This window comes from Micromonospora sp. NPDC048040 (assembly GCF_055587185.1).
This window is the reverse complement of record NZ_JBVJGT010000001.1, coordinates 191,837-306,658: the sequence shown is the minus strand read 5'-3', so window position 1 is coordinate 306,658 and position 114,822 is coordinate 191,837. Positions and strand designations below refer to the sequence as shown.

Here is a 114,822-nt window from a genome sequence, read left to right as displayed (position 1 = left end):
AAGCGTGCAGCGGGACCGGTCCCCCGGCAAGACGCAAGACTCAGAATCGCCGCATTCCCCGAATTGGGACGCCCGCGGACCCGGCGGTGCGGACGGCGCACGTCAGCGGTCGGCGAGCTCGTCGGCGTCGAGGAGGTCGGGGTCCACCCGGCCGGTGCGGTAGGCGGCCCGGCCGATCATCTGCGCGGCCACCGGAGCGGTCGCCAGTTGGAAGATCCCGACCAGGGCCAACATGCCCAGGTCGGCCGGGGCGCGCAGCCGCAGGGCCACGCCGAGCAGCAGGAGCAGCACCCCGAGCACCTGTGGCTTGGTGGCCGCGTGCATCCGGTCCAGCGTGGCCGGGAAGCGCAGCACCCCGATGCCGGCGGCGAGACTCAGCAGCGCGCCGGCCACCAGGCAGCCGGCGCCGAGCCAGTCGGCGACGGTGCCGACCATCACCCCTCCTCCTTCTCGCGGGCGGCGAAGCGGACCAGCGACACCGAGCCGACGAAGCCGAGCAGGGAGAGCACCACCAGCACCGGCAGGGTGGTGGCATGGCGGTTCACCGCCGCCTCGGCGCCGACGGCGCCGACCATGGTGGCGAGCAGCATGTCGGCGGCGACCACGCGGTCGATCAGGGACGGCCCCCGGTAGAGCCGGGCCAGCGCGAGCAGCGCGGTCACCGAGAACAGGACGGTGAGGACGACGACGAGGAACGCGGTCACGGTTCGGGACCCCTCTCGACGGGATCGGTGGCCACCTGGCGCAGCTCCGCGGCGGAGCCGGCCGCCCGGACGATCCGCCGCTCGACGGCGAGGATCCGCTCCCGGCTGTCGGTCAGGTCCTGCGGGCCGTGGACGTCGAGCACGTGCACGTAGAGGACCCCGGCGTCCCGGTCCACCTCGATAATCAGGGTGCCCGGCACCAACGAGACCGCCTCGGCGGTGAGCGCCAGATTCAGGTCGGTACGCACGCGCAGCCGGACCGCGATGATCGCGCCCCGCGGCCGGTAGCCCGGCTGCACCGCGATCCGGGCGACGTGCAGGCTGGCGCTGACCAGCTCGCCGACGAAACGCACCAGGAAGACCAGCAGCGGCCCGGGACGCAGCCGCCCGCCGAAGGTGACCGGCGGCAGCGGGAAGAACAGCAGCACCGCCCCGGCCACCAGCACCCCGCCGACCAGGTTGCCCCAGGAGAACTCGCCCCAGAGCAGGCTCCAGACCAGCACCAGCCAGCCGAGGGCGATCAACTGGTCCCGCCACCGCGCCGCGCGCTCCCGCGGCGGCGGGCCGGACTCCGGGTTCACGGGGCGCCGCCGGGCAGCACGGAACTGATGTAAGGGGTGCGCTGGCGCAGGTCGACGGCCGCGTCGGCGGTGACGTCGAAGAGCGGCCCGGCGACGACGGTCAGCACCAGCCCCAGCGCGACCAGTGCGACCGTCGCGCCGACCATCAGCCGGGGCAGCCGGACCGCCGGCTCGGCGGTGGCCAGCCGGGGGGCGCGCCAGAAGGCGATGTTCCACACCCGCGAGGCCACGTAGAGGGTGAGCAGGCTGGTCACGGCCCCGGCCGCGACCAGCGCGCCGGGCAGCGGCCCGCCGGCCGCCACCCCGGCCTGGAGCAGGCCGAGCTTGCCGAGGAACCCGGAGAACGGCGGCACGCCGGCGAGGTTCATGGCCGGCACGAAGAAGAGCATCCCGAGCAGCGGCGCCACCCGGGCCAGCCCGCCGAGGCGGCGCAGGTCGGTGCTGCCCGCCCGCTCCTCGACCAGGCCGGCGACCAGGAACAGCGTGGTCTGGATGGTGATGTGGTGCACCACGTAGAAGATCGCGCCGGACAGCCCGGCCACGGTGCTCAGCGCCACCCCGAAGATCATGTAGCCGATGTGGCTGACCAGGGTGAACGAGAAGAGCCGCTTCATGTCGGACTGGGCCACCGCGCCGAGGATGCCGACCACCATGGTCAGCCCGGCCACCACCATCAGCAGCCCGGCCACCTGGCCGTCGGGGAAGAGCAGCGTCTCGGTCCGGATGATCGCGTAGACGCCGACCTTGGTGAGCAGGCCGGCGAAGACCGCCGTGACCGGGGCCGGCGCGGTCGGGTAGCTGTCCGGCAGCCAGGCCGAGAGCGGGAAGACCGCCGCCTTGATCCCGAAGGCGAGCAGCAGCATCAGCTGCAGACTGAGCCGTACGCCGTCCGGCAGGGCGTCCAGCCGGTGGGCGAGCTGGGCCATGTTCAGCGTGCCGGTGGCCGCGTACACGAGGCCCACCGCGGTGAGGAACAGCATCGAGGAGAGGATGCTGACCACCACGTACGTCGAGCCGGTGCGGATCCGCGTCTCGGTGCCGCCGAGGGTGATCAGCACGAAGCTCGCGGCCAGCAGGATCTCGAACCCGACGAAGAGGTTGAACAGGTCGCCCGCGAGGAACGCGTTCGTCACACCGGCGGTCAGCACCAGGTAGGTGGGGTGGTAGATGGTCACGGGAACGGTCTCGCCGAAGTCCCCCTGGCCCTGCCCGACGGAGTAGAGCAGCACGCACAGCGTCACCGCCGACGAGACCACCAGCATCAGCGCGGCCAACTGGTCGGCGACCAGCACGATGCCCACCGGCGCCGGCCACCCGCCGACCTGCACCACCACCGGCCCGTGCCGGTACGCCTGCACCAGCAGCAGCGCCGCCACCACCAGCGTGCCGGCGAGGCAGGCCACGCTGACCACCCGTTGCAGCCCCGGCCACCGGGCCAGCAGCAGGGTCAGCGCCGCGCCCAGCAGCGGCACCACCACCGGCAGCGGCACGAGGGCGCTCACGGGGCGGCCCGTTCCGCGTACCCGGTCATCCGGGACCGTCCCCGGGCCGGAGCCGGCGCGGCAGCTCGGGGTCGACCTGCTCGGGGTCGGCGTCCGGGCCCTCGCCGCCGAGGTCGGCGGTGGCCACCTCGTTGCGCTCCGCCGCCCGCCTGATCTGCCGGTCCTCGATGTCGTCGGGGACCTCGTCGTCGCCGGTCAGGTACCAGCTGCGGTAGCTCACGGCCAGCAGGAACGCGGTCAGCCCGAAGGTGATCACGATCGCGGTGAGGATCATGGCCTGCGGCAGCGCGTCGCTCAGCCGGCCGGCGGGCGCGGCGCCGACCACCGGGGCCGCGCCGGCCCGCCCACCCATCAGGATGAGCGCGTTGACCCCGTTGCTGAGCAGGATGACGCCGAGCAGGATCCGGGTCAGACTGCGCTCCAGCAGCAGGGTGACCCCGCAACCGACCAGCACGCCGACGGCGACGACCAGCACCAGGGTCGGCCCCTCCACCCCCGGCCTCACGTCCGCTCCCCGCCCCGGTCGACGCGCAGCCCGCCGCCGGAACCGCTGGCCGCCTCGATGTGCCGGTCCACCTCGGCGCCGAGACTGCGCAGGATGTCCAGCACCAGCCCGACCACGACGAGGTAGACCCCGACATCGAAGAAGAGGGACGTGACCAGGTAGAAGTCGCCGATCAGCGGCAGCCACAGGTCGATCCGGGCGCTCTCGAGCACCGATCCGCCCCCGAGCAGCGCGATCACCCCGGTGCCGATCGAGACGAGGAGGCCGGCGCCGAGCACCGTGCCGGCGCCGACCGGCGCGGCCTCGGCCAGCTCGTCGCGGCCGCCGGCCAGGTAGCGCACGGCCAGCGCCAGGCTCGCCACCAGGCCGCCGGCGAACCCGCCGCCCGGGGCGTTGTGGCCGGAGAAGAGCAGGAACAGGGAGAAGACCACCACGGTGTGGAAGATCAGCCGGGTGACCACCTCCAACACGATGGAACGCTGCCGCTCCTGCAGGGTCGCGCCGCCGCGCAGCCAGACCGGGCGGCCCGGCCGGCACGCCGGCCCGGACGGCTCGGGGCGGCGGGGACGCGGCCCCGTCCGGGACCGCTGGAAGATCAGGCTGGCCACGCCGGTCGCGGCCACCACCAGCACCGCCAGCTCCCCCATCGTGTCCCAGGCCCGGATGTCGACGAGGGTCACGTTGACCACGTTGCGGCCGTACCCCTGGCTGACGGCGAGGTCGGGAAAGGCGTCGGAGATGGTGGGCGCGTTCCGGGCCGCCGCGGCGGTCAGGGCCAGCCCGGCCGCCACCACGCCGGCCGCCAGCCCGATCGTCCGGCGCACCCAGCGGCGCCGGCGCGGGCGGGCCGAGAACCGCTCGGGCAGCCGGCGCAGCACCAGCACGAACACCGCGATGGTCGCCGTCTCGACGAGGAACTGCGTCAGCGCCAGGTCCGGCGCGCCGTAGAGCACGAAGAGCATCGCGCTGCCGTAGCCCGTCATCCCCACCAGCAGCATCGCCGTCAGCCGCCGCCGGGCGCCCACCCCGAGCACCGCCGCCACGGTCACCACGGCCACCACCACGACCTGCAACGGGCTGTCCCAGAGGTCGATCCGGTCCCGCCACGGCCGGGTGGCCAGCATCGCCCCACCGGGCAGCACCGTGAGGGCGAGCAGGATGATCCCGAGGTACTGCGGCAGCGAACCCCGCTGGGTGACGCTGGTGACCTCGATGGCCAGCCGGTCGAACCGGCCGATGACCCACTCGTACCCCTGGTTGCCGCTGACCGGGACGTGCAGCCGGGCCAGCGCCGGGGCGAGGGGGCCGCGCAGCGCGTGCAGTGCCGCGCCGCCGGCCACGGCGAGGGCGGAGAAGCCGAGCGCGGGGCTGAGGCCGTGCCACAGCGCCAGGTGCCCGCCGACCGTGCCGAAGAGTTCGGCGTACGGGGCGAGCAGGCCGTCGAGGATCCCGGCGGCCGGGCCGGCGACCAGCCCGAGGACGGCCAGCAGGGCCGGCGGGGCGAGCATCGGCACGGCGATCCGCCCCGGGTCGGAGGGCTCCACGCCGGGCCGGGTGGCGAACGCGCCCCAGACGAACCGGGCGCTGTAGGCGACGGTGAGCGCGGTCCCGGCCACCAGCACGGCGAGCACCACCGGCCGGTCGGTGAAGGCGGCCAGCACGGCCTCCTTCGCGACGAAGCCGACCAGCGGCGGCAGGCCGGCCATCGACGCGGCGGCGAGCACCGCGACGGTGGCCAGCAGCGGTGCCCGCCGGCCCAGCCCGGACAGTTCCCGCAGGTCGCGGGTGCCGGCGCCGTGGTCGACGATCCCGACGACGAGGAACAGCGCCGCCTTGAACAGGGCGTGGGCCAGCAGCATGGCCACGCCGGCCAGCGCGGCGTCCGGCGTGCCCGCCCCGACGACCACGGCGAGCAGGCCGAGCTGGCTGACCGTGCCGTACGCCAGCAGCAGCTTCAGGTCGGTCTGCCGCAGCGCCGCCCAGCCGCCCGCCAGCATGGTCGCCAGGCCGGCGACCACCACGACCGGCCGCCACGGGCCGACGTCCGCCAGCACCGGGGCGAGCAGCCCGATCAGGTAGACGCCGGCCTTCACCATCGCGGCGGCGTGCAGGTACGCGCTGACCGGCGTGGGGGCCGCCATCGCCACCGGCAGCCAGGAGCTGAACGGCAGCACCGCCGACTTCGACAGCGCCCCGGCCAGGATCAGCAGCACCGCCGTGACCAGGTACGCCCCGCCGGGCAGCGGACCGGCAGCGATCTCGGACCACCGGTAGCCGCCGGCGTGGTGACCGAGCATGATGAACCCGACCAGCATGGCCAGCCCGCCGAGGGTGGTCACGGTCAGCGCCTGGGCGGCCGCCCAGCGGCTGGCGCGCCGCTCCGTGCTGTGCCCGATCAGCAGGTACGAGAAGATCGTGGTCAGCTCCCAGCAGACGTAGAGCAGCAGCAGGTCGTCGGCGAGGACGAGCCCGAGCATCGCCCCGGCGAAGGCCACCAGCACGGCCGCGAACCGGGCCATCCCGACCGCCCCGGGGCCGAAGTAGCGGGCGCTGTAGACGAGGACCAGCGCGCCGACGCCGCCGACGAGCAGGGTCATCAGCCAGGACAGGGTGGTCAGCCGCAGCGCCAGGTCGAGCCCGAGCTGCCGGATCCACGGGTACGTCTCCACCACCGCCCCGCCGTCGCGGACGGCCGGCGTGCGGGCCAGCGCCCAGCCGAAGGCGGCGGCCGGTGCCAGCGCCAGCGCGTAGCAGGCACGCGGACCCCACCGCCTGACCAGCAGCGGCGCCAGGAGGGCCGCCACGAGGTGGAGGATCAGCAGTACGAGCACCCGCACTCCCGGTCGAGGTGGCAGCGGCGCGCGCCGGAGGTGGGCCGGCACCTAGGTGCGATCAGACGCCAGATGACCGCCCGCCGGGCCGTTTTGCGGGAATTCGTCCCTTCGCCGGCCTCGCCGTTCTCCTGTGGACCGCCCGGTGCAGGGCCCGAAGGGCGTGGTGCGGCGCGGTCAGCCGACGGTGATGTCGGCGGCGGGGACGGCGGGCTCCCGGGCGGGGCGCTCCCGACGGGTCTCCACCAGCAGGTCGGGGCGGTCGAGCTGGAGCACCACCTTGTTGACCACCCGCTGGGCGGCGGCGAGCGACCGCACCGGCAGCAGCCGACCCCGGCTCTCCCGGCGCAGCACGAAGTAGTGCACCGCGGCGCGCACCTGGCCCCGGTCGGCGGCGCTGGCCTGGGCGGTGGAGACGACCAGCTCCCGCAGCGCCGCGGCCAGCCGCTCGGCCAACTCCAGCTCCGGGCCGTCAAGACCGGCGCGGACGGCGGCGAGGTGACTGTCGACCTTACGGATGAGCACGTCGGTGCCGGGCTCGAAGCTCCGCTGCTCGACGGTCATCCGATCCCCTCCACCCCGGCCGGCTCCGAGTGAAGTTACTTTATGTTGCGCGCCGCAAGCAAGCAGTTAAGTAAGACTTAACGCATTCAACGGCACAACCATCGCGTATGAGCCGGACCAGGACACAACCAGCGCCCGCCCCGGGACCGGATGTCAGACGACCGGGGCAGGATGGATGGCGTGACGGATGCGATGGCGGGTTTCGGCGCGGCCACCCGGGAATGGTTCACCGCCGCCTTCGCCGCGCCCACCGCCGCCCAGGCCGGCGCCTGGAGTTCCGTCGCCGCCGGCCGCAACGCGCTGGTGGTGGCGCCCACCGGCTCCGGCAAGACGCTCGCCGCGTTCCTCTGGTCGCTCGACCGGCTGGCCCGCGAGCCGGCCCCGGCCGACCGCCGACACCGGTGCCGGGTGCTCTACGTCAGCCCGCTCAAGGCGCTCGCGGTCGACGTCGAACGCAACCTGCGCACGCCGCTGGCCGGGATCCGACAGGCCGCCACCCGGCTGGGCGTCGCCCCGCCGGAGATCACCGTGGGGATGCGCACCGGCGACACCCCGGCCGACGAGCGGCGCGCGTTCGCCCGTACCCCGCCGGACATCCTCATCACCACGCCGGAGTCGCTGTTCCTGCTGCTGACCTCCGCCGCCCGCGACTCCCTGCGCGGCGTCGAGACGGTCATCGTCGACGAGGTGCACGCGGTGGCCGGCACCAAGCGCGGGGCGCACCTCGCGCTCTCCCTGGAGCGCCTCGACGAATTGCTGCCCGCGCCGGCACAGCGGATCGGCCTGTCCGCCACGGTCCGGCCGGTCGACGCGTGCGCCCGCTTCCTCGGCGGCGCCCGGCCCGTCGACGTGGTCGCCCCGCCCACCGCCAAGACGATCGAGGTCAGCGTCCAGGTCCCGGTGGAGGACATGACCCGCCTCGACGAGCAGGAGCCGCCGGAGGACGACCTCGGCGGGCCCGGGCCGCGCCGCGCGTCGATCTGGCCGGCGGTCGAGGAGCGCGTCTTCTCCCTGATCCGGGCACACCGCTCGACCATCGTCTTCACCAACTCGCGGCGCTCCGCCGAGCGCCTCTGCGCGCGGCTCAACGAGCTGGCCGCCGACGAGTCGGTCGGCCCGCCCGCCGGGCCCGATGGGCGGGCCGACCGGGCCGTGCGGGCCCGCGAGGCCGACGCGTGGGACGACCCGACCGACGCGGACCGGGGCACCGACGCGTGGGAAGGCCCCGCCGATCCGGACCGGGGCACCGGCACGTGGGACGGCCCGACCGGCACGGGCGCACGGGGCGGGTCCGCCGGCGCGGACCGGGGCACCGGCGCGCGGGGCGGCCCCATCGGCCCGGTTCGCCGCACTCCGGCCGAGATGATGGCCCAGGCCGGTGGGGCGGCCGGCGCGCCGACCGTGATCGCCCGCGCCCACCACGGCAGCGTCTCCCGGGAGGAGCGCAAACACATCGAGGAGGCGCTCAAGTCCGGCCAACTGCCCGCCGTGGTGGCCACCTCCAGCCTGGAGCTGGGCATCGACATGGGCGCGGTCGACCTGGTGGTGCAGATCGAGGCGCCGCCCAGCGTGGCCGCCGGCCTGCAGCGGGTGGGTCGGGCCGGGCACCAGGTCGGCGCGGTCTCCCGGGGCGTGGTCTTCCCCAAGCACCGGGGCGACCTGCTGTCCTGCACCGTGGTGGCCGAGCGGATGGGCGGTGGCGCCATCGAGGAGCTGCACTACCCGCGCAACCCCCTCGACGTGCTCGCCCAGCAGATCGTCGCCATGGTCGCGCTGGAGCCGTGGCACGTCGGTGACCTGGCGGCCCTGGTCCGCCGGGCGGCGCCCTTCGCCGAGCTGCCCGACTCGGCCCTGCACGCCGTGCTCGACATGCTCTCCGGCCGCTACCCGTCCACCGCGTTCGCCGAGTTGCGGCCCCGGCTGGTCTGGGACCGCGCCACCGACACGCTCACCGGCCGGCCCGGCGCGCAGCGGCTCGCGGTGACCAGCGGCGGCACCATCCCCGACCGGGGGCTCTTCGGCGTCTTCCTGGCCGGCGCCGAACGGGCCGCCCGGGTCGGCGAGCTGGACGAGGAGATGGTCTACGAGTCGCGGGTCGGCGACGTGTTCCTGCTCGGCTCCTCGTCCTGGCGGATCGAGGAGATCACGCCCGACCGGGTGCTGGTCTCCCCAGCCCCCGGGCAGGCGGCGAAGATGCCCTTCTGGAAGGGCGACCAGCTCGGCCGGCCCGTCGAGCTGGGCCGGGCCATCGGTGCCCGGGTGCGCGCCCTGCTACGGCAGGACGACAGGACCGCCGTCGCCGCGCTGCGGGCCGGCGGGCTCGACGACTGGGCCGCCGGCAACCTGATGGCCTACCTGCGCGAGCAGAAGGAGGCCACCCGGTCCCTGCCCGACGACCGCACGGTGGTGGTCGAGCGGTTCCGCGACGAGCTGGGCGACTGGCGGTTGGCCGTCCACAGCGTGCTCGGCGCCCGGGTCAACGGGCCGTGGGCGCTGGCGATCGGCCGCCGGCTCACCGAGCGCTACGGGGTGGACGCCCAGGTGATGCCGTCCGACGACGGCATCGTCGTCCGCCTGCCGGACACGGCCGACGAGCCGCCGGGCGCGGACGTGGTGGTCTTCGAGCCGGAGGAGATCGCCCAGCTCGTCGAGGAGTCCGTCGGCACCTCCGCGCTCTTCGCGTCCCGGTTCCGGGAGTGCGCCGCCCGGTCGCTGCTGCTGCCCCGCCGCGACCCGCGCCGCCGCCAGCCGCTGTGGCAGCAGCGTCAGCGCGCCGCCCAACTGCTCGACGTCGCCCGCGAGTACGCCGACTTCCCCGTCACCCTCGAAGCCGCCCGGGAGTGCCTCCAGGACGTCTTCGACCAGCCCGCGCTGGCGGAGCTGATGCGCGACCTGGCCGCCCGCAAGGTGCGCCTGGTCGAGGTGGAGACCGCCCAGCCGTCGCCGTTCGCCCGGTCGCTGCTGTTCGGCTACGTCGGGGCCTTCCTCTACGAGGGCGACGCCCCCCTCGCGGAACGCCGGGCCGCCGCGCTGGCGCTCGACTCGGCCCTGCTCGGCGAACTGCTCGGCCGCGTCGACCTGCGGGAGCTGCTCGACCCGGCGGTGCTGGCCGAGACCGAACGGCAGCTGCGCTGGCTGACCGAGCAGCGCCGCCCGCGCGACGCGGAGGACGTGGTCGAGCTGCTCCGGGTGGTCGGCGACCTGTCCGAGGCCGAGCTGGCCGAGCGGGGCGCGCCCGTGGAATGGCTGACCGGGCTGGCGGCCGCCCGTCGGGTGCTGCGGGTGCGCATCGCCGGCGAGGAGCGCTGGGTGGGCGTCGAGGACGCGGCCCGGCTGCGCGACGCCCTCGGCGTGGCCCTGCCGGTCGGGGTCGCCGAGGCGTACCTCGCCCCGGTGGCCGACCCGCTCGGCGACCTGGTCGCCCGCTACGCGCGTACGCACGGCCCGTTCGCGGCTGCCACCTGCGCCGCCCGGTTCGGGCTCGGGGTGGCCGTGGTGGAGCAGGCGCTGCGTCGGCTCGCCGCCACGGGGCGGGTCGTCTCCGGCGAGTTCACCCCGGACACGGCCGGCGCCCAGTGGTGCGACGCGGAGGTGCTGCGCCTGCTGCGCCGCCGGTCCCTCGCCGCGCTGCGCCGGGAGATCGAGCCGGTGCCGCCCCGCGCGCTGGCCGCGTTCCTGCCCAGGTGGCAGCAGGTCGGCTCGTCGGCGCGGGGCGTGGAGGCGCTGGCCGCGGCGGTCGAGCAGCTCCAGGGGGCGGCGGTGCCGGCGTCGGCCCTGGAACGCCTGGTGCTGCCCGGCCGGGTCGCCGATTACTCCCCCGCCCAGCTCGACGAGCTGTGCGCCAGCGGCGAGGTGCTCTGGGCCGGCTCGGGGGCGATCTCCGGCGGGGACGGCTGGATCACCCTCGCGTACGCGGACGCCGCCCCGCTGCTGCTGCCCCCGCCCGACGAGGCGCTCACCCGCACCCCGCTGCACGACGCGGTGCTGGAGGCGCTCGGCGACGGGCAGGCGTTGTTCTTCCGGTCGCTGTCCGACCGGGTGGGCTCGACGGACGACGCCGCGTTGACCGCGGTCGTCTGGGATCTGGTCTGGGCCGGTCAGCTCACCAACGACACCCTGGCCCCGCTGCGGGCGGTGCTCGGCGGCGGCGGGGCGCACCGGTCCCGCCCGACCGCGCCGCGCACCCGCTACCGCCGCCCCGGGCGGATGGCCCTGCCGACCCGAGGCGGCCCGCCGACCGTCGCCGGGCGCTGGTCGCGCCTGCCGGAGCGCGACACCGACCCCACCCGCCGCGCCGCCGCCCTGGCCGACGTGCTGCTCGAACGGCACGGCGTGGTGACCCGGGGCGCGGTCATGGCCGAGCAGGTGGCCGGCGGGTTCGCCGCGGTCTATCCGGTGCTCTCCGCCTTGGAGGAGCGCGGCGCGGCCCGGCGGGGCTACTTCGTCGAGGGGCTGGGGGCGGCGCAGTTCGCGGTGCCGGGCGCGGTGGACCGGATCCGGGCGCTGGCGGAGCCGGCCGACGGCGGGCGGGGGCGCGGCGGGCCCACCCTGGTGCTCGCCGCGACGGACCCGGCCAACCCGTACGGTGCGGCGCTGCCCTGGCCGGAACGGGTGGTCGACTCGGGCGACGGAGCCGCCCCGGCGACCGGGCACCGGGCGGGACGCAAGGCCGGTGCCCTGGTGGTGCTGGTCGCCGGCGACCTGGTGCTGTACGTCGAGCGCGGCGGGCGGACCATCCTCTCCTTCAGCGACGACGCCGAGACGCTGGCGGCGGCCGGCAAGGCGCTCGCCGACGCGGTCCACTCCGGCGCGCTGGGGGCGATGTCGGTCGAGCGGGCCGACGGCGAGGCGGTGCGCTCCTCGCCGCTGCGCGACGCGCTCACCGCCGCCGGCTTCCGGGCCACCCCACGCGGCCTGCGCCTGCGCGGCTGACGCTCGCGGCGCTGGCTTCGCCGACCTGCTCCTGCGGCGTCCGCCCCGCCCCGCCCGGCGCGTCAGCGGAGGCCGGTGAGGACCTTCTCGTACCTGGCTCGGTCGGCCGCGGGCGTCCTCGCCTCCAGGTAGTTGAGCACCACCGTGCCGCGCCGGAAGGACTGACGGCCCCAGGTCTCGGCGATGTCGCTGGCGCTCGACTCGTCCGGGAAGACGTAGACGGTGACGGCGTCGGTGGCGATCAGCTCGGAGCAGCCCAGGCCGAGGCCGTCCGGCCCGCAGTCGACCGAGCGGTCCCGCGGGTTCGGCACCTTCAGCCCGGCCGCCTTGAACGCGTCGACGACCTGCCGCGCGCCGGGCGTCCCGGTCGGCCGGACGGGCAACTCCACCGGCGGCGGGCTGGCGGGGCGGCGTTCGGTGGTGCCGGCGCTCGGCCCGGCTGGACCCGCGCCGGTGGACGGTGCGGCGGGCGTGGTGGCCGTCGTGGCCGTCCCCGGCACGGCCGTGGGGCCCGACGGCACGTCGGCGGCCGGCGTCGACGCCGAGGCGGCCGGGGGCGCGGCGCGCGGGGGTTCCTCCGCGTCGTCTCCGCAGGCGGCGGTCAGGGCGGCGGCGATCACGAGCACCGCGACGGCGGGCAGGCTGCGGTTGGTCACCCCTGGCAGTCTGCCCAACCCGGTCCCGTCCCGGCAGTGGCCGGTCGGCCATCCGGCTGTCCCATATCCGCCAGCGCCCGGTCGGCCCCGAATCCCGGGTGCCCGCCCCGACCGGCGACGGTAGGCTCCCGAGCCGGTCGACGAGGGGAGCCGACGATGACCGGGGTGACCGTCCGACCGGCCCGGGCCGGGGACCGCGCGGCCGTCGACGCGCTGCACGAACGCGAGTGGGGCGGCCCGTACGTCGTCGTCCACGACACCCGCTACGACCTGCGTACGCTGCCCACGCTGGTGGCGGTCGACGGCGCCGGCGCGGTCGTCGGGGCGCTCGCCCACCACGGCGACGGCGACGGGCTGGAGGTCGTCAGCATGGCCGCGGCGACGCCGGGCGGGGGCGTCGGCACGGCGCTGCTGGCCGCCGCCGCGGACGTGGCCCGGGCGGCGGGCCGGGCCCGGCTCTGGCTCGTCACGACGAACGACAACCTGCGGGCGCTGCGGTTCTACCAGCGGCGCGGGCTGCGGCTGGTGCGCGTCGACCGGGGCGCGGTGGACCGGGCCCGCCGGCTCAAGCCGGGCATCCCGGTCGTCGGCGAGGACGGCATCCCGCTGCACGACGAGCTGATCCTGGAACTGCGGCTCACTGCCGGCGACTAACCTGCCCGGCATGGACCGCACGCCCTGGATCTCGCTGACCACCGACTACGGTCTCGCCGACGGCTTCGTGGCCGCCTGCCACGGGGTCATCGCCCGGCTCGCGCCGGCCGTCCGGGTGATCGACGTGACCCACCTGGTGCCACCGGCCGACGTGCGCCGGGGCGCGGCGGTGCTGGCGCAGACCGTGCCCCACCTGCCCGAGGGCGTGCACGTGGCGGTCGTCGACCCCGGCGTCGGCACCGCCCGCCGGGGCGTCGCCCTGGCCGCGCCGCGCGGGCTGCTGGTGGGGCCGGACAACGGCCTGCTCGTCGACGCCGCCGACGCGCTGGGCGGGGTCACGGCGGCCGTCGAGCTGACCGCGCCGGACTGGCTCGCGCCCGAGGTGTCCCGCACGTTCCACGGCCGGGACGTCTTCGCGCCCGTGGCCGCGCGGCTGGCGCTCGGCGCCCCGCTGTCCGGGGCCGGCCCGGCCGTCGACCCGGCGACCCTGGTCCGGCTGCCGGCTCCGGTCGTCCGGCCGGAGCCGGGGGGCTTCACCGCCGAGGTGCTGACCGTGGACCACTTCGGCAACGTGCAACTGGCCGCGCCGGCCGACCTGCTGGCGCCGCTGCCGGCCCGGGTGCGGGTGCGGCCGGACTTCGAGTTCGGAGCAGGGCGCGAGGCCGTGCACGGTCGCACCTTCGGGGACGCCCCGGCGGGCGGGCTGGTGGTGCACGCCGACTCGGCCGGCCTGGTCGCCGTGGCGGTCAACGGCGGCCGGGCGGTCGACCTGCTCACGGTGACGCCGGGCGACCTGCTGCGCGTCGCGGCCGGGTGACCTGCTGCGGGTGGCCGAAGGCCACCTGCCGCGTCGCGGCCCGGTGACCGCCGCGCCGGGTCCCGGGCGGCGAGGGAGAATGGACGGGTGCCCGAAGGCGACACCGTCTGGAACACCGCCCGCGTCCTGCACCGCGCGCTGGCGGGCGCCCGCCTGACCGGCAGCGACTTCCGGGTGCCCCAGCTCGCCGCGACCGACCTCACCGGCTGGACGGTGCGGGAGTCCGCCAGCCGGGGCAAACACCTGCTGCTCCGCCTCGCCGCCCCGGCGGGAAACGCACCGCCGGGAGACGCACCGCCTGGAGGCGCCACCGCGGATGGCGGCGGGGCGTGCTGGACCCTGCACTCCCACCTGCGGATGGAGGGCGCCTGGCGGGCGTACGCGCCGGGGGAACGGTGGACCGCCCGGCCCGCGCACCTGATCCGGGTGGTGCTGCGCGCCCCGCAGGCGGTCGCCGTCGGCTACCACCTGCACGAGCTGGCGCTGGTGCCGACGGCCGAGGAGGACTCGCTGGTCGGCCACCTCGGCCCCGACCTGCTCGGCGCGGACTGGGACCCGGCCGAGGCGGTACGCCGGCTGGCCGCCCACCCGGACGTCACCATCGGCGAGGCCCTGCTGGACCAGCGCAACCTGGCCGGCGTCGGCAACCTCTACAAGTGCGAGATCCTGTTCCTGCGCGGCGTGTCGCCGTGGACGCCGGTACGCGCCGTGCCGGATCTCGCCGGCACCGTGGCCCTGGCGCAGAAGCTGCTCGCCGCCAACCGGGGCCGCTGGACGCAGAGCACCACCGGGTCGCTGCACCGGGGGCAGACCAGCTACGTCTACGGGCGGCGTGCCCAGCCCTGCCGCCGGTGCGGCACCGCGATCCGCAAGGAGGAGCTGGGCGAGCGGGTCACCTACTGGTGCCCCGTCTGCCAGCCCGAACGCCCGGCCGGCTGACGACCCCGGGGGCCGCGTCGGCCGCCCTCCGTCACCGGTCGACCGACGTGGGGTCGGCGTGTCGGGCGGGACACTCCGCCGGTGCGGCGGGAAAGTCGCGTCCCCGCCACAGATACGGACGATTGGGTACTTCCTAACTCCCGCCGTCGCGTCGCATGCTGCGGTTGACTCCTCACGCATCGTCAGCGACGCGCGACCGGGCCGCCACGCCGCCGTGGCGGGCCGCGCGCCCGGACACCGGGGAGAGCCATGGACCTGTTCCGCAAACTCCGGATCCCGTGGGAGCGGGCGATGCCCCGCCCCGGGAACGGCGCCACCGCCGGGTCCCGGCCGGCGGGGCCGGTCCCGGCGGCCCGGCGTGTGGAGGAGCCGGTCGTGGTGCCGGCCAGCCTCGACCCGGCGGCCGTGCCGCGCTGCTTCGGCCCGGTGCCGAACTACGCCCGCAGCCCGCTGCCGGTCGTCGGGTCCGACGGCCGGGTGGTGCCCGGCACCGGCATCCGCAAGTTCGTCGACGCGCTGCCCGGCCTCGGCACACGCGGCCGCACCCAGCTGGGCGGCCACCTCCCCGTGGCGGTGCCCGACACCATCAGCTACCCGGGCTGCGACTACTACGAGATCGTCCTGGAGCAGTACGCGCAGCGGCTGCACCGGGACCTGCCGGCGACCCGGCTGCGCGGCTACCGCCAGCTCAACCTCGGCACGGACGCCAACGGGCACAACACGGTCGTGCCGGCGGGGCGCCCCTGGCACCTCGGCCCGGTCATCCTGGCCCGCCGGGGCCGCCCGGTCCGGGTCAAGTTCATCAACCACCTCCCCACCGGCCGGGCCGGGGAGCTCTTCCTGCCGGTCGACGCGACGGTGGCGGGCGCGGGGACGGGCCCGCTCGACGGTCCCGCGCCCTACCCGCAGAACCGGGCGGTGCTGCGCCTCGCGGGCGCGCACACCGGGTGGATCAGCGCCGGCAACCCCTGGCAGTGGGTGACCCCGGCGGGCGAGATCACCCCGTACCCGAACGGGATCGGCCTGACCCACGTTCCCGACATGCCGCCGCCCGGCGCGGGCGCCACCACGCTCTACTACCCGAACGAGCAGAGCGGGCGGCTGTGCTGGTTCCACGACAACACCGTCGGCCTGGCCCGGCTGACCGTCTACTCCGGGCAGCTCGCGCTCTACCTGCTCACCGACCCGGCCGAGGAGGAACTCGTCGCCGACGGCGTGCTGCCCGCCGACCAGCTCCCGCTGGTGATCGAGGACAAGACGTTCGTGCCGGACGACACCCAGCTCGCCGGGGAGGACCCGACCTGGGACCGGGACCGCTGGGGCTCCCGGGGCAGCCTCTGGCACCCGCACGTCTACCAGCCCCGGCAGAACCCGCACCGGGCCGACGGGACGAACCCGACCGGCCGGTGGGACTACGGCCCGTGGTCGCGTACGGCCGACGAGCCCGGGCCACGGGAGCACCCCGGGACGCCCGACGCCGGCCCGGTGCCGAACCCGCACCACGACCCGGTCACGGACCCGGAGGAGCCGCCGCTGACGCCCGGCGTCCCGCACCCGTCGGCGGTGCCGGACGCGTTCGGCGACACCATGCTGGTCAACGGGATCGCGTACCCGTACCTGGAGGTCACGCCGCGGACGTACCGCTTCCGGATCCTCAACGCCTGCCTGGACCGCGGCCTGAACCTCCAGCTCTACCGGGCCTGCTCCGACGGCCCGATGTGGGACCCGGAGGGCGACCTGGCCGACGCGGACGCCGGCGAGGTGCCGATGGTGGAGGCGGTCCGCGCGCCGGACCGTCCGGCGGGTTGGCCGACGGACGGGCGCGAGGGCGGGGTCCCGGACCCGCGCGCCGCCGGCCCGGAGCTGGTCCAGATCGGCAACGAGGGCGGCCTGCTCCCCGCGCCGGTGGTCGTGCCCAACCAGCCGATCGGCTACCGGTACGACCGCCGGGACCCGACGGTGCTCAACGTCGACTCGCACGCGCTGCTGCTCGCCCCGGGCGAGGTGGCCGACGTGCTGGTCGACTTCTCGACCGTGCCGCCGGGCGGCACGGTGATCCTCTACAACGACTGCCCCGCCCCGCTGCCCGGCTTCGACCCGCGCGCCGACCACCACACGGGCGCCCCGGACCGCACCGCCGAGGGCGGCCCGCCGCCGACCCGCCCCGGGTACGGCCCGAACACCCGCACGCTGCTCCAGTTCCGGGTCGCCGGCACCCCGGCGCCGCCGTACGACCTGGCCCGGCTGCGGGACCGCCTGCCCCGCGCGTACGCGGCCAGCCAGCGCCCGCCGATCGTGCCGCAGGCGGCGTACGACGCGGCGTTCGGCACCCGCACCGGCCGGGGAACGGTCGTCCCGGTGCACGCCACCACGGTCAGCTTCGTGCCGACCGCCGGTGCCGCCCCGGTGCTCCTCCCGTTGCAGGTGAAGGCGGTGCAGCAGGTCTTCGAACCGGAGCACGGCCGGCTCGTCGGCCGGCTGGGCGTCGGGCACCCGCACGCCGGGCCGCTCGCCCCTGCCACCCTGCCGCTCGGCCCGACCGATCCGGCCACCGAGGTGCTGCACGTCAGCGATCCGGCCGTCACAGTGGGCGCGCCCGCCGACGGCACCCAGCTCTGGCGCATCCGCGGCAACAGCCGGCAGACCCAGCCGGTGCGGTTCGCCGGCTGCGACGTCCAACTGGTCAACCGGGTCGGCTGGGACGGCGCCGCCCGCCCGCCGCACCCCGCCGAGCGGGGCTGGAAGCAGGTGGTCCGGGTCGACCCACGTGAGGACGTGATCGTCGCCCTGCGGCCCGTCGCGCCGCCCCTGCCGTTCAAGATCGGCGACAGCGTACGGCTGCTCGACCCGGCCCGGCCGGCCGGCGCCCGGACCGGCTCGACCCCGGTCAGCCCGGTCGACGGCCGGCCGTCGCTGGTGGTGAACCAGCTCGTCAACCTGGGCTGGGAGTACCACTGGCACAGCCAGCTCGCCGGGCACCGCGACCAGGGCATGACCCGGCCCCTGGTGCTGCGGGTCTCGCCCAGGGCGCCGACCGGGCTGACCGCGACGCCGGCCCCGGGCTCGGCGACCGCGCTGCCGGCGATCGCGCTGGCCTGGACGGGCAACGGCAGCCGCCCGGCGGCCACCAGCCACCTGCTCCAACGGGCCACCGACGCGACCTTCACGCAGGGGCTGACCGCGATCACCGTGGCGGCCACGGCGAGCCGCTACACCGACGCCACCGTCACCCCCGGGGTGACCTACCACTACCGGATCCGGGCGGAGAACGCGGTGAGCTGCTCCACCTGGTCCAACAGCGTGCCGGCGTCGGTGCAGCTCGTCGCGCCGGCGGGGCTGACCGCGGCGATCCCGCCGGCCGCTCCGCTGCGGATCGCGCTGCGCTGGACCAACCGTTCCTTCGCCACCGGCATCGACGTGCAGCGGGCCACCAACCCGACCTTCACCAGCGGGCCGGGCACCACCGCGATCGGGGTCGGCGACAACCACCTCGACGCGGCGGTCGCCCCGGACACCACGTACTACTACCGGGTGCGGACCACCTATCTCGGGGCCGCGTCACCCTGGTCGACGGTGGCCCGGGCGACCACGCCGCCGGCCCCGGGCCTGCCCACGGGCGTGACCGCCACCGCCACGGCGCCCGGGCCCGACACGGCGACGGTGATCCTCGACTGGTCGTCGAGCACCCCCGCCGGGCCGGGGGCCGGGTTCATCGTGCAGCGGGCGCTGGACCCGGCGTTCAGCCGGGAGGTGTCGACCTTCACCGTCACCGGCCGCGGCTTCACCAACACCGGCCTGGCGCGGGGCGTCACCTACCACTACCGCATCCGGTCGTTCAACGTCGTCGGCAGCTCCCCGTTCACCGGCCCGGTGCCGGTCACGACGCCGCCCTGATCAGGGAGTGCGCAGCGGCGCGCCGGCACCGCGCAGCTCGGCCAGCGCCGAGGCGACCCCGTGCAGCAGGTCGGTCGCCTCGGTCAGGCGGGAGGCGGCCGGGTGGTCGCCGTCGGGACGCGCGTCCTCGGCGACGTAGCCGGCGGCGGCCACGACCAGCCGCTCGTACGCCGCGACGCCCTGCTCCAGTTGGCCGGCCAACGCCCGGTGCGCCTCGGCCAGCGGCGGTCGGGCGTCAGCGGGGGCGAGCCGCAGCGCGCGTTCGACACTGGCCACCCGACCGGCGAGGCCCCGCAGCGAGCGGTCGGCGTCGGCCGCCTCCGACACGGCGGGCCCGGCCAGCCCGGTCAGCCGGCCGGCCATCCCGGCGAGGGTGAGGGCGGCCCGGTCCAGCCGGGCCCACGGCTCGGCGGCGCTGGTGCCGCGCAGCGCCACCCGGGAGCGCACCCGGCGCACCTCGGCCAGCACGCCGGGGCCGGCGGGGAGCCGCTCCACGGCGGCGACAAGGCGGGCGCGTGACCGGGCGGCGGCCTCGGCCGGGTCGAGCGCGGGCGGCGCCGGCTGGGCGGCCAGCGCGCGCAGGTCGACCCAGCGCCAGGCGGCGAGCACCAGCGCCCCGCCCGCTCCGGCCGCCCAGGCCGCGTCGGGCAGCCCGAGCCCGGCGTACGGGGTCAGCACGGCGGCCGCGCCGCCGAGGCCCCCTGCCGTGACGCTCCACCGGCGGGCGGACCGCCGCAACCGACTCAGGCGCCGGAAGTACCGCGTGCGCTCGTCTGCCACCTCTGCTGCCTCCTCGACCTGACCGGCCTCAGCCGGCGGCGGTGGTGTCCCCGGTGCCGCGTTCCCGGCCCATGCTGGCCCGGATCTCGTCCAGCCGGGCGGCGGCGGCCGGGTCGGCGGCCGGCGCGGCGGGCTCCGTACGCGCGACGGGCGGTCGTTCCTGCCTGCCGCCGAGCTGCTCACCGGCCATGCTCGACCGGATCTGCTCCAACCGGGCGGAGCCGGCCGAGTCGAGGGTCGCCTTCTGGATCTCCAGCATCCGGCCCTCGACGGAGTTGCCGGCCAGCTCGGCGCGGCCCATCGCGGTGGCGTACCGCTGCTCGATCCGGTCGCGCACCTCGTCGAGCGAGGGGGTGCTGGCGGGCGCGGTCAGCGCCGACATCGACTCCAGCGAGCGGGCCACGCTCTCCTGCATCTTGGCCTGCTCCAGCTGGCTGAGCAGCTTGGTGCGCTCGGCGAGCTTCTGCTGGAGGATCATCGAGTTGTTCTCGACCGCCCGGCGGGCCTGGGCGGCGGCGCCCAGCGCCTGGTCGTGCAGGGTCTTCAGGTCCTCGGTGGCCTGCTCGGCGGAGACCAGTTGGGTGGCCAGGGTCTGCGCGGAGTGCTCGTAGCGGTTGGCCTCGGCCTCGTCGCCCTTGGCGCGGGCCTGGTCGGCGAGGACGAGGGCCTGGCGCGCGTTGGCCTGGAGCCGCTCGACCTCCGACATCTGGCGGGACAGCTTCATCTCCAGCTGCCGCTGGTTGCCGATCACCGCGGCGGCCTGCTGGACGAGCGCCTGGTGCTGGCGCTGGGCCTCCTCGATGGCCTGCTGGATCTGCACCTTGGGATCGGCGTGCTCGTCGATCCTGGCGCCGAACAGCGCCATCAGGTACTTCCAACCCTTGACGAACGGGTTAGCCATCTCCGCGGTATCCCCTCACTAGCGTCGCTCCGCCTCGACCGGGCCGGGCGGGCCCGGCCGGTTGCGGCGCGGCAGTGGCTCCATCGTCCCAGCCGGACGCCACCCGGGCATCCGTACCGGCCAGCGAAGCGAGCGCCGACGCCGTCCGCGATCAACCCTACGCGGCGGTCGCCACCGCGACCATGGGACGCGGACGGGGGTGAGGGTGGGGTGGGTCAGGCGGCGCAGACCACGTCGCGGTCGCCCCCGCGGACGCGGGAGGTGCGCAGCGTGGCCTTCAGCGGCGAATCCTGGCGGACCTGGACGGCGACCTTGCCGTCGGAGCTGACCTGGTGCACGCCCCGGCCGGTGGCCTTGCGCACCGTGGTCACCCCGGTGGTGTCAACGGTCTCGTCCTGCACGGGCACGAGCACGCCCGGCATCTGCTCGGCGAGCGCGACCGTGTCGCTGACCTCGCGCAGCAGCTCGGACAGGCGCGCGCCCAGCGCGTCGCAGATCGCCGCCAGCAGCTCGCTGGACGGCTCCTTCTGGCCGCGCTCGATCTCGGAGAGATAGCCCAGGCTGACGTTGGCGGCGGAGGAGACCTCGCGCAGGGTGCGATGCTGCCCCTGCCGGCGCGCCCGTAGTGCGTCACCGATAACCCGGCGTAGCAGGACCATTCGCACCTCCCCTGAGGGACACCACTGTTTCGCGCGGCCGTCCGGCACGTCGTGCCGGCTCCGACCGTCGGAGCCTTTCCGCAACGGTACCCGTTGCCGGCCCCGCCGACATCCCGCCCCGCCTCTCGGATTGCGGAGTCTGCTCAGCCTGTGGGATCGGCTCGTCGTGGGACGGGGCCCCGTCGCGGGGGGGTCGGCCCGGCTTGCGGGGCCCGGCCCGGCCCGGCTCGGCCCGGCTTGCGGGGCCCGGCCCGGCCCGGCTCGGCCCGCGGGTCGGCTCAGCGCCGCCCGGCGGCGGCGGTGTCGGTCCGCCCGGCTTCGGCCTCGCCCGCGTCGGCGCGGTGGATCCGCTCGACGAGCAGCCGCAGCGCCTCGACGACCGCCGCGGAGCGGATGTGGTCGCGGCCACCGTCCAGGTCGAGCTGCCGGACGTCGGCCCCGGCGGGCCCGGCCACCGCCACGTAGACCAGCCCGACCGGCTTGCCGTCCTGCGGCTCCGGGCCGGCCACCCCGGTCGTGGCCAGGCCCCAGTCGGCTCCGCAGCGCCGCCGCCCGCCCTCCGCGAGGGCCACCGCCACATCCGGGTCGACGGGCCCGCGGTCGGCCAGCAGATCCTCCGCTACGCCGGCGAGCTGCGACTTCAGCTCGGTGGCGTAGACCACCAGCCCGCCCCGGAAGATGCCGCTCACCCCGGCGATCTCCACGATCGAGGCGGCCAGCAGCCCCCCGGTCAGCGACTCCACCGTGGCCAGGGTCTCGTGGCGCTCCGCCAGACTGTGCACCACGCCCGCCGCCGGGCTGCCCACCGGCCGCGCGCCGGCCGCGTCACTCTCCATGTCCCAGATCCTTCCCCCGCCCCGCCCGGCCTACTCATCCTCCCCGAGCCGACAGGATCACAGGGAGGGCGGCATGGATCCCCGGCCCGCCGCCCGGCCGGGAGCCCGGGTCAGGAGGCGGGCCGGCGCAGGCGCAGGGCCTGGGCGACGTAGTCGAAACCGGTGACCACCGTGACCCCGACCGCCGCGGCCATGATCCACGGCCCGACGGCGGCGAGGGCGGCCGGCATCGGCCACAGGTACCAGGTGATCGCGAGGATCTGGAGCGCGGTCTTGATCTTGCCGCCCCGGCTGGCCGCGATCACCCCGTGCCGGATCACCCAGAAGCGCAGCGCGGTGATGCCCAGCTCGCGGGCGAGGATCACCGTGGTCACCCACCAGGGCAGCCGGTCGTACCAGGAGAGCAACAGCAGCGCGGCGCCGGTGAGCGCCTTGTCGGCGATCGGGTCGGCGACCTTGCCGACCGAGGTGACCAGGGCGAAGCGGCGGGCGATCCAGCCGTCGACCAGGTCGGTCACCGAGGCGACGGCGAAGATCAGGCAGGCGGCCATCTGCCAGCCGGCGTGGGTCATCCCCGAGACGACCAGGGATGCGCCGAAGATCGGTACCAGGACCAGCCGCAGCGCGGTGAGCGCGTTCGCCGCGTTCAGCACGGGCACCCGGGCCACCACCGGCGCCGGCGTGGAATCCGTCGCCCCGGTCACCGCCGCCACCCGCTCCGGCCGCCGTGGCGCACCTGGCACCCCACCACGTGGCTCCCCCGCTCTGTCCGGGCCCGCCGTCACCGTGCCGCGCCGGGCGCAGCCGAGATCATCTCATCCGGGACCGCGACGAGGTCCACCCCTTCGGTGCCCGTCACCGTCGCCCGCACCAGGTCGCCCGGGCGCAGCGCGGCGAGGTCCACCCCGCCGCCGGACGGCGCGACGAGGGTGGTCGAGCCGTCGACCTCGGGGGCCTGGTGGGCCGCCCGCCCCTCGACCACGCCGTCGGCGACCGAGTCGACCAGCACCTCGACGGTGGAGCCGAGCCGCTCCTCGGCCCGCTGCGAGCAGAGCTCGTCGGCGAGCGCGGCGAGCCGGTCGTACCGGCGCTTGACGGTGGCGGCGGAGACCTTGCCGGGCAGCCCGGCGGCCTCGGTGCCGTCCTCGTCGCTGTAGTCGAACACGCCGATCGCGTCGAGCCGCGCCTCGGTCAGGAAGCGGACCAGCTCCTGGTAGTCGGCGCGGGTCTCGCCGGGGAAGCCGACGATGAAGTTGCTCCGCGCGCCCGCCTCCGGGGCCAGGGCGCGGGCGCTCGCCAGCAGCTCCAGGAACCGGTCGGTGGAGCCGAAGCGGCGCATCCGGCGCAGCACCGGCTCGCTGGAGTGCTGGAACGACAGGTCGAAGTACGGGGCCACGCCGGGCGTGGTGGCGATCGCCTCGACCAGGCCGGGCCGGGTCTCGGCCGGCTGGAGGTAGCTCGCCCGCACCCGGACGATGCCGTCGATCGCGGCGAGCTGCGGCAGCAGCTTCTCCAGGGCCCGGGGATCGCCCAGGTCCTTGCCGTAGGAGGTCGAGTTCTCGCTGACCAGCACCAGCTCGCGGACGCCGGTCTTGGCCAGCCACTCCGCCTCGGCGAGCAGCTCGTCCGGCGTACGCGAGACGAAGGCGCCGCGGAAGGCGGGGATGGCGCAGAACGCGCAGCGCCGGTCGCAGCCGCTGGCGAGCTTCAGCGAGGCGACCGGACCGGTGTCGAGCCGGCGGCGCAGCACCTGGCGCAGGTGCGCCGGGGTGTGCTCGTCGGTCTCGGTGACGCCCCGGGCGGGGGTGCCGTGGCCGGGCAGCGACACCGCGCTGTCCCGGCGGGAGACCGGGGTCAGCGGGAGCAGCTCGCGGCGGTCGCGCGGGGTGTGCGCGTGGATCGCCTCGCCGGCGACCACGGCGTCCAGCCGGGCGGCGATGTCCGGGTAGTCGTCGAAGCTGAGCACGGCCTGCGCCTCGGGGAGGCTGTCGGCCAGCTCACGGCCGTACCGCTCGGCCATGCAGCCGGCCGCGACCACCTTCGCGCCGGTGTCGGCGGCGGCCAGCAGGGTCTGGATGGAGTCCTGCTTCGCCTTCTCCACGAAGCCGCAGGTGTTCACGACCACCACGTCGGCGCCCTCGCCGTCGGTGGTGACCTGCCAGCCCTCGGCGTGCAGCCGGGCGGCCAACTCCTCCGAGTCGACCTCGTTGCGGGCGCAGCCCAGCGTCAGCAGGGCGACGCGGCGGCCGTCGGAGTTGTCGGAAGGGGAGGTGGCAGACACCATCCGAGGGTACCGGGCCGTCCGCGATCCCCCACGCACGCCCGCCCTGCGAGGAGGGCACCCGTTGACGCGCCCGGTGGGGCAAGGGCCCCTCCTGACCCTCCAGGCGGGGCGGGGGTAACGGACGCCACGCCGGTCAGACGGTCGCCGCGCCGACCCGGACCAGGCGGTCGAGCAGGAACACCTCGGTGCCGGCCAGGCCGGTCGAGCAGAAGACCGAGACCTGGTCCGCGTCGGTCCGGCCCGGCACCGCGCCGGCCAGCACCCCGCCCAGGTCGCGCAGCCGCCCGGCGTACGCCGGCAGCGCCGCGAGCATCGGCGGGTCGTACGCGGCGGCCTGCGCCGGCGAGTCGGTGACCAGCAGATCGGCGGCGTCCAGCAGGTCGGGGCCGAACTCGTGCCGGTCGACCTGCTTGAAGCCGACCGTGTTGACGTGGGTGCCGGGAGCGAGGTCGGCGGCGTCGAGCACCGGGGTGACGCTGGTGGTGGCGAGCACCACGACGTCACGGTCGGCCACGGCGGCCCGCGCCGACTCCACGGCGCGCGCCGGCACGCCCAGCTCGGCGCGCACCCGGGCGGCGAACGCCTCTCGCCGGACGGCGGAGCGGCTGTGCACCGTGACCTCGCGCAGCGGGCGGACCGCGGCCGCCGCCCAGACCTGCGTCCACGCCTGCCGGCCCGAGCCGACCACGCCCAGGGTGGCGGCGTCCGGGCGGGCCAGGGCGTCCACGGCGGCCCCGCCGAGCCCGCCGGTGCGGCGGGAGCCCAGCTCCTCCCCGACCGCCACCGCCCGGACCGCCCCCGTACGCCCGTCGTGCAGCACCACCACCTGCTCGCTCTCCGGGTGCCCGAACGTGTCGTACGAGCGGAAGCCGTACCACTCGCCGGTGAGGTGCCCGGCGGTGAGCACCATCCGCCCCCCACCCAGCGGCGCGGCGGCCCGGGGCGGGGCCACCAGGCGGCCGGCGTACGCGGCGAGCAGGGCGTCCCGCATGGCCGCCACCGTGGTGGGGGCGTCCAGCGCGGCGGTGACCTCGGCGTCGGAGAAGAGCAGCGGCATGCGCCCATATTGCAAGTTGAAGTCAAGTTAAGGTCAACGAGGGGTGGCGGGGCTCACCACCCTTCTCCGGCACGTCCCGGTCGGTGCTAGCGTCGGTCCTGACGGCCACGGCCGTCCCGGACGAGTGGTGGGCGTACCCGGTCAGGCCAAGACGCCCGCGTGACGTGCAGACCCGACTCGTCCCGGTCCCGGAGGTCCGGGCGCAACCGCAGAGGTGATCTTCAATGGCCTGGATCGTGCTGGTGATCTCTGGACTCCTCGAGACGGCGTGGGCGATCGCCCTCGACCGCAGCGCCGGCTTCAGCCGTCCCGTCCCGTCGGCGGTCTTCGTGGTGACGCTGGTGCTCAGCATGGCCGGGCTGGGGTACGCGCTGCGCGAGATCCCCGTCGGCACCGGCTACGCCGTCTGGGTCGGCATCGGGACGGTCGGCACCGCCCTGGTCGGGATGCTCGCGCTGAACGAGCCGGCCAACCTGCCCCGGATCGCCTGCCTCCTGCTGGTGATCGCCGGCATCGTGGGCCTGAAGATCTTCCACTGAGGACCGCACGGGCGCGGCCCGCGAACCGGGCGGCGCGGCCCGCCAGAGGGCGACCCGGTCCGCTGGAGGGCGACCCGGTCCGCTGGAGGGCGACCCGGTCCGCACCGGGGGGCGGCGGGCGGGTCCGAGGCGTGACGAACGGCCACAGTGGGTAGAGGTCGGCCTGGCAACGCAGGCTCTCACCCACCGGAGGCAGACATGGCCGACATGCACACCACCGCCCGCCCGCGCAGCGGCGCCGCCCGCATCTGCACCATCCTGGGCTTCGTCTTCGCGGTCATCGCGATCCTGTTCCTGCCGCCGCTGTTCGGCCTCGTCGGCCTGATCCTCGGGATCGTCGGCGCCGTGCTCGGCGACAAGCCGCTCGGCTGGTACGCCGCCGTCGCCAGCGTGGCCGGCGCGATCATCGGCATGGTCATCGGCGCCGCCCTCTACAACTCCTGACCGCCGTTCCCCCACGGACGGGTCCGCCGGCTTCCGGCGGGCCCGTCCGCGTCCGGCCCGGCCGGCCGGGGCGAGACGCGGGAGCAGGCAACGTGTCGGCGCCCGGTCGGCGTCACTCCTCGCCGCCGCGCAGGCCGACCAGGACCTCCTCCAGCTCGTCGGGCTTGACCAGCACGTCGCGGGCCTTGGAACCCTCCGACGGCCCGACCACGCCCCGGGTCTCCATCAGGTCCATCAGCCGGCCCGCCTTGGCGAAGCCGACCCGCAGCTTGCGCTGCAGCATGGAGGTCGAGCCGAACTGCGAGGTGACCACCAGCTCGACGGCCTGCACCAGCAGGTCGAGGTCGTCGCCGATGTCCTCGTCGATCTTCTTCTTGCCGCTGTCCGGCGCGGCGAGCACGTCGGGGCGGAACTCCGGCTCGCGCTGGTCCTTGCAGAACTTCACCACGTCGGCGATCTCGCGCTCGGTCACCCAGGCGCCCTGGATCCGGATGGGCTTCGAGGCGCCCATCGGCAGGAAGAGACCGTCACCGCGGCCGAGCAGCTTCTCCGCGCCCGGCTGGTCGAGGATGACCCGCGAGTCGGCCAGGGAGGAGGTGGCGAACGCCAGCCGGGACGGCACGTTCGCCTTGATCAGGCCGGTGACCACGTCGACCGAGGGGCGCTGGGTGGCCAGCACCAGGTGGATGCCGGCGGCCCGGGCGAGCTGGGTGATCCGGACGACCGAGTCCTCCACGTCGCGCGGGGCGACCATCATCAGGTCGGCCAGCTCGTCCACGATCACCAGCAGGTACGGGTACGGGCGCATCTCCCGCTCGCTGCCCGGCGGGGCCTTGATTTCGCCGTTGCGCACCTTGCGGTTGAAGTCGTCGATGTGCCGGACCCCGTTGGCGGCGAGGTCGTCGTAGCGCATGTCCATCTCGCGGACGACCCACTCCAGCGAGTCGGCCGCCTTCTTGGCGTTGGTCACGATCGGCGTGACCAGGTGCGGGATGCCCTCGTAACCGGTCATCTCGACCCGCTTCGGGTCGATCAGCAGCAGCCGCACCTCGTCCGGCGTGGCCCGGGTGAGAATGGACACCAGCAGCGAGTTCAGGCAGGACGACTTGCCCGCGCCGGTCGCGCCGGCGATCAGGATGTGCGGCATCTTGGCGAGGTTGGCCACCACGTAGCCGCCCTCGATGTCCTTGCCGAGCGCCACCACCATCGGGTGGTGGTCGCCGGTGGCGGCCCGCGAGCGCAGCACGTCGCCGAGCGCCACGTTCTCCGGGTCGGTGTTCGGGATCTCCACGCCGACCGCGCTCTTGCCCGGGATCGGGCTGAGGATCCGCACGTCGGGCGACTTCACCGCGTACGCGATGTTGCGGGAGAGCTGGGTGATCCGCTCGACCTTGACGCCCGGGCCCAGCTCCACCTCGTAGCGGGTGACGGTCGGCCCGCGGGTGAAGCCGGTGACGGCGGCGTCCACGTCGAACTGCTCGAAGACGCCGGTGAGCGCGGCGATCACCTCGTCGTTGGCCCTGCTCCGGCTCTTCGGGGCCGCGCCGCTGCTGAGCATGTTCGCCGGCGGCAGGGTGTAGTCGCCGGCCAGCCCGGTCAGCGCGAGCTGCTCGGCCCGGGTCGGTGCGGGCGAGTGCTCCGGCGGCTCGACCGGCTTGCGGCTGGCCGGAACCTTGCCGGGACGCTTGCGGGGCAGCACGAGGGTTTCCTGGAGGTCCGCCCCGTCGAGTTCGTCGTCGAACTCCGCCGGGTCGACCGGCGGCGGCGCCGCCCGCTTCGTCGCGCGCTTGCGGGCGGGCTTCGCGGGCGCCTCGTCCGTCTCCTCCTCGGCCGACGGGGCGACCAGGGTGCCGGCGAGCAGGCCGAGCCGCTCCGGGATCTTGTTGATCGGCGTCGCGGTGACCACCAGCAGGCCGAAGACCAACAGCAGGATCAACAGCGGCACGGCGACCCAGGCGGTGACGGCCCGCTCCAGCAGGCTGCCCACGCCCGCGCCGACCAGGCCGCCGGCGAAGTCGCGCTGGACCGCGTCGACCGGGTTCTGCCCGATGTGCAGCATCGCGGCGGTGGCGACCAGCATCGAGCCCCAGCCGACCAGCCCCCGGCCGCGGTGCTCCGGGTCGCCGGGCTCGCGCATGAGGCGCCAGGCCCCGATCATCAGCAGCACCGGCACCACGATGGCGATCGCGCCGAGGAAGAGCCGGACGGTGTCGGCCAGCTGCTCGCCGACCGGGCCGGCGCCGGAGAACCAGATGGCCACCGCGCTGAGCAGGGCGAGACCGAAGACCAGCAGCCCCGCGCCGTCGCGGCGGTGCTCCGGGTCGAGCCCGCGGGCCGAGGCGGCCTGCCGGCCGGCGGCACGGAACGCCCAGCCGACGCCGTGCGCCAGCCCCATCCACAGTGCGCCGACCGCACGTCCGACGAGGAGCCCCGGGCTCGGCCGCGCCGCGGGCCGCCGCCGGGGGGCCGCCCGGGCGGTCTTCTTCGCCGGCTGGCGGGCACGGCTGTTCGTGGTGCCACGCGGCGACGCGCCGCGCCGCCGACTCGCCTGAGAGGTACGGCCCGCCATAGCATCAACTTAACGGCGTGACCCGGCAGATCGCCGCTTTTCCGGGTCGTGTCCGCGCGTCGCAGCGCGAACCGCGCCGCTTCACGTGATATCTGCCTCAGAAGGGATGCCCGATGGCGTCGCCGGGAATCGAGGACGGTCCGGACGGCCCCCTGGCCGGACACCCGGCGGCGCTGCGACCGCTGACCGGTGAGCTGATCGCCGCCGTGCTGCGCAGCCGGGGATACGTGGTCCAGGCCGACGCGGACGGCGACCTGGTCGGCCGCTGGGCCGACAGCCTGATCTGGTTCCTGCGGCCGGGCGCCGCCGGTGAGCTGCTCCAGGTCCGCACCCTGGCCGCGCCGACGTTCCCGATCGAGTACGTGCCGGCGCTGCACGCCTTCTGCAACGCGTGGAACCACGACCGGCTCTGGCCGAAGGCGTTCGTGCACGTCGAGGACGACGGGCGGGCCCGGGTCTGCGGCGAGGTCATCACCGACCTCGAGCGCGGGGTCACCCCGCACCAGCTCGACCAGTTGCTCGACTGCGGCATCGCCACCGGCTGCCAGCTCGCCACCGAGGTCGCCCGGCTGCCCGGCGGGGTCGTGGCGTGACGGGCCGGGGCGGGGAGCCGGCCCCTCGCGGGCTGGACCTCTTCGGGCCGACCAGCCGGTGGGGCGGGCGGCGGCGCGGGGGCGGGCACCGGGACCCGGCGCTGGCCGAGGCCCTCGCCGACGCCCGCGACGCGCCCGACGGCGAGGCCCGCAGCGCGGAGCTGGAACGGATCGCCGCGCACGCCGACGCCACCGGCGACGACCGGTCCGCGGTGGAGGCCCGGTTCGCGCTGATCGAGGGCTGTCTGCTGCACGGGGAGCGGTGGCGGCTGGTCGAGCCGGTGCGCCGCTGCCTCGCCGCCGTCGACCGTCGCCCCGACCTGCTGCCCGGCCCGGACGCCGCGCTGCTGCTGCGCTACCAGCGGTACGCCGTGGAGGCCCTGCTCGGCAGCCCCCGGGTCGGGCTGGACCAGGCCCGGGCCATGCTGGACGATCTCGCCGCCCGGGCCGCCGCCCGCTCCCCCGTCCCGCCGGACGTCGGCGACGCAGCCGATCCGGCGGGCGGGACAGGCTCCGGCGGCGCCGCCCCGGTGGGCGCCACGGGCCACGCTGCCGCCCCGGCGGACGCCACGGGCCACGGCGGCGCCCCGGCGGACGCCACGGGCGACAGTCGCGCCGGCGGGTCGGGCGGGGACGCGGCGGTGGTCGCCGAGCTGCGCTGCCGGATCGCCGACCACCTCGGCGACGAGCCGGCCGCCCGGCGGTGGTTCGACCGCTGGTCGGCGGCCGGGGCAGGGCCGGCCGGCGGCTGCCCCGGCTGCGCGCCGGCCCGGCGGGCGGAACTGCTCGCCGGATGGGGCGACCACCGGGCCGCGCTGGACGCGCTGGCGGAGGCGCCGGCCGACACGGGCGGCTGCACCGAGCAACCCGAGCGGGCGCTTGCCGCCGGGCTGCTGCCCTGGCTGCGCGCCGGGGAGCCGGAGCGGGCGGCCGAGGCACACGTGCGGGCGTACCGGCGGCACCGGCGGGAGCAGGCCGCCTTCCCGTACCTCGCCGCGCACCTGCGGTGGTGCGCGCTGGGCGGGCACCCCGCCCGGGGGCTGGACGTCCTGGCCGAGCAGCTGCCCCGGCTGGACCGGCCGCACGACGACCTGTCCGCGATGGAGTTCGCCGCCGCCGGGGCGCTGGTCTGCGCGCTCGCCGTCGAGGCAGGGCTGGGGGCTCGGACGGTGCACCGACCCGGGTACGGCGACCGGCCGGCCGCCGACCTCGACGTGGCCACGCTCGGCACCACCCTGCTCGGGTTGGCCACCGCGCTGGCCGGCAGCTTCGACGCCCGCAACGGCACCGGCCACCAGTCCGGCCGGATCGCGTCCTGGCTGGCCGAGCGGCCGCTCGCCGCACCCGTGCCGCTGCCGCCCGACGACGCGCCCGACGACGACCCGGGCGACCCGGCCGACGACGGCCCGCCGGCCGACGGGGAGCCACGTCCGCTGAGCGTGGAGATGATCACGGCCGCCCTGGACCGGCGCGGGGACCACTACGCCGTGGACGCCGACGGCACCGTGGTCGGCCGGTGGGGCGAGGCGCTCATCCAGTTCCGCCGGGCCGGTGAGCGGGGCGAGATCCTCCGGGCGCGCGCGGTGGCGAGCCGCCGGCTGCCGGCCGACCGGCTCGCCGAGGCGTACGCGTTCTGCAACGCGTGGAACCACGACCGGCTGCTGCCGAAGGCGTACGTGCACGAACTCGGGGGCGAGCTGGTGCTGGCCGGCGACGTCAGCACCGACCTGGCGCACGGGGTGGCCCCGGCCCAGCTCACGGTCCTGCTCGACGCGGCCGTCGACACCGGCGTCGCGTACGCCGATGCCGTGGCCGAGCTGCCCTGACCGGCCGGGCGGGGCTCACGGGTGAGGTCCGAACCCGCCGGACGGCGGGCGCGGGACGGCATCTTCGTGCCGGGCGTGGTCGACGCGGAGACCATCGGGGCGCTGGTCGTCGGGATCGACGGGCCGGTCAACGTGCTCGAGCTGAACGCGCTGCTGGCCTGAGCCGACGGGCCCACGACGACGCCCGCCGGCACACGGGGTGCGGGCGGGCGTCGGTGGAGCGGGGATCAGACCTCGACGACGGTGGGCACGATCATGGGCCGGCGCCGGTACGCGTCGTTCACCCACCGCCCCACGGTGCGCCGGACGATCTGCTGGAGCTGGTGCGGGTCGGTGATGCCGTCGGAGGCCGCCCGGTTCAGCGCCTCGGTGACCAGCGGGACCACCGGGTTGAACGCCTCCGGGTCCTCCGAGAAGCCCTTGGCGGAGACGGTGGGACCGCCGACCACCTTGCCGGTCACGGAGTCGACGACCACGGTGGCGGCGATGAACCCGCCGTCGCCGAGGATCCGCCGCTCGGTGAGCAGCGACTCGCTGACGTCGCCGACGGCGAGGCCGTCGACGTAGACGTAGCGGCTCTTCACGTGCCCGACGAGGCTGGCCCGGCCCTCGACGAGGTCGACGACGTCGCCGTCCTCGCAGAGCACCACGCGGTCGGGGGCGACACCGGACTCGATGCCGAGCCGGGCGTGCGCGCGCAGGTGCCGCCACTCACCGTGCACCGGCATCAGGTTGCTGGGGCGTACCACGTTCAGCAGGTAGAGCAGCTCGCCGGCGGGGGCGTGGCCGGAGACGTGCACCTTGGCCACGTCCTTGTGCACCACCACCGCGCCGGCCCGGGCCAGCCGGTTGATGACCCGGTAGACGGACGTCTCGTTGCCGGGCACCAGCGACGAGGCGAGCACCACCGTGTCGCCGGGGGCGATGGTGATGTGCCGGTGGTCGCCGCTGGCCATCCGGCCCAGGGCGCTCATCGGCTCGCCCTGCGAGCCGGTGGACATCAGCACGATCTGCTCGGGCGGCATGGTGGTCGCCTCTTCCAGCCCGACGACCAGTCCGGCCGGGATGTTGAGCAGCCCGAGGTCGCGGGCGATGCCCATGTTGCGGACCATGGAGCGGCCGATCAGGGCGACCTTGCGGCCGTGCTCGGCGGCGGAGTCGAAGACCTGCTGCACCCGGTGCACGTGTGAGGCGAACGAGGCGACGATGATCCGGCCGCGCGCCTTCGCGAAGATCGAGTCGAGCACCGGCCCGATCTCGCGTTCGGGGGTGACGAAGCCGGGGATCTCCGCGTTGGTGGAGTCCGACAGCAGCAGGTCCACGCCCTCGGCACCGAGCCGGGCGAACCCGGCCAGGTCGGTGATCCGGCCGTCCAGCGGGAGCTGGTCCATCTTGAAGTCGCCGGTGTGCAGCACCAGGCCGGCCGGGGTGCGGATGGCCACCGCGAGCGCGTCCGGGATCGAGTGGTTGACCGCGAAGAACTCGCACTCGAACGGGCCGAGCCGCTCCCGGCCGCCCTCCCGCACGGTCAGCGTGTAGGGCTGGATCCGCCGCTCGGCGAGCTTCGCCTCGACCAGGGCCAGCGTGAACTGCGAACCGACCAGCGGGATGTCGGGCTTGTGCGCGAGCAGGTAGGGCACCGCGCCGATGTGGTCCTCGTGGCCGTGGGTGAGCACGATCGCCTGGACGTCGTCGAGCCGGTCGAGGATCGGGCCGAAGTCCGGCAGGATCAGGTCGACGCCGGGCTGCTCCACGTCCGGGAAGAGCACCCCGCAGTCGACGACGAGCAGCTTGCCGTCGTACTCGAAGACGGTCATGTTGCGACCGATGGCGCCGAGCCCGCCGAGCGGGATGATCCGCAGCCCACCCTCCGGCAGCGGCGGGGGCAGTTCCGCCTCGATGTGCGCCTCGGTCACGCGTCCACCTCATTCTGCGGCGCCGTCACCCGGCGCCCGTCGTGTCGTTCGGTCATTCGGGCAGTTCCAGGCCCGCCGCCGCGCAGTCCGCGCGGAGCTGGGCGATCTCGTCGTCGGTCGCGTCGACCAGCGGCGGACGCACCGGACCGGCGGGCATCCCGGCGGCGGCCAGGCCGGCCTTCACCAGGATCACGCCCTGGGTGCGGAAGATGCCGGTGTACAGCGGCAGCAGCCGCCGGTGCAGGTCCAGCGCGCCGGTGTTGTCCCCCGCGTCGTACGCCTCGATCATCCGCTTGGTGAGCGCGCCGGTGAAGTGGGTCGAGGTGCCGACCACGCCGACGGCGCCCACGGCCAGCGCGGGCAGGGTCAGCGAGTCCTCGCCGCTGTAGAAGGCGAGGTTGGTGCGGGCGGTGACCCAGCCGGTCGCGGTCAGGTCGCCCTTGGCGTCCTTCACCGCGACGATCCGGCCGTGCTCGGCCAGCCGCACCATCGTCTCGGTGGCGATCGGCACGCCGGAGCGGTGCGGGATGTCGTAGAGCATCACCGGCAGCCCGGTGGCGTCCGCGACGGCGGTGAAGTGACGCAGCAGGCCGGCCTGCGGCGGCTTGTTGTAGTACGGGGTGACCACGAGCAGGCCGTGCGCGCCGGCCTTCTCCGCGCCGGCGGCCAGCTCGATGGTGTGCCGGGTGTCGTTGGTGCCGACCCCCGCCACGACCTTGGCGCGGTCGCCGACGGCCTCCACCACGGCCCGGATCAGGTGTTCCTTCTCCGCGTCGGTGGTGGTCGGCGACTCGCCGGTGGTGCCGTTGACCACCAGCGCGTCGTTGCCCTGCTCGTCCACCAGGTAGCTGGCGAGGCGCGCCGCGCCGTCGAGGTCGAGTGAGCCGTCGGCGGTGAACGGGGTCACCATGGCCGTGAGCACTCGCCCGAAGGGGCGGGACACCGCCCGGGCGGGGGTGTCAGGGTGGTCGTGCGTCATGCCACCAACCTAGCGGACGACCACCGGCACCCCGCCGGGGAAGGGCTCAGGACAACTCGGCGTGCGGGCTGGCGGCCACCTCGGTGCCGTCGGGCAGGGCCGAGATGACGAAGTCGGCGAAGACGTTCGGGGCGACCCGCTGGAGTTGCCGCAGGCACTCCACCGCCAGCTCGCGGATCTCGACGTCGGCGTGCTCGGTGGCGCGCATGGCGATGAAGTGCCGCCAGGCCCGGTAGTTGCCGGTGACCACGATCCGCGTCTCGGTGGCGTTGGGCAGGACGGCACGGGCCGCCTGGCGGGCCTGCTTGCGCCGCAGCGTGGCGTTCTCCACGTCCGCGAAGCGCCGCTCCAGCCCCTCCAGCAGCTCGTTGTACGCGCGCACGCTCGCCTCGGCGGCCTCCACGAACTTCTTGTGCAGCTCCGGGTCCTCGGCGATCACCGAGGGCTCGACCATGGCGGCGTCCCGTTCCGGCACGTACCGCTGGGAGAGCTGGGAGTAGGAGAAGTGGCGGTGCCGGATCAGCTCGTGGGTGAACGAGCGGGACACGCCGCTGAAGTAGAAGCTGACCGAGCCGTGCTCCAGCACCGAGAGGTGCCCGACCTCCAGGATGTGTGCGAGGTAGCCGGCGTTGGTGGCCGTGGCCGGGTTGGGCTTCTTCCAGCTCTGGTAGCAGGCCCGGCCGGCGAACTCGGCGAGCGCCTGGCCGCCCTCGGCGTCGGTCGACCACGGCACGTCGTCCGGGGCCTCGAAGTGGGTCCACGCGATGAGCTTGACCTGGGGCTGCACCATGTCCGGCATTCCTGGCACTGTAGTGGCCCGGCGGTCGCGGGGGAAAGTTGGGCTCACGGGCCGAGCGGGTCGTTGAGCTGCGAATGGTCGGACAGGTGCCGGTCCGCCTGACCGGCACGTGGCCAAGATCTCGGCGCGCTCGGGCTGCCGCTGGGTGCGCGGCGACGCTGTCGAGCTGCCCTCACGGATGGGGCAGCCGCCCGAACAGTCGGGACGCCGCCAACCACCACCGGTCGGCGGCGCGGACGACAGCGGCCACGACCGGGTCGGCGAGCGGAAGCGCCACCACCGGGTCGGGCGGCACGGAAGCGCCACCACCGCGTCGGGGGCGCGGGCGGCGGCCGCGAGCCCGGCGCGCAAGGAGGGTGCGCACCGACCCGCCGGTGGAACGCCAGCGGTGTCACGAGCCCTGCGTGACACCCCTGGCGTTCCATCCTGCGAGGTCAACGCCCGGCGGGCGGCCGGGCGAGGCGAGCAGATCCCACCACCCGTGGTGGTCCTACAGACAGGGCAGCTCGACAGGGTCGCAGCAGGGCACCGTGGGCTGCCGGAAGTCGATGGTGCGACGGGCCGGCGACCGCCGCGCCCGACCCACCCGACCCCGCCCGGGAAATCGGGAGGCGTGGGCCGCCTCGGGAGGCATGGATCGCGCCGGGCGGGTCAGACGTAGAGCGAGGTGAACGGCGCCCAGGGGAGGTTGCGTACGACCGAGAAGGCCAGCCAGGCGGCGAGGAAGCCGCCGATCACCTTCGAGCTGAGGTGCAGCTCGGGCAGGCGCCAGCCGAACGCCTGCTTCCCCGCCCAGGCGACGAAGAGGTAGGCCAGGAAGGGCAGCGCGAAGACGAAGAGGAAGTGGTGCCGGGCGGCGGCCGGCAGATCGCCGTGCAGCACGTACCAGAGCGCGCGGGTGCCGCCGCAGCCCGGGCAGTCCAGCCCCGTGGTCAGCTTGAGCAGGCAGGTCGGCGCGGCGTCCGGCGCGGCGTGGGTCGGGTTGCTGAGCAGCGTGTAGCCGATGCCGGCGGCGACGCAGCCGAGCGCGGCCAGCGGCACGGCCCAGCGCGGCGAGCGGTCGTAGAGGCGGACGACGAAGCGGGTCAGCCGGTCCGGCTCGGCCACCGGGTAGGGCGGCGCCTGGCCCGCGGGCCACGCACCCGGCTCACCGGCGGGCCAGGCACCCGGCTCGCCAGCCGGCCACGCACCCGGCTCGCCCGCCGGCACAGGGTCGGGCTGCCCCGCCTGAGACGCCTGGGGCGGGGCGTCGACCCCGCCGCTCCGCGGATGCGGCTGGGGGGCCGGCCCGTCAACGCTCGTCACGTGGCTCACCGTACACCGGCCACGCCCAGCAGCGCGGCGGCCAGCGGGGCGGCCAGGTCGCCGGCGGCGGGCGGCGCCACCGCGTCCAGGCCGAGCCAGCCGGCGAGGCGGTGCAGCTCGGCGGCGAGTGCCAGCGCGGTCTCGCCCGGATCGGCGCCCGGCTCGACCCAGGCGGCCGGCACCAGCAGCACCCCGGCCTTGCGATCGGCCTTCAGGTCGACCCGGGCGGTGAACCGCTCCCCCTGCAGGAAGGGCAGCACGTAGTAGCCGTGGACCCGCTGCGGCGCCGGGACGTAGATCTCGATCCGGTAGCTGAAGTCGAAGAGCCGCTCGGCGCGGGCCCGCTCCCAGACCAGCGGGTCGAACGGGCTGACCAGGGTGTTGCCGCGCACCCAGCGGGGCAGCCGCGCCCCGGCGTGCAGCCAGGCGGGCTGCCGCCAGCCCTGCACGGCGACCGGCAGCAGCTCGCCCGCCTCGACCAGCTCCGCGATGGCCTGCCGGGCGCCGGCGAGGGGCAGCCGGAAGTAGTCGCGCAGCTCCGGCTCCGCGGCCACCCCGAGCGACCGCGCGGCGATGGCCACCAGCGTGCGGTACGCCTCGGCGTCGGTCGGCGTGGGCGCGTCCAGCACGGTGGCCGGCAGCACCCGCTCCGGCAGGTCGTAGCGGCGGGCGAACGAGGTGGTGCGGTCGGCGGCGGTCACCTCGCCGGCCCAGAAGAGAAACTCCAGCGCCCGCTTCACCGCCGACCAGTTCCACCCCCAGTTGCCGGTCTCCCGGGGCGCGTCGTGCTCGATCTCGGCGGCGGTGAGCGGCCCCCGGGCGGCCACCTCGTCGCGGACCCAGGCGACCAGGCCGGGCTGCTCCTCGGCGATCCGGCGCATCCCGCCCCACGCCTCCGCGCGGGCCCGGGCCATCCGCCAGCGCAACGCCGGGTGCAACCCGACGGGGACCAGCGACGCCTCGTGGCCCCAGTATTCGAACAGCTCCCGGGGGCGTCGGTAGGCGGCGGTGTCGAGCAGCGACGTCGGGTAGGGCCCGAGCCGGCTGTAGAGCGGCAGGTAGTGCGCGCGTTGCAGGACGTTGACCGAATCCATCTGGATCAGCCCGACCCGGTCGAGCACCCGGCGCAGGTGCCGGCGGGTGGGCACGCCGGTGGGCGCGGGATCGGCGAGGCCCTGGGCGGCGAGCGCCACCCGGCGCGCCTGGGCGAGCGAGAGTGATTCCGGTGCGGCCATCGTCGGGCACCCTAATCCACGCGTACGACACCGGAGCGGACGCTGGACCGATCGCCCGCCGGGGCATAGAACGGACGCATGCTCACGATCCGGCGCGAGGAGCCCGAGGACGCCGAGGCGGTCGCCCGGGTGCACATCCACGGGTGGCAGGCCGGCTACGCGGGGATCATGCCCGAGGAGGTGCTGCGGCGACTCAACGTCGCGGCGTGGGCGCAGCGCCGCCGGGACCTCGGCACCGCCGATCCGGAGCACCCGTTCACCACCCTGCTCGCCGAGGCCGACGGGACGCTGGCCGGGTTCACCACGTTCGGCCCGTACCGGATCAACCAGGACCGGGGCGACCTCGACCTCGCGCACGGGGAGGTGGTGGCGATGTACGTCGAGCCGGCGCACTGGGGCGACGGCACGGCGGGGGCGCTGCTGGCCTCGGCCCGCGCCGGGCTGGCCGGGCGGGGCTGGTCCGACTACCGGCTCTGGGTGCTGGCCGACAACCACCGGGCCCGCCGGTTCTACGAGCGGGCGGGGCTGTCACCGGACGGTGAGCGGTCGACCTACCCGGTGCCGTTGGCCGGCGGGCGCCCGCCGGTCGGGCTCGTCGAGCTGCGGTACGCCGGACGCCTCGACGGCTGACCCGGCCGGCGTCGCCCAGCGGCGGCTGATCCGGCCTGCGCCGCCCACGCGACGGACCGGCAGGAACGCCAGCAGCGCCAGGCTGATCCAGACGTAGGTGTTGCTGCCGAGGAAGCCGTCGAGCCCGGTGAAGTCCTTCTCCCAGGCCCAGACGATCCGGCTGATCAGGAAGCCGTACCCGACGATCGCGGCGCCCAGCAGGACGCGGCGCCGGCGGCCGCCGGCCGGTGCGGCCATGCCGTTGTCCACCAGCAGGATCAGCGCGGGCAGCAACCAGACCAGGTGGTGCACCCAGGTGACCGGGCTGACCAGGCACATCACCGCGCCGGTCAGCGCCAGGCCGGTCGCCTCGTCGCCGGCGGCCACGGCGGCCCGGGAGCGCCACGCCCACAGCACCAGCGTGGCGAGCACCAGCGCCAGCCAGGCCAGGGTGCTCGGGTGTTCCGGGTTCAGCCGGGCGACCACCCCGCGCAGCGACTGGTTGGAGACGAACGCCAACTCCCCCACCCGGCCGGTGTTCCACAGCGCCTCGGTCCAGAACTCCCGCGACGCGTCGGGGAAGAGCGCGGCGGCGAACAGGGTCGCGCCGGCCGCGGCGGCCATCGAGGTGACCGCGGCCCGCCAGCGCCGGGTGACCAACAGGTAGACGATGAAGATGCCCGGGGTCAGCTTGATCGCCGTGGCCAGGCCGATGCCCACCCCGGCCCAGCGGTTGCCGGCCGGCAGCAGCCGGAGCAGGTCGACCGCGACCAGGAAGAGCAGCAGCATGTTGACCTGACCGAAGTTGACCGTCTCGCGCATCGGCTCGTACGCGGCGGCCAGGCAGAGCGCCACGGCGAGGGCGAACCAGCGGGTCCAGCCGGCCCGGCGGGAGATCGGGTCGACCAGCCACCAGAACAGCACGGCGGTGACCACCACGCTGGCGGCCACGCTCACCACGATCGCCGCCGACCACGGCAGGTACGCCATCGGCAGCATGACCAGGGCGGCGAAGGGCGGATAGGTGAAGCCGTACTGCGTGCCGGGCTTGAGGAAGTCGTAGATCTCCCCGCCGTCGTGCACCCACCACGTCAGCGCGCCGTAGTAGACCTTCAGGTCGAAGAAGCCGTGCCGGACGGCCGCCACGGACAGGAAGGCGGCCACCGCGACGGCGAGCCCCACCACGCTCACGACCTGCCGGACCGTCTGTCGGGGACCCTGCGCCACCGTCGCCTCCCTCGCCCTGCGTAGGCTTCCGTCCCATGGCTCTCGGGTACGTCCGCCCGGCGCGTCCGGAAGACGCCGGCGAGATCGCACGCATCCAGCTCGCGACCTGGCGGGTCGCCTATCGCCGGATCCTGCCCCGGCACGTGCTCGACAACCTGGACGAGGCGTGGCTCGCCCGGCGGTGGAGCGCGGCGGTGCAGGAGCCGCCCTCCGGCACGCATCGGGTGCTCGTCGCCGTCGAACAGGCCGAGCAATCGTATCTGGTGGGGTTCGCCGCCTCCGGTCCGGCCGATGCCGAGGCACTCGCCCCGGGCGAGCCGGCCGAGGCGCTCGGGCCGGGCGTGGCGGCGGTGACCGACCTTCTGGTGGAGCCGCGCTGGGGGCGGCGCGGGCACGGCAGCCGGCTGCTCGCCGCGACCGTCGACCTGTGGCGCGCCGACGGGTTCGCCCGGGCGGTGGCCTGGGCGTTCGACGGCGACGAGGCGACCCGGAAGTTCCTGACCAGCACCGGCTGGGAGCCCGACGGCGCGGCGCGCGCCCTGGACGTGGAGGACATGCTCGTCCCGCAGCTGCGCCTGCATGTGGCGGTGCCGACGGAGGCGGACCCCGCGGACGCGACGCCGACGGAGGCGACGCTGCCGGACGCCCCGCCGGCCGGGTCGGTGCCGTCGCCGGCGCCCCCCGTGGACTGACGACACGCCTCCGCGCGGGCCCGGATCGGCGGACACTGTCGGGGGCGTCGCCTACCGTGACCCCATGACCGCAGCGACGGCGACCAGCGGAGCGGGCGTGACCCACGGCGGCCCGACCGGTCGCGACCCCGACGGTGCCGCCGGGCCGACGTCGGGCCCGGCCGACGCGGCGTTCGAGGCGCACCGCGTCGGGCTGACCGGTTACTGCTACCGGATGCTCGGTTCGATCTTCGACGCCGAGGACGCGGTGCAGGAGACGCTGCTGCGCGCCTGGCGCGGGCACGACGGCTTCCAGGCCCGGTCCTCCACCCGGACATGGCTCTACCGGATCGCCACCAACGTCTGCCTGGACCAGTTGCGGGGGCGGGCCCGGCGGGCCCTGCCGATGGAGTTCGGCGGGCCGGACGAGCCGGTCCTCGCCGCGCTGGGCGCGCCGGCGTCCGAGCGCTGGGTGGGCCCCGCGCCGGACGCGGCCGTGCTGCCGGCCGGTGACCCGGCGGCGGTGGCCGAGGCCCGCGAGTCGGTCCGGCTGGCGTTCGTCGCCGCTCTGCAACACCTGCCGCCCCGGCAGCGGGCCGTGCTGATCCTGCGCGACGTGCTGCGCTGGCGGGCCGACGAGACCGCCGAGCTGGCCGGCGCCTCGGTCGCGGCGGTGAACAGCGCGCTCCAGCGGGCCCGTGCCACCCTGGCCGCCCGCGACGGGCTGCCGGGCGCCCCGCTCGACGGGCGGCAGCGCGACCTGCTCGACCGCTACGTCGCCAGCTTCGAGCGCTACGACATCGACTCGCTCGTCGCGCTGCTGCGGGAGGACGCGGTGCAGAGCATGCCGCCGTTCGCGCTGTGGCTGCGCGGCCCGGGGGACATCCGGCGGTGGATGCTCGGCCCGGGTGCCGAGTGCCGCGGCTCACGGCTGGTGCCGGTGTCCGCCAACGGTGGCGCCGCCTTCGCTCACTACCGCCCCGACCCGGCAGGCGGGCACCGGCCGTTCAGCGTCCACGTGCTCGAGTTCTCGGCGGGGCGGATCAGCCGGCTCACCCACTTCCTCACGCCGGAGTTGTTCGCGCGGTTCGGGCTGCCGCCCCGCCTCGATCCCTGAGCCGGGCCGCCGCGCCCGCCCCGACCCGCCGGGCGATGAGTTCCGCAGGCCCGGGCCGTCCACCCCTCGTACGCCACGACAAGGAGGAGCGACATGTTCACGGACACGAAGGCGATGAGCAGTTTCGCGGTCGACGATGTCGACCGGGCGCAGCGGTTCTACGCCGACACGCTCGGCCTGCGGGTGTCGCGGGACGACGCCATGGGCGGCCTGCTGACGCTGCACGTCGCCGGCGACCGGGACATCCTGGTCTACCCGAAGGATGACCACACCCCGGCGACCTACACGGTGCTCAACTTCCCGGTCGACGACATCGACCGGGCCGTCGACGAGCTGACCGGGCGCGGCGTCCGGTTCGAGCGCTACCCCGGCATGCCGCAGGACGACAAGGGCGTCATGCGCGGCCAGGGGCCGTCGATCGCCTGGTTCACCGACCCGGCCGGCAACATCCTCTCGGTGCTCCAGGAGGGCTGACGCGGTGACCCGCGCGTCGACCGCGCCCCGCCCGTGAACCGGCGGGCGGTCAGGCGGAGGCAGCGGGGCGCAACTCGGCGACCAGTTCGTCGTCCTCCATGGCGCCGGTGGGCGTGAAGCCCAGGCTCGTGTAGAGCCGGGCGGCCGAGGCGTTGTCGGGGTGGTAGGAGAGCCGGACGGGGTGCCCGCCGTCCTGGGCGGCGAGCCACGCGGCGAGGGTGCGCACGGCCGCCCGGCCGACGCCCCGGTCCTGCTCGGCCGCGTCGACGACCATGCCGCCGATCCAGCGCGAGCCGTCGTCGTCCACGCCCCACATGACGTGCCCGGCCACCGTCTCGTCCGCGTACACGGCGAGCGAGTTCCAGACGTCGGAACGCATGGTCAGCAGCAGGTAGCGGGCGGCCAGGGCTGCCACCCAGGCGCGCTGGTCGTCGCGGGGGGCGACGTCGGCCACCGCCCGCCAGTTGTCGTCGTCCACGGGGCGCAGGGTGACCCGGCGGCCCGCCCGGTCGAGGATGCCAGAATCGATCACCCGGGCAGCCTAGGAGCCGCCCGGCAGCCACGCGACGGGATTCCCCCGGTGGTGAGCTGCATCTCGCCCATCAGGTGGCTGGGGACGAAGACGGCCCGACCCTCGGCGTCAGTCGAGCAGGGCGTCCAGGCCGACGGTCAGCCCCGGCCGGTTGCGGACCGCGCGGACGGCCAGCAGCACGCCGGGCATGAACGACGCCCGGTCGTACGAGTCGTGCCGGATGGTCAGCGTCTCGCCGGTGGTGCCGAAGAGCACCTCCTGGTGGGCGACGAGGCCGGTGGCGCGCACGGCGTGCACGCGTACCCCCTCGATGTCGGCGCCCCGGGCGCCCGCCACCTCGTCCTTGGTCGCGTCGGGCACCGGGCCCAGCCCGGCCTCGGCGCGGGCCGCGGCGATCAGCCGCGCGGTGTGCGTGGCGGTGCCGCTGGGCGCGTCCAGCTTGCGGGGGTGGTGCTGCTCGACGATCTCGACCGACTCGAAGTGCCGGGCCGCGCGGGCGGCGAACTGCATCATCAGCACCGCGCCGATGCCGAAGTTGGGGGCGATCACCACGCCCACGCCGGGCTTGCGGGCCAGCCAGCCCCGCACCCGCTCCAGCCGCTGCTCGGTGAAGCCGGTGGTGCCGACGACCGCGTTGATGCCCTGGTCGATGCACCAGTGCAGGTTGTCCATGACGACGTCAGGAGTGGTGAAGTCGACGACCACCTCGGCCCCGGCGTCGGAGGCGTTGAACAGCCAGTCGCCCTGGTCGACCATGGCCACCAGCTCCATGTCGCCGGCGGCGTCGACGGCCTTGCACACCTCGACGCCCATCCGGCCCCGGGCGCCCAGCACGCCGACCCGGATCGGCTCGTCCGCGCTCTTCTCCTGCTCGTCAGTCACGGGGCACAACCTATCCCAATCGGGACGTCCACATCCCGCCGGACCCGAGGCAGGGCCCGTCCACGGGCGCGGACGGGTGGCGCGGCCGGTCAGCGGGCGGAGAAGTCGCCCTCGCCGAACGGGCCGACCACGGCCAGCGACATCGGCCGGCTCAGCAGCTCGGCGGCGAGGGTGTTCACGTCGGCCACGGTGACCGCGTCGACCCGGCGGAGCAGCTCGTCGACCGGCATCAGGTCACCGTAGAGCAGCTCGCCCTTGGCCAGCCGGCTCATCCGCGAGCCCGTGTCCTCCAGGCCCAGCACGAACGAGCCCTTGCTCATCCCCTTGCCGCGAGCCACCTCGGCCTCGGTCAGGCCGTCGGCGGCCACCCGGGCGAGTTCGGCCCGGGTCAGCTCCAGCACCTCGTCCACCTTGCCGGGCGCGCAGCCGGCATAGACGGCGAAGAGGCCGCTGTCGGCGTACTGGCTGGCGTAGGAGTAGACCGAGTAGGCCAGGCCGCGCTGCTCGCGGATCTCCTGGAACAGCCGGCTCGACATGCCGCCGCCGAGGACGTTGTTGAGCACGCCGAGGGCGAAGCGGCGCTCGTCCAGCCGGTCGATGCCGGGGCAACCGAGGATGACGTGCGCCTGCTCGGTCTCCTTCGATTCCACCAGCGTGGCGGCGGGCCTGGTGCGTACCGCCGGGGTGGCCGACCGGTGCGGCGCCGGCACCGCCGGGTCGGTGTCCAGCGGGGTGCCGCGCAGCGCCTGGCGGACGAGCTTCACCACCGCGGTGTGGTCCAGGTTGCCGGCGGCGGCGATGACGATCTGCGGGGCGGTGTAGCGGCGGCGGTAGAAGCCCTGGATCTGCCGCCGGGTCATCGGGGTGACCGTCTCCTCGGTGCCGGAGATCAGCCGGCCCAGCGGGTGGTCGCCGTAGACCGCCCGGGCGAAGAGGTCGTGCACCTCGTCGCCGGGCTCGTCGTCGTGCATGGCGATCTCTTCGAGGATCACGCCCCGCTCGGTCTCCACGTCGGCCGGTTTCAGCACCGAATCGGCGACCAGGTCGCACATGACGTCGATGGCCAGCGGCAGGTCCTCGTCGAGCACCCGGGCGTAGTAGCAGGTGTATTCCTTCGTGGTGAAGGCGTTGGTCTCGCCGCCCACCGCCTCGATCTCGGAGGAGATGTCCAGGGCGCTGCGCTTGTTGGTGCCCTTGAACAGCAGGTGCTCCAGGAAGTGCGCCGCGCCGGCCTGCGGGCCGGTCTCGTCGCGGGAGCCGACCGCGACCCAGATGCCGAACGACACGCTGCGCATCGCCGGGATCGCCTCGGTGAGCACGCGCAGCCCGCTGGGCAGCACGGTACGGCGTACCGTGCCGCCCAGCGGGTCGTCACTGATCGTGCGGGTCACCGCCCGGGAGGCGCCGCCGGAGCGGGCCCCCCCGGTGCTGCGGAACGCGGCGTCCGAGGGGCCCGGGAACGACGCCACCCCCCGTCGATCCGGCGGAAACGGCGCACGAACGGCCCGACTCACGTGTTGTTGCTCCCAGATCGACGAGGGGTGGGTGGTGCGGTGTGCTGGTGCGTCAGCTGTGCCGGGTCCGGCGGCGCGGACGCTCGCCGCCCTCGCCACCCTCGCCGCCGCCCTGGCCGCGCTCGCCGCCGCCCGGGCCACGACCGCCCCGGTCGCCGCCGCGCTCGCGGTCGCCGCGGTCGCGCGGACCCCGGTCACCCCGGTCCCGGCCGGCCGGACGCTCGCCACCGGCGGCCTCGCCGGCGGCCGGCGCCTCGGCGCCCTCCGGGCGGACCTTGTCCAGGTAGATCTTGCCGCGCTGGTCGATGTCGGCGATCTCGACCTCGACCTTGTCGCCGACGTTGAGGAAGTCCTCGACCTTCTCGACCCGCTTGCCGTCGCCCACCTTGGAGATGTGCAGCAGGCCGTCGCGGCCCGGCAGCAGCGAGACGAACGCGCCGAACGCGGCCGTCTTCACCACGGTGCCGAGGAACTTGTCGCCGACCTTCGGCAGCGTCGGGTTGGCGATCGCGTTGATCCGCTCGACCGCGGCCTGGGCCGACGGGCCGTTGGTCGCGCCGACGTAGATCGTGCCGTCGTCCTCGATGGAGATCTCGGCGCCGGTCTCGTCCTGGATGGCGTTGATGGTCTGACCCTTCGGGCCGATCACCATGCCGATCTTGTCCACCGGGATCTTGACGGTGGTGACCCGCGGGGCGTAGTCCGACATCTCGGCCGGGGCCTCGATGGCCCGCTGCATCACGTCGAGGATGGTCTGCCGGGCCTCGTGCGCCTGCTGGAGCGCGGCGGCCAGCACGTCCGACGGGATGCCGTCGAGCTTGGTGTCGAGCTGGAGCGCGGTGACGAAGTCCCGGGTGCCGGCGACCTTGAAGTCCATGTCGCCGAACGCGTCCTCGGCGCCGAGGATGTCGGTCAGCGTCACGTACTGGGTCTTGCCGTCGACCTCGTCGGAGATGAGGCCCATGGCGATGCCGGCGACCGGCGCCTTCAGCGGCACACCGGCGGACAGCAGGCCCAGCGTCGAGGCGCAGACCGAGCCCATCGAGGTGGAGCCGTTGGAGCCGAGCGCCTCGGAGACCTGCCGGATGGCGTACGGGAACTCCTCGCGCGACGGCAGCACCGGGATCAGCGCCCGCTCGGCGAGCGCGCCGTGGCCGATCTCGCGCCGCTTCGGCGAGCCGACCCGGCCGGTCTCACCGGTCGAGTACGGCGGGAAGTTGTAGTTGTGCATGTAGCGCTTGGACTTCTCCGGGGAGAGGGTGTCCAGCGACTGCTCCATGCGCAGCATGTTCAGCGTGGTGACGCCCAGGATCTGCGTCTCGCCGCGCTCGAACAGCGCCGAGCCGTGCACCCGCGGCAGCACGCCGACCTCGGCGGTCAGCGGGCGGATGTCGCGCGGGCTGCGGCCGTCGATGCGGACCTGCTCGCGCAGCACCCGGTTGCGGACCTCGGACTTGGTCAGCGACCGGAGGGCGGCGCTGAGCTCCTTCTCCCGGCCCTCGAAGCGCGGACCGAGCTCGGCCAGCACGCGGGCCTTGATCGCGTCCAGGGCCTCCTCACGGACCGCCTTGCCGGCGATCTGCAGGGCCTCGGCGACGTCGGCGCGGGCCACGTCGGCCACCGCGTCGTACGCGTCGTCCTGGTAGTCCAGGAAGACCGGGAACTCGGCGACCGGCTTGGCGGCCACGTCGGCCAGCTCGCTCTGCGCCCGGCACAGCTCGCGGATGGCCGGCTTGGCGGCCTCCAGGCCGCTCGCCACGACCTCCTCGGTCGGGGCGGGGGCGCCGCCGGCGACCAGCGCCACGGTGTGCTCGGTGGCCTCGGCCTCGACCATCATGATCGCGACGTCGCCGTCGGCCAGGGCGCGGCCGGCCACCACCATGTCGAAGGTGGCCCGGGCCAGCTCCTCGTGGGTCGGGAAGGCGACCCACTGGCCGTCGACGTGCGCCATCCGGGTCGCCCCGATCGGGCCGGAGAACGGCAGGCCGGAGAGCTTGGTCGACATCGACGCGGCGTTGATCGCCACGACGTCGTAGGGGTGCTGCGGGTCGAGCGCGAGGACGGTCTCGACGACCTGGACCTCGTTGCGCAGGCCCTTGACGAACGACGGGCGCAGCGGCCGGTCGATCAGCCGGCAGGTGAGGATCGCGTCCTCGCTGGGGCGGCCCTCACGGCGGAAGAACGAGCCGGGGATGCGGCCCGCGGCGTACATCCGCTCCTCGACGTCGACGGTCAGCGGGAAGAAGTCGAACTGCTCCTTCGGCTGCTTGCCGGCGGTGGTGGCGGAGAGGACGACCGTCTCGCCGAGCTGGGCGATGACGGAGCCGGCGGCCTGGCGGGCCAGCCGGCCGGTGGAGAAGGTGATCTCACGGGTGCCGAAGGACCCGTTGTCGATCACGGCGGTGCGGGATTCGGTGCCGAGGTTGGTCTCGGTCATGGTGCTGTCGTGCTCCTTCGCATCGGGGGCCCACGACGCGGGAGCTGCTCAGACGGCCGGTCTTCGATCGAAGCGCCCGGGTGGCCGGCGAGATGCCGGGGTGCCCGGGGGCCACTACCGGAGACCGGTACGCTGACCCGCTCCCTTTCTCGGGTGGTCGCGCGGCCCTGATTTTCGTGTGGTACCGGAGCGGGGGAGTGGCCCGAGTCAGGCCACTCCCCCGTCACGTCACCGGCGCAGACCGAGCCGCTCGATGAGCGACCGGTAGCGGTTGATGTCCTTCTTCTGGACGTAGTTGAGCAGCCGACGGCGACGGCCGACCAGCAGCAGCAGCCCGCGGCGGCTGTGGTGGTCGTGCTTGTGCACCTTCAGGTGCTCGGTGAGCTCGGCGATCCGCTTGGTGAGGACCGCGACCTGCACCTCCGGCGAACCGGTGTCGCCCTCGGCGGTCGCGTACTCCGCGCGGATCTTGGCCTTGGCTTCCTGGTCGAGCGCCATGTTCTCCCTGTTTCGTGGGTTGTTCGATGATGTCCGTCGGATCGGTCGGTGGACCGGAAACGGACCGGTACCTCGCACCCGCGGCGTCGTGCAGGCACGCGAGGCCCCACGTCGGTCAGCCGACGTCCCCGCCAGACTACCAGTACGGCCGGGCGCCGGCCGGTCAAGGGCCGCGAGGCGGTCAGTCGAGGGCCTGGCGGGTGCGCTCGACGTCCTGCCCCATCTGGGCGATCAACGGCTCGATCGCGTCGTATCGGATCTGCCCGCGCAGGTGTGCCACGAAGTCCAGCGCCAGCCGCTCGCCGTAGAGGTCGCCGTCGAAGTCCAGCACGTACGCCTCCACCCGCCGCTCCCGCCCCGAGAAGGTCGGATTGGTGCCGACCGACACCGCCGCCCCCAGCGGTTCGGCGTGGCCCCGGCGCACCAGCCGGGCGGCGTAGACGCCGTCGGCGGGCACCGCCGCGTGCCGGTGACAGAGCAGGTTGGCGGTGGGGAAGCCCAGCTCGCGGCCGCGCTGGTCGCCGCGGACCACCACGCCCTCCAGCCGGTGCGGGCGGCCGAGCGCGGCGGCGGCGGCCCCCACGTCCCCCGCGTCGACGCAGGAGCGGATGTACGTGGACGAGAAGACGGTGCCCGCCTCGGCGACCAGCGGGGCCCCCTCGACGCCGAAGCCGAAGGTGCGGCCGAGCCGCTCCAGCAGCGCCACGTCGCCGGCGGCGCGGTGCCCGAAGCGGAAGTTCTCCCCCACCACCACCAGGGCGGCGTGCAGGTGCTCGACCAGGATGTCGTGCACGAACGCCTCGGCGGGCAGCCGGGAGAACTCCGGAGTGAACGGCACCACGCACAGCACGTCCACGCCGAGCGCCTCGATCAGCTCGGCCTTGCGGGCGGGCTCGGTGAGCACCGCCGGGTGCGAGCCGGGGCGGACCACCTCGGCCGGGTGCGGGTCGAAGGTGACCACCACCGACTGCACGCCCAGCTCGCGGGCCCGTGCCACGGCGTGCCCGATGGTCGCCTGGTGCCCCTTGTGCACGCCGTCGAAGACGCCGATGGTGACGACCGACCGCCCCCAGCCACCGGGCGCCGCGTCGTACCCCCGCCACCGCTGCATTGCGCTCCTCCCCCTGCCTCTACGACGGCCCGTACCGGCCGCCGGTCCCGTCCCCGTCAGGCGGGGGCGAGCACGATCTCCGCGCGGGCCCGGCCGTCCCGCTCGCTGACGATAGCGATCAGCCCGCCGTCGGGACCGAAGACCGCGTAGGGGCCGGGAATGCCGGCCGGGTCGAGCGGCCCGCCGTGGGAGAGCACCTTCGCCTCGTCGGCGCCGGCGTCGCGCCGCGGGAAGAACCGGTCGGCCGCCGCGGCCAGCGGCAGGTGGACCACCTCGGGCGCGCGCCGCTCCAGCTCGTCGAGGGTGGCGGCCTCCGCGAGGGTGAAGCCGCCGACGGCGGTACGTCGCAGCGCGGTCAGGTGCCCGCCCACCCCGAGCGCCAGGCCCGCGTCCCGGGCGATGGCCCGGATGTACGTCCCGGAGGAGCAGGTCACGTCGATGTCGACGTCCACCACGTCGGGCGTGTCCCGGCGTACGGCCAGCAGGTCCAGCCGGGAGACGGTGACCCGGCGGGCGGGCAGCTCGACGCTCTCCCCCTCGCGTACCCGCTTGTACGCCCGCTGCCCGTCGACCTTGATCGCGCTGACCGCGCTCGGCACCTGGTCGATCTCGCCGGTCAGCGCGGCGAGGGTGGCCCGGATCGCCTCGTCGGTGACCTGCCCGGCCGGGGTGGTGGCGATCACGTCGCCCTCGGCGTCGTCGGTGACGGTGGCCTGGCCGAGCCGGACGGTGGCCGTGTAGCTCTTGTGCGCGCCGATCACGTACGTGAGCAGGCGGGTGGCCCGGCCGACCCCGATCACCAGCACGCCGGTGGCCATCGGGTCGAGGGTGCCGCCGTGCCCCACCCGACGGGTCCGCGCCAACCGGCGGATCCGCGCCACCACGTCGTGCGACGTCATGCCGCCGGGCTTGTCCACCACGATCAGACCGTCTGCGCTCACGACACCCAAGCCTGCCAGACCGGCTCGGACGCCCCGTCGCCGCCGTACGCGGGTCGGGCGGACGGCCGGCGCGGCGTCCGCCGGTCGGACAGCACTGCCCGACGGCGACCGAACGGGACCACGGCGGCGCGCGGCGGGTGCGAAGATCATGCGCCCCCTCCACCCACCCCACCTGGACAGCCGAATGAGCACCGACCAGCGGCCGAGCGAGCCGACCGCGCCTTTCGACCCGTACGCCGACCAGCCCGCGGAGCCGGTCCGCGTCCCGACCTGGATGCGCGAGCCGGAGACGGAGCACACGCTGACCCGCCCGGAGCGGTTGCGGCTGGGCTGGGCGAGGCACAGCGGGAAGCTGCTGGGCGGCGTCGCCGCCCTGGTGACGCTTTCGTTCCTCGCGGTCGTGGGCACCATCGGACTCGGCGTCTACGAGCGGGTCCGCGACAACGAGCCCATCCTGCCCGACCGCCGGGCCGTGCCCGGCCAGGTCCGTCCCACCGACGCCGACGGCAACTCGGTGAGCCCGTGGGCGGCCACCCCGGCGGAGTCGTTCGCCGCCGGGAAGGACGCCATCGTCCTGCCGCCGGCGAAGGCGGCCGCGCCGTTCACCGCGAAGCAGGTCGCCGACGGCCTGGCGAAGGTCCGGCAGGCGCTCGTCGAGGGCCGCGTCGACAGGTCGATGCTCGTGGTCAACGACCCGGAGCCCTTCCTCGGGCTGATCGCGCCGGACAACCGGGACGAGGTCCGGCGCGACCTGGCCGACGGCGCGGCGCTGAACTACGTGACCCGGGTTGACGACGAGGCCGACCCGCGGCTGGACAACACCGACACGGTCCGCGCGCGGGGCACCGTCACCTACCGGGCAACCACCGACCCCGACGGCATCCGGGTGCTGGAGATCACCACCAGCTTCATCTGGGTCTACCACTTCGACCTCTGGCGGGCGCAGGAGTACCCGCCGGGAGCCGAACTGGTCACCGTGCGCGACGAGGTGGTCTGGCACGTCCCGCACCCCGACGGCGTCCGGTCCTCGTCCCGTGGGCTGTGGGTACACGAGGCGGCGAGCACCCTCTACAACGCCGACTGCGCCGGGATCAAGCGGGGGTTCCTGGCCCTCGCCCCCGAGGAGCCGCTGCGCAGCCGGCCCTCGGCACGGCCGACCGGCAACGTCTACGACCCGGGCTGGCGGCCCGGCGACGGCGAAAGCTGCTGACCCGCGGGAGCGCCGGGACGGGTGTGGTCAGCGCACCGCGCCGACCACGGCCCAGCCGCCCGAGCGCAGCCGCAGCAGCAGGGCGACCAGCCGGATCACCACGAACAGCGTGAGCCCGGCCCAGATGCCGCCGAGCCCGAGGTCGAGCCCGTACGCCAGCCAGATGGCGGGCAGGAAGCCGCCGAGGGCGGCCACGATGGTCAGGTTGCGCAGGTAGCGGACGTCCCCGGCGCCGATCAGCACGCCGTCGAGGGCGAACACGACGCCGGCCAGCGGCTGCATCGCCACGAACCACGGCCAGGCCAGCATCGCCTGGTCGCGTACCTGCGGATCGGAGCTGAACCAGCCGGGGACGACGCCGGCGCCGGCGGCGATGACCACCGCGAACGCCACGCCGCAGGCGCCGCCGAGCAGCCCGATCCGGCGGGCGAGGGCCCGGGCCCCGGCGTCGTCGCCGCCGCCGAGCGCGGCGCCGACCAGCGACTGGGCGGCGATGGCGAGCGCGTCGAGCACCAGCGCGGTGAAGAACCAGAGTTGCAGGGCGATCTGGTGGGCGCCCACGGCGGCGGCCCCGAAGCGGGCGGCCACGGCGGTGGCGGAGAGGAAGCTCGCCTGGAACGCGGCACCCCGGATCAGCAGGTCCCGGCTGAGCACCAGTTGCTGCCCGATCAGCCGCGGCCGGGGCCGCAGCGGGACCCGCTCGGCGACCAGCGCCCCGGCGAAGAGCGCCCCGCCGATGGTCTGGGCGACCACGTTGGCCACCGCGGAGCCGACCAGGCCGAGGCCGAGCGGGTAGACCAGCAGGGGGCAGAGCACGGCGGAGAGCAGGTTCGGCCCGAGCACGAACGCCAGCGGCCGGCGGGTGTCCTGCACGCCGCGCAGCCAGCCGTTGCCGGCGGCGGCGAGCAGCAGGCCCGGGGCGCCGAGCGCCGCGACCCGCAGCCACTGCGCGGCGGCGTCGGCCACCTCGCCCGGGCCTCCGGCGAGCGTACGCGCCAACGCCCCGCCGCCGACCTGCATGCCGACCGCGACCAGCACGCCCACCCCGAGCGCCAGCCAGGAGGACTGCACGCCCTCGGCGACGGCGGCGGCCCGGTCGCCGGCCCCGAAGCGCCGGGCCGACCGCCCGGTGGTGCCGTACGCGACCACGGTGCCGAGCCACGCGATGAGGGTCAGCACCGTGCCGCCGATGGCGAGCGCGGCGAGCGGCACCCGGCCGAGGTGCCCCACCACCGCCGTGTCCACGAGCACGTAGAGCGGTTCGGCGGCCAGCACCACCAGCGCCGGCAGGGCGAGGGCGGCGATCCGGCGGGGTGACGCGGCGGGGGCGGCGGCGACGGCTGGCTGACTCATCGCCGCCGATCCTGGCACGGGCACGGTAAGGATCGCAAGCAATCAGATCACTTACCGGGTAACAGGTGGACGACGGTCACGGCACCGAGCAGGAGCACTCCCCCGACGGCCACCGCCACGGGCAGCGTCCCGCCGACGAGCCACCGGGCGAGCAGCATTGCCGACGGCGGCAGGCCCGGCCGCGGGGCCGCAACGGCTGCCGGTCGTTCTCTCGTTCGGTGAGGCGGTCGAAGAAGAAGACCACCTCCACGTGGGAGAAGGCGGCGAGTCCGGTGAGGCAGCGGTCACCGAACCGTGGCTCGACCAGGATGGTGCCCCGCCACGTCGCCCCAGTGGTCCGAGTTCCCCGGACCCGCCCGCCCGTTATGGACCGTTCCGATCGGGATCACGGTGACGGCCGCCCCGATCGCGCGGCGCTCGTCGGTTCCGCGAAGAGCTGGACGGGGTACGACTGATCTTCAGCAGCACCCGCCGGCCGAACGCCAGACAGGCGGCAAGGGTGCCTGGCCGGGCGGGTGGACGTCACCATCGTCGGCGACGACGAGCCGGTCCCCACGTTGCAGCGGGCCTGGTTCCTCGACGCCGTCGCGGCCGAGACCGCCGAGGCGCAGTTGCGGGCGCACGTACGAGGCACCTGCGGCGTGCTCCAGCGAGTCGCGCCGATCATGGCCGTCCTGCGCGCCGCCGGAGCGCAGGATCCGAGCCTGGCCGACATGTGGCAGCAGGACAGCGACCCGCGCCTCGACGTCCAGACCGCCGCGGCTCGCAGCCTGCTGACCAAGCCCGGCGCCCGGGCGGACCTGTCCGTCGAGCACGCCGCCGACGTGCTCTTCGGCCTGCTGAGCCCCGAGCCGTATCTCCTCTTCGTCCGCGACCGCGCATGGACGCCGGAACGCTGGCAGCAGTGGGCCTACGACACGCCGCGCGCACAACTCTGCGACTGACTCCCGCACCGGGCGCGCGTGGTCGGCGCCCGACACCGCTGGAGGCCGCCGCCCACCTTCCCGGCCGCCCGGCGCCGACACGACGGGGAGACCGGGCACGGAACTCGTCGCGACGGGCATCCGGTGGACGGCAGGGCGGGCTCAGGCCGTGGGCAGCTCGGCGAGCCAGCGGCGCACCTCGGCGCGGCTGCGCAGCCGGAGCACCGGCAGCGCCGGCGCGTGCGTGGCGACCGCGGCGAGCAGCCGGGGCCGGGACCGGCGCGGGTAGCGCCACACGTACCGGAGGAACTCGGCGTCGATCGTCTCCGGACAGCCGGGCGGGAGGTCGGGGCGGGCGGTGGCGCGGTACGCCCACCGGCGGCGCAGCACCCGGCCGAGGCAGAGCAGCCGACCCGGGTCGCAGAGGACCAGCAGGTCGGCGCGGGGCAGGCGGAGGTCGAGGGTGCCGCCGTAGTTGCCGTCCATCACCCAGGACGGCCGGGCGGCGAGTTCGGCGACCGCGGCACGCCAGCGGGCGTCGTCGGGAGCCACCCAGCCGGGCTGCCAGAAGTGCTGGTCGAGGTGGATGAGCGGCAGGTCGAGCCGGCGCGCGACCTCGCGGGAGAGGGTGCTCTTACCGGCGCCCGAGCTGCCGACGACGAGGATCCGGCGCATGCGGGGACCGTACCGACGCACCAGCACGGCGGCCGCCAGGGCTCCCGGCTCCGGGCCGGCCGCCGGCAGCGCCACGGCCCGCGGTGGGCGGGGCGGTGCCCGGCTCGCCCGGAGCGTCGGCCTTCCGACGTCCGGGTCGGCCACCCGCCCAGCGGCAGCCGGCGGGTCGGGCGTCGGCCGTGGAAAGCGGCGGACGCCCGCGGCCGGCGGTCGACGCCGGCTGGGCGGTGACGCTGCCGGCGGCGGACGCCGGCAGCGTCACCGCCGGTCGGCCTGGGTCACTGACGGGTGTCCATCGAGGTCTGCAGTGCGCGGCGCATCTGCTCGCGGGCCTCGTCGGTGGTCTCGGGCTTGGGCTTGCTCGGCATGGTGGTGGTCCCCTTCCAGGGTGCGGGCAGCCGCCGACGCGACGGCGGCCCTCACGGGCGGCGTGCTGAACGCCCGGCAGCGGTCCGGGGTCGCCGGAGCGGCTGGTGGGCAGCGTGTGAGCCCGGGTCGGTCCGACCCTGGAGGGAGGCGTTGCCGGGTGTGGCCCCACCGCCCACGACCGGCACCGCCACACGGCGCCGGCCGATTCCCAAGTTATCGTTCAGGTCCACATGCTGCCCACGGTTCCCGCGATCTGGACTCACATTGCTCCGCCGGGCCGTCCCGGTTCCCGGACCGGCGGAGGGAGGCCGGCGGAGGGAGGCCGGCGGAGGGAGGCCGGGAGGGAGGCCGGCGGGTCAGCGGGCCAGGAAGTGCCAGCCGAGCCACCACCAGAAGCCGAAGAGCCCGATCCGGCCGACGGGCACCGCCCCCACCTCGTAGCGCATCACGTACGCGCAGACCTCGCCGAGCGTCGGGATCCGGGAGCCCTCGCGCCGGGCCGCCCACTCGACGGCGGCGAAGAGCACCAGCGCCGCCAGGAAGCCGCCGATCGCCAACGCCCGCATCATCGCCGCACCAACCCCCAGAACGCGGACAGCCAGGCCAGCCAGGCGGCCGACCGGACCAGCCGGTCCTCCAGCATCGGATCCGCCAGCCGGGAGAAGGTGGGGAAGTCGTCCCCGACCGCCAGCACGAACGTGGCCCCCTCGAAGACGCCGAAGACCACCACCGGAAGGGCCCACCAGGCCGCCGGGGCGCCGAGCCGGCGCGGGGCGGGCCGCCGGGGCACCCGGTTGCTCAGACCCAGCCAGATCAACACGCCGCCGGTGCCGAGGGTCCAGAGGTTGGCCTCCGTCGAGAACGACGGGAACCGGCCGCCGACCAGCGAGAGGCAGACGAGCACCGGCACGGTGACGGCGGGACGGTCCCAGGCGCGGGGCGCCTCGACGGTGAGGTCGTGGGGCTGCTCCATCCCGCGATTCTCCCCGGACTCGCCGAGCCCGGGAAGACGGACACTCCCCGGAGCTGACCCTGATCTTCCCGTGCGGGCCCGCCGGGTCAGCGCCGGTCGGGCCCGGTCAGCGCGCCGTCGAGCTCCGCGCGGATCCGGTCGACGACCTCGTCGACCGTCCCCCGCCCGGTAAACCCGGCGGCGAAACGGTGCCCGCCGCCGCCCAGCGCGACCGCCACCCGGCTGACGTCCACCGCGCCCTTGCTGCGCATCGACACGGCCCAGTCGCCGGTCGCGGTCTGCTTGACCACACAGCTCACGTCGGCCTCGGCGGTGCACCGGACCGAGTCGATCAGCGCCTCCAGCACGTACGCCGGCTGGTCGTGCCGGGCCAGGTCGTCCTGCGTGGCGTACGTCCAGACCAGGCCGTGCCCGACGGCCGCGGCCGGCTCCAGGCGCGCCCGGCCGAGCACCTCGCCGAAGAGGCGGACGGCACCGAACGGCCGGGTGTCGAAGATCCGGCGGGAGATGTCACCGGGGCGGATGCCGGTGGCGATCAGGCGGGCCGCGAGCTGGTGCACCGCCGGCGTGGTCGCCTCGAACCGGAACGAGCCGGTGTCGGTGCTCAGGGCGACGTAGAGACACTCCGCGATCTCCGCGTCCAGCGCGACGCCGAGCCGGGAGAGCAGTTCCTCGGCGACCACCGAGGTGGCCGCCGCGTGCGGGTCCACCAGGTTGACCCGGCCGAAGCGGGTGTTCGACGCGTGGTGGTCGAGCACCAGCGCGCCGCCGGCCACGCCCAGCCGGTCGACCAGCTCGCCGAGCCGGGACTCGCTGGCCGCGTCGAAGCAGACGACCAGATCCGGGTCCGGGTACGCCCCGGTCGCCGGCACGAGCAGGTCGAGCCCGGGCAGGCCGCGGAACGGCTCGGGCACCTCCGGCGGGCCGGGAAAGGTCGCCTGCATCCGTCGTACGCCCAGCCGGCGCAGCCCGAGCCCGAAGCCGAGCATGCTGCCCAGCGCGTCGCCGTCCGGGTTGACGTGGCAGATCAGCAGCACCCGCCCGTCCGGCGGCAGCCCCCGCACCGCCGCGACGGCCGCCGCCCAGTCCGCCTCGGCGGGGCCGGAGTCGGCCGGTGGCGTCGCCTCGGCGAGGGCGCCACCGGCCGGACCGCCGGACGGTTCGGTCACCGCTGGTCCCCGCCCCGGGGCGGAGTCTCGTCCTCGTCCTCGTCGTGGGACTCGTCGTCGGAGTCCAGCCGGTACGGCTGGGCCTCGCCCGCGTACTCGGCCCTGGCGGCGAGCCGCTGCACCTCGGCGTCGGCGGTACGAGCCTGGGCGAGCAGGTCGTCGATGTGCTTGACCTGGTCCTGCACGTCGTCGAGGACGAAGGTCAGGGTCGGCGAGTGCCGCAGGCCGAGCGCCTTGCCGACGGTGCTGCGCAGCATGCCCTTGGCGCTCTCCAGCGCCGCGGCGGTGCCCGACTGGGCCGCCGCGTCGCCGAGCACCGTGTAGAAGACGGTCGCGTCGCGCAGGTCGGCGGTGATCCGGGCGTCGGTAATGGTGATCATGCCGAGCCGGGGGTCCTTGATCTGGCTGCGCACCACCGACGCGACCAGTTCACGCACCCGCTCCGCGTGCCGGCGTACCTTGGCCGGATCCGACATTTCGCCACCTCCACGGCGTCCCGTTCCCGGCCGTCACCGGCGACGCGGAGCGCCCCGGAGCCGACCGGCCAACATCTCGAACACTACCCGCGCGGCGACCGCCGCCGCGCGTCGCCGGCGGTGCGCCGGCCCGGCACGACGCCCGGCACACCCGCACCGCCGGGGTCGTCACCGCCCGCCGCGGGCACCCGCGCCGGCGGGCGTCGTCACCGCCCGCCGGACGCGCGCACCCGCGCCGGCGTCAGTCCTCCTCGCCGTAGAGCCGCCGGCGCACCGAGAGCAACTCGGCCTCCGGTCGGCCGGCCACCAGGCGCTCGCAGGAGTCCAGCACCTCGCGGACGTGCGACGCCTCGGCGGCCACCACGGCCACGGCTATCTCGGCCCGACCGTGCAGGTCGAGCGCCCCGACCTCGGCGGCCGAGACCTCGAAGCGGCGCAGGGCCGCCACGATCGGGCGTACGTATGATCTCTTGGCCTTGAGCGACCGGGAGTCGCCCGGCAGCAGCAGGTCGAAGACCGCGGTTCCGGTGAACATCGCCCCGGACGATACCCGGACGTACCCCCACATGATCAAGGGGTTTACGCCTTTCGGCGTAAACCCCTCGATCAGTGGTTCACCGGATCAGGCGCGAGCCTTCTCCCGCATCTCGAAGGTCTCGATGACGTCGCCGACCTGGACGTTGTTGTAACCACCCAGGGTCAGACCACACTCGAAGCCCTCGCGCACCTCCGTGGCGTCGTCCTTGAACCGCTTGAGCGAGCTGATGGTGAGGTTGTCCGCCACCACCGAGCCGTCGCGCAGCAGGCGCGCCTTGGCGTTGCGCCGGATGATGCCCGACCGGACGATGCAACCGGAGATGTTGCCGACCTTGGACGAGCGGAAGACGTCGCGGATCTCCGCGGTGCCCAGCTCGACCTCCTCGTACTCCGGCTTGAGCAGCCCCTTGAGGGCGGCGTCGATCTCCTCGATGGCCTGGTAGATGACGGTGTAGTACCGGATCTCCACGCCCTCGCGGTCGGCCATCTCGCGGACCTTGTTGGAGGCCCGCACGTTGAAGCCGATGATCGTGACCGCCTCGGACGAGGCGCTCGCGAGCATGACGTCGCTCTCGGTGATCGCACCCACGCCCCGGTGGATGATCCTGAGCTGGACCTCCTCCGGGATGTCGAGGTTGAACAGCGCGTCCTCGAGGGCCTCCACGGAACCGGAGACGTCGCCCTTGAGCACCAGGTTGAGCGAGGTCTTCTCGCCCTCCTTGAGCTGCTCCATGAGCGTCTCGAGGGTGGCCCGGCCACGGGAGTTGGCGAACGCCGCCGCCCGCCGCCGCGCCTGCCGCTGCTCGGCGATCTGGCGCACCGTGCGGTCGTCCTCGGCCGCCAGGAAGGTGTCACCCGCACCCGGCACCGCGGTCAGACCGAGCACCAGGACCGGACGGGCCGGACCCGCCTCGGCGACCTGGTTGCCGTTCTCGTCGAGCATCGCCCGGACCCGGCCGTGCGCCCCACCGGCGACGATCGAGTCGCCCGCCCGCAGGGTGCCCTTCTGCACCAGCACCGTCGCCACCGCACCGCGGCCCTTGTCCAGGTGCGCCTCGATGGCCACACCCTGCGCCGGCCCGTCGATCGGAGCGGTCAGCTCCAGCGACGCGTCGGCGGTCAGCAGGACCGCCTCGAGGAGGTCGTCGATGCCGATGCCCGGCTTCGCCGCCACGTTGACGAACATCGTGTCGCCGCCGTACTCCTCGGCGACCAGCCCGTACTCGGTCAGCTGCTGGCGGACCTTGTCCGGGTTGGCCTCCGGCTTGTCGACCTTGTTGACCGCCACCACGATCGGCACGTCGGCCGCCTTGGCGTGGTTCAACGCCTCGATCGTCTGCGGCATCACGCCGTCGTCGGCCGCCACGACCAGCACCACGATGTCGGTCACCTGGGCACCACGGGCACGCATGGCGGTGAACGCCTCGTGACCCGGGGTGTCGATGAAGGTCACCGCCCGGTCCTCGCCCTCGTGCGGGACGTGGACCTGGTACGCGCCGATGTGCTGGGTGATGCCACCCGCCTCGCCGGCCACGACGTTCGCCTTGCGGATCGCGTCGAGCAGCTTGGTCTTACCGTGGTCGACGTGACCCATGACGGTCACGACCGGCGCACGGCTGACCAGGCGGTCCTCCGCGACCTCGGCGTCGAGGTCGATGTTGAACTGCGCGAGCAGCTCGCGGTCCTCGTCCTCCGGGCTGACGATCTGCACGTTGAAGCCGAGGTGCTCGCCCAGCAACTGCAGGGTGTCGTCGGAGCACGACTGGGTCGCGGTGACCATCTCGCCCAGGTTGAACATCTCCTGGACCAGCGAACCCGGGTTGGCGTTGATCTTGTCGGCGAAGTCCGACAGCGAGGCGCCACGGGAGAGCCTGATGACCTGACCCTGACCCCGGGGGGCACCCGAGCTCATGGTCGGGGCCGACAGGTTGTCGAACTCCTGTCTGCGCTGCTTCTTGGACTTGCGACCACGGGTCGGCCGGCCACCCGGACGCCCGAAGGCACCCGCGGCGCCACCGCCACGGCCACGACCGCCGCCACCGGGACGACCACCGCCACCGGCCGGGGCACCCGGACGGAAACCGCCGCCGGGAGCACCGCCGCCGCCACCACCGGGGCCACCACGGTAGCCACCGCCACCGCCGCCACCACCGGGACCGCCGCGGAAACCACCGCCACCGCCGCCGCCACCGGGGCGGAAGCCACCGCCACCGGGACGACCCGCGCCGCCGCCGGGGCCGCCACGCCCGCCACCGGGACCGGGGCGACCCGTGGTGGGCCGCTGGCTCGGCATGGAAGCCGGGCTGGGCCGGGGCGGCATGGAAGCCGGGCTCGGCCGCGGCGGCATGCCCGCCGGGCTGGGCCGGGGACCGCCGGCACCGGCGGCCGGCGGCCGCTGCTGCTGCTGGCCGCCCTGGATGCCGAACGGGTTGTTGCCGGCGCCGCGCGCCGGCGGCCGACCGCCCGGCCGGGCACCCGGGCCCGGCTGCGGGGCGCCGGGACGACCCGCGGCCGGGGAACCCGGACGGGGCGGCACGGCGTTCGGGCCGGGACGCGGACCCGGACGGGGACCGCCCTCGGTCGGGGGCTCCCGTCGGACGGTCTCCCGCTGCTGCTGGCGGGCGGCCTGCGCGGCCTTGACCGCGGCCTCCTGCTCAGCCTTCAGCGCGGCGGCGCGCGCCTCGGCGGCCGCCACCTCGATGTCGTGCGCGCTCGCCGGCTTGGCGACCGGGGTCGCCGGCTGCGGCGGGCCGGGGACCGGGCCCTTGGGCTTCGGTCCAGGGGTCGGCGCGGCCGGCCGCCGCGGCGGCATCGGCTTGGCCGAGACCCGGGGGGCACCCGGGGTCGGGGACGGCGTCGGGGTCGGTGCCGGGCTCGGGGCTGCCGCCGGAGGGGCGGTCGGCGCCGAGGACCCGCCGGCGGACGCGACGAATGCGCCACGCAGACGCCGGGCGACGGGCGCCTCGACGGTGCTGGACGCGGACTTCACGAACTCGCCCATCTCCTTGAGCTTGGCGAGAACGGTCTTGCTTTCGACCCCGAGCTCTTTTGCAAGCTCGTGTACGCGGGCCTTACCTGCCACTGCACTCCTCACTCCGAGGTCGTGCGGGCAGCACCCGCAGCGACCTCACTCGTGCACTTGAAGCCTGGTCATTTCAGGGACTTCATCGTGTGCTCATGTCGGTCGTCCTACCTTGCTAGCGACCCTCGCCCGGTCGGGCTGACCGGACGTAGTGGTTGGCGCATCGACGTGCTCCGCGAGCTCACCGTGGTCGAGGACCCCGGTGACGCGCAGCGCCCGCCCGAAGGCGCGCCGCCGCACAGCTTGCGCGAAGCAGGCCGGATCCGGGTGCATGTTCGCTCCCCGACCCGGCAGCCTGCGGGCCGGATCGGGCCGGAGGCTGTGACCAGCCTCGTCGCCGACCGCGACGATCCGCAGCAATTCGCTGGCCGGCGCACGTCGCCGGCAACCCACACAGGTGCGCTCCGGCAGCGCGCGTCGTACCACTGGAGAAAGTCTACCCCTAGGCGCCCGAGATCGCGCTGCCCGGCTCCGGGACGTGATCAGCCCCGCTCCGGCCGCTCGCCCCGGCCTGCTCCGCGTCGGACCGGATGTCGATCCGCCAACCGGTCAGCCGGGCAGCAAGCCGGGCATTCTGCCCCTCCCTGCCGATGGCGAGGGAGAGCTGGAAGTCCGGCACCGTCACCCGGGCCGTCCGGGTGGCCAGGTCGACCACCTCGACCCGCAGCGCCTTGGCCGGCGACAACGCGTTGCCGACGAAGGTCGCCGGGTCGTCCGACCAGTCGATGATGTCGATCTTCTCGCCGTGCAGCTCGCTCATCACCGCGCGGACCCGCTGGCCCATCGGGCCGATGCAGGCCCCCTTGGCGTTCACGCCCTGGGTGGTGGAGCGGACCGCGATCTTCGTACGGTGACCCGCCTCACGTGCGATCGCGCCGATCTCGACCGTGCCGTCGGCGATCTCCGGCACCTCGAGCGCGAAGAGCTTCTTGACCAGCGCCGGGTGCGAACGCGACAACGTGATCTGCGGGCCGCGCATTCCCTTGGCCACGTGCACCACCACGCAGCGGATCCGCTCGCCGTGGACGTACCGCTCGCCGGGCACCTGCTCCGACTGCGGCAGGACACCCTCCAGCTTGCCCAGGTCGACGGTGACGATGCCCTTCTCCGCCCGCGCCTCGTGCGCCTGCACCACGCCGGTGACCAGGTCGCCGTCGCGGCCGACGTACTCGCCGAAGTGCACCTCGTCGGTGGCCTCCCGCAGCCGCTGGAGGATCACCTGCTTGGCGGTCATGGCGGCGATCCGGCCGAAGTCGTGCGGGGTGTCGTCCCACTCCCGCACCACCGTGCCGTCGTCGTCCAGCTCCTGCGCGTAGACCAGGGCCGCGCCGGACTTACGGTCGATCTCCACCCGGGCGTGCGCTTCCGCCCCCTCGGTGTGCCGGTAGGCCGTCAGCAGCGCGGTCTCGATCGCCGCGAGGATCGTGTCGAACGGGATCTCCCGCTCGCGCTCGAGTGCGCGCAGCGCCGCGAGGTCGATGTTCACCTCTCCTCGTCCTCCACATCATCTTCGTCGTCGAAGTCGTCGGTGTCGTCCATGTCGTCGGGTTCGTCCGCATCCTCGAACTCGTCGAGGCGGTTGAACTCGACCTGCACCCGGCCGGGGCCGAGCTCGGCGTAGGTCCACGCGGCGCGGCCGGTGTCGGTCTCCAGCACCACGCGTTCGTCGTCGGCCTCGACCACCCGGCCGGTGACCTGCCGGTCGCCGGCGGGCTGCCCGGCGCGCTGCCCGGGCGGGGCGCCCGTGCCGCGGGCGGTCACCTTGACCAGCCGCCCGACGTTACGCCGCCAGTGCCGGGGCAGGGTCAGCGGCCGGTCCACGCCCGGGGAGCTGACCTCCAGCTGGTATTCCCCGGCGACGATGTCGCCCCCGGACTCCTCGGCCGCGTCGAGGGCCGCGGAGACGGCCCGGGAGACCTCGGCGACGGCGTCCAGGTTGATCCCGCCGTCGGCGTCCACGATCACCCGCACCACGTGCCGGCGGCCGGCCCGGGAGACGGTGAGCTCCTCCAGGTCGTAGCCGGCGCCGGCGACCACCGGCTCGATGACCTCACGCAGCCGGGCCCGCCGGGCGGCGAGGTCGCCGCGCGGGCCGCCGGCGCGTTCCCCGCCCCGGGGGGCGTCGGCGCGCCGGGGTCTGCCCGCCGGACCCGTCGACCTCGTGGCACGGCCACGCTGCGTCATCTCCGCACCCTTCTCCTGATCGACGGCGCCCCGATCGGTCGCCATGCCGGCACGCCACCGGAGCTGACGCGCCGGTGGCTGCGCAGAGCGTAACGCGCCTGCCGGGCACCGGACCGGGCGGCGCACCGACGCCGGTGGCCCACGTACGGCCGGTGATGGTGTTGACTTGTCCGGTGGCGACGGACAGACCGACACAACGCGGCGGAGCAACCGGGCATTCCCGGCGAACGGTGCTGCGCGCCGGGGCCCTCCTGGCGCTCGGCGGCGCGACGGCGCCGCTGACCGGCTGTGATCTTCTCGACCGCGACGACGATCCCAGTCCCGGGCCCGACCCGCTCACGCCGCTGCTCGACGAGGCGCTCCGGCTCGCCGCCGGGCACCGCGACGCCGCCGCGGCGCACCCCGCGCTGGCCGGCCTGCTCACCCCGATCGCCGAGGCGCACGGCGCGCACGCGGCCGAGCTGGCCCGGGTGATCGGCGTGCCGCTGCCCTCGGCGCCCGCCGCGACCACCTCCGCCCCGGCGGCCGACCCGGCCGCCGCCCGGGCCGCGCTGCGCGAGCGCGAGCGCACCGGGCGGGAGACGGCGACCAGTGCCTGCGCGGCGGCGCCGGCGGAACGGGCCGCGCTGCTCGCCTCGATCGCCGCCGCCCGGGCCACACACGTGGAGGCACTGAAGTGACCGCACCGACACCGACACCGACCGGGCCGGCCGGGGCGCTGGGCGCGGCGCTCACCGCCGAGTACGCGGCGATCTGGGCCTACGGCCCCATCGGGGTGCGCCTCACCGGCGCGGCCCGGACCGCCGCCCGCGAGGCGGAGGCCGCGCACCGGCGCCGCCGTGACGACCTGGTGATGCAGCTGAGCGCGGGCGGCGGCGCCGTCCCGCCCGACCGGGCGGGCTACGCCCTGCCGTTCCCGGTGACCGACCGGGCGAGCGCGCTGCGGCTGGCCGTCGAGGTGGAGGAGCGCACCGCGGCGTTCTGGCGGGCGGCGGTGCCCGCCACCACCGGCGCCGACCGCGACCGGGCGCTGGCCGCCCTGGTCGAGTACGCCCTGCGGGCGACCCGCTGGCGCCGGACGGCCGGAATCACCCCGCTGACCGTGCCGTTCCCCGGCCGTCCCGCCTGACCGCCGCTGCCGGCGGTGACGCTCCGGTTGCGGGTCGCATACCAGGTATGCATACTCCGGAGCCATGTCCATCCGTCACGGGCTGCTCGCCCTGCTCGAACGCGGCCAGATGTACGGCTACCAGCTCCGCGCCGCGTTCGAGGAGTCGACCGGCTCGACCTGGCCGCTGAACATCGGGCAGGTCTACACCACCCTGTCCCGCCTGGAGCGGGACGGGCTGGTCCGCTCGCTCCCCGAGAGCGAGGCCGGGCAGCGCCCGTACGAGATCACCGACGCCGGGCGGACGGACCTGGCGCTGTGGTTCGCCACCCCGATCAGCCGCACCGACCGGCCCCGCGACGAGTTGGCGATCAAGCTGGCCCTCGCGCTGACCACGCCCGGCGTCGACGTGCGGTCGGTGGTGCAGACCCAGCGCAGCGCGACCATGCGGACGTTGCAGGAGTTGACCCGGTTGAAGTACGCCAGCGACCGCCCGGAGGACCTGCCGTGGCGGCTGGTGCTCGACGCCATGGTCTTCCAGGCCGAGGCCGAGGTGCGCTGGCTGGACCACTGCGAGACGAGCCTGGTGCGCTACCGTCCGACGGGGCCCGGCCGCGCGCCGACGACGCCCGCCGAGGCGGTGGACCGGGCGGACGAGGAGGCGCGACGGTGAGCGTGGGCAGTGGGCCGGCGGGCGGCAGCCCGGCCCCGGCCGTGCTCGACGTGCGCGACGTGCACCGCACTCACGGCACCGGGCCGGCGGCGGTGCACGCGCTGCGCGGCGTGAGCCTCGCCGTCCACCCGGGCGAGCTCGTCGCGGTGATGGGGCCCTCCGGCTCCGGGAAGTCCACCCTGCTGGCTCTCGCCGGCGGGCTGGACGGCCCGACCGCCGGCGAGGTGCTCGTCGAGGGCGAGCACCTCGGCGCCCTGGACCGGCGCCGCCTCGCCCAGGTGCGTCGCCGCCGGATCGGCTACATCTTCCAGGACCTGAACCTGCTCGGCAGCCTCACCGCCGTGGAGAACGTCGCGCTCCCCCTGGAACTCGACGGGACCGGCGTCCGGCGGGCGCGCCGGCTGGCGCTGGACGCGCTGGCCGAGGTGGGCCTGCCGGAACTGGGCGACCGGTTCCCCGACCAGCTCTCCGGCGGCCAGCAGCAGCGGGTGGCGATCGCCCGCGCGCTGGTCGGCGAGCGCCGGCTGGTGCTCGCCGACGAGCCCACCGGGGCGCTGGACTCGCAGACCGGCGAGGCGGTGCTGCACCTGCTGCGCCGACGGGTCGACGCCGGGGCCGCCGCGGTCCTGGTCACCCACGAGGCGCGGCACGCCGCCTGGGCCGACCGGGTGGTCTTCCTCCGCGACGGGGTGCTGGTCGACTCGACGGCCCCGCTGGGCAGCGTGGAGCAACTGCTGACCGGCAGCGGTCGGTGACGGCGGGCCGGGGCGGCCGGCTCGCGGGCGCCGTCGGCTCCTGGTGGGTGGCGCTGCGGATCGCCCGCCGGGAGGCCCGGCGGGCGCGGGGGCGTACGGCGCTGGTGCTCGCGATGATCACGCTGCCGGTGCTGGTGCTGACCTTCACCGCGGTGAGCTGGGACATGTCCGAGCTGACCCGGGCCGAGCGGACCGAGCGGCAGCTCGGTGTCGCCGACGCGGAACTGCTCTGGGTGGCGCGCGGGCCGGTCACCCAGGACTCATGGGGCGATGGCTGGGCGTCCGACCACGACGCGACGCCACCGGCCGGGCGGGTCACCGCCGAACAGGTCACCGCCCTGCTGCCGGCCGGGAGCCGGGTCGTCCCGCTGCGCCGCTGGGTGAGCTTCGACGCCCGGGTCGGCGACCGGGTCGAGCGGGACGTCACCGGCCGCGCCGTGAACCTCGCGGACCCGCTCGGCCGGGGGCTGGCCCGGTTCCGTTCCGGCCGGGCGCCGGCCGGGCCGGACGAGATCGCGGTGAGCCCCGCCGCACTGCGCCGACTCGACGTCCGTCCCGGTGGCACCGTCACGTCCGGGGACGGCTCCCGCTCGTGGCGGGTGGTCGGGGTGGTCGAGTACCCGGACGACCTGGGACCGATCGTCACGCTGCACCCGGCGACCGCCGGCCCGGCGGACGCCGAGCCGGACATGACCTGGCTGGTGGACCTGCCCGGGACGGTGGACGAGGCACTGTTCCGCCGGCTCAACGACCACGGCGTCGTGGTCCACGCCCGCACCCCCGCCCCGCCCTCGGGGGTGGACGTCGTCGGGCCCGAACCGTTCTCCTCGGTCGACGTCGAGGGGATGAGCGTCTCGGTACTCGTCGGCGGGCTGGGGCTGCTGGAGGTGGTGCTGCTCGTCGGCCCGGCCTTCGCGGTCGGCGTACGGCGGCGGCGCCGGGACCTCGCGTTGGTCGCGGTGGCGGGCGGCGACGACGCCCACCTGCGCCGGATCGTGCTGGCCGACGGCGTGGTGCTGGGCGCCCTCGGGGCGGCCACCGGGCTCACGCTCGGCGTCGCCGCCGCGTTCGCCGCCCGGCCGCTGGTCGAGCAGCACCTCTACGGCGCGCGCTTCGGCGGGTACCGCTGCTGGCCGGAGGCCCTGGTGGCGGTCGCGGCCGTCGCGGTGCTGTCCGGCGTGCTGGCCGCGCTGGCCCCGGCCTGGGCGGCGGCTCGGCAGGACGTGGTGGCCGGGCTGGCCGGCCGCCGCACCCCGCCCGCGCACCGGCGGCGCTGGCTCATGGCCGGCGTGTGCATGGCGGCCGGCGGGGCGGCGTTGGCCGCGTTCGGGGCCGCCCGGACGTCGCCGCCGGTGATCCTCGCCGGTCTGGTCCTCGGCGAGTTGGGGCTGGTCTTCGCCACCCCGACGCTGGTCGGCCTGCTCGCCCGGCTCGGGCGGTCGCTCCCGCTGGCGCCCCGGATCGCGCTGCGCGACGCCAGCCGCAACCGTTCCTCGGCCGCCCCGGCGATCTCGGCGGTGATGGCGGCGGTCGCCGGCAGCGTCGCGGTCGGGGTGTACCTGGCCAGCGACCACGCGCGGAGTATGGCGACGTACGAGCCGAGCCTGCCCGTCGGCACCGTGCTGGTGCACCGGGCGGACCTGGACACCGCGCCGGCCCTGGCCCGGGTCACCGAGGCGGCCCGCGACCAGCTCGGCGCCACCACGGTGGCGCCGGTGGCCGGGGTGCGGTGCACGACGGAGGCCGAGCCCTGCTCGGTCGCTCCGGTGCTGCCGCCCCACCGGGCGTGTCCCTGGCCGTTCAGCGACGGCCTGAGCGAGGCCGAGCGGCAGCAGGCCCGCGCGGACGAGCGCTGCCAGGGCCGGCCGGAGGACCTCCACGGCGCGTACTTCCAGGTGCTGGTGGACGACGGCTTGGCCCTGCCGCTGCTCACCGGCGCCGACCCGGCCGACGTCGCCGCCGCGGCCGCCGTGCTGCGCGCCGGCGGCGCGGTGGTGACCGATCCGCGCTACGTGGTGGACGGGCGGATCGAGGTGGTGGTGAACGGGTCGGGACCGGCCGCGCCGGTGACGTCGGCGCCCACAGCCGTCGCCGCGTACGCGCTGCGCACGGGGGTGCCGACGGAACGGCTGCTGCTCTCGCGGCGGGCGGCCGACCGGCTCGGGCTGGCCACCCGCCCGCTCGGCTGGGCCGTCTCGGCCGACGGGGCACCCGACCAGGGCCGGCGGGACCGGTTCGCCACCGCGCTGCGCCCGCTCGGCGCCCACGTGGAGATCGAGCAGGGCGACCGGTCGGGCGACGGGCGGCCGGTGCTGCTCCTGCTGGCCGCCGCGGCCGGGGTGATCACCGTGGGCGCCGCCGGCATCGCCACCGGGCTGGCGGCGGCCGAGGGGCGCGCCGACCTGTCCACACTGGCCGCGGTGGGCGCCGGTCCCGGCCTGCGCCGGCTCCTGTCGCTGTGCCAGGCGGGGGTGGTCGCCGTGCTGGGCTCGGCGCTCGGCATCGTCGCCGGCCTCGGCTCGGCCGTGATCATCCTGACCGCCCTGAACCGCCGGTACGCCGGCTCGTGGCCGGTCCAGGACCCGTACCCGGTGGTGGTCCCGTGGACCACCCTCGGCGTCCTGGTGGTGGTGCCGCTGGTCGCGATGCTCGGCGCGGGACTGTTCACCCGGTCCCGGCTGCCGGTCGAGCGACGCCTCGACTGAGCGGCCGGGACCGGGCACACTGGTGCCCGTGCCCGTCCTGGGAGCCCTCACCCGCCGCGTCGGCCACCATCGCTGGTTCGGCGCCGCCGTCCGCCTGCTCGTCCCCGCCGACCGGGTGGTCGGGCGGCTCACCCGGGGCCGGGTGGTCGCGCTGGGGCTCGTCCCGTCGCTGGTCATCACCACCACCGGCCGGCGCTCCGGCCGGCCGCGCAGCAACCCCCTGCTGTACGTGCCCGACGGCGGCGCGTACGTGGTGGTCGGCACGAACTTCGGCCAGACCCACCAGCCGGGCTGGGCGCTGAACCTGCTCGCCGACCCGGCCGCCGAGGTGGACGTGAAGGGCCGCCGGGTCCCGGTGCGCGCCGAGGCCGCCACGGGCGCCGAACGGGAACGGTTGTGGCGGCTGCTGGTCGACCAGTGGCCCGCCTACCAGACGTACGTGCGGCGGGCCGGCGGCCGGGAGATCCTCCTCTTCCGGCTGGTCCCCACCGGGCGCGGCGGGCCGGGCGGGTCGGGCGGGCGCGACTAGGCTGGTGCGGTGACCTGCGCCGCCGCGACACCGCGGGCCGGCTCGTGCCGGGCGGCCCGGTCGGCGAGGGCGTGAGGTGGTCGGCGTGGACGTGGACGGCATGGCCTCCGGTGGCGACCCGCACCTGGGCGATCCACGGTGGGCGGTGGCCGAGCGGGTCGCCGACGCCGCCCGCCGGCGCTTCCCGGCCGACGTGCTCGCCGTCGCCGTGCACGGCCCGCTCGCGCACGGCGACGACGACGGCGGCGGGGACGGCGAGGTCGGGCTGCTGGTGGTGACCTACCGGCCCGGCGGCGGCCCGCCCCCGGCGACCCGGCGGGTCGACGGCGTGCTGGTCGACCTGACCGTGGCCGGCGCGGACGACTACCTCCGCCAGGCCCGGCTGATCTCCCCGCTCTGGCCGCTGACCGCCGACCGGTACGTCAGCACCCGGGCGCTGCACGACCCGACCGGCTGGCTGCGCACGCTCCGTGACGAGCACCTGGGCCGGCTGGCCCGCGCCCGGCCGGCCGAGTTCAGCACGGCGGCCCGGCAGGCGTGGTACAGGGGCAGCGCGGCGCACGCCCGGGCGGCCCGGCTGGCCGAGTGGTACGAGACCGACCAGGCCCTGCTGATGCTCGGCGAGGCTCGGCTGGCGGCGGCCACCGTGAACGGCCTGCTCAGCCGCACCTACTTCCGTGACCCGGGGGACGCCGTGCGGCGCACCGGCCTGGCCGGCGCGGACATGACCGAGGTGGGCGCCGTGCTGGCCCGCCAGGCGGCGGAGTTGGCCGCGCGGGGCCGCCCCGTCGACGGCACGGTCGACGACCTCCTCGACGGCTGACCCGCCGCGCGGCGGCGGGACTTGCCGCCCTTGCCGACGAGCCGGAGCGCGGACGACCGGCTCTGCGCCGACCCGGGGGCGCGGCGGCGTCAGCCGAGGGCGCGGCGGGCGTCAGCCGAGGGCGCCCTGGACGCCGATGAGGGCGCCGACGAGATAGGTGGCGCCGGCCGCCGCGGCGCCCAGCAGGAGCTGGCGCAGGCCGCCGGACCACCAGGGCCGGGCGGTGAACCGGGCGACCACCGCCCCGGCCGCGAAGAGCCCGAGCCCACCGACGGCCAGCGCCAGCCAGAGGCTGGTCGAGCCGAACAGGTAGGTCAGCAGCGGCACCAGGGCCCCGACCGAGAAGAACAGGAACGACGAGATCGCGGCCGCCCACGGGCTGGGCTGGTCGTCGGGGTCGACGCCCAACTCCTCCCGGACGTGCACCCGCAGCGCCTCCTCCGGGTTGCGCCGCACGGCCTCGGCGACCTGCATGGCGAGGTCGTGCGGCAGGCCCCGGGCGACCCACGCCTCGGCCAGCTCGCGCGCCTCCGCCTCGGGGTGCCGCTCCAGCTCGCGGCGTTCCTTGGCCACCTCGGCCGCGACCTGCTCGTTGGCCGAGCGGACGCTCGTGTACTCCCCCAGCCCCATCGAGATGGCGCCGGCCACCAGGCCGGCGGTGCCGGTGAGCACGATGCTGCGGGGCGACACCCCGCCGCCGCCGACGCCCGCGATCAGGGCGATGTTGGTGACGAGGCCGTCCATCGCGCCGAAGACGGCGGGCCGCAGCCAGCCGCCGGACACGTCCGCGTGGTGCGCCTCGCGGAGCGCCGCAGGGGTGTCGGTCACGGCAGTGTGAGGATCTCGTGGCCGTCCTCGGTCACCACGATGGTGTGCTCGAACTGCGCGGTCCACCTGCGGTCCTTGGTGACCACCGTCCAGCCGTCGTCCCACATGTCGTACTGGTGGGTGCCGAGGGTGATCATCGGCTCGATCGTGAACGTCATCCCCGGCTCCATCACGTCGGTCGGGCGGGGGCTGTCGTAGTGCGGCACGTAGAGCCCGCTGTGGAAGGACTCGCCGATGCCGTGGCCGGTGAAGTCGCGGACCACGCCGTAGCCGAAGCGCTTCGCGTACGACTCGATGACCCGGCCGACCACGTTGATCTGGCGGCCCGGGGCGACCGCGCGGATGCCGCGCATCATCGCCTCGTGGGTCCGCTCGACCAGCAGCCGGGCCTCCTCGCTGACCTCGCCGACGCAGAAGGTGGCGTCGGTGTCGCCGTGCACCCCGTTGATGTACGCCGTGACGTCGACGTTGATGATGTCGCCGTCGGCGAGCACGGTGGAGTCGGGGATGCCGTGGCAGATCACCTCGTTGAGGCTGGTGCAGCAGGACTTGGGGAAGCCCTTGTAGCCCAGCGTCGACGGGTAGGCGCCGTGGTCGCAGAGGAACTCGTGCACGACCCGGTCGATCTCGTCGGTGGTCACGCCGGGCTTGCAGTGCTCACCCGCGAGCTGGGTGGCCTGGGCGGCGAGCCGACCCGCGATCCGCATCTTCTCGACGGTCTCCGGGGTCTGCACGTGCGAGCCGCGCCACTCCTGGGGACGCTTCTTGCCCACGTACTCCGGGCGGACGATGTGGGCGGGCACGGGCCGCAACGGGGAGAGCGTGCCTGGGGTCAGCGGCGCACGGACGGTCATGACGCAAGCCTATCGCCGCGGGGCCGGGCGGCCCCCGCCACCGCCCGCCCGGCCCGGTTGTTGCCGCGCCCGGGAGGCTGTGCCATTGTGGCTGCGTGGATCAAGGGGACGGCGTGCCTCCCGTATTCTCCGCCAGCGCGGAGGCCGACGGTGGTCACGTCCGCGTCGTGGTGACCGGCGAGGTCGACATGGCCACCGCCGACACGATGGTCCAGACCGTGCTGCGGGAGCCGGCCGAGCGGGTGACGCTCGACCTGCGGGCGGTCACCTTCTTCGACTCGGCGGCGATCCACGCCGTGGTCCGGCTCGCCCAGCAGTTCCCCGACGCCCTCGCCGTCCTGCCGTCCCGGCAGGTCCGCCGCGTGCTGGACATCGCCGGCCTGGGCGAGCAGACCTGGCTCCGTCCGGCCTGACCTCGGGCCGCGCCGCTCCGGCCGCCGCCGGGCGGGTGCTCAGTCCGCCAGCCGCCGGCGCAGCGTCACCTCCGTCCCCTCGGGGGTACGCGTGACCGACAGCTCCCCCAGCGCCTTGATGAGGGACAACCCCCGCCCGCGGAAGCCCGACCCGGTCGACTCCCGCCACCGCCCGCTGTCGCGCACGGTGGCCACCACGGTGCGATCCTCGATGACCACCTCGACGGCGATCGTCGGCTCCGTGGGGTCGACGGGGTGCTCGATGGCGTTGGCGGCCGCCTCGGAGACGGCGACGGTCAGGTCGAACAGGTCCGTCTCGTTGACGGAGTGGGCGACGAGGAAGTCCTCCAGCCGCTTGCGCAGCGCGCTGAGCCGGGCGGGGTCGGCCGGCAGCCGCAGCGCGAACCGGTCGAGTTCCGCCGCCTCCAGGGCCAGCACCGCGACGTCGTCGCGCAGGGGCCGCCCGGCGATCCGCCGGACCACGGCGTCGATCACGTCCGTCACGTGCTCGCCGGGCGTCGCCGCGTCCTGCCTGAGCCGGGCCAGCGCGTCGTCGATGTCGAGCTGCCGGTCCTCGATCAGCCCGTCGGTGTAGAGCAGCAGCCGGCTGCCCGGGGTCAGCTCCCCCTCGTGCGTCCGGTAGGACGTGTCCGGGATCGCCCCGACGGGCGGGCCGAGCGCCCGGTCGTGCAGGAACGTCACGTCGTCTCCCCGGATCAGCAGCGGCGAGGGGTGTCCGGCGCTGGCGTACCGCAGCCGGCCGGTGCGCGGGCTGAACCAGAGGCAGACCACGGTGGCGAAGGAACGCCCCTCCGTCGTCCCGACCAGCCGGTTGAGCCGGGTCAGCGACTCCCCCGGGTCGAACCCCTCCAGCACGTACGCCCGCAGCGCGTTGCGGAGCTGGCCCATCGCCGCGGCCGCGCGGACGCCCTTGCCCATTACGTCGCCGATGGCCAGCACCAGCTCGTCGTCGCACAGGGCGACGACGTCGTACCAGTCTCCGCCGACCTCCACCTCGGCGCTGCCGGGCAGGTAGCGGCTGGCGACGACGGCGCCCGGCAGTTGCGGCAGCGACCGGGGCAGCAGGCTGTGCTGGAGCGTGGTGGCGATGCGGTGCTCGGCCTCGTAGAGCTGGGCGTTCTCCAGCCGCACGCCGACCAGCCGGGCGAGCTGGGTGAGCGCGGCCTCGTCGGTGCGGGCGCCGTCGCCGTCCGGCCGCCAGACCCGCAGCTCGCCGAGCTGCTCGCCGACGGTGCCGGTCAGCGGCAGCACGAAGGACGGCTCGACGGGGGCCGACCCGCCGCCGTCGGCCTCGAAGCGCATCCCGGTCGCCGAGACCACCACCCGGGCGGCCTCGGCGAGGCTGAGCGCGTGCCGCGCGGCGACCTGGAGCACGTCGGCCGTGGATCGGGCGGTGTTGACCGCCACCGCGGCGTCGGCCAGCGCCCGTAGCCCGCGGATGATCTGGCCGCGGAGCTGGCCCAGCTCGACGTTGGCCCGGACCCGCGCGATCAGCTCCTGGCCGGAGAAGGGCTTGGTGAGGTAGTCGTCGGCGCCGGCCGAGAGCCCGGCGACCGCCTCGGCGGAGCCGGCGCGGGCCGAGAGCAGCACGATCGGCACGTGCCGGGTACGCGCGTCCGCACGCAGCGCGGCGACCAGCCCGAAGCCGTCCAGCCGGGGCATCATCACGTCGGTCAGCACCAGGTCGAACGCGCCGTCGACGGCCAGCCGCAGCGCCTCCACGCCGTCGGTCACCGCGACCACCTCCCACGACGGGGAGAGCAGCCGGGTGACGTGTTCGCGCAGGTCGGCGTTGTCGTCGGCGACCAGGATCCGCCCGGCGGCGCCCGATCCGGCCACCCGGGTCGCCCCGGCTCCCGCGGCGTCGGCCCAGCGGGCGGTCTCCGCCACGTACAGGTCGGCCCGCACCAGCTCGACCGGCGCCGGGGGATCGGCGTCGGCGACCCGTTCGGGCGGCAGGTGCCCGGTGCCGAAGGGGACGGTCACGGTGAACGTGCTGCCCTCGTCGACGCGGCTGCTGACGGCCGCCTCGCCGCCGTGCATCTCGACCAGCTCGCGGACCAGCGCCAGACCGATCCCGGTGCCCTCGTGGGTGCGCGAGCGCGCCCCCGGCACCCGGTGGAAGCGCTCGAAGACCTGCGGAAGTTCCTCGGGGACGATGCCGACGCCGGTGTCGGCGACCTCCAGCCGGGCGGCGCCGTCGACGGCGTGGACCCGCACCCGGATCTCCCCGTCGAAGGTGAACTTCACCGCGTTCGACACCAGGTTGAGGACGATCTTCTCCCACATGTCCCGGTCCACGAAGACCGGTGCCGGCAGCGGCGGGCAGTCCACCACCAGGCGCAGCCCGGCCCGCTCGGTCGCCGAGCGGAACGTGCTGGCCAGCCGGGAGGTGTAGTCCGCCAGGTCGGTCGGCTGGTAGTGGGCGGCCAGCCGACCGGACTCCAGCCGGGAGAAGTCGAGCACCGTGTTGACGAGCTTGAGCAGCCGCAGCGCGTTGCGGTGCATGGTGGTGAGCCGGTCCGTGTACGCCTCGGGCAGCGCCGGGTCGGCGAGCAGGTCCTCCAACGGGCCGAGCACCAGGGTCAACGGGGTGCGGAACTCGTGGCTGATGTTGGCGAAGAAGTTGGTCTTGGCCCGGTCGAGGGCGGCCAGCTCGGCGGCGCGGGCGCGCTGGTGCTCGTACGCCTGCTGCTTGCCGACGGCCCGGGAGACCTGCGCGGCGACCAGGTCGAAGAAGTCGCGGTACTCGTCGGTCAGCGGCAGCCGGCGGGCGAGGCCGACGACCAGCGTCCCGACGGTCTCGCTCGCCGCGGTGACCGGCAGCACCAACGCCCGCTCGGTCGCGTCGGCCGGGACCGGGGCGAGCAGGTCCCTCACGGCGACGGTGGTGGCGGCGCCGCCGGCGGCGACCTCGGCGAGCGACGCCGGGGACGGCGTGGTGACCGCCGCGGCGTCGACGCCGCTGCGCCCCGACAGCGCGAGGCGGCCGGTGTCGTCGGGCAGGTGCACCAGGGCGAACGGCACGTCCGGCCGGTGCCGGTCGAACACCGCGGCGGCGGCCCGGCCCAGCTCCGCCGTGCTGCCCACCTCGGCCAGCTCGCTGCCCAGCTCCGCCAGCAGCCGCAGCCGGCGCTCGCCGAGCACCCGGCCGGTGGTCTCGTTGACGATGCAGAAGATGCCGTCGACGGTGCCGTCGGCGCCCAGGATCGGGTCGTACGAGACGTCGAAGTACGTCTCCTCGAGGAAGCCGTGCCGGTCGAGCGGGAAGGGATGGTCCTCTGCCCGGTACGACCGGCAGCCGCGCCGGACGCCCTCCAGCAGCGGCCCGAGCACGTCCCAGGTCTCCGCCCAGTGCTCGCGGGCCGGCCGGCCCAGCACGTCCGGGTGCTTGCCGCCGATCGTCGGCCGGTAGGCGTCGTTGTAGAAGGCGAGCTGCTCCTCGCCCCAGAACATGACGATCTGGGCGCTGGAGGCGAGCATCATGCCGACCGCCGCGCAGAGCGCCGCCGGCCAGCGGTCCGGGGTGCCCAGCGGGGTGGTGGACCAGTCGAACGCGCGCATCCGCTCGCCCATCTCGCCGCCGGCCGCGAACGCCGCGGCGAGCAGCGGGGGAAGCTCCGCTTCCCGGACGCGGTCGGGCGGGCACCCCTCGTCCACGCCCCCCTGGGCCGAGCTCATGCAGCCTCCCGCTCCGGCCTACCCGCCTCGGCCCGATGATCCATCCGGCCGTGCCCCGCTCAATACCCTGACGGGCCGGCAACGTAACGCATGCCACGCCTTGGTCGCTGGTTACGTCCGCCTCGGTCGGCCGTCGGCTGCCCGACAGCGCCTCCCCCGCCATGCGGAGGGCGCGGGCTCACAGCGGGGTGACGTACGCGCCGGTGATGCCGCCGTCGACCACGAACTGCGCGGCGGTCATGAAGGAGGCGTCGTCGCTGGCGAGGAAGGCCACCGCGGCGGCGATCTCCTCCGGCCTGCCGAACCGCCCCATCGGCACGTGCACCAGCCGGCGGGCCGCGCGCTCCGGATCGGCGGCGAAGAGTTCCAGCAGCAGCGGGGTGGCGACCGGGCCGGGGCAGAGCGCGTTGACCCGGATGCCCTCCCGGGCGAACTGCACGCCCAGTTCCCGGGTCATCGCCAGCACCCCGCCCTTGCTCGCCGTGTACGCGATCTGCGAGGTGGCCGCCCCCATCAGCGCCACGAACGAGGCGGTGTTGACGATCGAGCCCTTGCCCTGTCGGCGCATGTGCGGGATGACGTGCTTGCAGCAGAGGTAGACGCTCGTGGTGTTGACCCGCAGCACCCGCTCCCAGGCGTCCAGCCCGGTCTCCAGGATGGAGTCGTCCTCCGGCGGGGAGATGCCGGCGTTGTTGAACGCGATGTCGACCCGCCCGTGCCGCTCGGCCACCCCGTCGAAGAGGTCCCGTACGGCCGCCTCGTCGGCGACGTCCGCCGCGACGAACTCGCCGCCCACGGAGTCGGCGGCCCGCTTGCCGGCCTCCGGGTCGATGTCCACGCAGACCACCCGCGCCCCCTCGGCGGCGAACCGCCGCACGGTGGCCAGCCCGATCCCGCTGCCCGCACCGGTGACCACGGCCACCCGGTCCTGAAGACGACCCTGCACGCGCCTCACTCCTCCGTTGCGATGAACACGTTCTTGACGTCGGTGAAGGCGTGCAGCGCGTCCGGGCCCAGCTCGCGACCCAGCCCGGAGCGCTTCATGCCGCCGAAGGGGGTCCAGTACCGCACCGAGGAGTGCGAGTTGACGCTGAGGTTGCCCGCCTCGACCGCCCGCGCCACCCGGACGGCGCGACCCACGTCCCGGGTCCAGACCGAGCCGGACAGGCCGTACTCGGTGTCGTTGGCGAGCCGCACCGCGTCGGCCTCGTCGTCGAACGGGAGCACCGAGACGACCGGGCCGAAGATCTCCTCCCGCCAGTGCCGGTCCGTCGTGGAGTCGGCGAGCAGCACCGTCGGGGCGTACCAGAAGCCGGGCCCGTCGGGGCGGGAGCCGGTGAAGGCGACGGTCGCCCCGTCGACGTACCCCGCGACCCGGTCCCGCTGGCCGGCGGAGATGAGCGGGCCCATCTCGGCGCTCTCCCGGGCCGGATCCTCCACCCGCAACGCCCGCACCGCCGGCTCGAGCAGCTCCAGGAAGCGGTCGTACGCCGGCCGCTGGACCAGGATCCGGGACCGGGCGCAGCAGTCCTGGCCGGCGTTGTCGAAGACGGCGTACGGGGCGGTCGCCGCCGCCTTCTCCAGGTCGGCGTCGGCGAAGACCAGGTTGGCGCTCTTGCCGCCCAGCTCCAGCGTCACCCGCTTCACCTGCGCGGCGCAGCCGGCCATGATCCGGGTGCCGACCTCGGTGGAGCCGGTGAAGCAGACCTTGCGGACGGCGGGGTGGGTGACGAAGCGCTCCCCCACCACGGACCCGGCTCCCGGCAGCACCGTGAAGACGTCCTCGGGCAGCCCCGCCTCGCGGGCCAGCTCGGCCAGGCGCAGCGCGGTCAGCGGGGTCAACTCGGCGGGTTTGAGCAGCACCGTGTTGCCGGCCGCCAGCGCCGGCGCGAAGCCCCAGGCGGCGATCGGCATCGGGAAGTTCCACGGCACGATCACCCCGACCACGCCGAGCGGTTCGTGGAACGTCACGTCCAGCCCGCCCGGCACCGGGATCTGCCGCCCGGTCAGCCGCTCCGGCGCGCCCGCGTAGTAGTCGAGCACGTCCCGGACGTTGCCCGCCTCCCACCGCGCGTTGCCGACGGTGTGCCCCGAATTGCGCACCTCCAACTGCGCCAGCTGCTCCAGGTGCGCGTCCACCAGCGCGGCGAACCGGCGCAGCAGGCGCGCCCGGTCCCCCGGCGCCACCGCCCGCCACCGCGGGTACGCCGCGTCCGCCCGCCCGATCGCCGCGTCGACCTCGTCGGCCGACGCCGACGGCACGACCGCGATTACCTCACCCGTCGCCGGGTTCACCACCTCGGTCACGGGCCCCACCCCTTCCCGTCGATCACGCGGTCGAGGTCAGAGGCGTTCGAAGCCACGGAAGAGCTCCCAGTCGGTCACGGCGGCGTCGAAGGCGGCCAGCTCGACCCGCGCCTGGTTGGCGTAGTGCGCCACCACCTCGTCGCCGAACGCCTCCCCCGCCACCGTCGAGGACTCCCACCGGGCGAGGGCGTCGCGCAGCGTGCCGGGGACCCGCTCGGCGGCCGGGTCGTCGTACGCGTTGCCGGTGCACTCCTCGCCCAGCTCCAGCCCGCGCTCGATGCCGTGCACGGCGCCGGCGACCAGCGCGGCGATGGCCAGGTACGGGTTCACGTCCGCTCCCGGGACCCGGTTCTCCACCCGCATGCCCTGCCCGTGCCCGACCAGCCGCAGGGCGCAGGTGCGGTTGTCCGTGCCCCACCGCAGCGCGGTCGGGGCGAACGATCCGGGCTGGTAGCGCTTGTAGGAGTTGACGTTCGGGGCGAACAGGAGGCTGAACTCCTGCATGGTGGCGAGCAGCCCGGCCAGCACCCGCCGCCCGGTCGCCGACAGGTGCGCCGGCCCGTCGCCGAGCAGCGCCGACCGGCCGTCCGCGTCACGCAGGGAGAAGTGGATGTGGCAGGAGTTGCCCTCCCGCTCGTTCGGCTTGGCCATGAAGGTGATCGACATGCCCTCCTGGGCGGCGATCTCCTTCGCCCCGTTCTTGTAGATGACGTGGTGGTCGGCGCAGGCCACCGCCTCGTCGTAGCGGAAGGCGATCTCGTGCTGGCCCAGGTTGCACTCCCCTTTCGCGCTCTCGGGGGTCAGCCCCGCCCCTGCCATCTCCCGGCGGATGCGGCGCAGCAGCGGCTCCACCCGGGCGGTGCCGAGCAGGGAGTAGTCCACGTTGTACTGGTTGGCGGGGGTCAGCTCCCGGTAGCCGCGCCGCCAGGCGTCCTCGTAGGAGTCGCGGAACAGCACGAACTCCAGCTCCGTGCCGGCGTAGGCGGTCAGCCCGTGACCCGCCATCCGGTCCAACTGACGGCGCAGGATCTGCCGGGGCGAGGCGGCCACCGGCCCTGACCCGTCCAGCCAGGCCAGGTCCGCCAGGAGCAGCGCGCTGCCCGGCTGCCAGGGCACCCGACGCAGCGTGTCGAAGTCCGGCACCATGGCGAAGTCGCCGTAGCCGCGTTCCCAGCTCGACATCGCGTACCCGTCGACGGTGTTCATGTCGACGTCCACGGCGAGCAGGTAGTTGCAGCCCTCGCTGCCGTGCGCGACGACGTGGTCGAGGAAGTAGGGGGCGTGGAACCGCTTGCCCTGCAACCGGCCCTGCATGTCCACCAGGGCCAGCACCACGGTGTCGATCTCGCCCTCGGCTGTGGCGACCCGCAGTTGTTCCAACGTGAGCGGAGCTTTCCTCATCGGCGGGCCTCCATCACCAAGGTCTACTGGCTAACCTGACCACCGTCAATGCCCAGCCTGCGGGGCGCTCCCGCCGACCGGCCCGGCGAGCGGGCAAATTGCGTTGCCGTCCGGGCGCGTACGCCGCATGCTTGAGCCCGTGACCAGGCCCGATCGCGACGGGCCACCGCCGGGCGCTCGGACCGCCCCGGCACCGCGGCGGCGCGGGGCACGTCACCTCTCTCTCACCCGTGCGGCGCTGCGCCGTACCCGACGCCCGCCCCGCGCCGCCGCCCCACCAACACGCCGACGACGGTGAAGGTCGGCGCGGACCCGTCAGGTCAGCAGCAGGCCGGCGACCCAGAGCGCCGCCACGAGCAGGCCGGCGAGGAACTCGACCAGCATGGACAGGCCGGCCGCCGCCACGGCCTGCTTCGTCGCCGGCCAGGCCAGCCGGGAGTCGCCCAGCCGCAGTCGCTCCGCCGCCCACACCCCGCCGACGAAGCCGAGCACCAGCCCGACCACCGGCACGACGAAGAAGCCGGCCAGTCCCAGCACGCCGCCGGCGAGCAGCGACGAGGTGGGCACCCCGGTGCGTTTCAGGTTCCGCCCCGGCCAGGCGTACTTCACGACGGTGCCGCCGGCGACGACCACCGTGGCGGCGGCGAGCACCGCCCAGCGCCCCGGCCCGGCGCCGCCGAAGAGCGCCCAGACCAGCACCCCGCCCCAGCACAGCGGCAGCGCCGGCAGGCCGGGCACCACCACGCCGGCCAGCCCGGCGAGGATGGCCAGCGCGGCGAGGACGGCGACGGCCGCCTCGGTGTCGGTGAGGCTCATGCCGCGGCTCCGTGCCCGCCGCCGCGCAGCCGGGCCGTGATCTCCGCCGCCGGCGCCGGCGGGCCGAAGTACCGCCCCTGCCCGGTGTCGCAGCGCAGCGCCCGCAGCCGCTCGGCCTGCACCCCGGTCTCGACCGCCTCCGCGGTGACCCACAGCTCCAACGCGTGCGCCAGCCGCACCAGCGCGTCCACGATCCGCTCGTCCCGGTGGTCGGTGGCCGCCTCCGGGCCGTCGCCCCGGATCCCCTCGACGAACGGGCCGGCCAGCTTGAGGCAGTGGATCGGCAGCCGCCGCAGGTACGCCAGGTTCGAGTAGCCGGTGCCGAAGTCGTCGATCGCCAGCCGTACGCCCAGCGCGGCCAGCCGGTGCAGCGACCGCAGCGGTTCCCCCGCGGTGCCCATCACGGCGCTCTCGGTCAGCTCCAGTTGCAGCAGCCCGGCCGGGAGCCCGGTGGAGGCCAGCGCGTCGGCGACGGTCTCCACGATCCGCGGGTCGTCGGCCTGCCGGGCGGCCAGGTTGACGCTGACCACCAGCCGGGCTGCGGGGAACTCGCGGCGCCACTCCTCCGCGTCCCGGCAGGCCTGCCGCAGCACCCACTCGCCGAGCCGGACGATCAGGCCGGTCTCCTCCGCCAGCCCGATGAACCGGTCCGGCCCGATGAGCCCCAGCTCCGGGTGCTGCCAGCGGACCAGCGCCTCCACGGCCAGCATCGAGCCCTCCAGCAGGGACACGATCGGCTGGTAGTGGAGCACGAACTCGTCCCGGTCCAGCGCCGCCGGCAGCCCGGCGGCCAGCGCGGAGCGGGCGATGTCCCGGGCGCCGCGCTCCGGGTCGTAGACCGCCCACCGGCCACGGCCCTCCGCCTTCGCCCAGTAGAGCGTGGTGTCGGCGGCCTTCATCAGCTCCGAGGCGCTCGTCCCGCCGACGGGACACTCGACGATGCCGACGCTCGCCGAGACGGCGAGCTGGTGCTCGCCGATCCGGACCGGGGCGGACACGGCGGCCAGAGCCGCCTCGGCGACGGCCACCGCGTCGTCGAGGCCGGTGCCGTCGTCGACCAGGATGACGAACTCGTCCCCGCCCATCCGGGCGACCAGGTGGCCGCGCCCGGCGACGCAGTCGGCGAGCCGCCGGGCGATCACCACGAGCAGCCGGTCACCGAGGTCGTGGCCGAGGCTGTCGTTGACCGCCTTGAAGCCGTCCAGGTCGAGGAAGCAGACCCCGACGCGGTGGTCCGCGTCGGCCATTTCGAAGACCCGGCCCAGCGTCTCGAAGAACAGGGTCCGGTTGGGCAGGCCGGTGAGCGGGTCGTGCAGCGCCTGGAAGCGCAGCCGCTGCTGGAGCTCGTACCGCTCGGTGATGTCCTCGATCATCGCGACGGTGAACCGGGGCCGGCCGTCGTCGTGCCGGATCAGCGAGACGGACAGGTCGGTCCAGACCACGCTGCCGTCCTTGCGGTGGTAGCGCTTCTCCACCCGGGCGCTGTCGTGCTTGCCCCCGACCAGCTCCTGGTAGAGCTCCCACATCCCGGCCGCGTCGTCGGCGTGGAACAGCGACGCCACGTTGATCTGCCGCAGCTCCGCGACGGAGTAGCCGAGCATGTCCGCGAACGCCTGGTTGACGTCGATGATCCGACCGTCGACGCCGGCGATGCCGATGCCCGTGGGCGCCCCGACGAAGACCGCCCGGAACCGGGCCTCGCTGTCCCGCAGGGCCTGCTCCACCTCGTCGCGCGCCTGCCACGCCGAGCGGGCGATCCGCTCCTGCTGGGCGAAGGTGCGGTCGCGCAGGGCGCGGGCGAACCCGGCGGCCAGCCCGCCCTGCACGGCCGCGACCCGCTCCACCGTCTCGTCGTGGTGCGCCCGGGCGGGCAGCACCTCGGGGAGGAAGCGCGCGCCGAGGGCCCGCACCGACCAGTCGAGCACCCGCGGCTCCGTCAGGTGCTCCTCGACCAGTGCGCGCCCGACCTCCTCGGCCGGCAGGGCCGAGAAGGGTTCGGCGAGCACGGCCTGCGCCAGCCGGACGGTGTGCAGGTGCAGCAGCCGCTCGGTCTCGGCCGCGCTGAGCGGCACGAAGCCGAGCCGGCGCACCGCCCGGGACCACTCGGTCGCGTACCGCAGGGCGCCCGACCGGCTGAGGTCGTCGCCGCCGGGCTCCGGGACGGCGCCCATGCGCTCAGGCGGTGGGCTGGTCGTACCGGGCGACGCCGCCGAAGGCACCGAACCGCTCCGGCTGGTCGTCCACGTCGGACGGCGAGTCCGGACGCCAGAGCGGCATGTGCACCACGCCCGGCTCCAGGATCGTCCAGTCGCCGAAGAAGCTGGTGACCTCGGCCCGCGAACGCAGCGTGATCTCGGTGTCGGTACGCGCCGAGAGGCGCTGCGCGTCGAGCATCTCCTGCGGCTGGTCCTCGAAGGTGGAGTGCGAGATGACCAGGAAGCTGCCCGGGGCGGCGGCGGCCCGCAGGGTGGCCAGGACGTCGCCGGGTCGGTCGGCGTCCGGGATGAAGTGGACCACCCCGGCGAGCAGGATGCCCAGCGGCCGGCTGAAGTCGAGCAGCGCCAGCTCACGGGCCTCGGTCAGGATCCGCTCCGGCTCGCGCAGGTCGGCGTGGATCACGCCGGTCAGCTCGTTGCCGGCGAGCAGCTCCCGGCTGTGCGCCACCGCGACCGGGTCGATGTCGACGTAGACCACCCGGGCCTTCGGGTTGGCCGTCTGGGCGACTTCGTGCACGTTGCCGACGGTCGGGATGCCGGAGCCGATGTCGAGGAACTGGTCGATCCCGGCGTCCAGCAGCGTACGCACGGCCCGGCGTAGGAATTCGCGGCCGGCGCGCATGGTGGCCGCCAGGTTGGGGGTCATGCCGGCGATCTGCTCGGCGAGCTGCCGGTCGATCTCGAAGTTGTGCGCCCCACCGAGGAAGTAGTCGTAGACCCGGGCCGCGCTCGGCCGGGAGAGGTCGATCTCGGCGGGAAGTCCGTCCGGCATCTGCACTGCTGCACCCCATGTCGTCGCCGCGGTGCGGGAGGGAACCGGCGTCGGGGCGCGTGGGGGACACGCGGAGCCACACCGGCCGACCCGCGGATCGAGTGGTGCCCACCACTCTAGGCCGCCCACTCCCTGCACGGGGAGGTCCCATGACCCACTTCGTCGGCCCGTCCGGTGTCCGTCACCGAGCGGACACCGGGCGCCGGCCGGGCACGCTCGCGCCCCCCTCCTCGGGCGGGGGCGGCGGACCCGGGACGGGCCGGCCGCCCCGCCGACCGGCGACGGGTCAGCCGGCGGACTCCAGCAGCAGCGAGATGCCCTGCCCCACGCCGACGCACATGGTGGCGATCGCCCGCCGCCCGCCCCGGCGGCGCAGCTCCAGCGCGGCGGTCAGGGCCAGCCGGGCGCCGCTCGCGCCGAGCGGGTGCCCGAGTGCGATCGCCCCGCCGTTCGGATTGACGTGCTCGGCGTCGGTGGGCAGGCCCAGCTCGCGCAGCACCGCGACGGACTGCGCGGCGAACGCCTCGTTCAGCTCGATCACGTCGACCGCGTCGAGGCCGACGCCGAGCCGGTCGAGCAGCTTCCGGGTGGCCGGCACCGGCCCGACGCCCATGGTCCGGGGCGGTACGCCGGCCGCGGCGGCTCCGGCGACCCGGGCCAGGGGGGTCAGGCCGTACCGGGTCACGGCCGCCTCGGAGGCGACCAGCAGCGCCACCGCGCCGTCGTTGACGCCGGAGGAGTTGCCGGCGGTCACCGTGCCGCCCTCGCGGAACGGGGTGGGCAGCGCGGCCAGCTTCTCCAGGGAGGTCTCCCGGGGGTGCTCGTCGACTTCGACGAGCTTCGTCTCGCGCCGCCCCGCCGGCACGGTCACCGGCACGATCTCCTCGGCGAACCGGCCGTCGGCCTGCGCCTTCGCGGCCCGCTGCTGCGACCGGCACGCGAACTCGTCCTGCTCTGCCCGGCCGACGCCGTACTCGGCGGCGACGTTCTCCGCGGTCTCCGGCATGGAGTCGATGCCCCAGTGCTTCTCCATCAGCGGGTTGACCAGCCGCCAGCCGATGGTGGTGTCGTAGACCTCGGCGTTGCGGGAGTACGGGGTCGTCGCCTTCGGCATCACGAACGGGGCGCGGCTCATGCTCTCCACCCCGCCGGCCACGACGAGGTCGGCCTCGCCGGCCACGATCGACCGGGCGGCGGTGGCCAGGGCGTCGAGGCCGGAACCGCAGAGCCGGTTGACCGTGCTGCCGGGCACCTCCTCGGGCAGCCCGCCGAGCAGCGCCGCCATCCGGGCCACGTTGCGGTTGTCCTCCCCGGCCTGGTTGGCGCAGCCCAGGATCACGTCGTCCACCCGCGCCCAGTCCACGGAGGGGTGCCGGGCGACCAGCTCGCGGATCACGTGCGCGGCCAGGTCGTCGGGGCGGACGCCGGCGAGGGCGCCGCCGTACCGGCCGATCGGGGTGCGGACACCGGCCACCAGGTATGCCACGGTCATCAGCGCGATCCTTCGGGGGGTGGGAAGGGGCGGGGGCGGGCGCTTCCGGGTCACGGGGTCGCCCGGCCGCCAGGATATCCGCGCGCCCAGCGGATAGGTTGACGGCATGGCCCGGGCCCAGTTCAGCGCAGAGACCAGCGGCAGTGGCGCGTTCGTCCGCCAGCCCAACCGGTTCACCGGTCGGGTCACCCCCCACTCGACCTCCCCCGCCGGGGGCGGCCCCGACGACCAGGACCGCTGGCCGCTGGAGCCGGGCCGCTACCGGCTGATCTGGTGCCGGGCCTGCCCCTGGGCGCACCGGGCCCGGATCGTCCGTAACCTGCTCGGCCTCCAGGACGCGATCTCGCTCGGCACGGTCGACCCGATCCGCGACGAGCGCGGCTGGCGGTTCAGCCTCGACCCGGACGGGTTCGACCCGGTGCTCGGCATCGGCTTCCTCTCCGAGGCGTACCTGGCCACGGATCCCGACTACACCGGGCGGGTCACCGTGCCGGCCCTGGTCGACACGCGCACCGGGCGGGTGGTCACCAACGACTATCCGCAGCTCACCCTCGACTTCTCCACCGAGTGGCGCAGCCTGCACAGGCCGGGCGCGCCGGACCTCTACCCGGTGGCGCTCCGCCCGGAGATGGACGCGCTGATGGCGGAGATCCACCGGGACGTCAACAACGGCGTCTACCGCTGCGGCTTCGCCACCTCGCAGGCCGCGTACGAGGAGGCGTTCACGGCGCTGTTCGCCCGGCTCGACGCGCTGTCGGAGCGGCTGGCGGGCCGGCGTTACCTGATGGGCGACGCGATCACCGAGGCCGACGTGCGGCTGTTCACCACCCTGGTCCGCTTCGACGTGGCGTACCACGGGCACTTCAAGTGCAACCGGCAGAAGCTCACCGAGATGCCGGTGCTCTGGGCGTACGCGCGGGACCTGTTCCAGACGCCGGGCTTCGGTGAGACGGTCGACTTCGACCACATCAAGCGGCACTACTACGGCACCCACGCGGCGATCAACCCGACGGGCATCGTCCCGCTCGGCCCCGACACCTCCGGCTGGACGACGCCGCACGGGCGTGGCTGAGCCGCGCCGGGCGGACGCGACCGCCGCCCCCGGCGTGGCCGAGCCGCGCCGGGCGGGCCCGACCGTCTCCCCGTCCCGGGCCGCCGCCGCGTCGGCCGCCACCGGCTGCATCGTCGCGGGCGCGACCGCCGTGACCGTCGCCGTGGTCGCCGGTCCCGGCCCGGGCCTGACCGGGTACGTCAGCGAGGCGGGCGTCACCGACAGCGCGTACGCCCCGGCGTACCGGATCGGGGTCTTCGCCCTCGCCGCGGCGCTGCTGCTGCTCGCGGCGGCGCTGCCGGCGGGGCTGCGGGTCGCGGCCGCGCTGCTCGCCGCGGGGAGCGTCTGCGCCCTGGTCTCGGGCGCGGTGACGTGCAGCGCGGGCTGCCCGCTGCCGCCGTTCGAGCGGGCCACGGCGGCCGACCTGGTGCACGGCGGGGCGAGCATCGTCGCGACCGCGGCGGTGGTCTTCGCGATGCTGGCGATCGCCTTTCCGCCCGGGGCCGACCGGTCGCTGCGCCGGCTGGCCGCCGGGGCGGCGGCGGTGGCGCTGCCGCTGGCCGGGTTGGTGGGGCTGGCGATGCTCGCGGTGGGCCGGGGCGCCCTGGTCGGGGTGCTGGAGCGACTGCTGCTGCTGGTGGCGCTTCTCTGGGCCGCCGCCACCGCCACCACCATCGCCCTGCGCCGGCAGGGAAGGGCGCCCTGTTGACGCCTCCGATGGAGAAAAGGGTCATTCCCCGCCCTACTGTAAGGAGCGTCACCGGAGTCGATCCTTCCGATCGGTCGCGCCGGGGGGATAGCCTCGGCGGGCGATGACCAACGTCTGGCACCTCACCGTGCGCCTGTATGTCGACCTCCGACTGCAGGCCAGCGGCATCTGTCCGGCGCAGCCGCTCTCCTGACGCTGCCCCGTTCGACCCTCCAGACCCTGGGACACATCCTCATGGCTTCCGCCCTGCGCAAGATCCCCTTCTCCGTGCAGATCCTGCTCGGCCTCGTCCTCGGCGTGGCGCTCGGCTTCCTCGCCCGCGCCAACGACCTGAGCTGGCTCACCAGCACCCTCGACACCGTCGGCGGCCTCTTCGTCCAGCTACTCAAGCTGGCCGTGCCGCCGCTGGTCTTCACCGCCATCGTGGTCAGCGTCGTCAGTCTGCGGGGGGTGGCCAACGCCGCCCGGCTCGCGCTGAAGACCCTGCTCTGGTTCGGCGCCACCGCGTTGGTCGCGGTGGCCGTCGGCATCGGGCTCGGCCTGCTCACCAACCCCGGCCGCGGCGTCACCCTGGACACCGCCAGCGCCGCCGCCCCGAAGCGGACCGGCTCCTGGACCGACTTCCTCACCGGCATCGTGCCGACCAACCCGGTCGGCGCGTTCGTCGAGGGCAACGTGCTCCAGATCGTCTTCCTGGCCCTCGTCGTCGGCGCCGCGGCGCTGCTGGTCGGCGAGAAGGCCGAGCCGTTCGTGGCACTCAACCGGGCGCTGCTGGAGATCGTCCAGAAGGCGCTCTGGTGGGTCATCCGGCTCGCCCCGATCGGCACGCTCGGCCTGATCGGCAACGCCGTCGCCTCGTACGGCTGGGACCTCGTGGCCCCGCTCGCGAAGTTCACCACCGCCGTCTACGTCGGCTGCGCGATCGTGCTGTTCGTGGTCTACCCGCTGGTGCTGCTGGCCGCCGGCCGGCTCAACCCGCTGCGCTTCTTCGCCGGCGCCTGGCCCGCGATCGAGCTGGCCTTCGTCTCCCGTTCCTCGGTGGGCACGATGCCGGTGACCCAGCGCTCGGTCGAGCGGCTCGGCGTCCCCCGCGAGTACGCCTCGTTCGCGGTGCCGTTCGGCGCGACCACGAAGATGGACGGCTGCGCGGCGATCTACCCGGCCCTCGCGGCGATCTTCGTCGCCCAGGTCTTCGGGGTGGACCTCGGCGTCACCGACTACCTGCTGATCGCCTTCGTGTCGGTGGTCGGCTCGGCCGCCACCGCCGGCCTGACCGGCGCGATCGTGATGCTCACGCTGACCCTGAGCACGCTGGGCCTGCCGCTGGCCGGCGCCGGCCTGCTGCTGGCGATCGACCCGATCCTCGACATGATCCGCACCGCCACCAACGTGGCCGGTCAGGCGCTGGTGCCGACCGTCGTCGCGGCCCGCGAGGGCACGCTGGACCGGACCGCGTACGACTCGGCCGGCCGCCGCTCGCCGCTCGACCCGGCGGACGCCGACGCCGACGCCCGGTCCCGCCGGCCGGAGGACCTCAGCCCCGTCCCGGCCTGAGGACTCCTCCCGCCCGCCGACGCGGGACGCCGCTGCGGCACGGCCCCGGCGGACCACGCCCGCCACGGCCCCGGCGGACCACGCCCGCCCGCCTCGGCCCCGGCGGGACGTCCGGGCGACGTCCACCACCGACGGGCGCGTCGACGCCGAGGAGGACCTCCTGGGAGGTCCTCCTCGGCCGGTAGAGAGGATCGCGACATGAGTGTCCTGTTCACGCCGCTGGCCCTGCGCGCGGTGACCCTGCCCAACCGGATCGCCCTGGCGCCGATGTGCCAGTACACCGCCGGCCCGGACGGCCTGCCCACCGACTGGCACCTGGTGCACCTGGGCGGCCGGGCGGTCGGCGGCGCCGGCCTGGTGCTGACCGAGGCCACCGCGGTGGTGCCGGAGGGACGGATCAGCCCCCAGGACACCGGGCTCTGGTCCGGGGCGCACGTCGACGCCTGGCGGCCGGTGACCGCGTTCGTCGCGGCGCACGGCGCCGTGCCGGCGGTGCAGCTCGCGCACGCCGGGTTCAAGGCGTCGACGTACCGGCCGTGGGCGCCGCGCCGGGGCGGGGTGCCCGACGCCGAGGGCGGGTGGACGCCGGTCGGCCCCGGGTCGACGCCGTTCGTGCCCGACTACCGGGTGCCGACCGCCCTGGACGAGGCCGGGATCGCCGGCGTGGTCGAGGCGTTCGCGGCGGCGGCCGGGCGGGCGGTCGACGCCGGATTCGCCGCCGTGGAGATCCACGCCGCGCACGGCTACCTGCTGCACGAGTTCCTCTCGCCCCTGACCAACCAGCGGCGGGACGGCTGGGGCGGGGACCGGGCCGGCCGGATGCGGCTGACCCTGGAGGTGGCCCGCGCGGTCCGCGCGACGGTCGGCGAGGACGTGCCCGTGCTGACCCGGATCTCCGCCACGGACTGGGAGCCCGACGGCTGGACGGTCGAGGACAGCGTGGTGCTCGCCGGCGAGCTGGCCGGCGCCGGGGTCGACCTCGTCGACTGCTCCTCGGGCGGCGCGTCCAGCACCGCCACGATCCCCGTCGGCCCGGGCTACCAGGTGCCGCTCTCCGCCCGGGTACGCCGCGAGGCGGGCGTTGCCACCGGCGCGGTCGGCCTGATCGTCGAGCCGGAGCAGGCCGAGGAGATCGTCGCCGCCGGCGACGCCGACCTGGTCCTGCTCGGGCGCGAACTCCTGCGCGACCCGTACTGGCCGCACCGCGCCGCCGCCAAGCTCGGCGCCACCCCCACCTGGCCCGCCCAGTACACCCGCGCCCTCTGACCCCACCCCCACCCCGGGGCGGGGCCGGGGCGGGCGGGTCAGCCGGCCAGGTGGGACCAGTGCGGTTCCAGGTCGCGCCAGGGGCCCTGGGCGGCGACCGTGCCGGACAGCAGGACCACGACGTGGTCGGCCCGCACCAGGGCCGCCCGCTTCGAGGTCGAGCCCACCACGGTCACCCCGTGCTCGCGCAGGGCCTGCCAGAGCGCCAGCTCCGTGGTGACGTCCAGCGCCGAGGACACGTCGTCGGCGACCAGCAGCTCGGTACGCGGCGCGAGCGCCCGGGCCAGCGCGAGGCGCTGCAACTGCCCGCCGGAGAGCCGGGTGCCCTTGTGCCCGATCAGCAGCCCGAGCCCGCCCCCGGCCGCCGCCAGGTCGTGGTCGAGCTGGGCGGTCGACACCGCCGCGGCGGCGTCCACCTGGTGGCCCAGCGTGATGTTGTCGGCCACCGTGCCGGAGAGCACCCGGGGCAACTGGCCGACGTAGCCCACCTGGTTGGGGCGCAGGAACAGCTCCGGCTCGGTGACCGGCTCGCCGTTCCAGGTCAGCAGGCCGGTGTGCGGCGCGATGCCGGCGAGCGCCCGCAGCAGCGACGACTTGCCCGAGCCGACCGGCCCGACGACCAGCACCAACTGGCCGCGTTCCACCGTCAGGTCGACGTCGCGGACGGCCACCGTCCCGTCGGTGTGCCGGACCCCGAAGCCCGTCAGCTCCAGCCGGCTCAGCGGGCGCCGGGGCGGCACGTCCGGCGCCGGCGCGGTGCCCGCGCCGAGGTCCACGTCCGGCACCGCCGCCGAGTACGCCGCCACCCCGGTCATCGCCACCGTCCGCCGCGTCCACACCCGCGCGGAGGGGAGCTGCGAGATCAGCGACGCCGTCGTCCAGGCGAACCAGCGGGCCGCCGCCAGGGTGGCGACCGCGACCAGGGTGGCGCCGGCCGACAGCTCGCCGGCCAGGAACAGCGCCCACGCGCCGATCGGCAGCAGGCCGCTGACCAGCGACGGGGTCGACCGCGACCACACCTGCACCGCGATCTCGCGGCGTTGCCGGTCGCTGCGGACCACGTCGAGGTCGGCCAGGTGGGCCAGCACCGGCCGGGTGGCCCCGGCCAGTTTCACCGTACGGGCGGCCGACAGCGAGGAGACCAGGGCGGTGGCGAACGCGGCCCGCGCGGCGACGGTGGCCCGGGCGGAGCGTTCCAGCCGCGGCCCGAACAGCGTCGCGGCCAGCCCGGAGACCACCATCGTCCCGGCGAAGAACAGCCCCGGAACGACGCTGCCGGTCACGGCCGTCATCGCGGCCAGCAGCACGAGCGAGATCCCCTGGTCGCTCACGTTGTCGGCGAGCTGCACCACCCGCTCGGTGTCGCCGCCCTGGGCCACCACCTCCGCCGGGGTGTGCCCGCTGACCCGGCGCGGCCCGGTCTGCCCGTGCACCAGCCGCAGGCTGATCCGCAGCATCTGCCGGACCCACCACTGCGGGAACCGGTAGCCGGTGAACCAGTGCACCGGCAGGGTGACCAGCAGGGCGGCGACGATCCCCACCGCCGGCAGCCAGGGGTCCCCGACGCCGTCGACCAGGTCGGCCCAGAGCCAGGGCAGCACCGGCCCGTCCATCCCGAGGACCACCAGCAGCACGAACATCGCGAGCGAGGCCAGCCCGTACCGGGCGTCGTTGACGCACAGCCGCAGGACCTCCCGCAGCCCGCGCAGGCCCCGCAGCCCCCGGGGCGGCGCCGGGACCGTCGCCTCGGGCTCCACCGGTGCCGCCGGCGTCGGGTCACCGTCGGGCGCGGCCGGCCGCCCGACCGCCGGCTCCACCGCGTCGGGGCCGGCGGGCGGCCACGGGTCCGGCGGGCCGGGCAGCAGGTCCACCCCGCCGGACCGGGCCCCCGATCCCGCGTGCGCGTACGCGGTGGCGTGACTGCTGGCGAGCAGGTCGGCGAAGCGGGCCGACTCCCGCAGCGGGCCCGCCTCGACCACCGCCCCGTCGGCCATCACCACCACCTCGTCGCAGCGGCGTACGGACGAGAGGCGGTGCGCGATGACGATGCCGATCCGGTCGCGCAGCAGCCGCTCGGTGGCCTGTTGCACCCGCGCCTCGGTGACCGGGTCGAGACGGGCGGTGGCCTCGTCGAGGATCACCACGTGCGGGTCGCGCACCAGGATCCGGGCGAAGGCGACAAGTTGCTCCTGCCCGGCCGAGAGCACGTGCCCACCCTCGCCGAGCCGGGTCTCCAGGCCGTCGGGCAGCTCGGCGATCCAGCCCGCCAGGCCCAGCTCGTGCAGCGCCCGGGCGGCGGCGTCGCGCAGTTCCGGCTCGAACAGCGCGACGTTCTCGGCGAGGGTGCCGGCGAGGATCTCCGTGCGCTGGGGCACCACGGCGATCCACCGGCGCAACTGCTCGACGTCGAGGTCGCGCACGTCGCGGCCGGCCAGGAAGACCGTCCCCGGCGGCACGTCGACGGCCCGGGTGAGGATCTTCGCCAGGGTGGACTTGCCGGAGCCGGTCCGGCCGACGAGGGCGTACGAGCGGCCACGGGCGAAGGTCAGGTGGACGTCGCGCAGCGCGGGGCCGCGCCCGCCGTCCGGCTCGGCGCTCGGGTAGCGGAAGGTGAGGCCGCGGACCAGCAGGTCGCCCTCGGTCGGGGCGGCCCCGCCCACGGGCTCCTGCGGGGAGTTCGCCAGCAGTTGCACCCGGCCCCACGCGCCGAGGGCGTACTGGAGCTCGGGGACCATCCGGCTGACGTGCTCGACGGTCATGCCGAACCCGATCGCGAGCAGCCAGACGGCGGTGAGCCGGGCGCCGTCGACCCGGCCGGCGACCAGCGCCCAAGCGCCGCCGAGCACCACCGCGGCGATCCCGGCCAGGGTGGCGCCGGCGGCCACCGTGGTGACCCGGGCCGACATCCGCCACACGCGGACGCCCCGGTCGAGCACCTCGGCCGCCCGCCGGGCGTAGAGGCGCAGCACGTACGGCCGGGCCAGGCTGGTCCGCACGTCGTCCTGGCCGTGGACGGCCTCCTCCATCACGGCGGCGAGGTCGGACCACGCCTCCTCCTCCGCCATCCGGGCCGGGGCGATCCGCGCGGTGGGCCGGCGCAGGCCGACCGCGAGCAGCACCGTGAGCAGCAGCATCCCGACACCGGCCGGCCACCAGACCGCGAGGGCGACGACCGTCGAGAGCAGGCCCGTCGTCAGCGCCTGCGCGATCCGTACGCCCTGGTTGCGCACCGCGGCGGCGACCTGGTAGACGTCGCCGTCGATGCGGTCGAGCAGCTCGCCGACCGGAGTGGTCTCCAGGGTCGGCAGGTCCTGCCCGAACGCCACCCGACACAGCCGGCGGCGCACGTCGGCGGACCAGTCGGCGGTCAGCCCGGCCATCAGCAGGCTGACCACGAGGTCGGTGAGCACGGCGGCGACCAGCGCCACCGCCAGCAGCGCGAAGAACCCGGCGGAGCGGTGCACCAGGACGGGACCGGCCAGCGCGGCGGCGGCGGCCTGACCGCCGGCGCCGAACACGATCAGGCAGGTCACGACCGCCATGCGGCGGGGCGAGGTGACCCACAGGTCCCGGAGCAGACGCATCGGAGCCCCTTCGGGAAGGCGGTGGGGAGACGTCCAGCCTGCTCGGTGGGGGTGTCCGGTTCAACGCATTTACGGCCCGCCCGGGGCGCGGGGCGGGGGCGCCGGGTCAGGTCCGGGCGACCCGGCGGACGATGCCGAGCAGCGCCTCCTCGACGTCCTCGATCGGCCGGTCCGGCTGGAACACCAGCCAGTCCACCGCCACCACCAGCCCGACGCCGAACAGCGCGGACGAGGCGGTCCGCACGTCCAGGTCCGCGGGCAGGTCGCCGACGGCCACCCCGGCCCGGACCGTCTCGGCGATCACCTCGATCGCCTCGCCGCGCAGCAGCCGCAGCGTCTGCTGCCACTCCCGGTTCGTCCGCCACATCTCCGAGAGCAGGAGCTGCGCGAAGGCCCGGTACCGCCGGATGTACTCCAGTTCGGCGCGCACCAGCGCGGCCAGCGCCTCGCGCGGCGGCAGCCCGGCCACGGCGGCCCGGAACTCGGCGGTGAGCAGGCCGATCCCGTGCCGGAGCAGCTCCTCGAAGAGCACCGTCTTGGACTCGAAGTTGTAGTAGACGGTGCCCTTGGCCACCCCGGCGCGGGCCGCGATGTCGTCCACGGTGGTCGCCGAGAAGCCCTGTTCGGCGATGAGCTCCACGGCCGCCTCGAAGAGGCGCTGGCGGGTGTCCTCCCGCCGCCGCGACCGTCCGTCCGTCACCGGATTACCGCCAGGATGCCCCGTCCTTCAGGGCGGGGAGGAATGGCGGACGTGTCGTCAACCACGATCGTCCTTTCTGGTAAGACTGGTCCTGTGCGGACGGCGTACAGGTGTCGGGCATACCCGACCCCGGAGCAGGCGGCGGTGCTGAACCGCACGTTCGGGTGTGTACGCGTCGTCTGGAACCGCACCCTCGCCGCCCGTCACGCCCGCTGGCACACCGAACGGAAGTCCATCTCCTATGCGGAGACGGATCGGGCGCTGACGGAGATGAAGAAGCAGCCCGATCTGGCGTTCCTGGGTGAGGTGTCGTCGGTGCCGTTGCAGCAGACCCTGCGCCACCAGCACACCGCCATGACCGCGTTCTTCCAAAAACGAGCCCGGTACCCGCGCTACAAGTCGCGGCACGGCCGCCAGTCCGCCAGTTTCACCCGGTCGGCGTTCCGGATGCGTAACGGGAACCTGACGCTGGGAAAGGCACCGGGTGTGCTGCGGTTCGTGTGGTCGTGGCCAGGCGTCGACCCGGCGGGGCTGAATCCGACGATGGTGACGGTGTCGCGTGACCCGGACGGCCGCTGGTTCGTGACCTTCGCCGTCGACATCGACACACCCACCGCACCCGAACGCACCGGCGAGGCGGTGGGCGTGGACCTCGGCCTGACCGACTTCGCGGTGCTGTCCACCGGCGAACACATCCCGCATCCGAAACATATGGAGCGGCACGAACGCCGACTCAAGCGGTATCAGCGGATGATGGCCCGCCGACAGAAGGGCTCGGCCAACCGCGCCAAAGCCAAACGGAAGGTCGCCCGGGCGCATTCGCGGGTGCGCGACGCGCGCCGGGACTTCCTCCACCAGCAGTCCACCGCCCTGGTGCGCCGGTTCGCCGCCATCGCCGTGGAGGACCTCGCGGTGGCGAACATGGTCCGCAACCGTTCTCTGGCCAAGTCCATCTCGCGTACTGGCTGGGCCGAGTTCCGCACTCTGCTCGCCTACAAGGCGCACCGCGACGGCCGTACCCTCGCGGTGGTGGATCGCTGGTACCCGTCGTCGAAGACGTGTTCGGCGTGCGGGCATCTGCTCGCCCAGCTTTCCCTCAGCACACGCCACTGGGTGTGTCCGGGTTGCGGCACCCGGCATGACCGGGACGTCAACGCCGCACAGAACATTGCCGTCGCGGCCGGGCTGGTCGAGACGCAAAGCGCCTGCGGAGCGGACGTCAGACACGAAGGACCTCCTTCCGTGCGGTCTGCGGTGAACCAGGAACCCCAACCCGCGAGGGTGGGAATCCGCCGCCTTTAGGCGGGGGAGAATGTCAATGGCCCTCCCCGTCCGCACCTCCGGCCCGTCAGCATCCTCACATGGACAGCTCGGGGTGCAGCGTGGCCGGGGTCAGGCGGCGCGCCCGGTGGGCGGTGACCACGGTGAGCGCGAGCGCCGCCGCGCCGAAGCCGGCCAGCACCAGCGCCCCCGTGCCGACCGGCCCAACCGATCCGCCGTTGACGGTGTGCCGCAGGGCCGTGACCACGTAGGTCATCGGCAGCCAGGGGTGGATCGCCTGGAAGAAGCCCGGTGAGGTCTGCACCGGATAGGTGCCGCCGGACGAGGTGAGCTGGAGCATCAGCAGGGCCAGCGCGGCGAGCCGGCCGGCGGGCCCGAGCAGCGCGCCGAGCCACTGCACGATCGCGGTGAAGGAGAGCGCGGCCAGCGCGAGCAGGCCGAGGGTGGCCGCCGGGCGCGCCGGGTCGAGGTCGAGCGCGAGGGTCACCACCGCGAAGAGCACCCCGGCCTGGGCCAGCCCGATCGCCGCGGCGGGCAGCCAGCCCGCCAGCGCCACCCGCCAGGCGGGTGCGCCGGACATCACGTGCCGCCGGTTGACCGGCCGCAACAGCATGTACGTGATCATCGCGCCGACCCAGAGGGCCAGCCCGAGGAAGTACGGGGCGAAGCCCACGCCGTACGCGCCGGCGGCGTTGCGGGCGGTGCGGTCCAGCGAGACCGGGTCGCCGAGGACGGCGGCGCGGGCCTCCGCGTCGGCGTACCCGGGGATCCTCTCCTCCCCCTCGGCGAGGCCGTCGGCCAGGTCGCCGGCGCCGCCGCCCAGCCGGGTCAGGCCGGCCGCGAGGTCGCCCGCGCCGCTCTCCAGCCGGGTGAGGCCGTCGGCGAGCCGCTCGCCACCGGTGCTGAGCCGGTGCAGGCCGCCGTCGAGTTCCCGGGCGCCGGTGGCCAGCCGGAACAGCCCGCCGCGCAGCTCGCCGGCACCGGTGGCCGCCGTGCCGAGGCCGTCGCGCAGCTTGGCGCTGCCCTCGGCGAGGGTGCCCAGCCCGGTGGCCAGCTCGTTGACCTTGGCCTGGGCGGCGGCGACGTCGTCGGCCAGGTGGGGCGCCCCGGCGGCGATCTCCCGGGCGGTGGCGGCGACCCTGGTCATCCGGTTCTCCAGAGCGGTCAGGTCGGCGTCGTCCAGCGTGCCGGCCACGGCGCGGGCCGCCTCGACGGTGGCCTTCGCGGCCGTACGGGCGGCCACCACGCTGGCATCGTCGGCGAGTTCGGGGTGCGCGGCGACCAGCGCGGCGAGCCGGTCGCGGACCTGCTCGGCCTGGCTGACCGCCTCCTGTGCCCGCCGGGGCAGGGCGTCCAGCCCGTCGGCGAGCGCCTGCGCCCCCTCGGCGATCGCCGTGGCCGACTCCTCGATCCGCTTCGCGTTCTCCCTCAGCACCGGCTCGATCCGGCCGGCAGCGCCGTTGACCCTGTCCGCCACCGCGCGGGTCTGCGTCGCGGCGCGGGCGGTGCCGTCGGCGAGCTGCACCGCCCCGGTACGCAGTTCGCCGAGCCCGGCGGCGAGTTCGTCGGCGCCCTTCGCGGTCTTGTCGAGCCCCGCCGAGAGGCTGCCCGCCCCGGTCGCGGACGCGTCCAGCCCGTCCGCGATCTGGCCCGCGCCGTCCCGCGACGTGCCCAGCCCGTCGGCTACCTTGCCCGCCCCGGTGGTGGAGGAGTCGAGCCCGTCGGCGAGCTTCGCGGCTCCGTCGGCCGCCCGGCCGGTCTCGGCCTTGGCGTCGGTGAAGCCCACGAGCATCTTCTCGAAGTAGTTCCCGGCGGCGCTCTGCGCGGCGGCGGCCCGGATCTCGCTGAACGCCGTGCGGGCCAGCAGCCCGGAGAGGTAGTTGGTGGCGTCGTCGTTGACCACCCGCAGCTCCCCCCGCCGGGCGGGCCGGTCGGGCTCCGGGCTGTCCGCCAGGCTGGCGGAGAAGTCCTCCGGGATCGCGAAGACCAGGTGGTAGCGGCCGCTGCGCAGGCCGGCGGCGGCGTCCCCGGCGTCGGTGACGTGCCAGCCGAAGACCCGCCGGTCGAGCAGCTCGTCGGCGAGGTCCTGCCCCGCGTGCACGACCGTGCCGTCACTCGCGGTGGCGGGGCGGTCGGCGTTGACCAGCGCCACCGGGATGCGGTCCAGCTTGGCGTACGGGTCCCAGAAGGCGTAGAGGTAGAGCGCCCCGTAGAGCAGCGGGACGACGGTGAGCACGGCGAGCGCGGCGCGGGGCAGCCGGCCCCGGGTCAGCCGGCGCAGCTCGAACCGGGCGAGTCGGAAGACGCTCATCGGGCCACCTCGACGGTCTCGGTCGGATCGGTCTCGTCTCCCGGACCAGCGGCGGCGGGCGATCCGGCCGCCACCTCGGACGATCCAGCCGCCTCGGACGGCCCGGCCACCTCGGACGATCCGGCCGCCTCGGACGATCCGGCCGCCGCCTCGGTCGGCCGGGCTTCGGCCTCGGGCGACCCGGCCGCCGCCTCGTCGGGGGGTGACGGCGCGGCCGGCGGGTCACCGAGGCGGTGCACGATCGCGGGGCTGTCCGCCTCGACCGCGCGGGCGCTGGCGACCACCGCGTAGCCCTGGTCGGCCAGGCGGGCGAGCGTCGCCCAGAGCCGGGCGCGTTCCGGGGCGTCGCAACCGGCGTCCACGTCGTCGGCGACGATCAGCCGGGGCCCGCCCAGGGTGGCCAGGACCAGGCCGAGCACCTGCCGTTCCAGCGGGGTGAGGTCGCGCCCCCGGGTGTCCGGGTCGAAGGGCGCCTCCCCGGTGAACCCGGCCCCGGCGATCGCGGCGGCGAAGGCGTCCCGCCGGTACGCCCGGCGCGCCCGCAGCGCGGCGACCGGCACCAGCTGCCGCCGGCGGCGGGGCACCGGCCCGAGCAGCAGCAGCCGCTCCCGGACATGCTCGGCGACGGTCAGCGCGGGGTCGGGCTCGTGCACGCCGGCGACCTGCCCCAGCGCGGCGGGGCCGTGCCGGGTCAGCCGTCCCTCGCTGGTCGGGAAGCGGCCCGCCAGGGCGAGCAGCAGCGAGGTGCGTCCGCTGCCGGGCGGGCCGGTCACCGCGTGCAGTTCGCCCGCGGCGGCGGTCAGGTCGACGTCCCGGAACACCCACCCCCGTCGGGTACGCAACCCCAGCCCGCGCGCTTCGACGACCACCATCCGACCCGGCCCACCTTCTTGAACTGACTGGTCAGTGCAAAAACATGCCCAGCCTAGCCCCGACCGTCCGGTTCGGCACTCCTCGCCGGGGTGATCCGGGCCATGCCCGGGAGCGTTCAGAAGAGCACGGTGGCGAGCGTGCCGACCGGGCGGAAGCCGCAGCGCTCGTAGACCCGGCGGGCCGGCAGGTTGAAGTCGTTGACATAGAGGCTCACGGTCGGGGCGACCCGCAGCAGCGCGTCGCGCACCACGGCCGCCATCGCCGCCGTCGCGATGCCCCTGCCCCGCCACTCGGGGGCCACCCAGACCCCCTGCACCTGGGCGGTCCGGCGGGTCACCACCGCCAGCTCGGCCTTGAACACCACCTGACCGTCGTCGAACCGCGCGTACGCCCGCCCGGCCCGGACCAGTTCGGTGACCCGCCGCCGGTAGCCGCGCCCGCCGTCGTCGGCGAGCGGCGAGACGCCCACCTCCTCGGTGTACATGGCCACCGCCGCCGGGAAGAGCCGGTCGATCTCCCCGCCGCGCACCAGCCGCACCTCCGGGTCCGCCCGCAGCGCCGGCAGCGCGTCGGTGGCCAGCAGCGGCTGGTTGGGGCGTACGTCCCGGGCCGGCCCCCAGACGCCGGAGAGCCGGTCCCAGAGGCCGAGCACGGCGTCGGCCCGGCCCACGATCGACGAGCAGAGCCGCTCCTCGCCGGCGAGCAGGTCGGCGTAGGCGGCGACGGCCGGCTCGGTGGCGAGGACGGGGGTGAGGTTGCCGCCCAGCCAGCAGACGGACTCCAGGTGGCGGCGGGTGCCGTAGCCCAGCACCCGGCCCTCGGCGCGCCACCAGGCCAGGCCGCGCGCGGCGATCCGCTCCGCGACCTGCGCGCCCGCGAACGGGTCGAGATCGAGCAGCCGCTCGACAGCGCGGCGCTCCGACTCCCCGAGTTGCCGTACCGGCACCGTCAGCACGGATACCAGCCTGCCAGATCCGCCCCCCGCCGCGCCGGTCGAGTGACGAGAGGGACTACGGCACCGGGACCGGTCGCGGCGCGGGCGCGGCGGCCCGGTTGCGGGCGGCCCAGCCGACCACTCCGGGCACCAGGGCACCGAGCAGCAGGAACAGCCCACCGAGCAACAACCAGCCGGGCACGCCCCACCCGACGGCCAACGTGGTCACCACCACCGGCGCGATCATCCGGCCCAGCTCGAAACCCATGCTGTACGCCCCCTGGTACTGCCCGTGGGCGTGCTCGGGCGCGAGCCCGAAGGAGATCCCCCAGCCGGCGGCGGAGTGCCACAGCTCCCCCACGACGTGCGCGAGCGCGCCGGCGACCAGCAGCGCGACGGCGGCGACCGTCGGCAGACCGCCGCTGGCGGCGAAGAGGACGCAGGCGGCGGCGATGGCGAGCCCCGCGCGCCGCGACGCCCGGGCCGCCCCGGCGAGGCTCTCGGTGCCCCGTGCGGCGCGGACCTGGAAGAGCACCACCACCAGGGTGTTGACCAGCATCAGCCCGGAGATCACCCAGGCCGGCGCCCGGGTGTGCCCGACGATCCACAGCGGCAGGGCGATGTTGAGCAGCCCGAAGTGCATCGACATCAGGCCGTCGAGCACGGTGAACGCCAGGAACGGGCGGTCCCGCAGCGCGACCAGCCGGGGGCCCTGCGTGGGGGCGGGCGCGGGAGCGATGGCCGGCAGCCGGGTGAAGACGGCGGCGGCGAGCAGGTACGTCGTCGCGGCGGTGAGGATCAGCGCCACGTACGCCGCCCGGGTGTCGGCGGCGAGCGCGAAGCCGGCGAGCACGGCGCCCACCGAGATCCCGACGTTGGTGGTGGCGCGCAGGTAGGCGCGGGTGCGGACCCGCTGGTCGGCGGGGACGCAACCGGCGATGAGCGCGCCTCGGGCGCCCCGGTCGGCGGCGTCGGCCAGGGCGGTGGCCGCACCGACGGCGAGGAACGCGGCGAACGACTGGACGGTCACCAGGGCGGCGGTCAGCGCGCCCCCGGCGACCAGCGCGGCGACCTGGGTGCCCCGGGGCCCGAGCCGGTCGGCCAGGTAGCCGGTCGGCGCGCTGGCCAGCAGGCCGACCAGGGCCGAGACGGTCAGCCCCACGCCGACCTCGGTGGCGGTGAGGCCGACCGAGCGGGTGAGGAAGAGCGCGCTGGCCACCAGCCAGAGGCCGCGCCCGACGGTCCGCACGAGGGTGCCGAGGGTGAGGGTCCGGGCCGGGCCCGGTTCAGGAAGCAGCCGCACGCCCACACCCTAGCAAGACGTACGTACGGTTTGGTAAACGGGTGCCGGCGTACCACGTGAAAAAGCGCACCGGCCCCGACCGCCGGGTGGCGGTGGGACCGGTGCGCGACGGCGCGGTGGGTCAGTGCACGGAGACGGTGGCGCCCGGCAGCAGGCCGCGCAGCTCCTCCGGCAGCTCGGCGCCCATCTCGTCGGCGATGCGCAGCGCCTCCTCGATCAGCGTCTCCACGATCTGCGCCTCGGGCACGGTCTTGACGACCTTGCCCTTGACGAAGATCTGGCCCTTGCCGTTGCCGGAGGCCACGCCCAGGTCGGCCTCGCGGGCCTCGCCCGGGCCGTTCACGACGCAGCCCATCACGGCGACCCGCAGCGGCACCGGCAGCCCCTCCAGGCCGGCGGTGACCTCCTCGGCGAGCTTGTAGACGTCGACCTGCGCCCGCCCGCAGGACGGGCAGGAGACGATCTCCAGGCCGCGCTCGCGCAGCCCGAGCGACTCCAGGATCGCGGCGCCGACCTTGATCTCCTCCACCGGCGGGGCCGACAGCGAGACCCGGATGGTGTCGCCGATCCCCTCGGCCAGCAGCGCGCCGAAGGCGACCGCCGACTTGATCGTGCCCTGGAACGCCGGGCCGGCCTCGGTGACGCCCAGGTGCAGCGGGTAGTCGCACTGCTCGGCGAGCTGGCGGTAGGCCCGGACCATCACCACCGGGTCGTTGTGCTTCACCGAGATCTTGATGTCGCGGAAGCCGTGCTCCTCGAACAGCGAGCACTCCCACAGCGCCGACTCGACCAGCGCCTCGGCGGTGGCCTTGCCGTACTTGGCCAGCAGCCGCTTGTCCAGCGAGCCGGCGTTCACGCCGATCCGGATCGGCACGCCCGCGTCACCGGCCGCCTTGGCGATCTCCTTGACCTTGTCGTCGAACTGCCGGATGTTGCCCGGGTTCACCCGGACCGCCGCGCAGCCCGCGTCGATCGCGGCGAAGACGTACTTCGGCTGGAAGTGGATGTCGGCGATGACCGGGATCTGCGACTTCTTCGCGATCGCCGGCAGCGCCTCCACGTCGTCCTGGCTGGGCACCGCGACCCGGACGATCTGGCAGCCGGACGCGGTCAGCTCGGCGATCTGCTGGAGGGTGGCGTTGACGTCGGACGTGAGGGTGGTGGTCATCGACTGCACGGATACCGGCGCGCCCCCACCGACCGGCACGGAGCCGACCATGATCTGGCGGCTGGCCCGGCGCGGGGCGAGCGGCGGAGGCGGTACGGCCGGGATGCCGAGACTGACAGCGGTCACTTCAGGCACTCACCTTGAGAAGAGCGTGATCGGGTTGACGACGTCCGCGGTGATGGTCAGCAGCGTGAACGCGCCACCGATCAGGATCATCGCGTACGTGAGGGGCATGAGCTTGAGGTAGTCGACGCGGCCGGGGTCGGCGCGCCCGATCCGGGCGTAGACCCAGGAACGGGCCCGCTCGAACCAGGCGATGGCGATGTGCCCGCCGTCCAACGGCAGCAGGGGCAGCAGGTTGAACACGCCGATGAAGAAGTTCAGCGAGACGAACAGCATGAAGAACAGCAGCCAGGCGTTGTTCTCCACCGCCTCGCCGCCGAGCCGGCTCGCGCCGACCACGCTGATCGGGGTGTCCATGTCCCGCTCGCCGCCGGTGATCGCCGTCCACAGGGCCGGGACCTTCTGCGGGATGCGCTTCATCGCCTCGAAGGTGTTGACGGCCATGTCGCCGGTGAAGTCGGCGGTCGCGCCGAACGCGCCGACCGGCCCGTACGTGACCCGGGTCGGGGTGCTGGGCACGAGGCCGACGCCGAGCGCGGCAACCGTGGCGACCTGACCCTTCGGGTCGTCCAGCGGCGGGCGCTGGGTCTGCGCGAGCACCGCGCTGGCCGTGCCCGGCTGGCCGTCCCGGACGTACGCGATCTGCGTCGTGTCGCCCGGCTTGAGGGCGCGCAGGGTGGTCAGCAGCTGGCCGTAGTCGTTGATCGGGGTGCCGTTGATCGCGGTGATCCGGTCGCCGTCGCGCAGCTGCGCCTGGGCGGCGGGGCTGGCGGGGTCGGTGGTGGTGCACGCCCGGAGAGTGTTCTCCGGCACCACGCAGTCGGACAGCTGGATGACCGCCGGCTCCTTGCGGATCTCGGCCTCGGTGCTCGGGAAGTTCGGGTTGGGCAGGCCGGCGGTGACCGCGATCACCCAGAGGGTGACCAGGGCGAGGGCGAAGTGGGTGATGGAGCCCGCGGACATCACGATCGTCCGCTTCCACACCGGGTAGCGCCACATCGCACGCGGCTCGTCCGCCGGGTCGACGTCGTCGTCCTGCGGGGTCATGCCGACGATCTTGCAGAAGCCGCCGAGCGGGATGCCCTTGATGCCGTACTCCGTCTCGCCCCGCTTGAACGACCAGAGCGTGGGGCCGAAGCCGACGAAGTAGCGGGTGACCTTCATGCCGAAGGCCTTGGCGGTGAGCATGTGTCCCGCCTCGTGCAGGCTCACCGAGATGAGGATCGCGAGGGCGAAGAGCACCACCCCGAGCAGGTACGCCATCAAGCTCCTTCCACCGAACCCGCGATGATGATCTCCTGCGCGTGCGCGCGGGCCCACGACTCCGCCGCGAGCACGTCCTCGACGGTACCTGGTTCGTCGAAGTCGGGAGCGTCCTCCAACACCCGCCGGAGGGTGTCGACGATGCCGAGGAAGGGCAGCCGGCCGGCCACGAACGCGGCCACGCACTCCTCGTTGGCCGCGTTGTAGATCGCCGGCCGGCAGCGCCCGGCCTCGCCGGCGGCCTTGGCCAGCGCGACCGCCGGGAACGCCTCGTCGTCCAGCGGCGCGAACTCCCAGGTGTGCGCCGTCGTCCAGTCGACCGCGGCGGCGGCGTCGGCCACCCGGTCCGGCCAGCCGATGCCGAGCGCGATCGGCAGCCGCATGTCGGGCGGGCTGGCCTGGGCGAGGGTGGACCCGTCCACGAACTCGACCATCGAGTGGATCACCGACTGCGGGTGCACCATCACGGTGATGTCGGCGTACGGCACGTCGAACAGCTCGTGCGCCTCGATCACCTCCAGCGCCTTGTTGACCATCGTGGCGGAGTTGATCGTGACGACCGGCCCCATGTTCCAGGTCGGGTGCGCCAGCGCCTGCTCGGGCGTGACCGCGGTCAGCTCGTCGCGCCGCCGGCCCCGGAACGGGCCGCCACTGGCGGTGACGACCAGCCGGCGCACCTCGCCCCGGGCGCCGCCGCGCAGGCACTGGGCCAGCGCCGAGTGCTCCGAGTCGACGGGGACGATCTGCTCCGGCCGGGTCACCGCGGCCCTGACGAGGGAGCCGCCGGCGACGAGGGACTCCTTGTTGGCCAGCGCGAGCGTACGCCCGGCCCGCAGCGCGGCCAGGGTCGGCGCGAGCCCGAGGGAGCCGACCACCCCGTTGAGCACGACGTCGCAGGGCCACTGCGCCAGCTCGGTCATCGCGTCCGGGCCGGCCACGATCTTGGGAAGCCTGAAGTCGCCGGTGGCCCAGCCGCGCCGGCTCGCCTCGGCGTAGAAGGCGAGTTGGAGGTCCTGCGCGGCGGACGCCTTCGCCACGCCCACCGCCTCGACGCCGAGTTCGAGGGCCTGGGCGGCGAGCAGCTCGACGTTGCCGCCGCCGGCGCCGAGCGCGACCACCCGGAACCGGTCCGGGTTGCGCCGCACGATGTCGACGGCCTGTGTGCCGATCGAGCCGGTGGAGCCGAGCAGAACAAGATCGCGTGGGGACGTCACCGGGCCATTCTTCCCCAGCGCCGCTGAGCGCCCGCTGGGAGCCTCAGCCCTCCGCGTCGGCCTGCTCCTCCGGTCAGGTCCACCAGGATTCACAGAATCTTCCAATACATCGATGTCTGTGATTGAATTTCGTCATGCGAAGAGGTCTCGTCTGGCTGGCCGTCGCGCTCGTCTTCGGTTCACTGCTCGTCCACCCGGGCGTGGCCACGGCCGCCACCGCCGCACCGTCGCTGGTCATCGCCAGCGATTTCCCGGACCCTGACGTCGTCAAGTTCGGCGGCACCTACTACGCGTACTCCACCAACAACGGCCACGGGAACGTTCCGGTCGCCACGGCCGCCTCGTTGACCGGGCCGTGGACCAGGCGGGCCGACGCGATGCCGACCCTCGGCGCCTGGGCCAATGGGGGCCTGACCTGGGCACCGGACGTATCCCAGCGGGCCGACGGGCGATACCTGCTCTACTACACCGCCCGCAGCCGGGCCACCGGCCGCCAGTGCCTCGGCGCCGCGCTGGCCACGTCGCCGCTCGGGCCGTTCACCGCCGTCGGCACCCAGCCGCTGGTCTGCAACGCCGGTGAGGGCGGCGACATCGACGCGGCGAGCTTCACCGACAGCACCGGCCTGCGCTACCTGCTCTACAAGGACGACGGCAACGCCATCGGTCAGCCGACGAGCCTGTGGCTGCAACAGGTCGCGGCCGACGGGGTGACCCTCCAGGGCGCCCGGGTCGAGTTGCTGCGCAGCGGTCGCGCCGAGGAGACGGGCATCATCGAGGCGCCGGTGCTGACCAAGGTCGGCGCGCAGTACGTGCTCTTCTACTCGCTCGGCGGTTACGGCGGAGACAGCTACCAGACCAGCTACGCCACCTCGACCTCGCTGACCGGCCCGTACACCAAGGCCTACCGCTCGCTGATGACCACGGCGTCGCTGGACTGGGCTGTGCGGGGACCGGGCGGCGCGGACGTGGTACGCGAGGCGGGCGGCGACCACATCGTGTTCCACGGCTGGATCAACAATTACTCCGCCCGGGGCATGTACGTGGCGGCGCTGGGCTGGGCCGGCGGATATCCGGTGGTGCGGGGCAGCCGCGTGCGGTACGAGGCCGAACGCGGCGTGCTCAACCGCTGCGCGGTGCGTGCCGCCCCGAACGCCTCACAGGGGCAGGTGGTGGCGTACATGGACTACGCGGACAGTTGGGTCGACGTCACCGTCTTCGCGCCCCGGACCGGCGGGTACCGCGTCCACGTCGCCTACGCCGCCGGCTACGGCGACGCCCAGCACACGCTGACCGTCAACGGCACGAACCCGAGGGTCGTCGCCTACCCCAACACCGGCTGGGACGTCTGGCGGCAGGTGGGCGTCGACGTCACGCTCAACGCGGGCTTCAACACGCTCCGGTTCACCCACCTCAGTCGCTGGGCGGAACTCGACTTCGTCGAGGTGGCGTAACCCCACGCGCACGAGGCACTGCCGGGCCGCCGCCCCGGTGTCGGTGACGGTGACCCGCAGCCGTCACGGGCTGCGGTGGCTCCGGCGTCGTGGCGAGGCGGACCCGTCCGGCGGGACGGCCGCACCGGCCGGTTCCTCACCTGGGTCCGGACGCGATGACGCCGCCGGTCAGCACGAAGGTCTCCACCTCCTCGCCGCCGTACCAGTCGGTGCGGCGGCCGACGTGGGTCATGCCGAGGCGGCGGGCCACCGCCATCGACGCCTCGTTGCCGGGCGCCACGACCGCGTAGACCTGCCGGGTGCCGGCGGCGAGTTCCCGCGCCACCACCGCCCGGGCCGCCTCGGTCGCGTAGCCGTGACCCCACGAGTCGGGGTGCAGGTGCCAGCCCACCTCGATGTCCTCGGTCGGCACGTTCTCGTCCCGCCCCGGCAGCGGCTTGAGCAGCACGGTGCCGGCCACCACGCCGGTGTCGCGGACCGCGATCGCCCAGGTGCCGTACCGGCCGCCGTGCCCCGCGTGCCGCTTCCGCCACAGCGCGAGCCGATCGGCCGCCTGCGCCGGGGCGGTCAGGGGCAGGCCGGTCGCGTTCAGCCAGCGGGTCACCTCCGCCCGGGAGTAGAGGTCGAAGATCCGGGCCAGGTCGGCCGGGTCGGCGGTCCACTCCCGCACGACCAGGCGCTCGGTGGTGAGCACGGTCATGGCGGGTGATCCTATGAGTGACGCAGGGCGCGGCGGGGAACGAGAGCGCGATGGGTGGGGGCTGGCAGCGGGCGAGGCGGGTCACCCGTGCCGCGTTCCGCCCGCTGCGCGGCCGGGACCTGTCGCTGCACGCCGCCGCCATCACCTTCTACGGGGCGATCGCCGTGGTGCCGGTGGCGCTGCTGGCGATCTGGCTGACCTCGCTGGTGGCGGGGGCCGACCAGGTCCGCCGGCTCACGTCGCACGCCGTGGCGACGCTGCCGGACGCGATCGGCGCGCCCCACGCGGTGGCCGCGCTGGTCGAGGCCGGGGTGGGGTTGACCACGCTGCCGGCGTTGGCGTCGCTGCTGCCGGCGTCCCTGTACGGCGAGGGGCTGCGCCGGGCCTTCGTCTCCGTGGCCGACGGGCACGCCGACGAGTCCCTGGTGGGCTGGCGCGGCCGGCTGCTGCTGCTCCCCCTGCTCGCGCCGGCCCCGGCCCTGCTGCTGTCGATCCTGGTCGCGCTGCCGACGACGACCCGGCTGGTCCGCCAGGGCGGGTTGGCCGGCGCGCTGGGCGTGGTGCTGTCGTTCCTGGCGGTCTGGCTGGTGCTCACCCCGGTGCTGCTCTGGGTGTTCCGGGTGGTCGGCCCGGCGGCGCCGGACTGGCTCTCCGCGCTGGGCGTCGGCTCGTTCACCGCGGCGAACCTGTCCGGGTTCCTGCACGGCTTCGTGCTCTTCGCCTCGCTCCCGATCGACCTGGGCGTGCCGTTCGGGGGCTTCGACGAGATCGGGGCGGGGGTGGCCGTCCTGCTCTGGCTCTACGTCTTCCATGTGATCGTGCTCGCCGGCTACTCCGCCACGCTCGCCCTCTCCCGCTGGCGGGCGGCCCGCGCCCGACCCGCCGAATGAGCGACCAGGAGGTTCCGCCCAACCGCCGGATGAGCGACCAGGAGGCTTCGCCCAACCGCCGGATGAGCGACCACGGGGCGTTCGTCCGACCCGCCGGATGAGCGACCACGGGGTCCGCGTCGGACGCGGACCCCGTGGTGGATGGCGGCGACGGGCCGGTCAGCGGGTGTGGGCGGGGTCCTGGGGCGCCGGCTCCGGGTCGGCCGCCTCGCGGATGCCGTAGCGGCGGTAGACCCGGCCGAGCGGGCCGGGGGCCCACCAGTTCCAGCGGCCCAGCAGCCGCATGGTGGCCGGCGCCAGCAGGGCCCGGACCAGCGTCGCGTCCACCACGATCGCCACGATCATGCCGATCCCGATGAGCTTGACGTACGCCATCCCACCGGTGGCGAAGCCGGCCACCACGACGATCAGCAGCAGCGCGGCGGCGGTGATGATCCGGCCGGTGTGCTGGAGCCCGGCGGCCACCGAGGCGGCGTTGTCCCCGCTGCGGTCCCACTCCTCGCGCACCCGGGAGAGCAGGAACACCTCGTAGTCGGTCGCCAGCCCGAAGAGCACGGCGAGCATGAGGATCGGGTTGCTGGGCTCGATGAACCCGGTCGGGGTGAAGCCGAGCAGGTCGGCGAGATGCCCGTCCTGGAAGATCCAGACCACCACGCCGAACGAGGCGCCGATCGACACCAGGTTCATCAGCACCGCCTTGACCGGCAGCACCACCGAGCCGAAGGCGAGGAAGAGCAGGACCAGGGTCGCGGCGGCCATGAGCAGGGCCATCCAGGGCAGCCGGTCGCCGAGGCTGTCCAGCAGGTCCCGGTCGGCGCCGGGCCGGCCACCGACGAGCACCTCCGCGCCGGCCGGGGCGGGCAGGTCGCGCAGCGCCCGGACCACGTCCTGGGCGACGTCGCCGGTCGGCTCGCCGGGGTAGGTCACCGTCAGCAGCGTCGAGGTGCCCCGGCTGGCCGCCACCTGCACGCCGGTCACGCCGGGCACGGCGGCCACCCGGTCGGCGAAGGGCTGCGCCTGCGCCGGGGACGCCCCGGACACCAGCACGTCGATCGGCGCGACCGTGCCGCCGGGGAACTCCGCGGCGATCCGCTCGGAGACGACCCGGGGCGTGGCGTCCGCCGGCAGCACCCGCTCGTCGAAGCCGCCGAAGGTGATCCGCAGGAACGGCGTGGCGAGCAGGAGGAGCAGCAGGGTCACGCCGACCAGGTAGCGCACCGGGCGGCGCATCACGCTACGCGCGATCCGGGCCCAGGTGCCGCCCGTCTCCCCCGCCGCCGGCCGCCCGGCCCGCGCCCGGCGCCGCCACGGCAGCGGTACGCGCAGCGCGTCGATCCGGTGGCCGAGCACCGCGAGCAGGGCCGGCAGCACGGTCAGCGCCGCCAGCATGGCGACCAGCACGGCGGCCATCCCGCCGAGCCCCATCGAGCGCAGGAACGCCTGCGGGAAGATCAGCAGGCTGGCCATGGCGAGCGCGATGGTGAGGCCGGAGACCAGCACCGTCCGGCCGGCAGTGGTCATGGTGCGGCGGATCGCGGCGGGCGTGTCGTGACCGGCGGCCAACTCCTCGCGGAACCGGCTGACCACGAAGAGGGCGTAGTCGACCGCCATGCCCAGGCCGATCAGGGTGATGACGTTGATGGCGAAGATCGACACGTCGGTGACCAGGTTGACCAGGCGGACGGCGACGAACGCGCCGAGGATGGCCAGCCCGCCGATCAGCAGCGGGGTGGACGCGGCCACCAGCCCGCCGAAGATCAGCACGAGCAGCACCAGCAGCACCGGCATGGAGAGAATCTCCGCCCGGGTGATGTCCTCGGTGGTCTGGCGGTTCGCCTCGTGCAGGAACGCCACCGTGCCGCCGACCTCGGTCCGTACGCCGGGCGTCGTCAGGGCCGGTCGCAGGTCCTCGTACGCGGCGGTCTTGCCGTCCTCGTCGGCGGCCCGTAGCTGGACCAGCGCGTAGGTGGCGCGCCGGTCGGTCGACAGCAGCGCGGGCGCCTGGGTGTCGTACCAGGTGACGACGCTGGTGACCTCGGGGCGCCCGCGCAGACCGGTGACGGTGGCCGTGACCGGGTCACGGAAGGCCGGCTGGTCGACGGTCGCCCCGTCGCTGGTCCAGAGCACGACCAGGTCCGCGCCCTGCGGCCCCAGCTCGGCGGTGATCCGCTCGGCGGCGCGGCTGGACTCGCCCGCCGGGTCGTCGTATCCGCCCCCGGTCAACTGCCCGAAGACCCCGATCCCCCAGGTCGAGCCGAGCACGACCACCACCAGGGCGGCGGCCAGCACCGCCCAACGCAGCCGCACCACCACATGTCCCCACCAGGCGAACATTCGCCTCCCCCTCCGCCGACGGCTAAGCTGTAACCATCGCTCATCCGAGTGAACGGCGTTAACTATGACAACGGCGTTCGCTTTGGTCAAGGGGGTTAGCTGCATGCCCGCACCGTCCCGACGCGAACGCCTGCGCACCGCGACCGTCGCCGAGATCAAGGACGGGGCACGGCGGCTGTTGGTGACCGGCGGGGTGGAGGCGGTCTCGTTGCGGGCCATCGCCCGGGACATGGGCATGACGGCGCCGGCCATCTACCGCTACTTCCCCAGCCTGGAGGCGCTGGTCGCGGCGCTCGCCGGCGACCTCTACGACGAGCTGCGGCTGCGGCTGGAGGCGGCCCGGGACGACGCCGGGGCCGAGCCGGTCGACCAGTTGCTGGCCATGGGCCGCGCGTTCCGCTCCTGGTCGGTGGCCCACCCCGCCGAGTTCGGGCTGATGTTCGGCGCCCGGGCCCCCGGGCTGGACGCCTTCGTCGACGACTGCGTCCACCCCGACCACCCGGGCGCCCGGTTCGGCGCGGTCTTCGTGCAGCCGATCTTCGACCTCTGGCACCGCGCCCCCTTCCCCACCCCGCCCGCCGAGCTGCTCCAGGAGCGCCTGGGCGGGCGGCTGGAGCCGCTGCGGCTCAGCCACGGCGAGGTGCCGATCGAGGTCGCGTACGCCCTGCTCTCCGGCTGGACCCGGCTCTACGGGCTGGTCGCCATGGAGGTCTTCGGCCAGCTCGCCTGGGCGGTCACCGAGGCCGAGGCACTGTTCGAGCTGGAGCTGGCCGCGTTCACCGCCCAACTGCGCGCCGATCCGCCGGCGGCGAGCTGACACCGGCGACCGGCGGCGAAGGGCTGACCGGCGGGGCCGGCGGGCACTAGGCTCCCCCGGCATGAGCGACGAGCTGCCGACCCGGGCCGACGTGGTGATCGTCGGGTCCGGGCACAACGGTCTGGTGTCCGCGATCCTGCTCGCCCGCGCCGGGCTCGACGTGCTGGTGCTGGAGGCCGCCGACGTGATCGGCGGGGCCACCCGGACGGAGAACCCGTTCCCGAAGGTGCCCGGGCTGCGCCACTCCACCGGCTCCTACCTGCTCGGGTTGATGCCGCCGGAGCTGCTCGCCACGCTGGACGTGCGCATCCCGGTGCTGCGCCGCGACCCGCACTACTTCCTGCCCACCCCGGGCCCGAAGGGATCCCCGTACCTGCTGTTCGGCAGCGACACCGCGGCCACCCGGGCGCAGCTCGCGGAGTTCTTCTCCCCCGCCGACATGGCCGCCGACGACGCTCTCCAGGCCGAACTGGCCGCGCTGCGCGCCGACCTCGCGCCGGTCTGGCTGGCCGACCCGCTGCCGGTCGAGGAGACCGCCGAGCGGTACGTCCGCCCGGCGCTGCGGCAGGTCTTCGTCGACCTGGTCCGCGGCTCGGTCGCCGACCACCTCGCCCGCTTCGACTTCCGCTCCGAGCTGCTGCTCAGCATGTACGCGGTGACCGACGGCCTGTCCGGGCTGAACGCCGGCCCCGACGACCCCGGCACCGGCCACAACTTCCTCGTGCACAACATGTGCCGCCTGCCCGGCTCCGACGGCACGTGGATGATCGCCGAGGGCGGCATGGGCACGGTGTCCCGCACCTTCGCCGAGGCCGCCCGGGCCGCCGGCGCGACGATCCTGACCGGCACGCCGGTCAGCGCGATCACCCTGGCCGGCGGCGCGGCCAGCGGCGTGGTCCTGGCCGACGGGCGGGAGGTGGGCGCCCGGGTGGTGCTCGGGGCGTGTGACCCGTACCGGCTGATGGACCTGCTGCCCGACGGCGCGCTCCCGGCGCCGCTGGCCGACCGGATGGCGGCGGTCCGCCGCCCCGGCACCACCCTCAAGCTCAACCTGGCGCTGACCGGCCTGCCACGCTTCTCCTGCCTGCCGGCGGACGCGCCGAGCCCGTTCGGGTCGACCATCCACCTGCTGCCCGGCTCGACGTCGCTGATCGGCGGGGGCGGCGAGTCGCCGATGGCGGCGCTGCGCGCGATGTGGGCGGACGTCCAGGCGGGCCGGCTGCCCGAGGAGCCGACGATCGAGTGGTACCTGCACACCACCGTCGACCCGTCGCTGTCGGACGGGCGGGGGCACCACTCCTCGGCGCTCTTCGTCCAGTCGGTGCCCTACGAACTGGCCGGCACGACCTGGGACGAGGCGCTGCCCGGGTACGTGGAGCGGCTGGTCGAGATCTGCGAGCGGTACGCCCCCGGCACGGCCGACCTGATCGCGGACGCGGTGCCGCTGCCCCCGCCCGGCATCGAGGCGCACTTCGGCATCACCGGCGGGCACATCCACCACGTCGACAACACCGTCTCGTTCACCGACCGGATGCCGTACGCCACCGGCGTCGACGGCGTCTACGCCGGCAGCGCCGGCTGCCACCCCGCCGGCAGTGTCATCGGCGCCGCCGGCCACAACGCCGCCCGCCGCATCCTCACCGACCTCGGCCGCTGACCTCGCCGCCGTCCTCGGCGGGGGGCAGGTCGCCGGGGCGGCGGACGAGGGAGAGACCGAGGAGCAGCAGGTAGAGAACGAGGCTGAGGATCGGGTCGACGAAGACGAAGGCGAAGGCGATCAGATAGAGCAGTGGGCGCAGCAGCAGCCGCCGCGCGACCGCCCGGGCCAGCCGGGGATCCAGGTCGGGGTGGAGCAGCCTCCGCCGCCGCGCCCACCACCAGCTCAGGTTGAAGAAGACCGACTCGCCGAGCACGCTGCCGAAGTAGAGGGCGGCGGTCAGCCGCTGCTCGGTCGGACTGCCACGCAGGTTATCCGACAGCAGGTCGGCGGTGAACGGGATCGCGGCCACGAAGAGCAGCACGAGCAGGTTGAACACCAGCAGCACCTGGTCGACCCGGACCACGTACCGCCACATGTTGTGGTGGCCGAGCCAGATCTGGCCGGCGATCCCGAAGGTGATCACGTACGCCAGGTAGGACGGCCAGGCGTGGGCGAGGGCGTCGGGAAGCTCCCTCCCGCCGGCCCTCGCCGGGCCGTTCTGGAGCAGTTCGACGGCCATCACCGTCAGCACGACCGCGAAGACGCCGTCGCTGAACGTCTCCACCCGGGAGGCGTCCCGGGCCATCTCCCGGTCGCGCCGGTACCGGTACCCGCTCTTCTCCGCGCCCTCGGCCACGCCGCCCCCTCTCCGACCTGATGGTCACCCGGAGGGGGCGGCGGGCGCGGGAAAACGGCCGTTAGCTGATCGCCTCGCCCGCCGGGGCGGGGGTCTGCTCGTCGACGCGGTGGGCGCGGATCTTGTGCCCGACGCTGGTCAGGCACCGACCGCTGGCCAGGTCGAACTTCCAGCCGTGCAGCTGGCAGGTGAGCTGGTCCCCGTCGACGATGCCGAACCGGGTCAGGTCCGCCTTCAGGTGGGGGCAGCGCCGCTGCACCACCCAGTCGCCGAGGGTGATGTCCTCGGCGTCGCTGGTCCGCTCGTGCTCGTCGTACCAGCCCTCGGCGTACTGGAGCCGCTCCTCGGAGAGGCACTTGAAGAACGCGTAGACGAACTCGTTGTACTGGCCGATCCGGGCGGCGGAGAAGCGGCAGGAGAGGAAGAGGGAGTTGACCCAGTCCACCTCGCCGATGTGCAGCAGGTGCTCGACCAGCGCCCGCTCGGTGCGGAACCGGTAGCGGACCTTCTCGTCAGCGTACGGCCGGACCTCCTTGCCCGGGAAGTCCACCACGATCGACTCGATCGTCTCCCCGCCTGAGCTGTCGGTGCCGACCAAGTCGAAGCGGACCGGCCCGCCGACCCCCTTGGCCAGGTAGATCGACTCGTCCAGCAGCGGCTCGATCCGGCGCTTCATCTCGCCGAGCACGTCCACCTCGGGGTGCCGCCAGGACGCCTTCTCCGCCTCGATGACCGGCCGCTTGCGTTCCCGCATCTCCTCCAGGTGCGCGACCTTGTTCGCGAAGAACTCCTCCACCGGCATCGGGTGGCTGGTCTCGCAGCTCTCGGTGGTGATCTCGGCTACGCTGCCCGGAAGCAGCACGACGCCGTTGGTGCCGCCGACCTTCGCGTACTCGCTGAGGAAGACCGACTGGTCGGGGAAGATGTTGCCCTCGTCGCCGTGGATGTCGTTGAACTGCCACAGCTCGTCGTCGAGGAAGCAGGGTGGGCCGGCGATCGGGAAGACGTGGTCGGCCTTCAGGTCGTCGATGTAGCGCCAGGTGCGGTCGAACTGCCGGTCCCGCTTCTGCTTGCCGAACGCGGTCTTCGCCGCCTGCGGCAGCTCGTAGACCATCGGGTACCAGATCGCGCCGGAGAACTGGAGCATGTGCGCGTGCACGTGGCCCAGCTCGGCGAAGACGCTCAGGTCGGTCGGGCGCGCGTCGTTCTGGTTGAGCAGCCGGACCCCGTCGTACTCCACCCACAGCGACGAGTCGCCGATCGGGCCGTCGGTCGGGCTGGTCAGCGCCTGGATCATGATCCTCAGGCCGCCGTCCAGCTCGACGACCTGCTCGTTCGGCGCCTTCAGGAACTTCGTGAAGCCCAGCTCCCGCAGTTCGTCCTCCATCTCGGAGGTGGGGAACGCGGGCAGCAGCACGGTGGCCGCCTTCGACACGAAATTCTTCAGGTGCGCCGCGTCGAAGTGGTCCCGGTGCAGGTGGGAGACGTAGAGGTAGTCGACGTCGCCGAGGGTCTCCCAGTCGAGCAGGGAATTGTCCGGAAAAGGGAACCACGACGCGAAATAGGCCGGGTTGACCCACGGGTCGCACAGGATGCTGCCCGCGGCCGTGTCGATCCGCATGCTGGCGTGTCCCGTACCGGTCACTCGCACCGCAGTTCCCCCTCGAAGACAAACAAAAGGTGTACGTCCGAAACGCTACCGGAGGCAGTCTGGCGAGCGACCCGCGACGCCGGTAGTGCCGTTACGCCCGGCCCCGCCGGGACCTTGGACCCACGCTGTCGCACGCGAGGGCGTTCGGGCCGGCGCCCGTGCCGTCGGCGCGGATCGTGCGGTCCGCCCCATCCGGCCGGACCCAGCGCCGAGCCTGGCACGGGGCGTGCCAGACTAGCCGGAGATCCGATCGCGAGGGAAGGACCGACAGTGGCAGGAAGCGAGCCGGTAACGTCGCCAGACCAGCACAAGCCGGGGCACCGCAAGTCCGGGCGGATCGGCGCGGTGCTCACCGCGCTGGTGCTGCTGGCGATGCTCTGCGGCAACCACGAGGGCAGGGTCGAGGACATCTGGCTGATCGGCCTGGCCGTGCTGCTGCTGGTCATCGTCATCGGCGACACCGTGCTGCGGCGCAACGGCCTGCGGTCCTGACCGCACCCCCGTCAGCCGGCGTCGAGCCGGTCCGCGCGCCGGAGACGACACGCACGAGGGCCCGCCCCCGACCGGGGAGCGGGCCCTCGTCGTACGCGGGTCAGCGGCGGAACAGGATGTCCTGCACGTCCTTGAGCGCCGCGTCGACCTCGGCCTCGAAGTAGCCGCCGGGCACCAGCCCGAAGCGCAGCGTGTCCAGTTCCTTCGGGTTCACCGGCATCGGGTTGCGCCCCTGCATGCCGCCGAGCAGGGTCTCGAAGAACCGGTCGACCTGGTCCGGGTCGTACCCGCTGCCGAACCGGCGCACCTGGAAGCTGCGGCGGATCTGGTCGACGTGGTAGAGGTCGCTGCCGGGCGGGCCGGCCATCGGCGGGCCGGCCATCGGCGGCGGGCCACCGACCGGCGGGTTACCGACGGGCGGTCCGGCAACCGGCGGCGGCCCGCCGAAGCCCTGCTGCGGGGGCGGCCCGGCCGGGCCCCGACCCCGCAGCTCGCGCAGCTCCCGCTCGGGCATACGGATCTCGGCGGTCATGTCGGTGCGCCCACGCCGGCCGGCCTCGAAGCCGTCGAAACGCGGCTCGTCGCCGTAACCGCCCGGACCGTCGCCGTAACCGCCCGGACCGTCGCCGTAGCCACCGGGGCCGTAGCCACCCGGGCCGTCACCGTAGCCGCCGGGGCCGTCACCGTAGCCACCCGGGCCGTCACCGTAGCCACCCGGAGCGTCGCCGTAGCCGCCGGGACCGGCCGGCAGGCCGCGCGGGGGCGGGCCGCCGTGATGCATCGGCGCGCCCGGACCCATCGGGCCGGGGCCGCCCGGGCCGCGCTGCGGCTCGTAGCCACCCCGGGGGCCGTCGTAGCCCCCCGCGAAGGCGCCGGTCGGCTCGTCGTGGCGGCCGTAGCGGTCGGCGGAGGGGCCAGCCTGGGTGGGCATCGGCCGGGGCGGCATCGACTGCGGACCGGGAGGCATGCCGCGATCGTCGTGCATCGGCGGGCCCATTCGATCCGGCGGGCCCATCTGGTCCGGCGGGCCGAGCCGGTCCGGGGGGCCCATCCGATCCGGGGGGCCCATCCGATCCGGCGGGCCCATCCGATCCGGCGGGCCCATCCGATCCGGCGGGCCCATCCGATCCGGCGGGCCCATCCGATCCGGCGGGCCGA

General features: G+C 74.9%; 98 protein-coding genes, 1 pseudogene and 1 riboswitch. Of the genes and pseudogenes, 34 read left to right on the top strand and 65 right to left on the bottom strand.

What is annotated here, in order from left to right; genetic code table 11:
- Positions 1-102: 102 nt before the first annotated feature.
- From mnhG to ACZ6O2_RS01340, 7 genes are all read right to left on the bottom strand, one after another.
- Entirely contained in the window at positions 103-435 is a 333-nt protein-coding gene (mnhG, locus tag ACZ6O2_RS01370) for a monovalent cation/H(+) antiporter subunit G (RefSeq protein ID WP_357454139.1), read from the bottom strand.
- Positions 435-704, bottom strand: coding sequence for an MrpF/PhaF family protein (locus ACZ6O2_RS01365; RefSeq protein WP_350705071.1), 270 nt, complete (start codon positions 702-704; stop codon positions 435-437). Before ACZ6O2_RS01365 ends, mnhG begins: the two co-directional genes overlap by 1 nt.
- Entirely contained in the window at positions 701-1,285 is a 585-nt protein-coding gene (locus ACZ6O2_RS01360) for a Na+/H+ antiporter subunit E (RefSeq protein WP_466021613.1), read from the bottom strand. The genes ACZ6O2_RS01365 and ACZ6O2_RS01360 overlap by 4 nt, the downstream gene beginning before the upstream one ends.
- The gene (locus ACZ6O2_RS01355; RefSeq protein ID WP_466021612.1) at positions 1,282-2,787 is read right to left on the bottom strand and encodes a Na+/H+ antiporter subunit D; all 1,506 of its coding nucleotides are present in this window, start codon (positions 2,785-2,787) and stop codon (positions 1,282-1,284) included. Before ACZ6O2_RS01355 ends, ACZ6O2_RS01360 begins: the two co-directional genes overlap by 4 nt.
- Before the next feature lie 25 nt (positions 2,788-2,812).
- Positions 2,813-3,292, bottom strand: a complete 480-nt coding sequence (locus ACZ6O2_RS01350) for a Na(+)/H(+) antiporter subunit C (RefSeq protein ID WP_350705066.1) — start codon at positions 3,290-3,292, stop codon at positions 2,813-2,815.
- Positions 3,289-6,123: a Na+/H+ antiporter subunit A gene (locus ACZ6O2_RS01345; protein ID WP_466021611.1), complete on the bottom strand. Its 2,835-nt coding sequence runs from the start codon at positions 6,121-6,123 to the stop codon at positions 3,289-3,291. The genes ACZ6O2_RS01350 and ACZ6O2_RS01345 overlap by 4 nt, the downstream gene beginning before the upstream one ends.
- A gap of 177 nt (positions 6,124-6,300) precedes the next feature.
- Positions 6,301-6,687 (bottom strand): hypothetical protein, encoded by a 387-nt coding sequence (locus tag ACZ6O2_RS01340; RefSeq protein WP_466021610.1) that lies wholly within the window; start codon positions 6,685-6,687, stop codon positions 6,301-6,303.
- A 150-nt stretch (positions 6,688-6,837) separates the two neighbouring features.
- Between ACZ6O2_RS01340 and ACZ6O2_RS01335 the strand changes: the two genes are divergently transcribed.
- Entirely contained in the window at positions 6,838-11,619 is a 4,782-nt protein-coding gene (locus tag ACZ6O2_RS01335) for an Lhr family helicase (RefSeq protein ID WP_466021609.1), read from the top strand.
- Positions 11,620-11,681: 62 nt separating this feature from the next.
- Here ACZ6O2_RS01335 and ACZ6O2_RS01330 read toward each other — a convergent pair whose 3' ends face one another.
- Positions 11,682-12,275, bottom strand: coding sequence for a hypothetical protein (locus ACZ6O2_RS01330; protein WP_466021608.1), 594 nt, complete (start codon positions 12,273-12,275; stop codon positions 11,682-11,684).
- Positions 12,276-12,431: 156 nt separating this feature from the next.
- Between ACZ6O2_RS01330 and ACZ6O2_RS01325 the strand changes: the two genes are divergently transcribed.
- The 4 genes from ACZ6O2_RS01325 (at position 12,432) to ACZ6O2_RS01310 (ending at position 18,579) form a co-directional block, all read left to right on the top strand.
- Complete coding sequence (locus ACZ6O2_RS01325) at positions 12,432-12,929, top strand: GNAT family N-acetyltransferase (RefSeq protein ID WP_466021607.1); 498 nt, start codon at positions 12,432-12,434, stop codon at positions 12,927-12,929.
- A 10-nt stretch (positions 12,930-12,939) separates the two neighbouring features.
- A complete protein-coding gene (locus ACZ6O2_RS01320) occupies positions 12,940-13,746 on the top strand; it encodes an SAM hydrolase/SAM-dependent halogenase family protein (protein WP_466021606.1) in 807 nt (268 codons plus the stop codon).
- A gap of 87 nt (positions 13,747-13,833) precedes the next feature.
- On the top strand, positions 13,834-14,685 hold the full coding sequence (locus ACZ6O2_RS01315) for a zinc finger domain-containing protein (protein ID WP_466021605.1): 852 nt from the start codon (positions 13,834-13,836) through the stop codon (positions 14,683-14,685).
- A gap of 249 nt (positions 14,686-14,934) precedes the next feature.
- On the top strand, positions 14,935-18,579 hold the full coding sequence (locus ACZ6O2_RS01310; protein ID WP_466021604.1) for a hypothetical protein: 3,645 nt from the start codon (positions 14,935-14,937) through the stop codon (positions 18,577-18,579).
- Here ACZ6O2_RS01310 and pspM read toward each other — a convergent pair whose 3' ends face one another.
- The 7 genes from pspM to ACZ6O2_RS01275 form a co-directional block, all read right to left on the bottom strand.
- Positions 18,580-19,359, bottom strand: coding sequence for a phage shock envelope stress response protein PspM (gene pspM, locus ACZ6O2_RS01305; RefSeq protein ID WP_466021603.1), 780 nt, complete (start codon positions 19,357-19,359; stop codon positions 18,580-18,582). It lies immediately after the preceding gene.
- A gap of 28 nt (positions 19,360-19,387) precedes the next feature.
- Positions 19,388-20,260, bottom strand: coding sequence for a PspA/IM30 family protein (locus tag ACZ6O2_RS01300; protein WP_466021602.1), 873 nt, complete (start codon positions 20,258-20,260; stop codon positions 19,388-19,390).
- 215 nt (positions 20,261-20,475) lie between these two features.
- Positions 20,476-20,919, bottom strand: coding sequence for a helix-turn-helix domain-containing protein (locus ACZ6O2_RS01295; protein ID WP_350705047.1), 444 nt, complete (start codon positions 20,917-20,919; stop codon positions 20,476-20,478).
- Positions 20,920-21,197: 278 nt separating this feature from the next.
- Positions 21,198-21,755 (bottom strand): CinA family protein, encoded by a 558-nt coding sequence (locus ACZ6O2_RS01290; RefSeq protein WP_466021601.1) that lies wholly within the window; start codon positions 21,753-21,755, stop codon positions 21,198-21,200.
- Between the two features lie 110 nt (positions 21,756-21,865).
- A complete protein-coding gene (gene pgsA / locus ACZ6O2_RS01285) occupies positions 21,866-22,468 on the bottom strand; it encodes a CDP-diacylglycerol--glycerol-3-phosphate 3-phosphatidyltransferase (RefSeq protein WP_466021710.1) in 603 nt (200 codons plus the stop codon).
- 68 nt (positions 22,469-22,536) lie between these two features.
- Complete coding sequence (gene rimO / locus ACZ6O2_RS01280) at positions 22,537-24,039, bottom strand: 30S ribosomal protein S12 methylthiotransferase RimO (RefSeq protein ID WP_363706214.1); 1,503 nt, start codon at positions 24,037-24,039, stop codon at positions 22,537-22,539.
- Between the two features lie 133 nt (positions 24,040-24,172).
- Positions 24,173-25,096 carry an ornithine cyclodeaminase family protein gene (locus tag ACZ6O2_RS01275; protein ID WP_466021600.1) on the bottom strand — a complete coding sequence of 308 codons (924 nt, stop codon included), beginning with the start codon at positions 25,094-25,096 and terminating at the stop codon, positions 24,173-24,175.
- 97 nt (positions 25,097-25,193) lie between these two features.
- Positions 25,194-25,258: riboswitch (guanidine-III (ykkC-III) riboswitch) on the top strand.
- A gap of 62 nt (positions 25,259-25,320) precedes the next feature.
- Here ACZ6O2_RS01275 and ACZ6O2_RS01270 point away from each other — a divergent pair.
- Complete coding sequence (locus tag ACZ6O2_RS01270; protein WP_350705037.1) at positions 25,321-25,635, top strand: DMT family transporter; 315 nt, start codon at positions 25,321-25,323, stop codon at positions 25,633-25,635.
- A gap of 198 nt (positions 25,636-25,833) precedes the next feature.
- Positions 25,834-26,079, top strand: coding sequence for a hypothetical protein (locus ACZ6O2_RS01265; RefSeq protein WP_350705035.1), 246 nt, complete (start codon positions 25,834-25,836; stop codon positions 26,077-26,079).
- Positions 26,080-26,191: 112 nt separating this feature from the next.
- Here ACZ6O2_RS01265 and ACZ6O2_RS01260 read toward each other — a convergent pair whose 3' ends face one another.
- Complete coding sequence (locus ACZ6O2_RS01260; RefSeq protein ID WP_363705138.1) at positions 26,192-28,648, bottom strand: DNA translocase FtsK; 2,457 nt, start codon at positions 28,646-28,648, stop codon at positions 26,192-26,194.
- A 113-nt stretch (positions 28,649-28,761) separates the two neighbouring features.
- Here ACZ6O2_RS01260 and ACZ6O2_RS01255 point away from each other — a divergent pair, with 113 nt between their 5' ends.
- The 3 genes from ACZ6O2_RS01255 (at position 28,762) to ACZ6O2_RS01245 (ending at position 31,229) form a co-directional block, all read left to right on the top strand.
- The gene (locus ACZ6O2_RS01255) at positions 28,762-29,241 is read left to right on the top strand and encodes a YbjN domain-containing protein (protein WP_350705031.1); all 480 of its coding nucleotides are present in this window, start codon (positions 28,762-28,764) and stop codon (positions 29,239-29,241) included.
- Positions 29,242-29,342: 101 nt separating this feature from the next.
- Positions 29,343-31,067 (top strand): YbjN domain-containing protein, encoded by a 1,725-nt coding sequence (locus ACZ6O2_RS01250; protein ID WP_466021709.1) that lies wholly within the window; start codon positions 29,343-29,345, stop codon positions 31,065-31,067.
- 21 nt (positions 31,068-31,088) lie between these two features.
- Positions 31,089-31,229, top strand: a complete 141-nt coding sequence (locus ACZ6O2_RS01245; RefSeq protein WP_466021599.1) for a hypothetical protein — start codon at positions 31,089-31,091, stop codon at positions 31,227-31,229.
- A 65-nt stretch (positions 31,230-31,294) separates the two neighbouring features.
- On the opposite strand, the gene ACZ6O2_RS01240 is transcribed toward ACZ6O2_RS01245, so the two are convergent.
- The 6 genes from ACZ6O2_RS01240 to ACZ6O2_RS01215 all read right to left on the bottom strand — a co-directional run bounded on the left by ACZ6O2_RS01240 (position 31,295) and on the right by ACZ6O2_RS01215 (position 37,301).
- Entirely contained in the window at positions 31,295-32,983 is a 1,689-nt protein-coding gene (locus ACZ6O2_RS01240) for a ribonuclease J (RefSeq protein WP_350705029.1), read from the bottom strand.
- A 52-nt stretch (positions 32,984-33,035) separates the two neighbouring features.
- The gene (gene dapA / locus ACZ6O2_RS01235; protein WP_466021598.1) at positions 33,036-33,962 is read right to left on the bottom strand and encodes a 4-hydroxy-tetrahydrodipicolinate synthase; all 927 of its coding nucleotides are present in this window, start codon (positions 33,960-33,962) and stop codon (positions 33,036-33,038) included.
- A gap of 46 nt (positions 33,963-34,008) precedes the next feature.
- The gene (gene thyX, locus ACZ6O2_RS01230) at positions 34,009-34,752 is read right to left on the bottom strand and encodes an FAD-dependent thymidylate synthase (RefSeq protein ID WP_350705142.1); all 744 of its coding nucleotides are present in this window, start codon (positions 34,750-34,752) and stop codon (positions 34,009-34,011) included.
- Positions 34,753-34,933: 181 nt separating this feature from the next.
- Positions 34,934-35,056 (bottom strand): hypothetical protein, encoded by a 123-nt coding sequence (locus ACZ6O2_RS01225; protein WP_466021597.1) that lies wholly within the window; start codon positions 35,054-35,056, stop codon positions 34,934-34,936.
- Between the two features lie 356 nt (positions 35,057-35,412).
- Positions 35,413-36,075 carry a DUF2752 domain-containing protein gene (locus ACZ6O2_RS01220; RefSeq protein WP_466021596.1) on the bottom strand — a complete coding sequence of 221 codons (663 nt, stop codon included), beginning with the start codon at positions 36,073-36,075 and terminating at the stop codon, positions 35,413-35,415.
- On the bottom strand, positions 36,072-37,301 hold the full coding sequence (locus ACZ6O2_RS01215) for a winged helix-turn-helix domain-containing protein (protein WP_350705024.1): 1,230 nt from the start codon (positions 37,299-37,301) through the stop codon (positions 36,072-36,074). Before ACZ6O2_RS01215 ends, ACZ6O2_RS01220 begins: the two co-directional genes overlap by 4 nt.
- 78 nt (positions 37,302-37,379) lie before the next feature.
- Here ACZ6O2_RS01215 and ACZ6O2_RS01210 point away from each other — a divergent pair, with 78 nt between their 5' ends.
- Positions 37,380-37,931: a GNAT family N-acetyltransferase gene (locus tag ACZ6O2_RS01210; RefSeq protein ID WP_350705022.1), complete on the top strand. Its 552-nt coding sequence runs from the start codon at positions 37,380-37,382 to the stop codon at positions 37,929-37,931.
- Here the strand turns inward: ACZ6O2_RS01210 and ACZ6O2_RS01205 are convergent.
- Positions 37,830-39,137: a glycosyltransferase 87 family protein gene (locus ACZ6O2_RS01205; protein ID WP_350705020.1), complete on the bottom strand. Its 1,308-nt coding sequence runs from the start codon at positions 39,135-39,137 to the stop codon at positions 37,830-37,832. The two genes, ACZ6O2_RS01210 and ACZ6O2_RS01205, sit on opposite strands and share 102 nt — an antisense overlap.
- A 35-nt stretch (positions 39,138-39,172) precedes the next feature.
- Here ACZ6O2_RS01205 and ACZ6O2_RS01200 point away from each other — a divergent pair.
- From ACZ6O2_RS01200 to ACZ6O2_RS01190, 3 genes and pseudogenes are all read left to right on the top strand, one after another.
- A pseudogene (locus tag ACZ6O2_RS01200) lies at positions 39,173-39,748 on the top strand (GNAT family N-acetyltransferase); the annotation flags it as partial.
- Between the two features lie 145 nt (positions 39,749-39,893).
- A complete protein-coding gene (locus ACZ6O2_RS01195; RefSeq protein WP_466021595.1) occupies positions 39,894-40,925 on the top strand; it encodes a sigma-70 family RNA polymerase sigma factor in 1,032 nt (343 codons plus the stop codon).
- A 93-nt stretch (positions 40,926-41,018) separates the two neighbouring features.
- A complete protein-coding gene (locus tag ACZ6O2_RS01190; protein ID WP_350705016.1) occupies positions 41,019-41,399 on the top strand; it encodes a VOC family protein in 381 nt (126 codons plus the stop codon).
- A gap of 49 nt (positions 41,400-41,448) precedes the next feature.
- Here the strand turns inward: ACZ6O2_RS01190 and ACZ6O2_RS01185 are convergent, their stop codons facing one another.
- The 7 genes from ACZ6O2_RS01185 to truB all read right to left on the bottom strand — a co-directional run bounded on the left by ACZ6O2_RS01185 (position 41,449) and on the right by truB (position 49,314).
- Complete coding sequence (locus ACZ6O2_RS01185; protein ID WP_466021594.1) at positions 41,449-41,931, bottom strand: GNAT family N-acetyltransferase; 483 nt, start codon at positions 41,929-41,931, stop codon at positions 41,449-41,451.
- Positions 41,932-42,039: 108 nt separating this feature from the next.
- Positions 42,040-42,813, bottom strand: a complete 774-nt coding sequence (dapB, locus tag ACZ6O2_RS01180; RefSeq protein ID WP_350705012.1) for a 4-hydroxy-tetrahydrodipicolinate reductase — start codon at positions 42,811-42,813, stop codon at positions 42,040-42,042.
- Between the two features lie 89 nt (positions 42,814-42,902).
- The gene (locus ACZ6O2_RS01175; RefSeq protein WP_466021593.1) at positions 42,903-44,327 is read right to left on the bottom strand and encodes a M16 family metallopeptidase; all 1,425 of its coding nucleotides are present in this window, start codon (positions 44,325-44,327) and stop codon (positions 42,903-42,905) included.
- 52 nt (positions 44,328-44,379) lie between these two features.
- Positions 44,380-46,764 carry a polyribonucleotide nucleotidyltransferase gene (locus ACZ6O2_RS01170; protein WP_350705008.1) on the bottom strand — a complete coding sequence of 795 codons (2,385 nt, stop codon included), beginning with the start codon at positions 46,762-46,764 and terminating at the stop codon, positions 44,380-44,382.
- Between the two features lie 228 nt (positions 46,765-46,992).
- Positions 46,993-47,262, bottom strand: a complete 270-nt coding sequence (gene rpsO, locus ACZ6O2_RS01165; protein ID WP_043962418.1) for a 30S ribosomal protein S15 — start codon at positions 47,260-47,262, stop codon at positions 46,993-46,995.
- A gap of 181 nt (positions 47,263-47,443) precedes the next feature.
- Positions 47,444-48,373, bottom strand: a complete 930-nt coding sequence (locus tag ACZ6O2_RS01160) for a bifunctional riboflavin kinase/FAD synthetase (protein WP_466021592.1) — start codon at positions 48,371-48,373, stop codon at positions 47,444-47,446.
- A gap of 56 nt (positions 48,374-48,429) precedes the next feature.
- Positions 48,430-49,314: a tRNA pseudouridine(55) synthase TruB gene (truB, locus tag ACZ6O2_RS01155; RefSeq protein WP_466021591.1), complete on the bottom strand. Its 885-nt coding sequence runs from the start codon at positions 49,312-49,314 to the stop codon at positions 48,430-48,432.
- Between the two features lie 184 nt (positions 49,315-49,498).
- Here truB and ACZ6O2_RS01150 point away from each other — a divergent pair, with 184 nt between their 5' ends.
- Positions 49,499-50,524 carry a hypothetical protein gene (locus ACZ6O2_RS01150; RefSeq protein ID WP_466021590.1) on the top strand — a complete coding sequence of 342 codons (1,026 nt, stop codon included), beginning with the start codon at positions 49,499-49,501 and terminating at the stop codon, positions 50,522-50,524.
- Positions 50,525-50,551: 27 nt separating this feature from the next.
- Here ACZ6O2_RS01150 and ACZ6O2_RS01145 read toward each other — a convergent pair whose 3' ends face one another.
- A complete protein-coding gene (locus ACZ6O2_RS01145; RefSeq protein ID WP_350705000.1) occupies positions 50,552-51,877 on the bottom strand; it encodes an MATE family efflux transporter in 1,326 nt (441 codons plus the stop codon).
- Between the two features lie 515 nt (positions 51,878-52,392).
- Here ACZ6O2_RS01145 and ACZ6O2_RS01140 point away from each other — a divergent pair.
- A complete protein-coding gene (locus tag ACZ6O2_RS01140) occupies positions 52,393-52,821 on the top strand; it encodes a hypothetical protein (protein ID WP_466021589.1) in 429 nt (142 codons plus the stop codon).
- A gap of 141 nt (positions 52,822-52,962) precedes the next feature.
- Here ACZ6O2_RS01140 and ACZ6O2_RS01135 read toward each other — a convergent pair whose 3' ends face one another.
- The 10 genes from ACZ6O2_RS01135 to rimP form a co-directional block, all read right to left on the bottom strand.
- Positions 52,963-53,475: a P-loop NTPase family protein gene (locus ACZ6O2_RS01135; protein WP_466021588.1), complete on the bottom strand. Its 513-nt coding sequence runs from the start codon at positions 53,473-53,475 to the stop codon at positions 52,963-52,965.
- A 725-nt stretch (positions 53,476-54,200) separates the two neighbouring features.
- The gene (locus ACZ6O2_RS01130; protein WP_350705140.1) at positions 54,201-54,410 is read right to left on the bottom strand and encodes a DUF6186 family protein; all 210 of its coding nucleotides are present in this window, start codon (positions 54,408-54,410) and stop codon (positions 54,201-54,203) included.
- Positions 54,410-54,817 (bottom strand): hypothetical protein, encoded by a 408-nt coding sequence (locus ACZ6O2_RS01125; RefSeq protein ID WP_350680576.1) that lies wholly within the window; start codon positions 54,815-54,817, stop codon positions 54,410-54,412. The genes ACZ6O2_RS01130 and ACZ6O2_RS01125 overlap by 1 nt, the downstream gene beginning before the upstream one ends.
- Before the next feature lie 86 nt (positions 54,818-54,903).
- On the bottom strand, positions 54,904-55,881 hold the full coding sequence (locus ACZ6O2_RS01120) for a DHH family phosphoesterase (RefSeq protein ID WP_466021708.1): 978 nt from the start codon (positions 55,879-55,881) through the stop codon (positions 54,904-54,906).
- A gap of 101 nt (positions 55,882-55,982) precedes the next feature.
- Complete coding sequence (rbfA, locus tag ACZ6O2_RS01115; protein ID WP_350704994.1) at positions 55,983-56,462, bottom strand: 30S ribosome-binding factor RbfA; 480 nt, start codon at positions 56,460-56,462, stop codon at positions 55,983-55,985.
- Between the two features lie 241 nt (positions 56,463-56,703).
- Entirely contained in the window at positions 56,704-56,997 is a 294-nt protein-coding gene (locus ACZ6O2_RS01110; RefSeq protein ID WP_091096658.1) for a DUF503 domain-containing protein, read from the bottom strand.
- An 87-nt stretch (positions 56,998-57,084) separates the two neighbouring features.
- Positions 57,085-60,081 (bottom strand): translation initiation factor IF-2, encoded by a 2,997-nt coding sequence (gene infB / locus ACZ6O2_RS01105; protein WP_350704990.1) that lies wholly within the window; start codon positions 60,079-60,081, stop codon positions 57,085-57,087.
- A gap of 93 nt (positions 60,082-60,174) precedes the next feature.
- Complete coding sequence (locus tag ACZ6O2_RS01100; RefSeq protein ID WP_350704988.1) at positions 60,175-60,507, bottom strand: YlxR family protein; 333 nt, start codon at positions 60,505-60,507, stop codon at positions 60,175-60,177.
- A 16-nt stretch (positions 60,508-60,523) separates the two neighbouring features.
- A complete protein-coding gene (nusA, locus tag ACZ6O2_RS01095) occupies positions 60,524-61,567 on the bottom strand; it encodes a transcription termination factor NusA (protein ID WP_350704986.1) in 1,044 nt (347 codons plus the stop codon).
- Positions 61,564-62,265, bottom strand: coding sequence for a ribosome maturation factor RimP (gene rimP / locus ACZ6O2_RS01090; RefSeq protein ID WP_466021707.1), 702 nt, complete (start codon positions 62,263-62,265; stop codon positions 61,564-61,566). The genes nusA and rimP overlap by 4 nt, the downstream gene beginning before the upstream one ends.
- Before the next feature lie 230 nt (positions 62,266-62,495).
- Between rimP and ACZ6O2_RS01085 the strand changes: the two genes are divergently transcribed.
- The 7 genes from ACZ6O2_RS01085 to ACZ6O2_RS01055 all read left to right on the top strand — a co-directional run bounded on the left by ACZ6O2_RS01085 (position 62,496) and on the right by ACZ6O2_RS01055 (position 68,858).
- Positions 62,496-62,945 carry a hypothetical protein gene (locus ACZ6O2_RS01085; RefSeq protein WP_466021706.1) on the top strand — a complete coding sequence of 150 codons (450 nt, stop codon included), beginning with the start codon at positions 62,496-62,498 and terminating at the stop codon, positions 62,943-62,945.
- Positions 62,942-63,394: a ferritin-like domain-containing protein gene (locus ACZ6O2_RS01080; RefSeq protein ID WP_466021587.1), complete on the top strand. Its 453-nt coding sequence runs from the start codon at positions 62,942-62,944 to the stop codon at positions 63,392-63,394. Before ACZ6O2_RS01085 ends, ACZ6O2_RS01080 begins: the two co-directional genes overlap by 4 nt.
- 64 nt (positions 63,395-63,458) lie before the next feature.
- On the top strand, positions 63,459-64,046 hold the full coding sequence (locus tag ACZ6O2_RS01075) for a PadR family transcriptional regulator (protein WP_350704982.1): 588 nt from the start codon (positions 63,459-63,461) through the stop codon (positions 64,044-64,046).
- Positions 64,043-64,801 carry an ABC transporter ATP-binding protein gene (locus tag ACZ6O2_RS01070; protein WP_350704980.1) on the top strand — a complete coding sequence of 253 codons (759 nt, stop codon included), beginning with the start codon at positions 64,043-64,045 and terminating at the stop codon, positions 64,799-64,801. The genes ACZ6O2_RS01075 and ACZ6O2_RS01070 overlap by 4 nt, the downstream gene beginning before the upstream one ends.
- A complete protein-coding gene (locus ACZ6O2_RS01065) occupies positions 64,798-67,506 on the top strand; it encodes an FtsX-like permease family protein (RefSeq protein WP_466021586.1) in 2,709 nt (902 codons plus the stop codon). The genes ACZ6O2_RS01070 and ACZ6O2_RS01065 overlap by 4 nt, the downstream gene beginning before the upstream one ends.
- A gap of 28 nt (positions 67,507-67,534) precedes the next feature.
- The gene (locus ACZ6O2_RS01060; RefSeq protein WP_466021585.1) at positions 67,535-68,035 is read left to right on the top strand and encodes a nitroreductase/quinone reductase family protein; all 501 of its coding nucleotides are present in this window, start codon (positions 67,535-67,537) and stop codon (positions 68,033-68,035) included.
- A 100-nt stretch (positions 68,036-68,135) separates the two neighbouring features.
- The gene (locus ACZ6O2_RS01055; RefSeq protein WP_350705133.1) at positions 68,136-68,858 is read left to right on the top strand and encodes a nucleotidyltransferase domain-containing protein; all 723 of its coding nucleotides are present in this window, start codon (positions 68,136-68,138) and stop codon (positions 68,856-68,858) included.
- A gap of 111 nt (positions 68,859-68,969) precedes the next feature.
- Here ACZ6O2_RS01055 and ACZ6O2_RS01050 read toward each other — a convergent pair whose 3' ends face one another.
- Positions 68,970-69,686 (bottom strand): VIT1/CCC1 transporter family protein, encoded by a 717-nt coding sequence (locus ACZ6O2_RS01050; RefSeq protein ID WP_350704974.1) that lies wholly within the window; start codon positions 69,684-69,686, stop codon positions 68,970-68,972.
- Positions 69,683-70,540 carry a type I methionyl aminopeptidase gene (gene map / locus ACZ6O2_RS01045; protein WP_350704972.1) on the bottom strand — a complete coding sequence of 286 codons (858 nt, stop codon included), beginning with the start codon at positions 70,538-70,540 and terminating at the stop codon, positions 69,683-69,685. The genes ACZ6O2_RS01050 and map overlap by 4 nt, the downstream gene beginning before the upstream one ends.
- Before the next feature lie 95 nt (positions 70,541-70,635).
- Between map and ACZ6O2_RS01040 the strand changes: the two genes are divergently transcribed.
- Positions 70,636-70,953: an STAS domain-containing protein gene (locus ACZ6O2_RS01040; protein WP_466021584.1), complete on the top strand. Its 318-nt coding sequence runs from the start codon at positions 70,636-70,638 to the stop codon at positions 70,951-70,953.
- Positions 70,954-70,992: 39 nt separating this feature from the next.
- On the opposite strand, the gene ACZ6O2_RS01035 is transcribed toward ACZ6O2_RS01040, so the two are convergent.
- The 8 genes from ACZ6O2_RS01035 to pcaF form a co-directional block, all read right to left on the bottom strand.
- Positions 70,993-74,655 (bottom strand): SpoIIE family protein phosphatase, encoded by a 3,663-nt coding sequence (locus tag ACZ6O2_RS01035; protein WP_466021583.1) that lies wholly within the window; start codon positions 74,653-74,655, stop codon positions 70,993-70,995.
- A 178-nt stretch (positions 74,656-74,833) separates the two neighbouring features.
- Positions 74,834-75,601 (bottom strand): 3-oxoacyl-ACP reductase, encoded by a 768-nt coding sequence (locus ACZ6O2_RS01030; RefSeq protein WP_357453247.1) that lies wholly within the window; start codon positions 75,599-75,601, stop codon positions 74,834-74,836.
- Positions 75,602-75,606: 5 nt separating this feature from the next.
- Positions 75,607-76,962, bottom strand: a complete 1,356-nt coding sequence (locus tag ACZ6O2_RS01025; RefSeq protein WP_466021582.1) for an aldehyde dehydrogenase family protein — start codon at positions 76,960-76,962, stop codon at positions 75,607-75,609.
- Between the two features lie 36 nt (positions 76,963-76,998).
- Positions 76,999-78,363: a glutamine synthetase family protein gene (locus ACZ6O2_RS01020; RefSeq protein ID WP_466021581.1), complete on the bottom strand. Its 1,365-nt coding sequence runs from the start codon at positions 78,361-78,363 to the stop codon at positions 76,999-77,001.
- 315 nt (positions 78,364-78,678) lie between these two features.
- Positions 78,679-79,179, bottom strand: coding sequence for a DUF456 domain-containing protein (locus tag ACZ6O2_RS01015; RefSeq protein ID WP_466021580.1), 501 nt, complete (start codon positions 79,177-79,179; stop codon positions 78,679-78,681).
- A complete protein-coding gene (locus ACZ6O2_RS01010; RefSeq protein WP_466021579.1) occupies positions 79,176-81,350 on the bottom strand; it encodes a putative bifunctional diguanylate cyclase/phosphodiesterase in 2,175 nt (724 codons plus the stop codon). The genes ACZ6O2_RS01015 and ACZ6O2_RS01010 overlap by 4 nt, the downstream gene beginning before the upstream one ends.
- 4 nt (positions 81,351-81,354) lie before the next feature.
- Positions 81,355-82,173 (bottom strand): SAM-dependent methyltransferase, encoded by an 819-nt coding sequence (locus tag ACZ6O2_RS01005; RefSeq protein ID WP_350704956.1) that lies wholly within the window; start codon positions 82,171-82,173, stop codon positions 81,355-81,357.
- 280 nt (positions 82,174-82,453) lie between these two features.
- Entirely contained in the window at positions 82,454-83,659 is a 1,206-nt protein-coding gene (pcaF, locus tag ACZ6O2_RS01000; protein WP_466021578.1) for a 3-oxoadipyl-CoA thiolase, read from the bottom strand.
- A 106-nt stretch (positions 83,660-83,765) separates the two neighbouring features.
- On the opposite strand from pcaF, the gene ACZ6O2_RS00995 reads away from it, so the two are divergent.
- The 4 genes from ACZ6O2_RS00995 to ACZ6O2_RS00980 all read left to right on the top strand — a co-directional run bounded on the left by ACZ6O2_RS00995 (position 83,766) and on the right by ACZ6O2_RS00980 (position 88,239).
- Positions 83,766-84,731: a glutathione S-transferase family protein gene (locus tag ACZ6O2_RS00995; protein ID WP_466021577.1), complete on the top strand. Its 966-nt coding sequence runs from the start codon at positions 83,766-83,768 to the stop codon at positions 84,729-84,731.
- Positions 84,724-85,419, top strand: a complete 696-nt coding sequence (locus ACZ6O2_RS00990) for a DUF998 domain-containing protein (RefSeq protein WP_466021576.1) — start codon at positions 84,724-84,726, stop codon at positions 85,417-85,419. Before ACZ6O2_RS00995 ends, ACZ6O2_RS00990 begins: the two co-directional genes overlap by 8 nt.
- 246 nt (positions 85,420-85,665) lie before the next feature.
- Positions 85,666-86,973, top strand: a complete 1,308-nt coding sequence (locus ACZ6O2_RS00985; protein WP_350705131.1) for a dicarboxylate/amino acid:cation symporter — start codon at positions 85,666-85,668, stop codon at positions 86,971-86,973.
- Positions 86,974-87,171: 198 nt separating this feature from the next.
- Positions 87,172-88,239, top strand: coding sequence for an NADH:flavin oxidoreductase/NADH oxidase (locus ACZ6O2_RS00980; RefSeq protein WP_350704948.1), 1,068 nt, complete (start codon positions 87,172-87,174; stop codon positions 88,237-88,239).
- Positions 88,240-88,277: 38 nt separating this feature from the next.
- On the opposite strand, the gene ACZ6O2_RS00975 is transcribed toward ACZ6O2_RS00980, so the two are convergent.
- Positions 88,278-91,823, bottom strand: coding sequence for an ATP-binding cassette domain-containing protein (locus ACZ6O2_RS00975; RefSeq protein WP_466021575.1), 3,546 nt, complete (start codon positions 91,821-91,823; stop codon positions 88,278-88,280).
- Between the two features lie 106 nt (positions 91,824-91,929).
- Complete coding sequence (locus ACZ6O2_RS00970; RefSeq protein ID WP_350704944.1) at positions 91,930-92,523, bottom strand: TetR/AcrR family transcriptional regulator; 594 nt, start codon at positions 92,521-92,523, stop codon at positions 91,930-91,932.
- Between the two features lie 15 nt (positions 92,524-92,538).
- Between ACZ6O2_RS00970 and ACZ6O2_RS00965 the strand changes: the two genes are divergently transcribed.
- Positions 92,539-93,825, top strand: coding sequence for an RNA-guided endonuclease InsQ/TnpB family protein (locus ACZ6O2_RS00965; protein ID WP_466021574.1), 1,287 nt, complete (start codon positions 92,539-92,541; stop codon positions 93,823-93,825).
- A gap of 55 nt (positions 93,826-93,880) precedes the next feature.
- Here ACZ6O2_RS00965 and ACZ6O2_RS00960 read toward each other — a convergent pair whose 3' ends face one another.
- The 7 genes from ACZ6O2_RS00960 to dxr all read right to left on the bottom strand — a co-directional run bounded on the left by ACZ6O2_RS00960 (position 93,881) and on the right by dxr (position 102,993).
- On the bottom strand, positions 93,881-96,115 hold the full coding sequence (locus ACZ6O2_RS00960; protein ID WP_466021573.1) for a YhgE/Pip family protein: 2,235 nt from the start codon (positions 96,113-96,115) through the stop codon (positions 93,881-93,883).
- The gene (locus tag ACZ6O2_RS00955) at positions 96,112-96,987 is read right to left on the bottom strand and encodes an ATP-binding cassette domain-containing protein (protein WP_466021572.1); all 876 of its coding nucleotides are present in this window, start codon (positions 96,985-96,987) and stop codon (positions 96,112-96,114) included. The genes ACZ6O2_RS00960 and ACZ6O2_RS00955 overlap by 4 nt, the downstream gene beginning before the upstream one ends.
- Positions 96,988-97,103: 116 nt before the next feature.
- Positions 97,104-97,943: a GNAT family N-acetyltransferase gene (locus ACZ6O2_RS00950; protein ID WP_466021571.1), complete on the bottom strand. Its 840-nt coding sequence runs from the start codon at positions 97,941-97,943 to the stop codon at positions 97,104-97,106.
- A 55-nt stretch (positions 97,944-97,998) separates the two neighbouring features.
- A complete protein-coding gene (locus ACZ6O2_RS00945) occupies positions 97,999-99,225 on the bottom strand; it encodes an MFS transporter (RefSeq protein WP_466021570.1) in 1,227 nt (408 codons plus the stop codon).
- Between the two features lie 121 nt (positions 99,226-99,346).
- Positions 99,347-100,519 (bottom strand): flavodoxin-dependent (E)-4-hydroxy-3-methylbut-2-enyl-diphosphate synthase, encoded by a 1,173-nt coding sequence (gene ispG, locus ACZ6O2_RS00940; RefSeq protein WP_350704934.1) that lies wholly within the window; start codon positions 100,517-100,519, stop codon positions 99,347-99,349.
- A 9-nt stretch (positions 100,520-100,528) separates the two neighbouring features.
- The gene (locus ACZ6O2_RS00935) at positions 100,529-101,779 is read right to left on the bottom strand and encodes a M50 family metallopeptidase (RefSeq protein ID WP_466021569.1); all 1,251 of its coding nucleotides are present in this window, start codon (positions 101,777-101,779) and stop codon (positions 100,529-100,531) included.
- A complete protein-coding gene (gene dxr, locus ACZ6O2_RS00930) occupies positions 101,779-102,993 on the bottom strand; it encodes a 1-deoxy-D-xylulose-5-phosphate reductoisomerase (RefSeq protein WP_466021568.1) in 1,215 nt (404 codons plus the stop codon). The genes ACZ6O2_RS00935 and dxr overlap by 1 nt, the downstream gene beginning before the upstream one ends.
- A 134-nt stretch (positions 102,994-103,127) precedes the next feature.
- On the opposite strand from dxr, the gene ACZ6O2_RS00925 reads away from it, so the two are divergent.
- Entirely contained in the window at positions 103,128-104,444 is a 1,317-nt protein-coding gene (locus tag ACZ6O2_RS00925) for a family 43 glycosylhydrolase (protein WP_466021567.1), read from the top strand.
- Between the two features lie 136 nt (positions 104,445-104,580).
- Here ACZ6O2_RS00925 and ACZ6O2_RS00920 read toward each other — a convergent pair whose 3' ends face one another.
- Positions 104,581-105,144, bottom strand: coding sequence for a GNAT family N-acetyltransferase (locus ACZ6O2_RS00920; RefSeq protein WP_466021566.1), 564 nt, complete (start codon positions 105,142-105,144; stop codon positions 104,581-104,583).
- Positions 105,145-105,194: 50 nt separating this feature from the next.
- Here ACZ6O2_RS00920 and ACZ6O2_RS00915 point away from each other — a divergent pair, with 50 nt between their 5' ends.
- Positions 105,195-106,034, top strand: coding sequence for a YhjD/YihY/BrkB family envelope integrity protein (locus tag ACZ6O2_RS00915; protein ID WP_466021565.1), 840 nt, complete (start codon positions 105,195-105,197; stop codon positions 106,032-106,034).
- A gap of 159 nt (positions 106,035-106,193) precedes the next feature.
- Here the strand turns inward: ACZ6O2_RS00915 and ACZ6O2_RS00910 are convergent, their stop codons facing one another.
- Entirely contained in the window at positions 106,194-108,368 is a 2,175-nt protein-coding gene (locus ACZ6O2_RS00910) for an MMPL family transporter (RefSeq protein WP_466021564.1), read from the bottom strand.
- A gap of 103 nt (positions 108,369-108,471) precedes the next feature.
- Here ACZ6O2_RS00910 and ACZ6O2_RS00905 point away from each other — a divergent pair, with 103 nt between their 5' ends.
- Both ACZ6O2_RS00905 and ACZ6O2_RS00900 read left to right on the top strand, forming a co-directional pair.
- Positions 108,472-109,185, top strand: a complete 714-nt coding sequence (locus ACZ6O2_RS00905; RefSeq protein ID WP_466021563.1) for a TetR/AcrR family transcriptional regulator — start codon at positions 108,472-108,474, stop codon at positions 109,183-109,185.
- 61 nt (positions 109,186-109,246) lie between these two features.
- Complete coding sequence (locus ACZ6O2_RS00900) at positions 109,247-110,842, top strand: phytoene desaturase family protein (RefSeq protein ID WP_466021562.1); 1,596 nt, start codon at positions 109,247-109,249, stop codon at positions 110,840-110,842.
- Here the strand turns inward: ACZ6O2_RS00900 and ACZ6O2_RS00895 are convergent.
- Both ACZ6O2_RS00895 and ACZ6O2_RS00890 read right to left on the bottom strand, forming a co-directional pair.
- Positions 110,823-111,470 carry a TMEM175 family protein gene (locus ACZ6O2_RS00895; RefSeq protein ID WP_350705129.1) on the bottom strand — a complete coding sequence of 216 codons (648 nt, stop codon included), beginning with the start codon at positions 111,468-111,470 and terminating at the stop codon, positions 110,823-110,825. The two genes, ACZ6O2_RS00900 and ACZ6O2_RS00895, sit on opposite strands and share 20 nt — an antisense overlap.
- Positions 111,471-111,582: 112 nt before the next feature.
- Positions 111,583-113,172, bottom strand: a complete 1,590-nt coding sequence (locus ACZ6O2_RS00890) for a Rieske 2Fe-2S domain-containing protein (protein WP_466021561.1) — start codon at positions 113,170-113,172, stop codon at positions 111,583-111,585.
- Positions 113,173-113,442: 270 nt separating this feature from the next.
- On the opposite strand from ACZ6O2_RS00890, the gene ACZ6O2_RS00885 reads away from it, so the two are divergent.
- Positions 113,443-113,664 carry a DUF2631 domain-containing protein gene (locus ACZ6O2_RS00885; protein ID WP_350704906.1) on the top strand — a complete coding sequence of 74 codons (222 nt, stop codon included), beginning with the start codon at positions 113,443-113,445 and terminating at the stop codon, positions 113,662-113,664.
- Positions 113,665-113,764: 100 nt separating this feature from the next.
- Here ACZ6O2_RS00885 and ACZ6O2_RS00880 read toward each other — a convergent pair.
- A partial coding sequence (locus ACZ6O2_RS00880; RefSeq protein ID WP_466021560.1) for a DivIVA domain-containing protein occupies positions 113,765-114,822 on the bottom strand: 1,058 nt, incomplete at its 5' end.

Excerpts from the sequence above, each read along its gene's own strand:
- ACZ6O2_RS01300 (WP_466021602.1), bottom strand. The coding sequence starts at position 20,260 with ATGGCTAACCCGTTCGTCAAGGGTTGGAAGTACCTGATGGCGCTGTTC.
- ACZ6O2_RS01145 (WP_350705000.1), bottom strand. The coding sequence starts at position 51,877 with ATGAGTCAGCCAGCCGTCGCCGCCGCCCCCGCCGCGTCACCCCGCCGG.
- ACZ6O2_RS01020 (WP_466021581.1), bottom strand. The coding sequence starts at position 78,363 with ATGAGGAAAGCTCCGCTCACGTTGGAACAACTGCGGGTCGCCACAGCC.
- ACZ6O2_RS01190 (WP_350705016.1), top strand. The coding sequence starts at position 41,019 with ATGTTCACGGACACGAAGGCGATGAGCAGTTTCGCGGTCGACGATGTC.
- ACZ6O2_RS01255 (WP_350705031.1), top strand. The coding sequence starts at position 28,762 with ATGGCGTCGCCGGGAATCGAGGACGGTCCGGACGGCCCCCTGGCCGGA.
- rbfA (WP_350704994.1), bottom strand. The coding sequence starts at position 56,462 with ATGTCGGATCCGGCCAAGGTACGCCGGCACGCGGAGCGGGTGCGTGAA.
- ACZ6O2_RS01275 (WP_466021600.1), bottom strand. The coding sequence starts at position 25,096 with ATGCCGCTGCTCTTCTCCGACGCCGAGGTCACCGCCGCGCTGGACGCC.
- ACZ6O2_RS00910 (WP_466021564.1), bottom strand. The coding sequence starts at position 108,368 with ATGTTCGCCTGGTGGGGACATGTGGTGGTGCGGCTGCGTTGGGCGGTG.
- ACZ6O2_RS01075 (WP_350704982.1), top strand. The coding sequence starts at position 63,459 with ATGTCCATCCGTCACGGGCTGCTCGCCCTGCTCGAACGCGGCCAGATG.
- ACZ6O2_RS01340 (WP_466021610.1), bottom strand. The coding sequence starts at position 6,687 with ATGACCGTCGAGCAGCGGAGCTTCGAGCCCGGCACCGACGTGCTCATC.
- ACZ6O2_RS01195 (WP_466021595.1), top strand. The coding sequence starts at position 39,894 with ATGACCGCAGCGACGGCGACCAGCGGAGCGGGCGTGACCCACGGCGGC.
- rimP (WP_466021707.1), bottom strand. The coding sequence starts at position 62,265 with ATGACGCAGCGTGGCCGTGCCACGAGGTCGACGGGTCCGGCGGGCAGA.
- ACZ6O2_RS00925 (WP_466021567.1), top strand. The coding sequence starts at position 103,128 with ATGCGAAGAGGTCTCGTCTGGCTGGCCGTCGCGCTCGTCTTCGGTTCA.
- ACZ6O2_RS01260 (WP_363705138.1), bottom strand. The coding sequence starts at position 28,648 with ATGGCGGGCCGTACCTCTCAGGCGAGTCGGCGGCGCGGCGCGTCGCCG.
- ACZ6O2_RS01110 (WP_091096658.1), bottom strand. The coding sequence starts at position 56,997 with ATGTTCACCGGAACCGCGGTCTTCGACCTGCTGCTGCCGGGCGACTCC.
- pcaF (WP_466021578.1), bottom strand. The coding sequence starts at position 83,659 with ATGACCGTGGCATACCTGGTGGCCGGTGTCCGCACCCCGATCGGCCGG.
- ACZ6O2_RS00965 (WP_466021574.1), top strand. The coding sequence starts at position 92,539 with ATGCCCCGTCCTTCAGGGCGGGGAGGAATGGCGGACGTGTCGTCAACC.
- ACZ6O2_RS00980 (WP_350704948.1), top strand. The coding sequence starts at position 87,172 with ATGAGTGTCCTGTTCACGCCGCTGGCCCTGCGCGCGGTGACCCTGCCC.
- ACZ6O2_RS01150 (WP_466021590.1), top strand. The coding sequence starts at position 49,499 with ATGAGCACCGACCAGCGGCCGAGCGAGCCGACCGCGCCTTTCGACCCG.
- ACZ6O2_RS01320 (WP_466021606.1), top strand. The coding sequence starts at position 12,940 with ATGGACCGCACGCCCTGGATCTCGCTGACCACCGACTACGGTCTCGCC.
- dapA (WP_466021598.1), bottom strand. The coding sequence starts at position 33,962 with ATGACGCACGACCACCCTGACACCCCCGCCCGGGCGGTGTCCCGCCCC.
- ACZ6O2_RS01265 (WP_350705035.1), top strand. The coding sequence starts at position 25,834 with ATGGCCGACATGCACACCACCGCCCGCCCGCGCAGCGGCGCCGCCCGC.
- ACZ6O2_RS00920 (WP_466021566.1), bottom strand. The coding sequence starts at position 105,144 with ATGACCGTGCTCACCACCGAGCGCCTGGTCGTGCGGGAGTGGACCGCC.
- rimO (WP_363706214.1), bottom strand. The coding sequence starts at position 24,039 with ATGGTGTCTGCCACCTCCCCTTCCGACAACTCCGACGGCCGCCGCGTC.
- ACZ6O2_RS01055 (WP_350705133.1), top strand. The coding sequence starts at position 68,136 with ATGGCCTCCGGTGGCGACCCGCACCTGGGCGATCCACGGTGGGCGGTG.
- ACZ6O2_RS00895 (WP_350705129.1), bottom strand. The coding sequence starts at position 111,470 with ATGGCCCGGGACGCCTCCCGGGTGGAGACGTTCAGCGACGGCGTCTTC.
- ACZ6O2_RS01335 (WP_466021609.1), top strand. The coding sequence starts at position 6,838 with ATGTCAGACGACCGGGGCAGGATGGATGGCGTGACGGATGCGATGGCG.
- ACZ6O2_RS01015 (WP_466021580.1), bottom strand. The coding sequence starts at position 79,179 with ATGAGCCTCACCGACACCGAGGCGGCCGTCGCCGTCCTCGCCGCGCTG.
- ACZ6O2_RS00935 (WP_466021569.1), bottom strand. The coding sequence starts at position 101,779 with ATGGCGTACCTGCTCGGGGTGGTGCTCTTCGCCCTCGCGATCCTCATC.
- ACZ6O2_RS00900 (WP_466021562.1), top strand. The coding sequence starts at position 109,247 with ATGAGCGACGAGCTGCCGACCCGGGCCGACGTGGTGATCGTCGGGTCC.
- mnhG (WP_357454139.1), bottom strand. The coding sequence starts at position 435 with ATGGTCGGCACCGTCGCCGACTGGCTCGGCGCCGGCTGCCTGGTGGCC.
- ACZ6O2_RS01130 (WP_350705140.1), bottom strand. The coding sequence starts at position 54,410 with ATGCGGGCGTTGGCGATCGGCGGCTTCCTGGCGGCGCTGGTGCTCTTC.
- ACZ6O2_RS01170 (WP_350705008.1), bottom strand. The coding sequence starts at position 46,764 with ATGACCGAGACCAACCTCGGCACCGAATCCCGCACCGCCGTGATCGAC.
- ACZ6O2_RS00905 (WP_466021563.1), top strand. The coding sequence starts at position 108,472 with ATGCCCGCACCGTCCCGACGCGAACGCCTGCGCACCGCGACCGTCGCC.
- ACZ6O2_RS00995 (WP_466021577.1), top strand. The coding sequence starts at position 83,766 with ATGGCCCGGGCCCAGTTCAGCGCAGAGACCAGCGGCAGTGGCGCGTTC.
- ACZ6O2_RS01270 (WP_350705037.1), top strand. The coding sequence starts at position 25,321 with ATGGCCTGGATCGTGCTGGTGATCTCTGGACTCCTCGAGACGGCGTGG.
- ACZ6O2_RS00975 (WP_466021575.1), bottom strand. The coding sequence starts at position 91,823 with ATGCGTCTGCTCCGGGACCTGTGGGTCACCTCGCCCCGCCGCATGGCG.
- ACZ6O2_RS00915 (WP_466021565.1), top strand. The coding sequence starts at position 105,195 with ATGGGTGGGGGCTGGCAGCGGGCGAGGCGGGTCACCCGTGCCGCGTTC.
- ACZ6O2_RS00955 (WP_466021572.1), bottom strand. The coding sequence starts at position 96,987 with ATGGTGGTCGTCGAAGCGCGCGGGCTGGGGTTGCGTACCCGACGGGGG.
- ACZ6O2_RS01310 (WP_466021604.1), top strand. The coding sequence starts at position 14,935 with ATGGACCTGTTCCGCAAACTCCGGATCCCGTGGGAGCGGGCGATGCCC.
- ACZ6O2_RS01325 (WP_466021607.1), top strand. The coding sequence starts at position 12,432 with ATGACCGGGGTGACCGTCCGACCGGCCCGGGCCGGGGACCGCGCGGCC.
- ACZ6O2_RS01135 (WP_466021588.1), bottom strand. The coding sequence starts at position 53,475 with ATGCGCCGGATCCTCGTCGTCGGCAGCTCGGGCGCCGGTAAGAGCACC.
- map (WP_350704972.1), bottom strand. The coding sequence starts at position 70,540 with ATGACCGTCCGTGCGCCGCTGACCCCAGGCACGCTCTCCCCGTTGCGG.
- ACZ6O2_RS01215 (WP_350705024.1), bottom strand. The coding sequence starts at position 37,301 with ATGGCCGCACCGGAATCACTCTCGCTCGCCCAGGCGCGCCGGGTGGCG.
- thyX (WP_350705142.1), bottom strand. The coding sequence starts at position 34,752 with ATGGTGCAGCCCCAGGTCAAGCTCATCGCGTGGACCCACTTCGAGGCC.
- rpsO (WP_043962418.1), bottom strand. The coding sequence starts at position 47,262 with ATGGCGCTCGACCAGGAAGCCAAGGCCAAGATCCGCGCGGAGTACGCG.
- ACZ6O2_RS01035 (WP_466021583.1), bottom strand. The coding sequence starts at position 74,655 with ATGAGCTCGGCCCAGGGGGGCGTGGACGAGGGGTGCCCGCCCGACCGC.
- ACZ6O2_RS01210 (WP_350705022.1), top strand. The coding sequence starts at position 37,380 with ATGCTCACGATCCGGCGCGAGGAGCCCGAGGACGCCGAGGCGGTCGCC.
- ACZ6O2_RS01125 (WP_350680576.1), bottom strand. The coding sequence starts at position 54,817 with ATGGAGCAGCCCCACGACCTCACCGTCGAGGCGCCCCGCGCCTGGGAC.
- ACZ6O2_RS01160 (WP_466021592.1), bottom strand. The coding sequence starts at position 48,373 with ATGCAGCGGTGGCGGGGGTACGACGCGGCGCCCGGTGGCTGGGGGCGG.
- ACZ6O2_RS01010 (WP_466021579.1), bottom strand. The coding sequence starts at position 81,350 with ATGGGCGCCGTCCCGGAGCCCGGCGGCGACGACCTCAGCCGGTCGGGC.
- ACZ6O2_RS00960 (WP_466021573.1), bottom strand. The coding sequence starts at position 96,115 with ATGAGCGTCTTCCGACTCGCCCGGTTCGAGCTGCGCCGGCTGACCCGG.
- ACZ6O2_RS01295 (WP_350705047.1), bottom strand. The coding sequence starts at position 20,919 with ATGGTCCTGCTACGCCGGGTTATCGGTGACGCACTACGGGCGCGCCGG.
- ACZ6O2_RS01290 (WP_466021601.1), bottom strand. The coding sequence starts at position 21,755 with ATGGAGAGTGACGCGGCCGGCGCGCGGCCGGTGGGCAGCCCGGCGGCG.